General features: G+C 53.0%; 80 protein-coding genes (2 of these 80 running past the window's edge). 23 read left to right on the top strand and 57 right to left on the bottom strand.

The genetic code is table 11. The features are described from left to right. Both MKX51_RS21460 and MKX51_RS21465 read right to left on the bottom strand, forming a co-directional pair. Positions 1-265 carry the 5' portion of an amino acid permease gene (locus tag MKX51_RS21460; protein ID WP_340993776.1) on the bottom strand. Its footprint begins 1,178 nt before the window's first position, so the window shows 265 of its 1,443 coding nt (coding positions 1-265); it begins with the start codon at positions 263-265; the stop codon falls past the left edge of the window. Between the two features lie 210 nt (positions 266-475). Next, positions 476-1,921 (bottom strand): glycosyltransferase, encoded by a 1,446-nt coding sequence (locus MKX51_RS21465; protein ID WP_340993777.1) that lies wholly within the window; start codon positions 1,919-1,921, stop codon positions 476-478. 211 nt (positions 1,922-2,132) lie between these two features. Here MKX51_RS21465 and MKX51_RS21470 point away from each other — a divergent pair, with 211 nt between their 5' ends. From MKX51_RS21470 to dmpG, 3 genes are read left to right on the top strand one after another with little or no spacing between them, the layout of a single operon-like run. Continuing rightward, on the top strand, positions 2,133-3,902 hold the full coding sequence (locus MKX51_RS21470) for a thiamine pyrophosphate-binding protein (protein ID WP_340993778.1): 1,770 nt from the start codon (positions 2,133-2,135) through the stop codon (positions 3,900-3,902). Between the two features lie 5 nt (positions 3,903-3,907). After that, positions 3,908-4,798 carry an acetaldehyde dehydrogenase (acetylating) gene (locus MKX51_RS21475; protein ID WP_340993779.1) on the top strand — a complete coding sequence of 297 codons (891 nt, stop codon included), beginning with the start codon at positions 3,908-3,910 and terminating at the stop codon, positions 4,796-4,798. A gap of 2 nt (positions 4,799-4,800) precedes the next feature. Continuing rightward, on the top strand, positions 4,801-5,802 hold the full coding sequence (dmpG, locus tag MKX51_RS21480; RefSeq protein WP_340993780.1) for a 4-hydroxy-2-oxovalerate aldolase: 1,002 nt from the start codon (positions 4,801-4,803) through the stop codon (positions 5,800-5,802). A gap of 70 nt (positions 5,803-5,872) precedes the next feature. On the opposite strand, the gene MKX51_RS21485 is transcribed toward dmpG, so the two are convergent. The 18 genes from MKX51_RS21485 to MKX51_RS21570 form a co-directional block, all read right to left on the bottom strand. Further along, positions 5,873-6,997, bottom strand: a complete 1,125-nt coding sequence (locus MKX51_RS21485) for a glycosyltransferase family 2 protein (protein ID WP_340993781.1) — start codon at positions 6,995-6,997, stop codon at positions 5,873-5,875. Between the two features lie 98 nt (positions 6,998-7,095). Beyond that, the gene (locus tag MKX51_RS21490; RefSeq protein WP_340993782.1) at positions 7,096-8,436 is read right to left on the bottom strand and encodes a hypothetical protein; all 1,341 of its coding nucleotides are present in this window, start codon (positions 8,434-8,436) and stop codon (positions 7,096-7,098) included. Between the two features lie 255 nt (positions 8,437-8,691). Continuing rightward, a complete protein-coding gene (rfbA, locus tag MKX51_RS21495) occupies positions 8,692-9,570 on the bottom strand; it encodes a glucose-1-phosphate thymidylyltransferase RfbA (RefSeq protein ID WP_340993783.1) in 879 nt (292 codons plus the stop codon). Positions 9,571-9,700: 130 nt separating this feature from the next. Then, on the bottom strand, positions 9,701-12,040 hold the full coding sequence (locus MKX51_RS21500) for a hypothetical protein (protein ID WP_340993784.1): 2,340 nt from the start codon (positions 12,038-12,040) through the stop codon (positions 9,701-9,703). A gap of 31 nt (positions 12,041-12,071) precedes the next feature. Continuing rightward, positions 12,072-13,280, bottom strand: a complete 1,209-nt coding sequence (locus MKX51_RS21505) for a hypothetical protein (RefSeq protein ID WP_340993785.1) — start codon at positions 13,278-13,280, stop codon at positions 12,072-12,074. 64 nt (positions 13,281-13,344) lie between these two features. Then, positions 13,345-14,577 carry a hypothetical protein gene (locus MKX51_RS21510; protein WP_340993786.1) on the bottom strand — a complete coding sequence of 411 codons (1,233 nt, stop codon included), beginning with the start codon at positions 14,575-14,577 and terminating at the stop codon, positions 13,345-13,347. Between the two features lie 128 nt (positions 14,578-14,705). Beyond that, positions 14,706-17,054: a hypothetical protein gene (locus MKX51_RS21515; protein WP_340993787.1), complete on the bottom strand. Its 2,349-nt coding sequence runs from the start codon at positions 17,052-17,054 to the stop codon at positions 14,706-14,708. Between the two features lie 31 nt (positions 17,055-17,085). Beyond that, the gene (locus tag MKX51_RS21520) at positions 17,086-18,300 is read right to left on the bottom strand and encodes a hypothetical protein (protein WP_340993788.1); all 1,215 of its coding nucleotides are present in this window, start codon (positions 18,298-18,300) and stop codon (positions 17,086-17,088) included. Between the two features lie 65 nt (positions 18,301-18,365). Then, positions 18,366-19,595, bottom strand: coding sequence for a hypothetical protein (locus tag MKX51_RS21525; RefSeq protein ID WP_340993789.1), 1,230 nt, complete (start codon positions 19,593-19,595; stop codon positions 18,366-18,368). A gap of 296 nt (positions 19,596-19,891) precedes the next feature. Continuing rightward, entirely contained in the window at positions 19,892-21,070 is a 1,179-nt protein-coding gene (locus MKX51_RS21530) for a hypothetical protein (protein ID WP_340993790.1), read from the bottom strand. 26 nt (positions 21,071-21,096) lie between these two features. Next, complete coding sequence (locus MKX51_RS21535; protein WP_340993791.1) at positions 21,097-22,287, bottom strand: hypothetical protein; 1,191 nt, start codon at positions 22,285-22,287, stop codon at positions 21,097-21,099. Positions 22,288-22,475: 188 nt separating this feature from the next. Next, positions 22,476-31,472 carry a hypothetical protein gene (locus MKX51_RS21540; protein WP_340993793.1) on the bottom strand — a complete coding sequence of 2,999 codons (8,997 nt, stop codon included), beginning with the start codon at positions 31,470-31,472 and terminating at the stop codon, positions 22,476-22,478. A 160-nt stretch (positions 31,473-31,632) separates the two neighbouring features. Next, the gene (locus MKX51_RS21545) at positions 31,633-32,445 is read right to left on the bottom strand and encodes a hypothetical protein (protein ID WP_340993794.1); all 813 of its coding nucleotides are present in this window, start codon (positions 32,443-32,445) and stop codon (positions 31,633-31,635) included. 16 nt (positions 32,446-32,461) lie between these two features. Continuing rightward, the gene (locus MKX51_RS21550; RefSeq protein ID WP_340993795.1) at positions 32,462-34,222 is read right to left on the bottom strand and encodes a glycosyltransferase; all 1,761 of its coding nucleotides are present in this window, start codon (positions 34,220-34,222) and stop codon (positions 32,462-32,464) included. 169 nt (positions 34,223-34,391) lie between these two features. Then, positions 34,392-35,447, bottom strand: coding sequence for a sugar phosphate nucleotidyltransferase (locus MKX51_RS21555; protein ID WP_340993796.1), 1,056 nt, complete (start codon positions 35,445-35,447; stop codon positions 34,392-34,394). A 19-nt stretch (positions 35,448-35,466) separates the two neighbouring features. Then, positions 35,467-36,240 (bottom strand): hypothetical protein, encoded by a 774-nt coding sequence (locus tag MKX51_RS21560; RefSeq protein ID WP_340993797.1) that lies wholly within the window; start codon positions 36,238-36,240, stop codon positions 35,467-35,469. 41 nt (positions 36,241-36,281) lie between these two features. Then, a complete protein-coding gene (locus MKX51_RS21565) occupies positions 36,282-37,529 on the bottom strand; it encodes a glycosyltransferase family 2 protein (RefSeq protein WP_340993798.1) in 1,248 nt (415 codons plus the stop codon). Further along, positions 37,526-38,650, bottom strand: a complete 1,125-nt coding sequence (locus MKX51_RS21570) for a glycosyltransferase family 2 protein (RefSeq protein WP_340993799.1) — start codon at positions 38,648-38,650, stop codon at positions 37,526-37,528. The genes MKX51_RS21565 and MKX51_RS21570 overlap by 4 nt, the downstream gene beginning before the upstream one ends. A 178-nt stretch (positions 38,651-38,828) precedes the next feature. On the opposite strand from MKX51_RS21570, the gene MKX51_RS21575 reads away from it, so the two are divergent. The 3 genes from MKX51_RS21575 to MKX51_RS21585 all read left to right on the top strand — a co-directional run bounded on the left by MKX51_RS21575 (position 38,829) and on the right by MKX51_RS21585 (position 43,024). Next, a complete protein-coding gene (locus tag MKX51_RS21575; protein ID WP_340993800.1) occupies positions 38,829-40,022 on the top strand; it encodes a glycosyltransferase in 1,194 nt (397 codons plus the stop codon). Positions 40,023-40,178: 156 nt separating this feature from the next. Continuing rightward, the gene (locus tag MKX51_RS21580; protein ID WP_340993801.1) at positions 40,179-42,326 is read left to right on the top strand and encodes a glycosyltransferase; all 2,148 of its coding nucleotides are present in this window, start codon (positions 40,179-40,181) and stop codon (positions 42,324-42,326) included. A gap of 131 nt (positions 42,327-42,457) precedes the next feature. Then, positions 42,458-43,024 (top strand): acyltransferase, encoded by a 567-nt coding sequence (locus MKX51_RS21585; RefSeq protein ID WP_340993802.1) that lies wholly within the window; start codon positions 42,458-42,460, stop codon positions 43,022-43,024. A gap of 82 nt (positions 43,025-43,106) precedes the next feature. Here MKX51_RS21585 and MKX51_RS21590 read toward each other — a convergent pair whose 3' ends face one another. Further along, a complete protein-coding gene (locus tag MKX51_RS21590) occupies positions 43,107-43,799 on the bottom strand; it encodes a hypothetical protein (protein WP_340993803.1) in 693 nt (230 codons plus the stop codon). Beyond that, positions 43,789-44,067, bottom strand: coding sequence for a hypothetical protein (locus MKX51_RS21595; RefSeq protein ID WP_340993804.1), 279 nt, complete (start codon positions 44,065-44,067; stop codon positions 43,789-43,791). Before MKX51_RS21595 ends, MKX51_RS21590 begins: the two co-directional genes overlap by 11 nt. A 202-nt stretch (positions 44,068-44,269) precedes the next feature. Between MKX51_RS21595 and MKX51_RS21600 the strand changes: the two genes are divergently transcribed. Beyond that, positions 44,270-44,626 (top strand): hypothetical protein, encoded by a 357-nt coding sequence (locus MKX51_RS21600; protein WP_209879878.1) that lies wholly within the window; start codon positions 44,270-44,272, stop codon positions 44,624-44,626. A 234-nt stretch (positions 44,627-44,860) separates the two neighbouring features. Here the strand turns inward: MKX51_RS21600 and MKX51_RS21605 are convergent, their stop codons facing one another. The 5 genes from MKX51_RS21605 to rfbH all read right to left on the bottom strand — a co-directional run bounded on the left by MKX51_RS21605 (position 44,861) and on the right by rfbH (position 49,724). Beyond that, positions 44,861-45,259: a MerR family transcriptional regulator gene (locus MKX51_RS21605; RefSeq protein ID WP_340993805.1), complete on the bottom strand. Its 399-nt coding sequence runs from the start codon at positions 45,257-45,259 to the stop codon at positions 44,861-44,863. A gap of 174 nt (positions 45,260-45,433) precedes the next feature. Further along, a complete protein-coding gene (locus MKX51_RS21610) occupies positions 45,434-46,531 on the bottom strand; it encodes a glycosyltransferase family 2 protein (RefSeq protein ID WP_340993806.1) in 1,098 nt (365 codons plus the stop codon). 9 nt (positions 46,532-46,540) lie between these two features. Continuing rightward, positions 46,541-47,641, bottom strand: a complete 1,101-nt coding sequence (rfbG, locus tag MKX51_RS21615; protein ID WP_340993807.1) for a CDP-glucose 4,6-dehydratase — start codon at positions 47,639-47,641, stop codon at positions 46,541-46,543. Next, positions 47,623-48,399: a glucose-1-phosphate cytidylyltransferase gene (rfbF, locus tag MKX51_RS21620; RefSeq protein ID WP_340993808.1), complete on the bottom strand. Its 777-nt coding sequence runs from the start codon at positions 48,397-48,399 to the stop codon at positions 47,623-47,625. Before rfbF ends, rfbG begins: the two co-directional genes overlap by 19 nt. Further along, positions 48,396-49,724 carry a lipopolysaccharide biosynthesis protein RfbH gene (gene rfbH, locus MKX51_RS21625; RefSeq protein WP_340993809.1) on the bottom strand — a complete coding sequence of 443 codons (1,329 nt, stop codon included), beginning with the start codon at positions 49,722-49,724 and terminating at the stop codon, positions 48,396-48,398. The genes rfbF and rfbH overlap by 4 nt, the downstream gene beginning before the upstream one ends. A gap of 551 nt (positions 49,725-50,275) precedes the next feature. Between rfbH and MKX51_RS21630 the strand changes: the two genes are divergently transcribed. Next, positions 50,276-53,302 carry a hybrid sensor histidine kinase/response regulator gene (locus tag MKX51_RS21630; protein ID WP_340993810.1) on the top strand — a complete coding sequence of 1,009 codons (3,027 nt, stop codon included), beginning with the start codon at positions 50,276-50,278 and terminating at the stop codon, positions 53,300-53,302. A 44-nt stretch (positions 53,303-53,346) separates the two neighbouring features. Beyond that, a complete protein-coding gene (locus tag MKX51_RS21635; protein ID WP_340993811.1) occupies positions 53,347-54,480 on the top strand; it encodes a response regulator in 1,134 nt (377 codons plus the stop codon). 285 nt (positions 54,481-54,765) lie between these two features. Here MKX51_RS21635 and MKX51_RS21640 read toward each other — a convergent pair whose 3' ends face one another. Next, positions 54,766-55,947: a hypothetical protein gene (locus MKX51_RS21640; RefSeq protein WP_340993812.1), complete on the bottom strand. Its 1,182-nt coding sequence runs from the start codon at positions 55,945-55,947 to the stop codon at positions 54,766-54,768. A 565-nt stretch (positions 55,948-56,512) separates the two neighbouring features. Here MKX51_RS21640 and MKX51_RS21645 point away from each other — a divergent pair. From MKX51_RS21645 to MKX51_RS21670, 6 genes are all read left to right on the top strand, one after another. Continuing rightward, complete coding sequence (locus MKX51_RS21645) at positions 56,513-57,040, top strand: cupin domain-containing protein (protein WP_340993813.1); 528 nt, start codon at positions 56,513-56,515, stop codon at positions 57,038-57,040. Between the two features lie 222 nt (positions 57,041-57,262). Further along, positions 57,263-58,018: a LytR/AlgR family response regulator transcription factor gene (locus MKX51_RS21650; RefSeq protein ID WP_340993814.1), complete on the top strand. Its 756-nt coding sequence runs from the start codon at positions 57,263-57,265 to the stop codon at positions 58,016-58,018. Continuing rightward, on the top strand, positions 58,005-59,306 hold the full coding sequence (locus MKX51_RS21655) for an ATP-binding protein (RefSeq protein WP_340993815.1): 1,302 nt from the start codon (positions 58,005-58,007) through the stop codon (positions 59,304-59,306). Before MKX51_RS21650 ends, MKX51_RS21655 begins: the two co-directional genes overlap by 14 nt. A 358-nt stretch (positions 59,307-59,664) precedes the next feature. Continuing rightward, positions 59,665-61,707, top strand: coding sequence for a serine hydrolase domain-containing protein (locus tag MKX51_RS21660; protein WP_340993816.1), 2,043 nt, complete (start codon positions 59,665-59,667; stop codon positions 61,705-61,707). A 276-nt stretch (positions 61,708-61,983) separates the two neighbouring features. Next, positions 61,984-62,577 (top strand): DedA family protein, encoded by a 594-nt coding sequence (locus MKX51_RS21665; protein ID WP_076076325.1) that lies wholly within the window; start codon positions 61,984-61,986, stop codon positions 62,575-62,577. Positions 62,578-62,608: 31 nt separating this feature from the next. Beyond that, positions 62,609-63,421, top strand: a complete 813-nt coding sequence (locus MKX51_RS21670; RefSeq protein WP_340993817.1) for an undecaprenyl-diphosphate phosphatase — start codon at positions 62,609-62,611, stop codon at positions 63,419-63,421. A gap of 83 nt (positions 63,422-63,504) precedes the next feature. Here the strand turns inward: MKX51_RS21670 and MKX51_RS21675 are convergent, their stop codons facing one another. The 9 genes from MKX51_RS21675 to MKX51_RS21715 form a co-directional block, all read right to left on the bottom strand. After that, the gene (locus MKX51_RS21675; protein ID WP_340993818.1) at positions 63,505-65,118 is read right to left on the bottom strand and encodes a glycosyltransferase; all 1,614 of its coding nucleotides are present in this window, start codon (positions 65,116-65,118) and stop codon (positions 63,505-63,507) included. A gap of 197 nt (positions 65,119-65,315) precedes the next feature. Beyond that, positions 65,316-66,185, bottom strand: coding sequence for a protease modulator HflC (gene hflC / locus MKX51_RS21680; protein ID WP_340993819.1), 870 nt, complete (start codon positions 66,183-66,185; stop codon positions 65,316-65,318). After that, positions 66,182-67,225, bottom strand: coding sequence for an FtsH protease activity modulator HflK (hflK, locus tag MKX51_RS21685; protein ID WP_340944459.1), 1,044 nt, complete (start codon positions 67,223-67,225; stop codon positions 66,182-66,184). The genes hflC and hflK overlap by 4 nt, the downstream gene beginning before the upstream one ends. Positions 67,226-67,826: 601 nt before the next feature. Next, positions 67,827-69,224 (bottom strand): helix-turn-helix domain-containing protein, encoded by a 1,398-nt coding sequence (locus tag MKX51_RS21690; protein ID WP_340993820.1) that lies wholly within the window; start codon positions 69,222-69,224, stop codon positions 67,827-67,829. Positions 69,225-69,821: 597 nt separating this feature from the next. Then, a complete protein-coding gene (locus MKX51_RS21695) occupies positions 69,822-70,571 on the bottom strand; it encodes an amino acid ABC transporter ATP-binding protein (RefSeq protein WP_340993821.1) in 750 nt (249 codons plus the stop codon). Next, positions 70,571-71,326, bottom strand: coding sequence for an amino acid ABC transporter permease (locus MKX51_RS21700; RefSeq protein ID WP_340993823.1), 756 nt, complete (start codon positions 71,324-71,326; stop codon positions 70,571-70,573). The genes MKX51_RS21695 and MKX51_RS21700 overlap by 1 nt, the downstream gene beginning before the upstream one ends. Positions 71,327-71,368: 42 nt before the next feature. Beyond that, entirely contained in the window at positions 71,369-72,700 is a 1,332-nt protein-coding gene (locus tag MKX51_RS21705; protein ID WP_340993824.1) for a CapA family protein, read from the bottom strand. A gap of 18 nt (positions 72,701-72,718) precedes the next feature. Next, complete coding sequence (locus MKX51_RS21710; protein WP_340993825.1) at positions 72,719-73,567, bottom strand: transporter substrate-binding domain-containing protein; 849 nt, start codon at positions 73,565-73,567, stop codon at positions 72,719-72,721. A gap of 433 nt (positions 73,568-74,000) precedes the next feature. Next, positions 74,001-74,456 (bottom strand): MerR family transcriptional regulator, encoded by a 456-nt coding sequence (locus tag MKX51_RS21715; RefSeq protein WP_340993826.1) that lies wholly within the window; start codon positions 74,454-74,456, stop codon positions 74,001-74,003. Positions 74,457-74,558: 102 nt separating this feature from the next. On the opposite strand from MKX51_RS21715, the gene MKX51_RS21720 reads away from it, so the two are divergent. Then, positions 74,559-75,410 (top strand): aldo/keto reductase, encoded by an 852-nt coding sequence (locus MKX51_RS21720; protein WP_340993827.1) that lies wholly within the window; start codon positions 74,559-74,561, stop codon positions 75,408-75,410. Between the two features lie 61 nt (positions 75,411-75,471). Here MKX51_RS21720 and MKX51_RS21725 read toward each other — a convergent pair whose 3' ends face one another. From MKX51_RS21725 to MKX51_RS21770, 10 genes are all read right to left on the bottom strand, one after another. Next, positions 75,472-78,255: a polysaccharide lyase family 8 super-sandwich domain-containing protein gene (locus MKX51_RS21725; RefSeq protein ID WP_340993828.1), complete on the bottom strand. Its 2,784-nt coding sequence runs from the start codon at positions 78,253-78,255 to the stop codon at positions 75,472-75,474. A gap of 81 nt (positions 78,256-78,336) precedes the next feature. After that, positions 78,337-79,377, bottom strand: coding sequence for a leucine-rich repeat domain-containing protein (locus tag MKX51_RS21730; protein WP_340993829.1), 1,041 nt, complete (start codon positions 79,375-79,377; stop codon positions 78,337-78,339). Positions 79,378-79,461: 84 nt separating this feature from the next. Continuing rightward, complete coding sequence (locus MKX51_RS21735; RefSeq protein WP_340993830.1) at positions 79,462-81,750, bottom strand: polysaccharide lyase 8 family protein; 2,289 nt, start codon at positions 81,748-81,750, stop codon at positions 79,462-79,464. 406 nt (positions 81,751-82,156) lie between these two features. Then, positions 82,157-84,310: a GH92 family glycosyl hydrolase gene (locus MKX51_RS21740; protein WP_340993831.1), complete on the bottom strand. Its 2,154-nt coding sequence runs from the start codon at positions 84,308-84,310 to the stop codon at positions 82,157-82,159. Between the two features lie 38 nt (positions 84,311-84,348). Continuing rightward, a complete protein-coding gene (locus MKX51_RS21745) occupies positions 84,349-85,452 on the bottom strand; it encodes a glycoside hydrolase family 88 protein (RefSeq protein WP_340993832.1) in 1,104 nt (367 codons plus the stop codon). Between the two features lie 85 nt (positions 85,453-85,537). Further along, a complete protein-coding gene (locus MKX51_RS21750; RefSeq protein WP_340993833.1) occupies positions 85,538-87,118 on the bottom strand; it encodes an ABC transporter substrate-binding protein in 1,581 nt (526 codons plus the stop codon). A gap of 71 nt (positions 87,119-87,189) precedes the next feature. After that, complete coding sequence (locus tag MKX51_RS21755; protein WP_340993834.1) at positions 87,190-88,101, bottom strand: carbohydrate ABC transporter permease; 912 nt, start codon at positions 88,099-88,101, stop codon at positions 87,190-87,192. Positions 88,102-88,120: 19 nt separating this feature from the next. Continuing rightward, a complete protein-coding gene (locus tag MKX51_RS21760; RefSeq protein ID WP_340993835.1) occupies positions 88,121-89,056 on the bottom strand; it encodes an ABC transporter permease in 936 nt (311 codons plus the stop codon). An 85-nt stretch (positions 89,057-89,141) separates the two neighbouring features. Continuing rightward, entirely contained in the window at positions 89,142-90,854 is a 1,713-nt protein-coding gene (locus MKX51_RS21765; protein WP_340993836.1) for a sensor histidine kinase, read from the bottom strand. Between the two features lie 70 nt (positions 90,855-90,924). Then, positions 90,925-92,286, bottom strand: coding sequence for a response regulator transcription factor (locus tag MKX51_RS21770; protein WP_340993837.1), 1,362 nt, complete (start codon positions 92,284-92,286; stop codon positions 90,925-90,927). A 317-nt stretch (positions 92,287-92,603) separates the two neighbouring features. Here MKX51_RS21770 and MKX51_RS21775 point away from each other — a divergent pair, with 317 nt between their 5' ends. From MKX51_RS21775 to MKX51_RS21800, 6 genes are all read left to right on the top strand, one after another. Beyond that, positions 92,604-96,326: a glycoside hydrolase family 9 protein gene (locus MKX51_RS21775; RefSeq protein WP_340993838.1), complete on the top strand. Its 3,723-nt coding sequence runs from the start codon at positions 92,604-92,606 to the stop codon at positions 96,324-96,326. A gap of 112 nt (positions 96,327-96,438) precedes the next feature. After that, the gene (locus MKX51_RS21780) at positions 96,439-97,290 is read left to right on the top strand and encodes an ankyrin repeat domain-containing protein (RefSeq protein WP_340993839.1); all 852 of its coding nucleotides are present in this window, start codon (positions 96,439-96,441) and stop codon (positions 97,288-97,290) included. 265 nt (positions 97,291-97,555) lie between these two features. Next, positions 97,556-98,968, top strand: a complete 1,413-nt coding sequence (locus MKX51_RS21785) for a glycosyltransferase (protein WP_340993840.1) — start codon at positions 97,556-97,558, stop codon at positions 98,966-98,968. Between the two features lie 24 nt (positions 98,969-98,992). Then, positions 98,993-100,438 carry a glycosyltransferase gene (locus MKX51_RS21790; protein WP_340993841.1) on the top strand — a complete coding sequence of 482 codons (1,446 nt, stop codon included), beginning with the start codon at positions 98,993-98,995 and terminating at the stop codon, positions 100,436-100,438. 15 nt (positions 100,439-100,453) lie between these two features. Further along, positions 100,454-101,095 carry a tetratricopeptide repeat protein gene (locus MKX51_RS21795; protein ID WP_340993842.1) on the top strand — a complete coding sequence of 214 codons (642 nt, stop codon included), beginning with the start codon at positions 100,454-100,456 and terminating at the stop codon, positions 101,093-101,095. A 1-nt stretch (position 101,096) separates the two neighbouring features. Further along, entirely contained in the window at positions 101,097-101,447 is a 351-nt protein-coding gene (locus MKX51_RS21800) for a hypothetical protein (protein WP_340993843.1), read from the top strand. A gap of 86 nt (positions 101,448-101,533) precedes the next feature. Here the strand turns inward: MKX51_RS21800 and MKX51_RS21805 are convergent, their stop codons facing one another. The 5 genes from MKX51_RS21805 to MKX51_RS21825 all read right to left on the bottom strand — a co-directional run bounded on the left by MKX51_RS21805 (position 101,534) and on the right by MKX51_RS21825 (position 109,270). Then, positions 101,534-103,651 carry a serine hydrolase gene (locus tag MKX51_RS21805; protein ID WP_340993844.1) on the bottom strand — a complete coding sequence of 706 codons (2,118 nt, stop codon included), beginning with the start codon at positions 103,649-103,651 and terminating at the stop codon, positions 101,534-101,536. Positions 103,652-103,716: 65 nt separating this feature from the next. Further along, positions 103,717-105,102, bottom strand: a complete 1,386-nt coding sequence (locus tag MKX51_RS21810; RefSeq protein WP_340993845.1) for a sigma-54 interaction domain-containing protein — start codon at positions 105,100-105,102, stop codon at positions 103,717-103,719. A 110-nt stretch (positions 105,103-105,212) separates the two neighbouring features. Next, a complete protein-coding gene (locus MKX51_RS21815; RefSeq protein ID WP_340993846.1) occupies positions 105,213-106,166 on the bottom strand; it encodes a DUF561 domain-containing protein in 954 nt (317 codons plus the stop codon). A 228-nt stretch (positions 106,167-106,394) separates the two neighbouring features. Further along, on the bottom strand, positions 106,395-107,630 hold the full coding sequence (locus MKX51_RS21820) for an L-lactate MFS transporter (RefSeq protein WP_340993847.1): 1,236 nt from the start codon (positions 107,628-107,630) through the stop codon (positions 106,395-106,397). 56 nt (positions 107,631-107,686) lie between these two features. Continuing rightward, positions 107,687-109,270 carry an acyl CoA:acetate/3-ketoacid CoA transferase gene (locus MKX51_RS21825; RefSeq protein WP_340993848.1) on the bottom strand — a complete coding sequence of 528 codons (1,584 nt, stop codon included), beginning with the start codon at positions 109,268-109,270 and terminating at the stop codon, positions 107,687-107,689. An 804-nt stretch (positions 109,271-110,074) separates the two neighbouring features. Between MKX51_RS21825 and MKX51_RS21830 the strand changes: the two genes are divergently transcribed. Further along, on the top strand, positions 110,075-111,649 hold the full coding sequence (locus tag MKX51_RS21830) for a xylulokinase (RefSeq protein WP_445322076.1): 1,575 nt from the start codon (positions 110,075-110,077) through the stop codon (positions 111,647-111,649). A 91-nt stretch (positions 111,650-111,740) separates the two neighbouring features. Here the strand turns inward: MKX51_RS21830 and MKX51_RS21835 are convergent, their stop codons facing one another. The 5 genes from MKX51_RS21835 to MKX51_RS21855 form a co-directional block, all read right to left on the bottom strand. Then, positions 111,741-111,899 (bottom strand): hypothetical protein, encoded by a 159-nt coding sequence (locus MKX51_RS21835; protein ID WP_340993850.1) that lies wholly within the window; start codon positions 111,897-111,899, stop codon positions 111,741-111,743. A gap of 284 nt (positions 111,900-112,183) precedes the next feature. Continuing rightward, a complete protein-coding gene (locus MKX51_RS21840; protein WP_340993851.1) occupies positions 112,184-112,990 on the bottom strand; it encodes a Nif3-like dinuclear metal center hexameric protein in 807 nt (268 codons plus the stop codon). A gap of 38 nt (positions 112,991-113,028) precedes the next feature. Then, positions 113,029-113,922, bottom strand: coding sequence for a carbohydrate ABC transporter permease (locus tag MKX51_RS21845; protein WP_340993852.1), 894 nt, complete (start codon positions 113,920-113,922; stop codon positions 113,029-113,031). Between the two features lie 12 nt (positions 113,923-113,934). Continuing rightward, positions 113,935-114,864, bottom strand: a complete 930-nt coding sequence (locus MKX51_RS21850) for an ABC transporter permease (protein ID WP_340939043.1) — start codon at positions 114,862-114,864, stop codon at positions 113,935-113,937. Positions 114,865-114,934: 70 nt separating this feature from the next. Further along, positions 114,935-115,343, bottom strand: the final stretch of a protein-coding gene (locus tag MKX51_RS21855) for an ABC transporter substrate-binding protein (RefSeq protein WP_340993853.1). 1,133 nt of this gene lie beyond the right edge of the window; 409 of the gene's 1,542 nt are visible here — the last part of the coding sequence; its start codon lies beyond the right edge, outside the window — the gene reads right to left on this strand; the stop codon is at positions 114,935-114,937.

Genomic DNA, 115,343 nt, shown 5'->3' on the forward strand with positions numbered 1-115,343 from the left:
AACTGCCGAACGCCTGCTTGGCATAGGAGCGGAAGGAGCCTTGCTCCGGCTGCGCCGCCGTCATACGCGCCAGCGCATCGAAGACCGCATAGGTTCCCGCCGCCGCCAGCAGGTACACCAGCAGCACCGCCGGCCCGCCCATCGAAATCGCCAGGCCCGACCCGAGGAAATACCCTGTGCCAATCGTCCCCGCTATGCCCAGCAGGCTAAGCTGCCACCACTTCAGTTTCTTGTCATTCCCCGTTGATCCAGAAGTCTGCTTCATGAACTCCGTCCTTATCTTGTCAGAATTAGAGAAGGATCTCTGATTCTATAATCCCCATTACCTCCGTATTCATGAAATATATTTTGCCTATCTCCTTTTTAGCGGCTCGTAACCTGTATGTAATATATCCAATATTCAAAGCGTTGTGATTTGGCGAAACATAATTGTTCTTGGAGCCGGTGATGGCAATAATCTTACGCTTATTGTTTATCATGGCCGCTTCACCGAGATCTCCCGCAGCTTCAGCAGACCATCCTCATAATAATCTTCATTCGCATAATAGTCCGTGTAATACTGCTCAAGGTTAGACACATCACTGGCAAAGCTATTTCTAACAATTGTTCCGTACAACGGTAGAATCACATTGTAGAAGCGTTTCTTTTTTTCCTCTTGAATGGTCTCACTCTTCAAGGTACGGCCTTCATAATGGTGTAATGCATCCAGGAAATGTTTAATACATACCTCGCCTACGTTGTATCCCTCCGGAAATATTCCTGCGTAAAGATAAAAATTACGATTGATAATGCAAAACTTAGGATCAAGAATTAGAATTTCATAGAACCAGTAGATTTGATTAATACTTGTATAAGCATACTTGCTTTTATCCACTATTTGATCCCACACGGATTTTTTCATAGTATTCATGGAAATCTGCATTGCATTATTACTCGTATGAGCCAGGAATAAGTCACCGCCCTCTAAAGTATAAACCCGGTTATCCAGATGAAATGGCAGCGTATGAATCAGCGCACAATCCAAATGCTCCAGAAGAATTCCGATGAAATCAATCAGCGCTCCATCCAGCCAGTAATCATCGTCTCCCTGTAGTTTAATGAAGCTGCCATTAGCCAGTGTACTGACATAAGCGATGTTCAAGTCGCCACCGATATTCTGTTCATTGCAGCTATAACGAAAACTGGAGTATAGGTTAGCGTATATATAGGCTACCTCCTGTGTATTATCTGTCGAGGCATTATCGGAGACTACCACTTCGACTAAATCCTCATCCGAAACCTGATTATAGATGGATTGCAGATTATTTCCAAGATGATGTGCGCGATTGTAGGTTGGAATAACGATCGACAGCAGTGGATGTTCTGTGCGGAGGGCAAGTGCTGATTCTCTCTCCGTATCACTGTTCACTTTAACCCACTCAAGCAACTCAGGAACGAATACTTGTGTAACAACAGCCGGATTACCCGAGGCTCTGCAAAAGCTTGGTATATGATCCACCACAACACTGTTAGGTTCAATAATACTGAATTTCCCGATCCTGACTGCTCTGTCAATTACAGCGTGCGCACCGATTATGCTTCCATCACCCACTATCAGTTCCCCGCTGGTTTTAAGAACATCTGTCGCTTGTGCCCAGCTTGGATAACCTGGTCTGACTGAAGCCGCTACAGAGTCCGTCAAGCTGACATAAGGTCCAATCCTCACGTTCCGGCCGATGTGGACTTTATGGCTGCACTGCACATGTAAACCTGTCTCTATCCGGCTTCCATCCCTGATTGTAAGCTCTGGATTGCTGCCCGAAGCCGATTCAAGAATGTTCCAGTAATACCCGCCCTGCACCGTTACATTTCTGCCTATTGATACGCTAGATGGATTCGATATGTAACCCGCCTCTTTAAGAAGTGATGGTGTATTGGTCAAGAGAATAGCCCCTTTTCGTTAAGACACTTTACCTATACGTATTCAGTGAAGGCACAAGTTATGAGTCCAGTTGAACCGGCAGGTCCAGGAGAAAATCAGGATGAAGTGAATCTTATGGACCTATTCCTGAAGTATCCGCATATAAATAGGCTTATCAAGTGAAGCAGGCAGACTTGGGGTATAGCTGTCTTTCAGGAAGGAGGAGACATGAATGAGAATGAGAGTAGCGGATTATATCACGCACTCTTTATATGACGGAGGCGGGGAGACCGTATTTCTGGTCACCGGGGGAATGATCATGCATCTGACCGATGCGCTCTACCAGCATGGCAGACAGGACTATGTCTGCTGCCATCATGAGCAGGCTGCCGCCATGGCGGCCGAGGCCTATGGAAGGATGACCGGCAAGCTTGGCGTCGCTTACGTGACCGCAGGTCCGGGAGCGCTGAATACCATTACAGGTGTAACCGGAGCTTATGTCGATTCTTCACCGATGGTTGTTGTCGGGGGGAATTCCAAGGTTGCGCTTGCCCAGGTGAAAGGACCACGCCAATTCGCCCTGCAAGGCTTCGATTCTCTGGATATTTTTCGCCAGATTACCAAATATGCAGTCAGGCTGGAGAACCTCTCACAGGTCCGGTATGAAGTGGAGAAATGTATCTATCTGGCCAAGAACGGCCGGGTGGGTCCCGTCTATCTGGAGGTGCCGGTGGATCTGCAGGGCGCAGCCTTTGACCCGGATGACTTTGTGGGCTTTACAGAACCTCCCACCCTGGTGCCTGAGATTGCGGATGCCGAGCTGGAGCAAGTTCTTGCTGCCCTGAAGCGCAGCAAACGGCCCTGCCTGCTGGCAGGTGCCGGTGTCCGGCATGGAGATGCGGTAGAAGTGATGCACGCATTCGCGGAAGCCGCCGGAATTCCTGTGCTGACCTCCCGTCTGGGGATGGATCTGATCGACCATGAGCATCCCCTGTTCGTAGGCCGTCCTGGTACCTACGGTGACCGCCCGGCGAACTTCACCGTGCAGAATTGTGATCTCCTGCTAACCGTAGGCTGCCGGCTTGGCATCGGGCTGGTCGGTTATGATTTCGCCGATTTCGCCAAGAATGCGTTCAAGATCCATGTGGATATTGACGCCAGGGAATTGAATAAACCATCGGTCATTCCTGACATCCCTGTGCAGGGGGAAGCCCGCGACTTCTTCAGCCGGCTCACAGCGTTGTGGGATGGAGGCGTCTCCTATACCGGGTGGGTCCGGCAGACACAATACTGGAAGCAGCGTTACCCGGTTAACTTGCCTGAATATGACGATGACAGCAGTGGCATCAATTCATACCGCTTCATGACCCACTTCTCTGAGCTTGCACCGAAGGATGGCCTGTTCGTCGTGGACACCGGCTCCTGCTTCCATGTCCATGCCCAGGCCTTCAAGGTCAAGGCCGGGCAACGGCATATCATCACGGGCGGACTATCCACGATGGGCTATACGCCCGGAGCGATAGGTGCATCGGTAGCCGCTGGCCGCAGAGAGGTCTTCTGTGTTACAGGCGACGGCTCGTTCCAGATGAACCTGCAGGAATTGCAGACCATCCGTCATCATCGGCTGCCCGTGAAGTTCATTCTGTTCAATAATGGCGGGTATCTGCTGATCCGGCATACCCAGTCCAACTTCATGGGCGGGCGTTATCTGGGGGAAGGACCGGAATCGGGTGTGAGCTTTGTTCCATTCGAGCGGATTGCCGAGACGTTTGACTTCGGCTATCTGAGAATCTCGCAGCTTGATGAACTGGATGACCAGCTTAACGAGCTGTTCACCCGCCCGGGACCTATGATCTGTGAGATCATGACGCCAACGGATCAACTGCTCATTCCCCGGGTATCCTCCCGCCAGCTTGAGAATGGAACCATGGTATCTACAGCTTACGATGATATGTTCCCTTTTCTTCCAAGAGATGAATACCAATCTAATTGCTTGGAGTGACTGCCATGCGCACGAATCCGCTGAACGTTGCCATTCTGGGAAGCGGCAATATCGGCACTGACCTGCTTATCAAAGTTCTCCGCTCCGAGTACCTGTCCTGCACCCTATTCACAGGGAGAAACCCGGATTCCAGAGGACTTCAGCTTGCCAGAGAACTTGGCGTGCAAGTATCCGACCGGAGCATTGATGCGATTCTGGACAATCCCGGTTGCTGCGACATTGTTATCGATGCTACCTCCGCAACTGCCCATATCCGCCATTATCCGTTGCTCAAGGCACTTGGCAAGTTCGTTATCGATATGACTCCTTCTCAACTCGGGACAACGTGTATCCCGGCTGTAAATCTGCAGGAGAGTCTCCATAGTGACAATGTGAATATGATTACCTGCGGCGGGCAGGCTTCCGTGCCGCTGGCCTATGCCATTGCCCAGTCCCAACAGGAAGTATCGTATATAGAAGTTGTATCCAGCATCGCCTCGCTGAGCGCAGGGCCTGCCACAAGAATCAATCTGGACGAATACATTGAAGCTACAGAAGATGCTCTGCGCAGCTATACCGGCTGCAAACGGGCTAAGGCCATTCTTAATCTGAACCCGGCCGTCCCCAGTATTGATATGCAGACCACTCTCTTCGCCGTTGTCCCAGAGCCTGATATGGAGACTCTTACGGCGGCAGTAGAGGATATGGTCACCCGAATTCAACATTATGTACCAGGCTATCAGCTACTCGTACCTCCGGTTATAGAGAACGGCAGAATCGTCATGATGGTAAAAGTCCAGGGGCTTGGCGACTTCCTTCCCACCTATGCCGGAAATCTGGATATTATCAATTGCGCGGCGATCGCCCTGGCAGAAGAATATGCCAGACGCTCGCTTATTGTGTGTAAAGGAGAATGACCATGCACCCTCTTATCATTAGTGACCCTACGCTTCGTGATGGCTCTCATGCCGTAAAGCATCAGTTGACCCGGGAGCATCTGGATCTCTATTCAAAGATGGCGGAGAAGGCAGGGCTGGCTGTGCTGGAGGTAGGACATGGGAACGGCCTCGGCGCCTCGTCTCTGCAGCTTGGTGAGAGCCTGCTGTCTGATGCAGAGATGCTGTCCATCTGCAGAGACAATCTCCGGCATACGTTATTATCAATCCATGTCATTCCCGGGTTTGCAACAATTACCCGCGATCTGCGGGCGGCACTGGAACTGGGAGTTGATATCGTACGGGTTGCCTCTCATTGCACTGAGGCCGATCTGACGAAACGTCATATAGAGTATGTGCGCGGCCAGAACCGGACCGCTTACGGTGTTCTTATGATGTCTCATATGGCTTCCGCTGAAGTACTGGGGATCGAAGCTCTTAAGATGCAGAGCTACGGAGCACAGGCCGTCATTCTGATGGATTCCGCAGGAGCCTATCTGCCGCGAGATGTGACCTCGAAAATTCAACACTTGCGCAGCATCCTTAATATCCCTATTGGCTTCCATGCCCATAACAATCTCGGCCTCGCCATCGGCAATTCACTGGCTGCCGCTGAAGCAGGGGCGACCATTCTGGACGGTACTGCCCGCGGCTTCGGTGCCGGAGCCGGCAATGCCCAGTTGGAAGTGCTGGTAGCGGCACTGCACCATTCCGGCTGGAACACAGGGATTGAACTCTATGCCTTGCTTGAACTGGCTGAACAAGCGGAAATAGCCTTCGCCAAGCCCCCTAAGCTCGGCAGCATGAGTATTGTAAGCGGCATGGCCGGAGTGTTCTCCGGCTTCGTGAAGCCGGTGGAACGGATCGCTAAGGAATATCATGTCGATCCCAAGGCGGTCATGGTGGAGCTTGGACGCCGCAAGGTCGTAGCCGGACAGGAGGACCTGATTCTGGAGGCGGCCCTGAACCTGTCACAGCAGGCCTGACCGATCCCAACGTTCAACTTAATACAAAAGCAGGCAGCTGGAATTCCAGCCGCCTGCTTTTGTATTACTCTCAGCTATTCCGTCTTATATCCAGAACCTGCTTCAATTCACTCCGCTTGTCAAGCAAGACCTGATCCCCCGGCAGGTAAGCCAAGGCCTGCTCATTATGCTGGTAGGCCTGCTGCCATTCCCCCGCGGCTGCGAAGCAGCGGCTGACCAGGGCATGAGGCAGCCAGGTATAACAAGCCTGGGAGACGGGGCGGTCTCCCGGTCCGGCGGACTGGCGGGCGATTGCCTGGAGATACCAGTAGATGGCGATGTCCCATTCCCGGCACTCCTCGAAGAACCCGGCGATACTGCAACAGATATCCGCCTGTGGCAATCCGAAGCTGAATGAGCGGAAGAGGCTGTTCAGTCTAAGCTCTGCTTCGCCCAGTTCCCGGTAACATTCAGACAGCCGTAGACATACTGTAATCCTTTGCTCCTTGCAGTCACTAGGCTCGCGCATTAACTGTTCATAGGAATCAGCAGCCGCTTGGTAATCCCGGGAATCGAAACATTCATTCGCATATTGGAAGAGCAGCCTTCCTTGAGCCTTACCTTCCTCAGCGATCCAACGCTTCAGGATTTCCAGGTTGCGCTCCGTATGGACAGCGGATGGACGATGGTCAATATAGATGTCCGTATTCATGACGGGGCTTGCACCAATATCCAGTTCCTCATGGACCCGGCCCTGCCAGCGGAAATGCCCGCGTCTGACAACCCGGGGACGCTGCACGGAATGGAACGGTACGAGAGCGGAAGATGCTTGGTAGAGCTGGGGATATAGCCGGGTCCCCATACATATGACCTCTACCCCCTCTTGTTCATGCGCCAGTTGCTGTTTCAGCCGGGCCAGCTTCTCCACTTCCGGCGCAGCCAGCAGTTCATCCGCATCCATCCAGATGACATAAGGCATCGTCGCCTGTGAGAAGGAATAGTTGCGGGCGGCTGCGAAATCCTCATCCCACGCATAAGCAAATACCTTCTCTGTATACCAGCCTGCAACAGTGACAGTTCTGTCAGTCGATCCCGTATCTACAATAATGATCTCATCCATTAGATCCCTGACCGAATCCAGACAGCGTCCTAACACAGCTTCTTCGTTCTTCACAATCATACACAGACTGAACAGACACTGCTGTTCTGCTTCCATCTCCCCGCCTCCTGAGAATGATCAGATACATATAAAGAAACCATCCCGTGAAGGATGGTTTCGAAGCTTGCTGAATCGTTGTGCATCACCTTCCAGGATCAGGTTAATCTGTGAACAGACCATACAACCCCTGGGGCTCCAGCGCCTAGATCCACACTTAGCGCCACTCCTTCAGACTGATAGAGGAGGCTGATAACATTCCCAGTTGTAAGTTCCACTTCAGCGGCTAAGGTGACGGTACCGCTTCTAAGGAGTGATCTGAGGGTTGTTCCTCCAATATCTATATCCAGTACCGGCAACAACCCGGTCACCAAATCTGTAGCTGGAGCCGGCGTAGTTCTTTGAACCACTAATGAAGGATTCACGTCTGCTCCTAACGCAGTGGTAATTGCTGCAGTAAAGGCAAAGTTCACAGTCGCCTCAATAGAGTATCTACCCGTCTCTGGAACGGTATATTCACCCAGCACCGCGTCAAATGCCGCATTGTCGTAATAAGGTGCAGTTGCCTCATAACCGGCAATTGTAGCAGTGGCACCTGTCACTAAGGTAGGCAGAAATACTGAGAACCCTTCTGTTGCCAAATTAGGTCCCGTCACACCGGTAGCTCCCGTTATCCCAGTAAGACCCGTGACTCCGGTAGCTCCCGTTTCCCCAGTTAGACCCGTGACTCCAGTGGCTCCTGTTTCCCCAGTCAAACCCGTGACTCCGGTAGCTCCCGTTTCCCCAATCAGACCTGTGACTCCGGTAGCTCCCGTTTCCCCAGTTAGACCCGTGACTCCGGTGGCTCCTGTGGCTCCCGGATCTCCCCCTCCCGAACCCGTGGGTCCTTGAGGTCCTTGGACTCCGGTGGTTCCTGTAGGTCCCGGAGCTCCTGTAGTCCCTGTAGGTCCTGTGTCTCCTGTGGCTCCTGTGGCTCCTGTGGCTCCTGGTTCTCCTCCCCCTGGCCCGGTAGGTCCAGTAGGTCCTGCTGGTCCAGCTTCTCCTGGCGACCCTGGTATTCCTGCCGGGCCTCTCTCCCCTGCAGGTCCGGTAGGTCCCGCCGGTCCTGTTGCTCCGCCGCCGGCACCACCTCTATCTGCCCCTAACAATTCTTCCGACACTAACCGGTGTGCCGTTACCAATTGTCCCGTTGCGCTCTTTCCCCATAGCGAGATCTGCACCGGTTCAACTTCTTCAGATGAATTCGGTGATGTAATAAATGTGAATTCATAAGCATTAACGTCGGCATAATAATTCTTCGTTATCACTTGATTCGCTGCAATATTGAGTAATTCGCTTACGTACATTACTCTTGTTCCGCCGGTCAATTGATAGCCCTGAATGGTTACCGAGTACGCCGAAGCCTGGCTGCGGTTATCAATCTTGACTGTAACCTGCTGAGTAGGTCTCACCCCGTTAACTGGATTGTTCTCAATAGGTCCTGTTGATAAGAAAGCCATTCCTTGGTCACATCCTTACAGATTTGGATTTCATTCCAGTATGCGTTGGGGTCCATGCTAAATGTGCATGTACTATGGACACCCCCGGTCAGCAGCATACTTAATGATTAATATAGTAGTATTCAAGCATACAGGTTTGGTGTGGACTTAGTGGATGGCTCCGCTATAATGGGCTTCTCCCTCCACCGAATCTCCTCTGCTCTGTGAATACCAATATATGCCCCAGGTCCGGAATGTGTACATTGTTCATGAACCTTAACCGCCAGCAACAAGAGATTCTTCTGCAATGCTGGTCAAGTATTGCCCGTATGCCAGCTTGTGCAGCGGCCGGGCCAGCTCCAGGAGCTGCTCTCTGGTGATATATCCTTTATTGAAGGCGATCTCTTCGATACAGGCCACGTACAGTCCTTGCCGCTTCTGGACGGTCTCCACCAGATTGGCTGCCTCCAGAAGCGAATCCGGCGTCCCGGTGTCGAGCCAGGCCATTCCCCTGCCGAACAGCTCCACGTTCAGTTGTCCTCTGTTTAAATACTCCAGGTTAACCTCCGTAATCTCGATCTCACCACGCCGCGAAGGCTTAATGTGCCTAGCGATCTCTACCACCTGCCGGTCATAGAAATATAGACCCGGCACGGCATAATGGGAGCGGGGATACAAGGGCTTCTCCTCCAGGGTAACCACTCTGCCTGTGCTGTCAAATTCCACAACGCCATAAGCGGAAGGATCTTGTACCCGGCAGCCGAAGATGGTAGCCCCTTCCTGCCTCAGACCGGCTCTCTCCAGAATGGAGCTGAAGCTCTGTCCATAGAAGATGTTGTCGCCCAGAATCATGCACACATGATCTGTACCAATGAATTCCTCCCCGATCAGAAAGGCCTCGGCAAGTCCGCGCGGCTGCTCCTGCACCGCATATTGACAGGACAATCCGAGCTGTTCGCCGTTGCCCAAAAGATCCTGAAATAGCCGGATGTCTCTTCCGGTAGAGATAATCAGGATCTCCCGGATGCCTGCCAGCATCAGCACAGACAACGGATAATAGATCATCGGCTTGTCATATACCGGCTGCTTGGAGACCGACTTCGTCAACGGATGCAGCCTCGTCCCCGAGCCACCCGCCAGAATGATGCCTTTCATCAGACCACGCTCCCAATTCTTATCATTTCTACCCTTGTCCACTTGATATAGAGTTGAAGATCAACGCCCTGCCTCCTGGAACCGCAAGGGTTGATCTTCATTAGCATTATTGAATCACTGTGCTGCACTTCTATTTGCTCTGTGTCTTGTATTTTCCGCTAGAGAAACTGTAATATAGCGGCAGAAGAGCAGGATCCATGTTTGGATTATAATTAATGGTCCGGATCGAGAAATCCGCCATGCTAATAATATAAATGTTCTCCCAACCGGTATTAACTAGATATTGGCTGTCGCCAGTGAAATTTAGTGCGCCCAGTTTGAAGATATCTGTCATTGGAATAGTGTGTGTCGTCTGATTGCTGGTTGATATCAGCTTAAGCTCCTGGGTTCCCTGTACACACACCCATCGTTCATCCGGTGACAGAATGATCGTATACTGATTGCTAGGCCCACGCCAGTTGTTTAATAAGTTACCATTAATATCGATACGGCTAACATTCAATGGGTTGTGGTTGTCAGGAGTTTCACCATTGTCCATGATATAGGATTCGCCGGAGTTTAACTCCCTAATCCCCCATGTGCTGTTATGGCCAGTCGAAGGCCTTGAGCCAGTGTTACTGAAATTCCCAATCTCTGCGTAGACGTAGAAAGTGTTCTTCATGGACGGGGTCAGCCGCACTTCCATACTGTCAGGCGTAACCACGAGCGGATTGGAGTAAGCCGTTCTTTCCAATGCGACCGGATAAGCTCCGAAGATATTCTCGGTAAGCATTCCTGTAGCAATCTCATACGCATGAACTGCCGGATTATATTGACCCCCAACGAGTAAGAAAAAAGCATAACGGCTGTCAGGGGAAACCGCTGAGTATTGTACAACGGATGTCGTGGTGAAGGTATCAATAATACTTCCATTGGCCAGATCAAAGACAATCGTCTGCACATTTCTGGTCGATATAAAAAGATGGCGCTGATCAGGTGCCAATAGCAGATCAAATACTTGCGTATCCGGGTTTAAATCCACTGTCCAATCAACGGCACGGGATTGAATATTGAACCGGTACAATTTATCTATGACCGCATAGTAAATGTACTTGCCGTCTACTGAGGCTGCATAAGCTACTTGCCCTAAGAGCAAGTTGATACTAGGATCTACAGGGATTAATTGTATGGTAGCCGACCGGGCATCCAAGATTGCAACCCCACCATCCTGCAGAAAATAAGCCGTTGCCTCGCTGACAACATAAGGTGTCCCGCTGCCCATTACCTCTGCCGCCAGATACCGGTTCTCCATAATCAGAGAGAGCGTACTCGGAATATTCAAGTCAATTTGCACTTGAACGGAGTAGACTCCCGGTCCGGCTTCTGGGATTTGCGTCAGGCTGAACGGGAATTGCACACTGGCTCTTTTGCCGGGATCAGCTTCACCGTTGCCATAGCCTTGGACGATGGACCGGAACTCAAACCTGCGGATCACTGTATTATTATAGAGAATATAAATTGAAAGAGGAATTCGGACAGCTTCTGCCAGCGGAAGATAAGAGACACGGAGATCCCCTTGTAGTTGTACGCGTTGTCCGGCCTTCGTCTGCAATGTATCCAGGGTGAGAACCGTTTGTAGCTCAGAGGTCAATACCTGTGAATCCGCACGATATTGATATAAGGGAGAGGGCACGGATTCGCCTGTCGCTCCGGTTGCACCGGCAGAACCTGCTGGTCCTGTTGGGCCTTTGCTGCCAGTACCTGTCGGTCCCGGTGCGCCCAGCAGACCTTCCTCCCCTTGTGAGCCTTGCGGTCCTTTGACACTATAGCCTGTAGTCCCTGTTACGGCTATTCCGGTTGCACCGGTAGGACCAATTCCTGTCATCCCTGTCATCCCGGTCAGACCAGTCGGACCGTAACCTGCTGTGCCTGTGAAGCTTGCGGGAAGCCCAGGTTCGCCTGTATCTCCTGTCGGACCGGTCGCTCCGAACCCTGTTGCCCCTGTCACGCCCTTGTTGCCGTAATTACCGCCGCCTCCCCTCGTACCTTGGGTGCCAGTCGTTCCAGTCGGGCCGGTCGGACCGGTACGCCCCGTGGCGGCTCTAACGGCTTGAACAGAAGCTATCCCTGCAACAGCTCTGCCTATAGAAGGATCGGCCTGGACGTTAATATAGCTGACGACCCGGGCCCGTATAGTGTACGCATACGTTCCCGGATTCGCCGAATGATTGACCGTGACTTGTAAGGTTCTGGTAGTCTCTCCCGTTCCGGTATGGGACAGCGTCACCAGTTGAGTCTGCAGTACACTGCCGGAGAGCATCGTTTCCAGCTCAATCCGCAGCAAGGATGGACCGGAAGTCACTGCGTGGAAGACAACAGGTATCTGGAACGTTACATGCGCCTTAGGCTGCGCTGTAACAATGTCAAGGGTCTCTGCCAGGTGAATAGCCGGTCCTGGTGTTCCGAGAGGGAGAGTGGTTAGATTCGACATCACTTCACCGCCTTTGATATTTTCTGCAACATCAGATGCTGTCAGGTATTACCGTTGAAGATAAGGTGCATTGATCAATATAGACATTCCCTTGGTCTTGTTGATCACCAACAACAAGTATTGATAACGACATAGTCGTTGCTGAGCCATCATACATAACGTAGAACGGTATAACCTGCGCAATTCGAAGTAATCCCGTTTGTTTCTGCCAGTAATCAGTATACTGATACAATGTGTCCCCAGCCGTATCAGTAAGTGTGATCGTTATCTCAATCCCGTTATTTCCTATATTAGGATTATTACGATACTGAACTCCTACACCCCCCTCTATTTGGCAACGGCTGCTTCCAGGATTCACCGGGAGAGATGCAATCAAGAAAGGCTCATTATAATTCACTGTGATAGAGGGCTGGCTTCTTGTGTAAGTTAATGTTGGAATAAAAACTTCAATCGCTCCTGCTCCTGTGGGCCCTCTGGCACCTTCCGGCCCAGGATCTCCCTGCTCACTGCCTGCCCCGGGCGGACCCGTGAAGCCTGTGGGCCCAGTTCCACCAGTTGGCCCAGTGTCCCCTGTTACTCCAGGACCGGTGGCTCCGACCGCCCCCATACCTGTAAGACCTGTTGCTCCAGTGACTCCTATTCCGGTGGCTCCGGTGGCTCCGGTAGGTCCATTGAGTGCTCCTATATAAGCTGTTTCCCCTGTGGGTCCTGTTGGACCTGTCAGGCCGGTTGGTCCTGTATTCGAGGGGCCATTCTCTCCAATTGTCCCGTCGCCACCAGATAGACCGGTACGTCCGGTTAGACCAGTGGGTCCTGTTGGACCTGGAGGACCTATAGGACCGTTGAATATAACAGGCCCTGGTCCCGTCTGGACCAGAGGGGAGCCGACCCGAATGTCAGAAGCGATGTTCTGGTAATGCAGCAGTTTCATTCTCAGCTCGTATTGATGAATACCTACAGGCAGTTCATCGGTGAATCTGACGGCAGCTTCAGTCTGAACAAGGCCGGCGGCCAAGGCTGTTGATTCTATCGATACACCCCGCGTTTCAACAAGTGCATTTGCCCTCCATAGTTCAACATTCAGGTGCAGATGATAATAACCAGTGGACAGAATATCCAGCAGCAATGGAATCGACAACTGCAATTCCGCAGATCCATATGGCTGCTCCACGTCTGTCCGGATATCTGTAAGCACCAGCATATTGCCGGCTCCAAGGGGGAGCGATGAATAGATGTTCATATTTATATCAACTCCTTTATTTCTCAGATGCTGTTCTTCTGTTACGGCTTCTTGAACAGACAGATCAGTTCCCTCTTCGGAATACCTTTGCAGTTGCGTTAAATGATTCATAGCGGATGGTTGTATTGGGAGTTATTGAATTAGCTGAAGCCGACAACGTGTAGCTGTGAAGACCTAATGGCGGATGATCATCAATGGCATAGAAGAACAGCGACTGTTCGGAAGGAATGGAATTAGATGATGGATCATTCGAATAATTATAGAACAACATCCAATTAAACAAAGCGCCTTCAGGAAGGTTAACTCCATCACGTTGTATCAGATAAACAATATAATTGCTGTAATTGTAATCAGAGGGATTCCCGTAGCTGATCTGTAAAGTGCCAGCTACAACTACACATTGATCAGTCGAGGTAACCAGTACTGGCGGAAGTTGGCCTACAAGTTCACTTTCTTCTGGACTGCTCGACAGCAGAGCATCACTCACAACTACCGGCAATGCACGGCTGGGTCCGGTTACACCTGTGGGGCCCGTTGTCCCTGTATTTCCGGTATATCCTGAACCAGGACCTGTGTACCCGGTCGCCCCCCTTTCTCCAGCCGTTCCTGTCGGGCCTTGCAGTCCATACCCTGTCATACCCGTGGCTCCGATTCCTGTCATTCCCGTTGGACCGGCAGGTCCTACCCCGGTAGCTCCCGTAGGGCCCGTTGGTCCGGTTGCGCTCCCCGATCCGGTTGCCACAACCACGCCCGTAGCTCCAGTGGGTCCCTTAGGTCCCTTAGGTCCCATGATGCCAGGGCCGGTTGTACCGGTCGGACCGATGCTCCCGGTCAGACCTTTAGGCCCCCGTGTACCACGTGGACCTTGCGAACCTGTAGGTCCGGTCGGACCGATATCATCCTCGTCAGCCGCCACTCCTTGTACAGAGACTGTAGGGAGGCCGGCCAGCGGATTGACCGCAATATTCTGTGAAGAAAGAACCTTCAGCTCCACTTCAAAGGATTGCCCCCCTTGACCGAAGCTCCCTGTAATAATTGCATTCACATCCGCAATTAGCGCTTCCCCTGCGTTGCCGCTGCCGATATAAGGCTCGGTCAGAGTCTGAAGCATCATTCCGTCTTTCAGAATAGATAGCCCGATGATCAGATGATAATTGCCGGTCGCCGCCGGCTTGAACGACAGCGGCACACTGAAATCAATTTGGAACGAGGGATGACTCTCTTCCAGCAATACCGGACTTGCCAGCCGGATTGCCGGTCCCGGACTTCCCAGTTGCACCGGAATTAACGATGACATATGGACACAACCCTTCTTTCACTTTATAGTCCGCCTTGTCTATAGGGTGTAAAAAGAGAATCAATCCCCATAGTTTCAGAAACCACGGGGATTGATCTAAGCGTTATTCGTCATGCACGATCCTCGTTTTACTTACTTTGCGTTTTATAAGCTCCGCTGGATAGGGTGTAGTTCATCGGCCGATTAGCAGGTTCTGGTGGAAGGTCAAAGGTTCTTACTGAACGATCCTGCAAGCTTATCGTGTAAATATGTTGAGTTGCTATAACAACTAGAAAACGGCTGTCTCTTGTGAAGCTGACTCCTCCCCTGAAGTTTTGAACCGTTAGTAAGGGGAGTTCACTTCCAAATAAATTATCGGTATTAAGTAAAAAGAGCCCATCTTCACTTTGGATGCAGACAAACTGCTCATCCGGTGATAGAACCAAGGAGTATACTCGTGCGTTAAGTGCTGCGTAAGAAGGAATATCGCTTTCAGAGGGGCCAAGAAGACTGGCTTTAGAAATTTGCGGCAGGGTATTTGGATCTGCCCCGTTATCTATAGTTATAAATTTCCCGTTCACTAACTGCACAATTCCCCAGGCGCCGTTGCTACCAATTAATGTTTTGAGACCCTTGTTATTGAAGTTACCAATCTCTGCGTAGGCATAAAAGACATCTGCCCGACCTGGAGTAAACCGTACCTCACTACTGTCAGGTGACACTACCAGCGGGTTGGAGTAGCCCGGATACAATTGAGGCTGAATAGGATACAATCCATTGAAGATATTCCGTTCCAGTTTACCTTGGGGAATGTTATAGGCATGAACCTCACCGGTATAAATATAGAAGAAGACATAACTGCTGTCTGGAGAAGCTGCGGAGAAGAGAACGTTTGATTCCAGCGTCAGCGTTCGGACGGTAACCCTGTTCACCAGATCATACACCTGCACCTGGGGACTGGCTTCATCCGAGATGAACAGATATCTCTGGTCAGGCGTAAGCAGCAAATCTGTTGCCTGCATATCCTGATTCAGATCGATTTCCCAGTTCTTCACTTGAGCCTCTGTATCGAACTGGTACAACCTGTCTTGTACCGCGTAGTAAATCTCACTGCCTGCTGAAGCGGCATAAGCTGCGTTCCCGTGATACTGGATATTGGGGTCCAACGGAACCGACAGGATGGGACCCACTAATGCATTGATCGTCTGCACCCCGCCCGCAGCCAGAAAATAAGCGGATTCCTCACGGAAAAACGAGATATCGCCATCAGTCACCTCCGCCACAAAGTACCGGCTCTCCACCGTCATCGACAATTCATTTTGCGTTTGCAGTTCAACTGGGTTCTGCTTCAAATATGCAGTATATACTCCTGTACCAGGTCCGGGGATATGCGTCAGGGTAAAAGGAATCTGAATGCTCGCCCGTTCTCCCGGATCGGCTAGGCTCCCATAACCCTGGACAATAGTCTGGAAGTTAAACGAACGAAAAAAGGACATACCGTTTCCAGAGTTATAAGAAAAACCAACAGTAATAGAAATTCTTGAACCTGTTGAGCGCGGGAGATATGTGATACGGAAATTCCCCTTTAATAGAACGCGTTGTCCAGCCTCGGTATGCACCGAGTCTAGTTCGATAAAACTTTCCGCGGAGAAACTCAACGCCACCGGATCGGTACGATATTGATATTGGACAGGTGGCAGTGGTTCGCCAGTTGAGCCGGTTGGACCTGTCGGACCAGACGGCCCCCTTGGGCCTGGGCCCATGGTTCCTGTCGGTCCCGTCGCTCCTTGCGGACCTTGCTCTCCTGACGCGCCCGTCTCTCCCTTCACACTATTACCTGTCGCTCCTGTCACAGCATTACCGGTTGCACCTGTCGGGCCTACTACGGTCAAGCCCGTCGTCCCGGTTGGACCAGTTGGACCAGTGCCGATTCCGCCAGTGACACTTGCAGGAGGCCCTGGTTCACCTGTATCTCCTGTGGGACCGGTCGCTCCGTATCCTGTAGCTCCTGTCACGCCCTTGTTACCGTAACCGCCGCCGCCGCCCCGACCACCTTGGGTACCAGTCGTTCCAGTAGGACCCGTCGGACCGGTTATGCCTGTGGCGGCCCGAACTGCCTGAACAGAAGCTATCCCTGCAACGGCTCTGCCTATAGAAGGATCGGACTTGATGTTAATATAACTGACTACCCGAGCTCGTATAGTGTAGGCATACGTTCCCGGATAAGCCGGATGGTTGACCGTAATTTGTATCGTTCTGGCAGTCTCTTCAGTGCCATTATGGGATAGTGTCACCAGTTGAGTCTGCAACACACTGCCGGAGAGCATCGTTTCCAGTTCGATCCGCAACAGGGATTCGCCTGGAGAGCTGCTCTGGAACACAACAGGGATATGAAAGGTCACATGTGCCTGAGGCAGAGCTGCAGTGATCTCGAGCGTCTCCGCCAGGTGAACAGCCGGGCCCGGCGCCCCCAAAGGGAGAGTGGTTAGATTAGACATACTTTCACCGCCTTAGATATTTTCCGCAATACTAATTGTTATTTGGAATAACCGTGGAAGTTAGGACAACAGGTAGTATATTGATACTCCATAGATCCTGAACATCTCCAGTAATCACTCCAGTTAGCGTCAAGGTAGTCTGGGGGCCATCATACAAAACTGTAAAAGGGAAAGAGTCCGCGAATATAAAAGTATCAAAGCCTGGATTCTCCCAATAGTCACTATACTCATACAATTTGTTATTAGCAGTATCAGTAAGTGTGATGGTTAAACGTATTCCACCAGTATATGTGAAATCAGTAGAATCCTTAATAGTGAATATTTTTACAATTCCCTCTACTTGGCAACGCCCGTTTCCGGGATCAACTGCGAGTGTGGCTAGCACTTGAGGGGAATTCACATACCCTACATGTTGGTCTGATACTGTGTAAATTAATGTTGGGATGGAAGCCCCATTCGCCAGGGCACCTGTAGGTCCCCTGGCACCTTCGGGCCCAGTTTCACCTGAATCACCACCTGGTCCGGGCGGACCGGTGACACCTGTGATTCCAGTCAGACCCACTGGTCCTGTGTCACCTGTAATTGCCGGACCAGCCGCTCCGGGACTCCCCACACCAGTAAGTCCGGTTGCCCCTGTAATCCCTACTCCGGTGGCTCCTGTTGCACCGGTGGGTCCAGCGAAGCTTCCTACATATCCGGTTGTCCCTGTTGGACCCGTTGGTCCGGTTAGCCCGGTCGGGCCTGTAAGCGAGACGCCATCCTCTCCTATTCTCCCGTCGCCACCAGATAGACCGGTACGTCCGGTTAAACCAGTGGGTCCTGTTGGACCTGGAGGACCTATAGGACCGTTTAATATGATGGGACCCGGACCGGTCTGTATCCTGGGAGAACCCACCCGGATATCAGAAGCGATATTCTGATAATGGAGCAGCTTCATTCTGATCTCGAATTGCTGAATGCCTGCGGGCAGTTCATCACTGAATCTGACCGTGGCTTCATTCTGAACCAGTCCTGCAGACAGCGCTGTGGATTCTATGGATACATCACGCATCTCAACAAGCGCGTTAGCCCTCCATAATTCTACATTCAGGTGCAGATGATAATAACCAGTGGACAGAATATCCAGCAGCAATGGAATCGACAACTGTAATTCCGCAGATCCATACGGCTGTTCCACGTCTGTACGGATATCCGTAAGCACCAGCATATTGCCGGCTCCAAGAGGGAGCGATGAATAGATGTTCATATTTATATCAACTCCTTTATTTCTCAGATGCTGTTCTTCTGTAACAGTTTCATATCGGTGCAGTCTCAGTTCCCTTTTCGAAATACCTTCGCAGTTCCATTGAATGTTTTGTACGCGACTGTTGTGTTGCCAGACACCCTAGTGATCTGAACACCGAACGTATAGATGTGTAGACCAGGCGGCGGGTTCTCATCAATCGCATAGAAGGATAGATTTTCTTCGGAGGTGATGGAACCAATCGTGGGAATAAGAGAATATTTGTAACCTTTGCCCCAAACTGATACACCGTTGGTTTCAAGTTGCTGACCATCTCGATACACTCTAGATACAATCAGGTTGTTGTAACGGTCGTCAGGAGGATTCCCGTACGCGAAATGAAGAGTACCCTCTATGACAACACATTGATCTGTTGAGTTGATCTGTATTGCAGGAAGCTGGCCCACTATTTCACCTTCAATGGGACTGTTCAACTGTAGAATATTGCTCACAACGATTGGTAACGCCCGGCCAGGTCCGGTTACACCAGTGGGTCCGGTCAGTCCCGTATCTCCGGTAATATTCAATCCGGCCCCTGGATTCCCAGTCGCTCCAGTGGGTCCGATAATTCCTGACGGTCCCCGCACCCCATACCCGGTCATACCAGTAGCTCCAATACCAGTCATTCCGGTTGGACCGGCAGGTCCCACCCCGGTAGTTCCCGTAGGGCCCGTTGGTCCGGTTCCGCTCCCCTCTCCGGTTGCGACAGCCACGCCTGTAGCTCCAGTGGGTCCCTTAGGTCCCTTCGTCCCCATGATGCCTGGGCCGGTTGTACCGGTCAAACCGGTGCTACCCATTGGACCTTTCGTACCTTTCGTACCATAGGCACCTTGCGGACCCGTCGGTCCAGTCGGACCGAACTCATCATCAGCCGCTACTCCTTGTACCGAGACTGCCGGAAGGCCAAGCAGAGGATTTACTGCGATATTCTGTGAAGACAGAACCCTCAGCTCCAGTTCAAAGGATTGTCCCCCTTGGCCAAAGCTTCCTGTGATACTTGCATTCACATCCGCAATTAGAACTTCCCCGGCGCTCCCGCTGCCGATATAGGGCTCGGTCAGGGAATGAATGATATTTCCGTCTTTCAGCACAGAGAGCCCGACGATTAGATGATAATTGCCGGACACGGCTAGCTTGAACGACAGCGGCACACTGAAATCAATCTGGGAGGAGGGATGACTCTCCTCCAGTAATACCGGACTTGCCAGCCGGATTGCCGGTCCCGGACTTCCCAGTTGCACCGGAATTAATGATGACATATGGACACAACCCTTCTGTCACTTTAAATTTGCTTGCATTTGGCATAAGGTAGAACTATTCAACCACACCCCAATACCAGTTTATGCTGCCCATAGATTGTCCAAGTCCATGCTATGCAGAATATTTCATGGACCTCTCTGGTCCGGCAGCACATAGTATTCTATGCGATGAATCTACAGGAGTCTGGATTATTCGGCCACCAGCTCTAAAAAGGTGGATTCATTAGTCAATTATTAATATCCACACGCAGAAAAGCGCCAGAATTCGATCCTGGCGCATCTCGCTATATGATTATTTAATTAATCCTGATCAATTGGATGTTGGCATAGAAAGTGCCCTCACCTATAACGTCATTAGTATTATTAACTAACGCCACACCTTGTGGAGCTGTTGTCCCTATAATACCGGCTCCCGCTACGGTTGCAACTGCCCGATTGTTTACTGTTGAGGACGCTATAGAACCAGTAACACCTTCTATGGGATTTCCAGACGCCAGATCTACGGTCCACAATTGAAATTCCATGGTGTCCAGGCTATTATTCAGAGCATTGACATAGTATTGGACCAGAACTGTAGAATCAGCAGGCAAAGTAAAATACTGATTTGTAGGATCTATAACAATAGTACCGCTTTCCGGTCCGGTTACGCTCCAGGTCACCATTTCATCAAATCCAACTTGAAACTCAGTAGAGATCGCAGAGGAGTAATCTGCGAAGAAGGCAAGACCCGTTAAGCCGGTCATCCCGGTCAGCCCAGTCATCCCGGTTAAGCCGGTTACACCGGTCAACCCGGTAACTCCCGTTAAGCCGGTCAACCCTGTAGCTCCCGTTAAGCCGGTAGCACCCGTTATACCGGTTACGCCAGTCTCTCCAGTTAAGCCGGTCAGTCCGGTTATTCCCGTAGCTCCGGTAGCACCCGTCTCCCCGGTTAGCCCTGTTAAGCCGGTCAGTCCGGTTATTCCGGTCAGCCCTGTAGCTCCAGTGACTCCAGTCTCTCCGGTTGGTCCCGTTATGCCGGTCACTCCGGTTATTCCGGTTATTCCCGTAGCTCCGGTCTCTCCGGTCTGACCAGTTATTCCTGCCGGACCTGCGATACCTTGAATTCCCTGTTCTCCTTGAGGTCCTTGAGGCCCGCCGGGATTCCCCGTAGCCCCTGTTGCACCTGTAGGCCCTACCATTATTGAAGCATTAAGCACCGTCTCCAGCTTGTTGGTAAGAATGAACTCCTTCTTCACAATGTCCCGCATCATATTTCTTACACTATCGTTCATAGCCAGCACATCTTCAATCGTTGCATCAGGAGCTGTAACTCCAGGCAAGGTGCCCAGGATATATTGCAGCTTCTCCCCTTCGGCATTGATAATGTGGCTGAGTCCCAATTCTTCCATCGCAATGGAGGACAGCAGCAGGTTAACGGCATCATCCCTGGCAATGCTTATGGTTGGGGTGATGTTAGGCAGGTTCGCCTGAGACATGTGATCAACTCCTCTATGTTAGTGGTTTAGAACAATTTAAGAATGGATATCGAGGCATTAACATCAGTAATTGTACCGGCGGCACTGCTATTAATCATAACTAATGTATTCACTGCTTCACCAGTAACGGTGGGGAAAACACTTCCGCCCGCTACAAGATTAGAGGTGACAGCGACAGCTGTATGATACGATATTGCTTCGCTTGCTGGAAGGGTAGCCCCATTGAGCAAAAGAGCAACGCTAAAATTCTCCCCTGTCGGAGTAGAAGCATTAGCTGAATAATGAACATAGTAGGTTGCCGGTTCCAAAACGCCCAGAACATCGTTATTTTGCAGATTGAAACCACCTGGATTACGGCTGATGTTGGAGCCTGTGGCATACGCATCGGTATCAAAGACTATTGGACCTCGCGGACCTATTGGACCTCCTGAAGTAAGGGTGGATAACCACCGGTCAATAGGCGGCTCACCTGTTTCTCCGGTTGCTCCGGTCAAGCCGGTTACTCCCGTAACTCCTGTTAGACCCGTCAGGCCGGTAGAGCCAGTCGCTCCTGTCTCCCCTGTAACTCCTGTTTCTCCTGTAACTCCTGTCAGACCCGTCAGGCCAGTAGCACCCGTCTCTCCCGATACCCCTGTAACTCCTGTTTCCCCAGTAACTCCTGTTAGACCCGTTAAGCCGATCGCCCCTGTCTCCCCTGTAAGGCCGGTGGGCCCGGTCAGTGCAGTCAACCCAGTGGCCCCTGTAATGCCTGTAGCTCCCGTCGCTCCTGTAGGTCCTGATATGCCTGTGAAGCCGCTAACTCCCGTGGTACCGGTCGCGCCATCGTCTCCGGTCTCTCCAGTTTCACCTTGCAGACCTCTTGGACCTATCGGTCCCTCGTCTGGTCCCGTTACGCCTATGGCTCCAGTACCGCCATAATCAACCGGTGCGGCAAGCAGACTCTCTAACTGGCTGGTCTGCAGCCAGGCGCTTTTCACCGTTTCCCCCAACATGTTACGGATACTATTAGTGATGTCCTGAATATTGGAGATATTCACCACCGGAGCAGTTACTCCAGAAAGAGTGCCGAGCGCATACTGCATCTTCTCCCCTTCTGCATTAATTACATGGCTAAGTCCTAACTCTTCCATGGCGATGGCTGACAGCATCATGTTGATGGCATCGCTACGGGTGAGTGTAATAGTAGGTGTAATGTTAGGCAGATTAGCTTGAGACAAATCAATCCTCTCCTTTCTGGTTTAGAATAGTCCATCATATGCTGCTCTGTACGATTGGTTCGGCAATTCGTCCAGGCTATGTAAGAAAAAATCTGATATGGTAAAGCTCTATATATGGAGAAAGACCAGCCCGGATCTGGCTGGTCTTCGCAAGAGGCAAATTCATCTGATCACAAATTAGAGAAACCTTAACTCAATTGGATGATAGTAACCTTAGCTGGGAAGAAGCCATAAATCACTTCATCCATATTAACAGTTACAGCAGTCCCTTCATATACAAGCGCAAGTTGAATGGTTACCTGGCCATCAGCTTCTAAAATATAAGTTCCGTTAAGATTAGAAGGAGTAGTGCTTATTGGAGCTGTAACTATTGATGTAGATTCTGGATTACCATTATTAATCAATTCTAAGCCTGCTGGCCTTGTATCAGAGGATTGAATGGTAGCTTGATACAATATCAAGTAGTTTCCGGCTTCTACCACAAACTCATTTGTATCAGTAATTAAGGGTCCTATAGAAGTTCCGTTGCTGGATGTATAAACGATGCTAAAGTGTGGAATAGGGAAATGATCACTTGTTGCCACCGTATTTCCCTCTGTAAGAACAAACTGGGCGTAATTCTGGGACAGAACACCAGTCGGACCTACAAGACCAATACCCGTTGGTCCAGTCGCCCCAGTTAACCCAGTAACGCCAGTCGCTCCTGTTAGCCCTGTTGCTCCAGTCTCACCCTTAACTCCTGTCGCTCCCGTTTCACCTGTGAGTCCCGTTGCTCCAGTCTCGCCCGTAACTCCTGTCGCTCCCGTTTCACCTGTGAGTCCCGTTGCTCCAGTCTCACCCGTAACTCCTGTCGCTCCCGTTTCACCTGTGAGTCCCGTTGCTCCTGTCGCTCCCGTAACTCCTGTCGCTCCCGTTTCACCTGTGAGTCCCGTTGCTCCTGTCGCTCCCGTAACTCCTGTCGCTCCGGTCTCTCCCGTCGTTCCCGTTGTTCCGGTTGATCCGGTTGATCCGGTTGATCCGGTTGATCCAGTGTTACCGTCCTCACCTTTTGAACCTGGGCCTCCATTTATTCCAGACTTACCTGCTTTCCCTGTGGTGCCCGTCACTCCCGTCATACCTGTTGGACCTGTTGGACCCGTCATACCTGTTGGACCTGTTGGACCCGTCGCACCTGTTTCAACAACACTTAATCCAGTAACTCCTGTTGGCCCAGTCACACCTGTAACTCCAGTGGATCCCGTTTCCCCGGTGAGCCCTGTCGCTCCAGTCGCTCCGGTCAGTCCCGTTGCTCCGGTCTCTCCTGTAAGCCCAGTCGCTCCCGTTTCCCCGGTGAGCCCTGTGGCTCCCGTTTCTCCCGTCAACCCGGTTGCTCCGGTCTCTCCCGTGAGTCCTGTCGCTCCGGTTTCCCCGGTGAGCCCTGTGGCTCCCGTTTCTCCCGTCAACCCGGTTGCTCCGGTTTCTCCCGTGAGCCCTGTTGCTCCGGTCTCTCCCGTAAGCCCCGTTGCTCCGGTCTCTCCCGTGAGTCCCGTAGCTCCAGTCTCTCCTGTGAGCCCCGTGGCCCCGGTCTCTCCCGTAAGCCCCGTTGCTCCGGTCTCTCCCGTAAGCCCCGTTGCTCCGGTCTCTCCCGTAAGCCCCGTTGCTCCAGTCTCTCCAGTCAGCCCGGTTGCTCCAGTCTCTCCCGTGAGTCCTGTTGCCCCAGTCTCTCCTGTAAGCCCTGTCGCACCAGTCTCTCCAGTCAGCCCCGTGGCCCCGGTCTCTCCCGTGAGCCCCGTTGCACCAGTCTCTCCAGTCAGCCCTGTCGCTCCCGTTTCGCCAGTAAGTCCCGTCGCTCCAGTCTCTCCCGTGAGTCCCGTCGCTCCGGTCAGCCCTGTTGCTCCGGTCTCTCCCGTCAGCCCCGTCGCTCCCGTTTCCCCGGTGAGCCCTGTCGCTCCAGTCTCTCCCGTAAGCCCCGTGGCTCCGGTCTCTCCTGTGAACCCTGTCGCTCCAGTCTCACCTGTAAGCCCCGTTGCTCCGGTCTCTCCTGTGAGCCCCGTCGCTCCAGTCTCACCAGTCAGCCCGGTTGCTCCAGTCTCTCCCGTGAGTCCTGTTGCCCCAGTCTCTCCCGTGAGCCCCGTCGCTCCAGTCAGCCCTGTTGCTCCGGTCTCTCCCGTAAGCCCCGTTGCTCCGGTCTCTCCCGTGAGCCCCGTCGCCCCGGTCTCTCCCGTGAGCCCAGTCGCTCCAGTCTCTCCAGTCAGCCCTGTCGCTCCAGTCTCACCCGTAAGCCCTGTTGCTCCGGTCTCTCCCGTCAGCCCCGTCGCTCCAGTCTCTCCCGTAAGTCCTGTCGCTCCTGTCTCTCCCGTGAGCCCCGTCGCTCCAGTCTCTCCCGTAAGTCCTGTCGCTCCCGTTTCCCCAGTGAGTCCTGTTGCTCCTGTCTCACCTGTGAGCCCCGTTGCTCCAGTCTCGCCCGTAACTCCTGTCGCTCCCGTTTCACCTGTGAGTCCCGTTGCACCGGTCTCTCCTGTGAGCCCTGTCGCTCCAGTCTCACCCGTAAGCCCCGTGGCTCCGGTCTCTCCTGTGAGTCCTGTTGCTCCGGTCTCACCTGTGAGCCCCGTTGCTCCGGTCTCTCCCGTGAGCCCCGTCGCCCCGGTTTCTCCCGTGAGCCCTGTCGCTCCCGTTTCTCCTGTGAGCCCTGTCGCTCCAGTCTCTCCCGTGAGTCCTGTCGCTCCCGTTTCCCCAGTGAGTCCTGTTGCTCCTGTCTCACCTGTGAGTCCTGTTGCTCCTGTCTCACCTGTGAGCCCCGTTGCTCCAGTCTCTCCAGTCAGCCCTGTCGCTCCAGTCTCTCCCGTAAGTCCAGTCTCTCCCGTCAGCCCTGTTGCCCCAGTCTCTCCTGTAAGCCCTGTCGCTCCAGTCTCTCCCGTGAGCCCCGTCGCTCCAGTCTCTCCCGTGAGTCCTGTTGCCCCAGTCTCTCCCGTGAGCCCCGTCGCTCCAGTCTCTCCCGTGAGCCCCGTCGCCCCGGTTTCTCCCGTGAGCCCCGTCGCTCCGGTTTCTCCCGTGAGCCCTGTCGCTCCCGTTTCTCCTGTGAGCCCTGTCGCTCCAGTCTCACCCGTAAGCCCCGTTGCTCCGGTCTCTCCCGTGAGCCCCGTCGCTCCAGTCTCTCCAGTTAGCCCTGTCGCTCCAGTCTCCCCGGTAAGTCCCGTTGCACCGGTCTCTCCTGTGAGCCCTGTCGCTCCCGTTTCCCCAGTGAGCCCTGTCGCCCCGGTCTCTCCCGTAAGCCCCGTTGCTCCGGTCTCTCCCGTGAGCCCCGTCGCCCCGGTCTCTCCCGTGAGCCCCGTCGCTCCAGTCTCTCCAGTCAGCCCTGTCGCTCCAGTCTCACCCGTGAGTCCTGTTGCCCCAGTCTCTCCCGTGAGCCCCGTCGCTCCAGTCTCTCCCGTAAGCCCTGTTGCTCCGGTCTCTCCCGTGAGTCCTGTTGCCCCAGTCTCTCCCGTGAGTCCCGTCGCTCCAGTCTCACCAGTCAGCCCTGTCGCCCCGGTCTCTCCTGTGAGCCCCGTCGCTCCAGTCAGCCCTGTTGCTCCGGTCTCTCCCGTGAGCCCCGTCGCCCCGGTCTCTCCCGTGAGCCCAGTCGCTCCAGTCGCTCCAGTCAGCCCTGTCGCTCCAGTCTCACCCGTAAGCCCTGTTGCTCCGGTCTCTCCCGTCAGCCCCGTCGCTCCAGTCTCTCCCGTAAGTCCTGTCGCTCCCGTTTCCCCAGTGAGTCCTGTTGCTCCTGTCTCACCTGTGAGCCCCGTTGCTCCAGTCTCGCCCGTAACTCCTGTCGCTCCCGTTTCACCTGTGAGTCCCGTTGCACCGGTCTCTCCTGTGAGCCCTGTCGCTCCAGTCTCACCCGTAAGCCCCGTGGCTCCGGTCTCTCCTGTGAGCCCCGTTGCTCCAGTCTCGCCCGTAACTCCTGTCGCTCCCGTTTCACCTGTGAGTCCCGTTGCACCGGTCTCTCCTGTGAGCCCTGTCGCTCCAGTCTCACCTGTAAGCCCCGTGGCTCCGGTCTCTCCCGTGAGCCCTGTTGCTCCAGTCTCACCCGTAAGCCCTGTTGCTCCAGTCTCACCCGTAAGCCCTGTTGCTCCGGTCTCTCCCGTGAGCCCTGTCGCTCCAGTCTCACCCGTAAGCCCCGTGGCTCCGGTCTCTCCCGTGAGTCCCGTCGCTCCAGTCTCTCCCGTGAGCCCTGTCGCTCCAGTCTCACCAGTCAGCCCTGTCGCTCCAGTCTCACCCGTAAGCCCTGTCGCTCCGGTCTCTCCCGTGAGTCCCGTCGCTCCAGTCTCTCCCGTAAGCCCCGTTGCTCCGGTCTCTCCCGTGAGTCCTGTTGCTCCCGTTTCGCCAGTGAGCCCTGTCGCTCCGGTTTCTCCTGTAAGCCCTGTTGCTCCAGTCTCACCAGTCAGCCCCGTCGCCCCGGTCTCACCAGTCAGCCCTGTCGCTCCAGTCTCTCCTGTGAGCCCTGTCGCTCCAGTCTCACCCGTAAGTCCTGTCGCTCCCGTTTCCCCAGTGAGTCCTGTTGCTCCTGTCTCACCTGTGAGCCCAGTCGCTCCAGTCTCTCCAGTCAGCCCTGTCGCTCCAGTCTCCCCGGTAAGTCCCGTTGCACCGGTCTCTCCTGTGAGCCCTGTCGCTCCAGTCTCTCCAGTCAGCCCTGTCGCTCCAGTCTCCCCGGTAAGTCCCGTTGCACCGGTCTCTCCTGTGAGCCCTGTCGCTCCCGTTTCCCCAGTGAGCCCTGTCGCTCCAGTCTCACCAGTCAGCCCTGTTGCTCCGGTCTCACCCGTAAGCCCTGTCGCTCCGGTCTCTCCTGTGAGCCCTGTCGCTCCCGTTTCTCCTGTGAGCCCTGTCGCTCCAGTCTCACCCGTAAGCCCCGTTGCTCCGGTCTCCCCAGTGAGTCCTGTTGCTCCAGTCTCTCCCGTCAGCCCCGTTGCTCCGGTCTCTCCTGTGAGTCCCGTCGCTCCAGTCTCTCCCGTCAGCCCCGTCGCCCCAGTCTCTCCCGTCAGCCCCGTTGCTCCGGTTTCTCCTGTGAGCCCTGTCGCTCCAGTCTCTCCCGTGAGTCCTGTCGCTCCCGTTTCCCCAGTGAGTCCTGTTGCTCCTGTCTCACCTGTGAGCCCCGTTGCTCCAGTCTCTCCCGTGAGCCCTGTCGCTCCCGTTTCTCCTGTGAGTCCTGTCGCACCGGTTTCTCCCGTGAGTCCCGTCGCTCCAGTCTCTCCCGTCAGCCCCGTCGCTCCGGTCAGCCCTGTTGCTCCGGTCTCTCCCGTCAGCCCCGTCGCTCCCGTCTCCCCGGTGAGCCCTGTCGCTCCGGTCTCTCCTGTGAGCCCTGTCGCCCCGGTCTCTCCCGTCAGCCCTGTCGCTCCGGTCTCTCCCGTGAGTCCCGTCGCTCCGGTTTCTCCCGTGAGCCCTGTCGCTCCAGTCTCTCCCGTAAGTCCAGTCTCTCCAGTCAGCCCTGTCGCTCCAGTCTCTCCAGTCAGCCCCGTCGCCCCGGTCTCTCCCGTGAGCCCCGTTGCACCAGTCTCTCCAGTAAGCCCTGTCGCTCCCGTTTCGCCAGTAAGTCCCGTTGCTCCCGTTTCCCCCGTGAGCCCCGTGGCTCCGGTCTCTCCTGTGAGCCCTGTCGCTCCAGTCTCACCAGTCAGCCCTGTCGCCCCGGTCTCTCCCGTGAGCCCCGTCGCCCCGGTCTCTCCCGTGAGCCCTGTCGCTCCCGTTTCTCCAGTCAGCCCTGTCGCTCCAGTCTCACCCGTAAGTCCTGTCGCTCCCGTTTCCCCAGTGAGTCCTGTTGCTCCTGTCTCACCTGTGAGCCCAGTCGCTCCAGTCTCTCCAGTCAGCCCTGTCGCTCCAGTCTCCCCGGTAAGTCCCGTTGCACCGGTCTCTCCTGTGAGCCCTGTCGCTCCAGTCTCTCCAGTCAGCCCTGTTGCTCCGGTCTCACCCGTAAGCCCTGTCGCTCCGGTCTCTCCTGTGAGCCCTGTCGCTCCCGTTTCTCCTGTGAGCCCTGTCGCTCCAGTCTCACCCGTAAGCCCCGTTGCTCCGGTTTCTCCCGTGAGTCCCGTCGCTCCAGTCTCTCCCGTCAGCCCCGTCGCCCCAGTCTCTCCAGTCAGCCCCGTTGCTCCGGTTTCTCCTGTGAGCCCTGTCGCTCCAGTCTCTCCCGTGAGTCCTGTCGCTCCCGTTTCCCCAGTGAGTCCTGTTGCTCCTGTCTCACCTGTGAGCCCCGTTGCTCCAGTCTCTCCAGTCAGCCCTGTCGCTCCAGTCTCCCCGGTAAGTCCCGTTGCACCGGTCTCTCCTGTGAGCCCTGTCGCTCCCGTTTCCCCAGTGAGCCCAGTCGCTCCCGTTTCTCCTGTGAGTCCTGTCGCACCGGTTTCTCCCGTGAGTCCCGTCGCTCCAGTCTCTCCCGTCAGCCCCGTCGCTCCCGTTTCCCCGGTGAGCCCTGTCGCTCCAGTCTCACCTGTAAGCCCCGTGGCTCCGGTCTCTCCTGTAAGCCCTGTCGCACCAGTCTCTCCAGTCAGCCCCGTCGCCCCGGTCTCTCCCGTGAGCCCCGTTGCACCAGTCTCTCCAGTAAGCCCTGTCGCTCCCGTTTCGCCAGTAAGTCCCGTTGCTCCCGTTTCCCCCGTGAGCCCCGTGGCTCCGGTCTCTCCCGTGAGCCCCGTCGCCCCGGTCTCTCCCGTGAGCCCTGTCGCTCCCGTTTCGCCCGTGAGCCCTGTCGCTCCCGTTTCCCCGGTGAGTCCTGTGGCTCCCGTTTCTCCCGTCAACCCAGTCGCTCCAGTCTCTCCCGTAAGCCCTGTCGCTCCCGTTTCTCCTGTGAGCCCAGTCGCTCCGGTCTCTCCCGTAAGCCCCGTTGCCCCGGTCTCTCCCGTGAGTCCTGTTGCTCCTGTCTCACCTGTGAGTCCTGTTGCTCCTGTCTCACCTGTGAGTCCTGTTGCTCCTGTCTCGCCCGTGAGTCCCGTTGCTCCCGTTTCCCCAGTGAGCCCTGTGGCTCCCGTTTCTCCCGTCAACCCGGTCGCTCCGGTCTCTCCCGTCAGCCCCGTTGCCCCGGTCTCTCCCGTGAGTCCCGTCGCTCCCGTTTCACCTGTGAGCCCTGTTGCTCCGGTTTCTCCCGTGAGTCCCGTCGCTCCAGTCTCTCCCGTCAGCCCCGTCGCCCCAGTCTCTCCCGTCAGCCCCGTTGCTCCAGTCTCTCCCGTAAGTCCTGTCGCTCCCGTTTCCCCAGTGAGTCCTGTGGCTCCTGTCTCACCTGTGAGCCCCGTCGCTCCTGTCTCACCTGTGAGTCCTGTTGCTCCAGTCTCACCAGTCAGCCCTGTCGCCCCGGTCTCTCCCGTGAGCCCTGTCGCTCCAGTCTCTCCCGTCAGCCCCGTCGCTCCTGTCTCACCTGTGAGTCCTGTTGCTCCAGTCTCACCAGTCAGCCCTGTCGCCCCGGTCTCTCCCGTGAGCCCTGTCGCTCCAGTCTCTCCCGTCAGCCCCGTGGCCCCGGTCTCTCCCGTAAGCCCCGTTGCTCCAGTCTCTCCAGTCAGCCCTGTCGCTCCAGTCTCCCCGGTAAGTCCCGTTGCACCGGTCTCTCCTGTGAGCCCTGTCGCTCCGGTTTCTCCCGTGAGTCCCGTCGCTCCAGTCTCTCCCGTAAGCCCTGTCGCTCCCGTTTCTCCTGTGAGTCCTGTCGCACCGGTTTCTCCCGTCAGCCCCGTTGCTCCGGTTTCTCCCGTCAGCCCCGTTGCTCCGGTTTCTCCCGTGAGTCCCGTCGCTCCAGTCTCTCCCGTCAGCCCCGTCGCTCCCGTTTCCCCGGTGAGCCCTGTCGCTCCAGTCTCACCCGTAAGCCCCGTGGCTCCGGTCTCTCCTGTGAGCCCTGTCGCTCCAGTCTCACCCGTCAACCCAGTCGCTCCAGTCTCTCCCGTAAGCCCTGTCGCTCCCGTTTCTCCTGTGAGCCCTGTCGCTCCAGTCTCACCCGTAAGCCCCGTGGCTCCGGTCTCTCCCGTGAGTCCTGTTGCTCCTGTCTCGCCCGTGAGTCCCGTTGCTCCCGTTTCCCCAGTGAGCCCTGTCGCTCCCGTTTCCCCGGTGAGCCCTGTCGCTCCCGTTTCTCCCGTCAACCCGGTCGCTCCGGTCTCTCCCGTCAGCCCCGTTGCTCCGGTTTCTCCCGTGAGTCCCGTCGCTCCAGTCTCTCCCGTCAGCCCCGTCGCTCCCGTTTCCCCGGTGAGCCCTGTCGCTCCAGTCTCACCCGTAAGCCCCGTGGCTCCGGTCTCTCCTGTGAGCCCTGTCGCTCCAGTCTCACCCGTCAACCCAGTCGCTCCAGTCTCTCCCGTAAGCCCTGTCGCTCCCGTTTCTCCTGTGAGCCCTGTCGCTCCAGTCTCACCCGTAAGCCCCGTGGCTCCGGTCTCTCCCGTGAGTCCTGTTGCTCCTGTCTCGCCCGTGAGTCCCGTTGCTCCCGTTTCCCCAGTGAGCCCTGTGGCTCCCGTTTCCCCGGTGAGCCCTGTCGCTCCCGTTTCCCCGGTGAGCCCTGTCGCTCCCGTTTCTCCCGTCAACCCGGTCGCTCCGGTCTCTCCCGTCAGCCCCGTTGCTCCGGTTTCTCCCGTGAGTCCCGTCGCTCCAGTCTCTCCCGTCAGCCCCGTCGCTCCCGTTTCCCCGGTGAGCCCTGTCGCTCCAGTCTCACCCGTAAGCCCCGTGGCTCCGGTCTCTCCTGTGAGCCCTGTCGCTCCAGTCTCACCAGTCAGACCAGTGGCTCCGGTCTCTCCAGTCAGCCCTGTCGCTCCAGTCTCTCCCGTAAGCCCTGTCGCTCCAGTCTCTCCCGTGAGTCCTGTTGCCCCGGTCTCTCCTGTGAGTCCTGTTGCCCCGGTCTCTCCCGTGAGTCCTGTCGCACCGGTCTCTCCCGTCAGCCCTGTCGCTCCCGTTTCGCCAGTGAGTCCCGTCGCCCCAGTCTCTCCTGTAAGCCCTGTTGCCCCGGTCTCTCCTGTCAGCCCTGTCGCCCCGGTCTCTCCTGTCAGCCCTGTCGCTCCCGTTTCCCCAGTGAGTCCCGTCGCCCCCGTTTCCCCGGTGAGCCCTGTCGCACCAGTCTCACCAGTCAGCCCTGTCACTCCGGTTTGCCCCGTCATTCCAGTCATACCGGTTTGCCCTGTGAAGCCTGTCGATCCAATATTACCTCTTGTACCTTGACTTCCGCCCCGCCCTGTGGTGCCTGTTGGTCCTGTTGGTCCTGTTACTCCGGTTGGTCCTGTACCCATTAGTTGTCAACTCCTTGCTGCCATATATTTCAAATTATTCAAAAAATAATTTTAACTTTATTTCTAATTCCCAAGATAGTAAGAAACGGGTACACATCCTTAAATAAGGATGGTATCCGTTTCAAATTTCATTTACTTTAGAGGAAAGTACATTCCTCAATTACATTAAGGCCAATATAGTCACAGAAGCAGCTACAAAACCATTCGGAGAATTAATAATATCCGTTGATATTCTTGTACCTACTTCAATAAGCACTACTTGCATATTTTTATCTCCGTCTAAGGCATCTATAATTACCACCATAGTCACAGGAGTTACAGGTCTTTTACTTCCTGGAACTTCAGCACCTGAATAAACTACATGAAAAGGATCAATACTACCATCCACTGATATTCCAATACCTGGAGACACATCATCCGTATATTGAACAGAGGCTTGAACTGAGACATGATACATATGCCCTCCAGGCAATATAAAAGTATCGCCGCCTTGCAACCCAATTGACTCTGCAGGATCAGTTACTAACGCATTAAAAAATCCAATAGGAGTATTCGGCGCACTTGCAACAGAGTAACCATTAACTACATATGTTCCAAAAATATTAGTGATTGATCCTGTAAGCCCGGTCATCCCCGTTTGTCCTGTAACTCCAGTTAATCCCGTAACTCCAGTAAAACCGGTTACTCCCGTTAATCCCGTATTTCCTGCCCCCGTTGCTCCGGTCATCCCGGTTACTCCCGTATTTCCTGCTCCCGTTGCTCCCGTCATCCCGGTTAATCCCGTGTTCCCTGCTCCCGTTGCTCCCGTCATCCCGGTTAATCCCGTGTTCCCTACACCCGTTACTCCCGTTGCCCCCGTTGCTCCGGGGTCTCCATCGTTACCTTTTGAACCAGGGCCTCCATTTATTCCATTCTTACCTGCAATCCCCGTAGTTCCTGTTGGCCCTGTTGGCCCTGTAAATCCCATAGCCATAAACTGTATTCCCCTTTCAAATTTCTTGGTTTAAATTTCTTTTCCTTCTTGAAGGGTGCCTGTTCTCAAGTGTAATAGTGCTGCTTTGATTGGCCTCCCCAGGTATTGCTATAAGCTCCCCAATGATCGCATTACAGCCAAGAACAGCCTCCCGAGCAGCCAGACGGTTCCTCTTAACCTCCCAGTGTTCTTGTTCTACTTCACCTGCCTGTAAGCATAGATTAAGAGAGAACACGGAATGTGTACTGCCTTGTGAACTCTTCATTGCGGCTAGTGCTTTCCGTTCCTCTCCGCTCACTTCTTCGTAGGGATTCAGCCAGAGTACATGGGAAGAGGTTAGGAGCCCTTCCAATCTTCCCCAGAGCTGCGACTGTTCATCCTCGGAGGGCAGAGGATGAACAGTCGCACCCAGTACGCTAGCAAACTTATTAACGGCTTCGCCTATTCCGGCATCGATCACAATCCATTGATCGGCGAACGGCTGCCAACTGGCGGCCCACTTCTGCAGAGCAGAGAGCGGACCATCTTCCCTGCCAAGCAATACAATTACAGACCAGGTATACTCCGGAGTTGTAATGCAGTGAAGGGAGGCCTTTCGCGGAGAAGGTACGGAGAAGCTGCCGTTGTCCACAGGAGGCTCCTCCACTACCGTCAAGTGTTCTTCCAGATGAGATAGCTTCTCTTCCGCTTCCGCGAATGAAGGCGAGAACTTCAGCGCTCTGAGATACCAGGCCTTGGCCTCACCAGGCCGCCCGCACATCTCATAACAGTTCCCGATATAATAGCAGGGGTAGAAGGTTCCCGCACCCTTGAGAATCATATAATGAAGAGCATTCTCTCCAAGCGTCAGACAATGCTCGAAAGCGGAGATTGCAGCTTCTACCCGGCCGGTATGCATAAGAATGCAACCCTTATACAGATGCATATCCACATAATCCGGATATAAGCTGATGGCCTTCTCAATGCCGGGCCAGCCTTCCCTGAAGCTGCCCATCGCCAGCAGACAGCCATATTTGAGCTTGTAAAAAAGCGATGGCGGCAATTTGGTCTGCTGCAATGAGGCGGCTATGGCCAGATTAACTTGCCGGAAGGCATGCGCATACTTCCCCACCCGCTGGTATTCACTTGCTATATGGTAAAGACTCCACGGATCGGGGTTCGAATTGTCTGTTACAGCTTCCTGCAGCAGCTTCAGATTGCGTTCATGTTTGGATTTAAGAGAAGTCACGGACTGCAGGTAGCCATAATGGAACAGCCGGACCGGAAGCTGGAACGAAGTGCTGGTGTCCTCCCTGGTATGGGTGTTGGGCCAGCTTAATTGTTCGTGAATTCCGCCGGTGAAATGCAATCCCTCGCCGTTACGGAACAGACGGCACTGGGCCAGCCGGTAAGCTTCATCCGCCCGGGGACGGAATACACTATTGAAGTGGATCGTTTCCAGAGATGCCAGCTTGTATTCCGGTAAGCTGCTTAACATCCGAAGCTTAGGTGCGTCTCCAGCAGCGAGCTCTTCATCCGCATCCATCCATAGGATCCATTCTCCCGTTGCATGGCTGAGGCTATAATTCCGGGCTTCCGCGAAGCTCTGTTTCCAGGGAAACTGAAGAATGATTGCGCCGTAGCCGCTGGCAATGTCCATCGTCCTGTCACGGGAGCCTGTATCCACGACGATAATCTCATCTACCCCTTCGCGCACACTCGACAGACAGCGTGCAATCCAGGGCTCTTCATCTTTGACGATCATGCACAGGGAGATGAGAGGGGCGTTCGCCTTCACTGTGTTCTGCCATACTGGAGCTGCCTCCTTCCATAATGGATGTACCGGACCTTGCGGACCAACCGGTCAGGCTGATGTTCAAATATATTGACATCACCTCTTTACCTTATGACGGTTTCCGCCAACATAGAACATTGTCGGATAAAGTCGGACAATCTAGTATAAAATTTCAGGCGCTGCCTTTCTCAGTCCTTGGCAATGGACTCCTTCCGTCTTCCTGGTCGGGTGCGGGAAGCAGGTCCTTCAGATGATCCGCAGCATCTTTCCGGGCCACAAGAATACCCCCGGGTCCTGCCGCAACGATCACATTGTCTAACCCGACAAGCATTACCGGAATGTCGAGTTCGTTGACAATCTGGCAATTTAATGAATCTTCACTGACCTGCCCCCATCCCAGAACGGAGGACGGCAATTCTTCAGAGAGCGTATTCCAGGTCCCTAAGTCCTTCCACCCGTTGAGGTAGGGTATACAGATCAGACGGCTGTTGCCTTCCAGCACCTCTACATCGAAACTGCTCTTGGGAAGACGGTGATACTGCCTCTGCAGATCAACATAATCTCTTGGGAAGCCCGCCGCTTCCAGCCGGTTCAACTGGTCGCATAACCGGAAAGCAAAGATCCCGCAATTCCACATTGCCTGCTGCTCAAGCAGCGCTTCAGCCGCCTGCCTGTCGGGCTTCTCCACGAAGCTGTCAACCGGCACATAGTCTGGATTCTCCCGCTTCCCTCCGGAAGAGACAGAGGGAACAATATAACCGTATTTCCCTGACGGGCCGTCTGGTTTCGCCCCCAGCAAGGCGACTTCCGCACCGGAGTGGCGGAGAGCCTGATCCAGCTCCGTCAGCTTGAAAAAGAATTCGTCGTTCACATAAGCATCTACAGGCAGCACAATGACTGTCTCATCGGGGGAAATCTTCTCCACCGAATACAAATAGGCCGAGGCAAGGCTGACTGCCGGAAAGGTGTCTCTGCGCCGCGGCTCAATGATGACCTTCGGAGCTATACGAAGCTGCTTGCGGATCAGCGTCTCTTGTCCGCTTGACGTTGCAATATAGACTTCATGGTCGAGGCCCGCAGCCGATAACTGCCGCCAGATCCGCTGAAGCATAGACTCTCTCCCGCCTCCCGGAGCAGGCAGCACCTGTAGGAACTGCTTGCTCCGGATACTGCTCGAGAGCGGCCATAAGCGTGTACCGGAACCGCCGGATAGAAGCACCAGCTTCATGGTTCATTCCTCCCTTCCTCTAGTGGAAGTCGTCTGCAGTCAGATTGACTTCATTGAATTGCTCTTCGGTATCCCAAAAGGTCAGCATTCCGTACTTTTTACGGTTATCCAGGTATTGGGGAATTCCCGCCTTTCTCAAGCCGTCGCTCATAATGACATATTCGAAGCGGTTGGTGCCGTCACCGTACCGGACATGCTCCAGAATGTCACGGCGCATCAGATAAGTGCAATGGATGACATCGACCTGGATCAGACCCTTCACAGCCTGATATAAGAAATTGAAATACATGTCGTTGCTCTTGAAGTAGCCATCTGCATCCACCATATTATGATAGTTGGAATATAGACTTAACGGAGCCTCAGCCACAGTAAGCAGTGGCCCGACCACCGGCAGGTTCGTAGAGAGCAGGCTCTCCAGCGTATCCGGGGCAATGAAATTATCGCAATCTGCTACAAAATAATGGGTATTTTTCGATTTAGCCCATTCAATAGACTCTTGGCGCAGCCTGCCGATTACTCTTAAGCGTTCATAAGTCCATTCATGCGGAGCATAGTTCTGCACAGGCTCTTCCACATCGCTGTTATCCAAATACACCTCATGGTATCTCTCGCCCACCCGTTCGGCCCATTCTCTAAGGATCTCTTCAGTCCGGTCATTGTTGTTGTTGGTCCGAATGTACAGTTTGATCCTTGAGGCAGGATACGTCTGCCGCTCTATAAGTTCCAGATAGAGCGGCAGTACATGCGCCTTGTCCTTAGCTAATATAGCAACCGTTACCAGATCCTGTTCCATGATTGCCCTCCTGTTAAAATATTCTTTGTCTTCTTATATTTCTATTGCCTGGACGCGGCAGTCTCTCGGTCTGCAGCAGTTAACCGGGTGCTGATGGTAGCATGGCTGACTATGCCGAAGAACGGGCTCTGCCTTGGCTGTTGAATATCCTCCGGATAGAGCTTGCTGCTATCCTGCATGATCATATAACGGGCACCTTCCGCACAGCGGAGGGAGACCACTTGATATTGGTGGAACAAGGACAGCTTCAGCCCAATAAATTTCCGGCGCTCATCCGCATTAAGCACATCACCTTCCTGCAGCCAAAGAATGTAAGGCTCTATGGCCATATGACTGATCCATTCCCGCAACTTTTGCACATTGAGCTCCCCCTTCACGGTATAAATCTGCCGTGTATAGCGGGCAGCGGTTTGCGCAATGCGTTCATTGCCTGTAGGGTCTAAGACAATCATTTGTTCCGTTACCCCTGCAAATGAAGCGAGCGTCTCTTCCAGTGCAGCTTCATCTCCGGATGCAATAATTCCCGCGCATACGCGCACAGGCTGAGTATAGATCAGGCTGTGGATATCCGCGCCCCATTTCTGAAAAGCCTTCTGCTTGTTCTCCTGCAGAAGTGACATGAGATCGAAGGAAGAGGTCTGCCCCATGCTGGCATGGCCGATATGATGGATGAATGAATCCTCGGCAATCAACAGCTTGTAGCCATACTGCAATGCCCGCAGGCACAGATCGTCATCCTCGTAATTTCCCAGGCCATATCGTTCATCGAACCAGCCAATCTCATCCAGAACACTGCGTTTGACTAGCAGACAGAAGCCGATCAGGCGCCGGACCTCCTGTACCTGCCCACGCTTTGCTTCACAGTACTCTACCGCGAATGCCTCCATATCCTTAAGTTCACTGTAAGTCACCGGAATCCGCTGATGTCCGCTGATATAATTCGTAACAGGTCCTGTCATGCCGACCGTACTATCTCTGTTCAATGCATGAAGCATGGGAGCCAGCCATCCGTGAGGAACTACAGTATCATTGTTGAGGAACAGAATGGCTTCGCCTTCCGCTACCTCTCCTCCTTGATTGCAGCCTTTGGCAAACCCCAGATTCTCCTTGTTCTCGATCAGCTTAAGTTCAGGATAATGCGTCTTCAGGAAATTCACGGTTTCGTCACTTGAGCCATTGTCAACGACAATGACCTCATGCTCCTCAGGTGTATTTCGCCGGATGCTCTCCAGACATTGAATCGTTAAGGCTAACTGATTAAGGGTAAGAATGACAATACTCGTCTTCACTGGACCAACTCCTTTTGTTCTTCAGGCACGTAGCCGTTAATCTCTACATGTTTGTCCCCCAGCAGGTTCGTGTAATAATTGCGGTTGTATATCGCACTGGGATTGGCCGGATAGTGTGCGAAAGAAACCTCATTGCAATAGTCAGCGTATAGGTGGTCCCCCAGCTTGTCGTAGCAGACACAGAGCTGCAGAGTCGGGAGCCATGTACCGGAGGAGTAAGCCTCCGTTCCCGGTTCACTGGTTTTAGGGAGGGACTCCGCAATCCTGAACCAGTGCACTGCCTGTTCGTACTGCTGCAATTCCATGAAATAAAAGCCTATCTTGCAGCAGGTTTCCGGACGCGGGAGATCATAGTCGAAGGTACGGCACAAGGACAGCAGCTGCTCCTGTTTTTGCCCCAGCGCCGCATGGCTGTCCGCCAACCTCAGACAGGCCTGAATGTTATCCTCTACCCAGCCTTCGCCTTCTGACAAGAAACGCTCATAGTTCTCCAGCGCCTCGTGGTAGAAGCCATGATCGTACAGCTCATTGGAGTAATAGATCCGGTCTCTGGCCGTAAACGGCTTGCCCTCAGCGATCATCTTGCGGTAGATCTTAAGGTTGCGCTGCGTATATTCCTTGTCTTTCTTATGTGTAATGCATATGTCGCTCTCAAGCACAGGGGGGGTAACCTCAATAAATTCATGAACAGCACCGATCCACCTGAACCCGCAATCGCGTCTGATCAGACGGTTGCGTCTGAAGCTGTAGAGCGACTTCCCATTCTCATCGGTTATGAGAACATAAACCATGGATACTGCATGATATTCGGTAGTCATTGCAGCCTTCAGAGTCTTGAAGCGCTCCCGGTCAATCTCCTCAATGACATCATCTGCATCGAGCCACAGTATATACTCACTTGCCGCTTGGGCGAATGCGTAATTGCGGGCGGCTGCGAAATCATCGATCCACTCAAAATCATAGATTGCGGCTCCATATTCGGCTGAAATCTCTTTGGTGCGGTCTGTAGAGCCGGTGTCCACGATGATGATCTCATCCACTATATCCGCGACCGATGACAGGCATCGCCCCAGGCTCTTCTCCTCATTGCGTACAATCATACACAAGCTGATCGTCGGCAAGTCTTCTCCTCCTTCTTGCAGATTCTGAATATCCGGACTTACCGGATTTCTCGTATATGTATATGCCGGTCTTGCCGGATCATTCGGCCGGAATTGCCCGCATGAATTCCATTTCGGTTCATAAGCTAGTACAGATAACCGTGTAATTCACTTGTCAACAAGATGGAAGGAGAAGCATATGCATACGATTCCCCCCTCGCTCTACTATCGTTTCTATCGTTACGGCACAGGCTGCAGGATTGCCTTGGACGGTGTGTTAACGTTGCCGGAACAGACAGCAATCGGCTCCGGCGTGTTCGTGCGGGAGGGATACCGGTGGGATATCCCCTCTCCCGCCAAGAATGGATCACCCCGTATAGTGATCGGAGACCGCTGTGATTGCAGCCGGTTCCTGACGATCACTGCAACGGGCAAGGTAGAATTGAAGGCCGATGTGATCACAGGTCCGCACGTGTATATATCTGATGCCAGGCAAGCCTGGGAGAAGGACAACAGCGAATCCACAGTAACCATCGGCGAAGGCTCCTGGATCGGTGCTCATGCCTCCATCATCGGACATGTAAAAATAGGCAGGGGCTCTGTGGTCGGTGCAGGCAGCGTAGTTCTGCGCGATGTGCCTGATTACTGCGTGGTCGCCGGTAATCCGGCCGAATTCCGCCGGATCTACGATCCTTCCAGCGGAGAGTGGCTCAGGGTACATAGCGAGGCAGAAGCCCGGGAGGTACTCGCACGCAGAAGTAAGGAACCGCTGTTGTCCATATGCTTGCCAGTACGCAGCCAGAACGGAGAACTGCGGCGCTGTCTGGAGTCGGTTTATGCCCAGACTGAGGATTACGGTCTAATCGAGGTCTGCGTCCTGGACGATACAGCAGCACAGGAGACAGAAGAACTGGCGCAGCGATTTGGAGATCTTCACCACAGCTTCCGCTACTGCCGCAACCCTGCCTCTGGAGATGGCAGTCCTCTTAACATTCAAGCCGCAAGCATGGCACGAGGGAAGTTCATCATGCTGCATGAGCAAGGAACACCCTTCCTTCCTAATGCTCTTACTCCATTTCTGAACGTACTGCATACTCATCCGGACTGTGCTGTTATCCTGCTTCAGCCTGCGCTCATCCGCACCGCTCCACAGCTTGAACGGTTGGAGGGACTCACCGAATTCACCAGACGTACAGCTTCATCTGCCTCCCCTCCGCCCTCGGTTATCTTGAACCGAAGGGAGTGGGAGCAAACTGCAGATCCTGCACAAGCCAGACATTTTCTGGACCCATGGGTCTCGCGGCAACATGCTCTATTACAAGCCAACCCGCAGTTCTGCCTGTGCCGCTATACCCTGTCCGAAGCCGGGGGACACATCCGATCCGCTCCATAATCTTGACTTCTGTCAAAAAGAATGATGATTGGCCGTTACCCGAATATATATAGACTAAGACCCTGAAAATGGATTCAGTATATAGTTCTGGTCCATGAAGTCCGGCAAATAGCAGGAATACCAGTTACTGAGTGTAAAGGAGAGGATCACAGCGAGATGGACGACCGTAAAATTTGTTTCATTATATGTGCGAATAATGAGGAATTAGCCGAAAGGAGCCAGCAAAATCTAAAGCAATTGATCAAACCGGATGGATACACAGTAGATCTCCAAATCGTAAGGAATGCCTCCGGCCTGGCAGCAGGATACGATCAGGCAATGCGCCAGTCGGATGCCAAGTATAAGGTATATCTGCACCAGGACGTCCAAATCCTGAACCCTCAATTCCTGGTGGACATCGTCCGGCTGTTCTCCGATTATTCGTCGCTCGGCATGATTGGAGCCGTCGGGGCGAAGACGCTGCCGTCTTCCGGGATATGGCAGGATGCATCGCAGAAATACGGCAAAGTGATTGATAGCCGTACCGGTACACTTCAGTCTCAGGAATTCATGCAGCCGTCAGGCGAATATGAATCGGTGGAGTCGCTAGACGGGCTACTGATGGCTACACAGTACGACTTGCCCTGGCGTAAGGATTTGTTCACCGGCTGGCACTTCTATGACGCTTCCCTTAGCCAGGAATTCATCAGCAGCGGTTATGAGGTAGGCGTCCCCAAGCAGCTTCTGCCCTGGTGTCTGCATGAGTGTGGTACTCTGGACCGGACCACCGCTTATGCAGATGCCCGTCGCATCTTCCTGGAGCATTACGGCTATGGCAAAAGCCACGGCCAACACCGGTTCCACCGGTTAGGCAGCGGCTGCAACATTCATCCCACCTGCGAATTATCAGGTACAGCCGGGATTGCTCTGGGCAATGAAGTCAAGCTTCAGGCAGATTGCTGCATCATGCTCCCCTACAATAATATTGCCAGCGAACCGCGCATCCAGATTGGCGCCGGAAGTGAGATCGAACGCCGGTGCAGCCTGTCGGCAGTCAATCGGATCGTTATTGGCTCACAGGTTGCCATTTCAACAGGTGTGCAGATCTCGGATTACAACCCAGCCTACGAGGACATCCATCTCCCTATTAAGAAGCAGGGGGCGGATTCCTGGAGCCAGACCGTATCGATCGGCTCCGGAAGCTGGATCGGTACCAACACCGTTATTGCCGGACAGGTATCCATCGGTAAGGGCTGCGTGATAAGTGCAGGCTCGGTCGTTGTATCCGGCACTGTCATTCCTGACTATTGTGTGGCTGCGGGTGCGCCTGCCAGAGTCATTAAGCAATATGATCCGGGCTCCCGAAAGTGGCTGAGGATCAGCCCATCGCCCGGCGGGGAGGCAGAACTTCCCAATGAAGAGAATCAGATGCAGCCGCTAATGAGCATTTGCATTCCTGCCTTTAACTGCGGGCAAGAGCTCAATCTTTGCCTGAACAGTATTTACAGCCAGAATACCAGAACGGCAGATTTCGAAGTCATTGTATCCGATGATGCTTCAACGGATCACACAGAAGAGCTGGTGCGGAAGTATCAGGAAAGTTATTCCAACCTTCATTATTACCGTAATGAACGGCACGATGGGACCGATGGCAATATCCTAAAATGTGCGGGTTATGCCAGGGGAGAATTCATCAAGCTGCACAGCAGCGAGGATTACTGGCTCCAAGGCTCACTGGAAACCTTGTGTAATCTGATCGAACAGAACCGGGACTGCAGCCTGCTCTTCCTTGATATCCTTAGTAACACCGGAGCGGTGAACCGTGGATCAGGAATCAGCAATTATGTAGAGCAGGTCTCGATCTACAGTACATTTCTATCGGGAATCATTATGCGGAGGAAGGAATTCGTACAGATTGCCTCACCTGATAGGTTCATCCATTCGAACCTGATCCAGGTCTATCTGGAGCTCTCCATTCTGGAGATTTCTTCCGATTACTGTGTGTATCACCGCAAACTCCTGGCCAGCAGCGACAAGATTGCAGGAGGATACAGCTTCGCTCAGACCTTCATTATTTCATACTTGGGAATTCTTAATTCCTTCCTGGACAAAGGATTGGATGCAGCCGTACTGGCAGCTGAGAAGAAACATATCGCCCATACCTTTCTCCTCTGGTGGTACAACTACATGCTGGAGAAGAATCTTGAGCAGCTACAGCCGGGAGATTTCGTACGGATTTTTGTTGCAGCCTATCAGGATGAGTCCTATTATCCCGACCTGCATGAGCGGTTGCACAAGATTCAGGCCAAGCATCTAAAGATCTGAGGCAAGTTGTAACGGCTTTGCCATCCTTTTAAGGACGGTACCGTTTCAGCTAAATTCTTATATTTCAAAATAGCCGCCGGGCAGGCCGCAACAGGCTTGTCCGGTCAAGCTAAAAGAGGAGGCATCGGAGGATGGATACCATCAGCCCGGAATTTCAGCAACGCTTCAGTAGCTTCGGAGCCGGCAGTCTGATCATGCTTAAGACCGATATCAACTGTCCGGAGAAAGTCGCTATCGGCCGCAATGTGCTTATTCAGGAGAATAGCTGGTTCACAGTTGTTCATCCCGGTCACGGTATACCGTCTGCAATTTCGATTGGAGACGGCTGCAGCTGCAGCCGCAATCTGATCATTACCTCTGCGAACAGTGTCATTCTAGAAGAGAATGTGATAGTCGGGCCGGATGTCTATATCGCCGACACCGACCACCAGTACCGCCAGGTCGGCATTCCCATCCGCGACCAATGGATCACCTCAGCCAGCCAGCAGGTGCGGATCGGTGCCGGCAGTGAGTTGGGTGCCCACTGCGTCATTGTGGGCAACGTGACGATTGGTAAGAGCTGCAGAGTTACTCCGAACAGTGTTGTAACCCGGGATTTGCCGGACTTCTGTATCGCAGCGGGCAACCCTGCCAGAGTAGTGGATGCCTATGATCCCGAAGCGGGAGTATGGCAGCTGCCGGGCGAGGGCAAGCGTTGAGCATAGAAATGAATTCCAGCCTCCAGCGGGTAAGCAAGCGGAGTAACGTATCATAATGGGTTAGCTTCAGACGCACAATTGGTTACCATGAGCGCTTCAGGTTGGACGAGGTTCTAATCCCCACATAGTCAACGGGCGGCTGTATATTCATAGTTTGCGTACTCTTCGGCTGCCGTTCTACCGCCTTCTTGGGTTGCTGCCGCTCCACTGCCTTCTTCGGCTGCTGCCGCTCCACTGCCTTCTTCGGCTGCTGCCACTCCACTGCCTTCTTCGGCTGCGGCGGCTCCACTGCCTTCTTCAGCTGCGGCGGCTCCACTGCCTTCTTCAGCTGCGGCTGAAGCGCAGGCTTCAGTTGTTGCCGCTGCTGCCGCTTGCGTTCGCTGGCTGCGCGTACTCCTACTGTCTGCCCACGCTTCTTGTGGGACGTCCGTTTGCGCGTGGCCTGCGCGGAACGCCGCTGGATGAACCGGACGGACTTACCTGTATTATAGAGATACTTGCCCCCGGATACGTATGCATCCGCAGGACGAATTGTCTGCTTGATAACGGTGGAAGCCGGCTCCCTATGCTCTGGTTCTTGCCTTTCAGTCTCCTGGCCTGTGGACTGAGCCCGTTCAAGCAGCCGTTCTGTCTCACGCATGAACAGCGCCAGTTCATCGTCCGCATTGACTGAGAGCCGCAGACAAGCCTGCTTCAGCTGCTCCATCTGTCCCATTGTTTTATGAATCGCCTGCACCAATAGCTCATCCTCCGATTTCCTGGCTTCAGCCTTCATACCCGTTCACCTCTCGCACCAGCCGTCTGCTGGTTTCCAGTGTCCGGCAGATCATGGCCTGATGCTGGGCCAGGGCCGTGATGATTCTGGCCACCGCCTCCTGCAGGGCGTCAAGCCCCCCCATCTCTAATTCTTCCTCCCAGCCGTACTCATCGTCATACATATATTCCAGCTTGCGGATTTCAACCGCGATCAGAGCCGAGACCGCTTCTTCCTCCAGCGCCGCAGCCAGAATAATCGCTTTGGTCAACCGTTCCCGCTGTAGCATAGCTTCATCCCCCCGCTTTGATTTAGTTACTGTTATATATATGTGCTTTTGAGTTGTCCCTATCACCATGCGTCCCAGGTATATCGGATTTGGCGGATTTCAGAGAATTAACAGGAATAGGACAATCTGTGCCTGAAGTATACATAGCTATGACCAGACAATAAAGCGCAAAGCAACCTTTCATGTTTTGGAGGAGATCTGCATGTCAATGCCCCACATCCCCAATATAACCCCCGATATCTCGCTTACGCGGGAGGAAAGCATCTCTCTCCTGCTCACCTCCATCGCGATCAACGAGATGTCTTTGTCTCACATTATCAACGCGGAAGCGGAAGCGATGCAGGCCTTCGTGCTATCTAATCCCGGGAACATGAATTTTCTCAACATGATCCAGTTAAATAATACAACCGCCAGATTGCTCGAAGAGATTACCAAGGGCCAGTGGCTTAGTCTAAGCAAAATGGACCGGATTCTGCGTTTGTTGAGTGACTCTGGCGCCTTGTCGGCACGATTGCTGGAAGAAGAACTAACTACTGAGATTGAGGAAGATGAGGAATAACAGGCAACTGCCATTCTTCAGCCAGAACGGACACAACAACATATTGAGGGTTACGGCACAACCGGAAGGAGCCTGGTGCTATGTACAGAGCAATGTCTAATTCGCTCGCTGCTTGTTCCGGAAGCTGAAATCCTCAGTTAAACATATAAAATGCAACAGCTTCGTTGACACATAGAAATGGACAAGCCTTTTTCATGTAGACAGCCCTTGTGGAATTCTCCTAGGCTAATCCACCTATTGCACCTTCCAGTGATTCAAATGATCCGCAATCCGGATCAGCTCATTGGCCAGCGAGGAGAGGGAAGCCACAAGCTGCTGCTGTCTGTCTGGCTCCTGGGCCTCGGCCATACGGCTTTCCGTTCGCTCTGGCACGGGAAGCTCTTGTTCACTTTTGCTGTACATGGGGAATCCTTCCTCGATCAGCAGGCGCACAATGGTGCTTAGATGATAGCGTTCCATGCGCAGCTCACTGATCCGTTTTAACAGTTTCAGAGTTTCATAGGGATAGAGCACCTGATCTCCTTGCCGGGTCCCAGGGACGAAGTAAGAGAAATATTCGAGCCATCTCTTGACTGTAGTCGGAGGCAATTTCGATAAATTAATAATTTCCAGTTGGGTGTAATGGCGTACCATAACATCGCTCCTCTGTTTTAAGTGGACTTATTTATTTTAATGGTATTCATGTTCCTCGAAATAAATGTGTAAAAATACCTATTTGTATATTTATCGTCCCGCAAAAAAAGACAGGCCCGTTCCGTAGAACGTTGCCTGTCTATTATGCTGCCTTGAAGGCGGCAGATTACCTGCTTAAGAAACTTTAAACAATTCGCTGAAGGAATCGCCAAGCAGCTCTTTATAATATTTCCGGTTATGCAGCATACTTGGGTGTGTAGGATAATAGAATAGAGCTGTCTCATTATGGTAATTAGCCTTCATGTACTGACCCAGACGGTCATAGCATACACATAATTGCAGATGCGGCACCCAGGTGGTAGAGGTCATATCCTGCAGCCCCAGGGTAGCTCGCCGGGGGAGCGTAATCGCCTGTTCGAACCAGTAGATCGCCCGCTGGTACTCCCCGGCTTCCACGAATTCACCGCCCAGGCGGCAGCAGAATTCGGAACGGGGGATATCATAATTGAGGGTACGGTAGAGCGCGTTCAACTTCCCGGCCTTGTTGTTCAGATGTCCGTGGCATTCCGCCATCTTCAGGCAAGCCTGATAGTTATCCTCCACCCAGCCCTGGCCGGTCTGCAGGAATTTCTCGTAATATTCCAGCGCTTCTTCGTGAATGGCATGATCCCGGAGCTCATTGGCGAAATAGTAGAGATCGCGCGGTGAGAACTCCTCGCCACTGGCCTGGCGTCCACGGTAGATGCGCAGGTTACGGTCCGTATGGACCTTATCCTTCTTGTGTGTAATGCAGACCTCGCTGTCAAAAGTGTTACCGGCAACAGCCAGATACTCATGCACCGGCCCGATCCACTGAAAGCCGCAGTCCCGGCGGACCAGCCGGTTTCGTCTCAGGCTTGAGGTCACTTTGCCTTCACTGTCGAAGGCCAGATTGTAGGGCATGGTCACAGACTGGTACTGCGGTGACAATGTCTCCTTCAGCTTCTTGAAGCGCACCCGGTCGATTTCCTCAATGGTATCGTCCGCGTCCAGCCAGAGAATATATTCCTTTGTTGCCTTGCTGAAGGCTTCGTTACGGGCTGCCGCAAAATTGTCAATCCATTCAAAATCATAGATTACTGCACCATATTCTGCAGCAATCTCCTTGGTCCGGTCAGTAGAGCCTGTATCGACAATGACGATTTCGTCGACAATATCCTTCACACAATCCAGACACCGGCTCAAGCCGTTCTCTTCATTGCGCACAATCATACATAGACTGATAGTAATCATTTCGCCCTCCTATGAATTCTCTGTCATATATTTGCGTATTTGAAGCTCACTGAATTCCCGCATATCCTGCCCTGCATCCAGCGCTTTGTGCCAATCCACCGTCTTCTGCAGGGCCTGCTCAACACTCCAGCGGGAGCGCCAGCCCAGCAGGCGGCGGGCCTTGGTACTGTCAAGCTGCAGTTCACCAGCCTCATGCAGTCCGGAGACACCGGCGATATCAATACCCGCTCCCTCTCCCCAGAGCGCTGCAAGACGGACGGCCACCTTCTCGACACTATGGACGCTCTGCTCCTCCGGACCGAAATTCCAGGCGGCGGCATACTCTGCCCCTTCCTGCACCAGCTTCTCGGCCAGCAGCAGATAGCCGCTAAGCGGCTCCAGCACATGCTGCCAGGGGCGCGTCGCCGCCGGGCTGCGCAGCAGCGGCCTCAAGCCAGCAGCGAATGACCGCAGGCAGTCCGGTACCAGCCGGTCCAGGGAATCATCGCCGCCCCCGATGACATTGCCCGCCCTGGCGGTAGCGACAGCAACACCATGCTCGGCATAGCGGGCCGGATGGAAATAGCTGTTGCGGTAAGCCTGCGTCACCAGCTCGGAACAAGCCTTACTGGAAGAATAAGGATCATAACCGCCCAGCGGATCAGTCTCACGGTAGCCCCAGATCCACTCCCGGTTGTCATAGCATTTATCTGTTGTAACATTGACGACGGCTTTGACTGAGATGCCGGAATCAACTGCACTTGCGACCGCCTCCAGCAGATTCACCGTTCCCATGACGTTCACCTCGAAGGTATCGGCCGGGAACTGGTAGGAGGTGCGGACCAGCGGCTGGGCCGCCAGATGGAAGACCACCTCCGGAGCCGCATCCCGCAGCGCTGCATCCAGACGCTGACGGGTCCGCACATCTCCCCAGACGGTTTGGACCCCCGGCCCGTCTCCGATCAGAGGGAAGAGCTTAGGTTCATCCCGGTCCCAGGCATATCCACTCACACTTGCCCCCAGCATCGTCAGCCACCGGGTGAGCCAGCTTCCCTTGAACCCGGTATGCCCAGTTACGAAGACTCGCCGCCCCTTCCAGAATTCCGCCGTGGTCAGTTCGTTCTTATCCACGGAAGTCCTCCCTCCCGCCACAGCTGCTCCAGATAACGCTTGTCGCGGAGCGTATCCATCGGCTGCCAGAAGCCATGATGCTTGTAAGCCCTGAGCTCATCACGCGCGGCCAGCTCCCGGAGCGGCTCCTGCTCCCAGACGGTGCTGTCGCCTTCAATAAGGGAGAATACCTCAGGCTGAAGGACGAAGAATCCGCCATTCACCCAGCCCTCATCGCCTTTGGGCTTCTCCACAAAGCCGGTTACTCTGTCATCCTCTGTAATATCCAGCGCTCCGAAACGGCCTACCGGCTGTACAGCCGTAACCGTCGCTAATTTCCCGTGGGAGCGGTGGAAGTCCAGCAACTCCGGTATGTTGACATCCGCAATACCGTCTCCATAAGTCAGCATGAACGGTTCATTGCCGGTGTATTTGTGGACTTGCCGGATTCTTCCGCCAGTCATCGCCTCCCTGCCCGTATCCGCGAGCGTTACCTTCCAGTTCCGCTGCTGACGGTTATGGCGGGTCATTTGATTGCCGTTGCCGAAATCGAACGAGACATCCGAACTCTGCAGGTAGAAATCGGCAAAATATTTCTTGATGACATGCCCCAAATACCCCAAACAAATGACAAAATCATCGAAGCCGTATGAGGCATAATGCTCCATAATATGCACAAGCAGCGGCTTATCGCCGATCTCAATCATCGGCTTGGGCTTCACATCAGTCTCTTCACTGATACGGGTCCCGTAGCCCCCGGCCAGAATGACTACCTTCATCTTTTTACCTCCTTACCTTTCAGCAAGCCCAGCAATACCTCCGCAGTATAATCCAGCATCTCCGTCGAAAGTCCCGGATAGATTCCCACCCAGAACGTATCGTTCATAATCCGGTCCGTCTGGGTCAACGGTGCGGCCAAGCGGTGCGCTACAGCGGAATACGCAGGCTGCTTGAGCAGGTTACCCGCGAACAAGAGCCGGGTGCCAATCCGTGCTTCCTCCAGCTTGCGTACAAGTTCATTGCGTGAGAGGGGGGACTCCTCCCTCACGGTCAGCGGGAAGCCGAACCAGCTCGGATCACTGCGCGGCGTTGCCTGCGGGAGAATAAGCCATTCCTCCGCAGGCTTCAGCGCAGCCTTCAGATAGTCAAAGTTACGTCTGCGTGCCGTATGGAACCCCTCCAGCTTATCCAGTTGGGACACTCCAATGGCTGCCTGCATATCGGTAGCTTTCAGATTGTAGCCGATGTGGCTATACGTATATTTGTGGTCGTATCCGGCAGGCAGCTCGCCCTTGGTCCAGTCAAACCGCTTGCCGCAGGTATTGTCGGTTCCCGGCTGGCACCAGCAGTCCCTGCCCCAGTCACGGAGCGATTCGACAATTTTCTTCAAGCGGGCACCCGAGGTCAGCACTGCGCCTCCCTCTCCCATGGTTAAATGATGCGCCGGAAAAAAACTGACCGTAGCCAGATCGCCGAAGGAACCGGCCGGCCTACCTTCATACATGGACCCGACAGCATCACAGGTGTCCTCAATCAGCCACAGCCCATGCCGGTCCGTAAATGCCTTTACACTGGCCAGGTCGAAGGGATTACCAAGTGTATGTGCCAGCATGACCGCTCTGGTACGCGGACTCAGTGCCTCATCGAGCTGTGCCGTATTTATATTGTAGGAAGGCAGCTCCACATCCACGAACACCGGAATCAGGCCATGCTGAATCAACGGATTGACCGTGGTCGGAAAGCCTGCGGCTACTGTGATTACCTCATCGCCCGGCCGTAGCCGCCGTTCACCGAGCAGCGGCGAGGTAAGTGCTGCGACGGCAAGCAGATTCGCACTGGACCCCGAGTTAACCAGCAGGGTATGCTTCCTCTCCATAATCTGAGAGAACCTCCGCTCGAATTCGCCAGTATATCTGCCGGCAGTCAGGTGGAAATCAAGTGAAGCATCCACCAGACTGATCAATTCTTCGCCATCGAACACCTTGCCGCTGACCGGCACGTAATCGCGTCCAGGCACAAAGGACCGGCCGGGCCAACGGATATCGTAATACTCTCCTGTCAGCTTCAGAATTTGCTCACGCAAGGTTGCAGCTTCTGTGGGCAAAAGCTCCCCTCCTTTACACAAATGGTTTTCATTTAGGTGGATTTGTCGGACTTGGTACATCATTTATATGCAGATGGGGGGGTAAATACGATTAGAATTAAATGGAATTTAAATTCCATTTTTGTTCAGTTCTTGTCTATGAGGGTTCTCTATAATGGGCTTGACTTGAAATGAACCGTTATGGAGGGATGCACATATGGGAAGACTGAGAGCCGTCAACGAAAGAAAATGCACGAAAGAGGACTGCAACAGACGGCATTATGCGAAAGGGTTATGCAAGCAGCACTATTGGCCCGCCTGGAAAGCAGGACAAAAGAACGAGACGGAATCACAGCCCCGGCGCCAGAATCTTTCGTGAATTTTTCGCACAGACCTCTGTTAATTGTTCAATAATTTATTTAATTGTTATGCAGGTGCTTCCTCGCCTCTGTCGAAATCTTTAATTTATGATGAATAAAAATTCCAGATATTATCTGAAACATCTGACCTTAGTGGTTATATATATATCCCTGCTGTTAGGTATGCAAAGGGTCTGGCAGCAGATTTTTGCATTGCCGGAGCAGCCCAGTGCGGATGCAGGCGTGCTTGATCTGCGCGGCTGGACCTTCAAGCATGCCCATTCGCTGGTCCTTGACGGGACATGGGACTTCTATCCGAACCGTCTGGTCAGCGAAAGTGATATCCGCTCCGGCACGGCTGGGGCTGCCGTGCCTGTAGAGGTACCCGGCAACTGGAAGGGAACGATGTCCGGTTCCTCCCTGGGCTATGGTACCTATGCCCTGCGGATTCTGGTCGATCAGCCACTGGATGAACCCTATAGCTTCTGGACCCAGCAGATTCAGGCCTCATCCCGGATTGAGGTCAACGGCCGTGTCCTGCAGACCATGGGACAGCCGGCTGCTGACAAGGAGCTGTATCTGCCCAAGGCAGTTCCCTCTACCGTTCACTACCTCTTGCCTGAAGGGACACAAGAGATGTTTGTTCTGGTTCAAGCCGCCAATTTCGATCATAAGGAGAAAGGCGGAATCTCCTATTCCATCCGTTTCGGCGCGCAATCTTCCATTATCAAAGAGCGGTGGTATTCCTCTGCTTTTCAATTGACCACCATTGTTATTCTCCTCCTTCATGCGCTGTACGTCTTCATTCTGTATCTGCTGTCCCAGAAGAACTGGCCCCTGCTACTGTTTGCCCTTATGCTGGTCGCAATCGCTGTCTCTGTTGGCACAGATAATGATCTTCTGTTATATATTGTGCTGCCGCTTGGCTATAGCTGGGGGATCAAGCTCAAGATGCTGTCTTATCTATGGATGGTCTATTTCATGCTGCTGCTGACTTACAGGTTCTATGGAACCCCTGCGTCCGGCCGCGTATTTAAGATGTATAGCTTCCTTCTTGCGGTATACACGCTTGTCCTGTCCGTATTGCCTCTACACATCGCCTTAACCCATGCCATACTATTCTTCAATCTGCTATATATGATTCCGCCCTGCTGGATGTTCGTTGTCTTCGCAAGGATGGTCTATCAGCGAAAAAAAGATGTCGCCTTCCTGACCTTCACCGCCTGCTGTCTAATCTCGGGTGTGGTCTGGGGAGCTACAGTGAATAATTATCACAAGAGCCTTCCGTTCTATCCGATTGATATTCTTGCTGCGATCATTGGATTCTCCTCCTATGCCTTGAAGCAATACATCCGGCGGTCCAACGAGAACAGGCTGCTCTATGAACAGCTTGTGCAAGCGGACAAGCAGAAGGACCGGTTCCTGATGAATACCTCGCATGAGCTGCGGACTCCGCTGCACGGCATGATGAGCATTGCCCAGTCGGAATACGAGAAGAAGCGCGCAGCCTCTCCTAAGGAAGATGCCAGTGACCTGGAATTACTGCTGCGGATCGGGCGGCAAATATCCCAGCTGCTGGATGATCTGCTGGATCTCACCCTGCTGCGGGAGAACCGGATGGTCCTCCATCCTGCTCCGCTGTCCATCCATACCATCGCCGCCGGAGTGATGGACATGCTCCGTTACTTAACGGACGGCAAGAACCTGACACTTCATGTAAGCGCATCCGCTTCGCTGCCGCGTGTGTGGGCCGATGAGAAGCGGCTGATTCAGATCCTCTTCAATTTGGTACATAATGCAGTGAAATGGACAGAGAACGGCAGCATCCATGTGACTGCTGAAGAAGCGGACGGGCAGCTGCTGGTCAGCGTGGCCGACACCGGTGCGGGGATGGAGGAAGAAACTCTCGCACGCATCTTCCTCCCCTACGAACAGGCTGGCGGACAGGACCATGGCGGCCTGGGTCTGGGTCTTAGCATTACCCGGCAGCTGGTGGAGCTGCACGGAGGCAGCCTGACCGTGGAGTCCAGGCTCGGGGAAGGCTCGGTCTTCCGCTTCTCCCTGCCGCTGGCGCACGAAGCCTTCTGTATAGATGAGCGGTTCGGCAGGGCAGAAGCAGTGGACACAGTGGAAGCCCTGGCTACTGCATCCACCGACTGGAGTATCCGTCTGCGTAATAAGGACGAAGAGCCATTCCTGGCGGGGGTACCGCCGTCCCCTTCCGGTCTCTATGCGGAGGAAGCCGCACTGAAGATTTTGGCCGTTGACGATGATCCCGTTAATCTCCGGGTGCTCTCGACCATTTTGCATGAAGATATCTATCAGCTCACCTCTGTGTTAAGCGGGCAGGAAGCCTTGATCCGGCTGGAGGAAGAATCGTGGGATCTCTTGATTACCGATGTGATGATGCCCGGGATGTCCGGCTATGAGCTGACCCGTTGGGTAAGGGAGCGGTTTCCGGCGTCGGAGCTGCCAGTGCTGCTGCTGACGGCGCGGGCTATGCGTGAGGAGATCTACTACGGATTTCAGCAGGGGGCGAATGATTATGTGACCAAGCCGGTAGACAGCCTGGAACTCAAATACCGGGTGACCGGGCTGGCGCGGCTGAAGCAGACCATCTACCACAGCCTGCGGCTGGAGATCGCTTACCTTCAAGCGCAGATCCGTCCTCACTTCCTGTTCAATGCCCTGAACTCCATCGCCACACTCAGCACCATTGATATCTGCCAGATGCAGCAGATGATCGAGGCCTTCTCCGCCTATCTGCGTTCAAGCTTCGACCTGATGAATACCGGCACATTGGTTCATTTGAAGCAGGAGCTGTCGTTAGTGGAAGCCTATTTATATATTGAGCAGGTGCGGTTCGGCGAGCGGCTGGAGGTCAAGTGGGAGCGGAATGATACCGGACTGCTGCGGGTTCCCCCGCTGATCTTGCAGCCGCTGGTCGAGAATGCCGTCCGTCACGGGCTGCTCAGTCTTATAGAAGGCGGCATACTGACTATCCGCATTGAAGAGGAGGAAGAGCAGGTCTGGCTTACGGTGCAGGACAATGGCAAAGGTATGGAGCAGGCGCAGATTGACCGCTTGCTGACGAAACACAAAGACGAACACTCCGGTATCGGAATATGGAACACGAACCGGAGGCTGATTGAACGCTACGGGCAAGGCTTGTCCATTCAGAGCCGCCCCGGCTTTGGAACCACCGTCTCCTTCATGATTCCCGTCCGGCGTGCGGAGTGAACCCCTTGCTCCAGCCGCTATAACTTGTACAAGGAGGTGCTACAATGCTTCGGGTAGTGCTGATCGATGATGAACGACTCGCCCTGATTCAGCTGGAAGCAACGCTCAAGGCGCTGGGCTCGACCATTGTAACGGCAACCTATACCAATCCCCTGCTGGCCTTAAGCGAAGCGTCCGGCTGGGAGGCAGATATTATCTTTCTCGATATTGATATGCCGGGAATGAACGGCATGGAGGTTGCGAAGCAGCTTGAGGAGTGCTGTCCCGGCTCAGCCGTTGTATTCGTCTCCGCCCATAACAGCTTCGCGCTGGAAGCCTTCGAGGTCAGTGCGCAGGATTACCTGCTGAAGCCGGTCCCCAGGGAACGGCTGAGCCGGACCCTTCAGCGGATAAGCAGCCGGAAAGTCAACCAGGAGCAGACGGACAAGCCAGACACACTGCTGATCCGCTGCTTCAATGCCATCCAGTTCGAACGGGGAGGCGTTCCAATCCGTGATTTCCGCTGGCGGACGTCCAAAGCTCAGGAGCTGTTCGCCTTCCTGCTCTATCATCATGACCGGATCGTCGTCAAAGACAAGCTGGTCGAGCTGCTCTGGCCCGAGGCCTCGTTCAAGCGTGCCTCTACCCACATGTATACGGCCATCTACCAGATCAGGCAATCGCTAAAACGGGCGGATATCGGCCTTGTGATCAGCAATGCAAGCGTGGGCGAAGGGTATATGCTGGAGACCGGCGACGCACAGATCGATGCGGTGCTGTGGGAGGAAGGTGTCGTCTCACTGGACCCGGTGAATGATTATAACGCCGCGGAGCATGAGGAGCTGCTGAAGCTCTATACCGGTGATTACCTGGGGGATTATGAATATCTGTGGGCCGAGAGTGAGCGGCAGCGGCTGAGGAACCTCTCCCTGCAGCATGCCACGGAGCTGGCCGATTATTATACCGTCAAGGATAACATCACCAAGGCGGTTAACACCTATCAGCGGATTGTGGAGCTGCATCCCTACCACGAGCCGGCTTACCTGGCGCTCATGGAATTCTATAACCGGCTGGGCGAGCTGAGCATTGTACAGGAGCAATATGAGAAGCTCCGCAGCCTGCTCTGGCGGGACCTGAAGCTAACCCCGTCCGCGAAGGTTGAGCGCTGGTATGCAAACTGGAAGCGTTTATACACTTGATTCCGTGCCGGAACTTCGGCGATAACAGAATCCATACAAAAACGGTATGCCGCCCCCCGGTCAGGGGTTAGGCATACCGTTTCTTGTTGCACCCGCAGCTCCATTCCAACGGGAGGACCTGCGCATGGCGCTGTCCCATCCTTTCAGTGAGAAGCTACGGGACATGCGAATCCGCTGACATAACCGGTGTACACAGGTTCTCATGCAGTAGCTACCCATGTCAGGCGGACCCTCACTCTTTCTTTGTACCCGGTAGAGAGAAGTTAAAACGCTCCTGCCCGAGGTTTAGAAATTCATGTAGACCACCTCGTAATCAGAAAAAGGCTCCATCCATTGCACAATCGTCTTCGGCAGCTTGCTGGTGCCGGGAACATTGGTATAGAACCGCACGAAGGTCTCGGGAACCTCATCCGAATCCGAGGCTTCATCCGAATCGAGTGCAGCCGCCCAGAAATGGCCCTGCTTATCATACATGATGATGGCTTCCGTAAGGGTGAACAGTCCTCTGACGCCGCCCTCTACCACCTTGGCCCCCTTGCCGTCGAGATCCTTCGGCTCATTCAGCAGCTGCATGCTGTACAGGAACAGATCATAATCTTCCCCTACCAGCTTACGGAAGGCCTTATCATCTGCGGCTGTCTTGAAGACACCGGTATCCCGCAGCGTGTAGACGGTCTCTTGAGGGTCTCTTGTATAGTGGCCGGTATAGGTTACATTCGCCCCGGCGGAATATACCGGTGAAGGGCTGGTAACATACAAATTGCCGTTCAGCAGATAGAAAAAGACCACGGAACCGTCCTCTTCCTTGTAGACGGCCATCCGTTTGCGGACTACTGCCGACTCTTCATACAGCTGACCGGAATGGGCTCCATCATAGGCATCCACGGAGAAGACCAGCTTATCGCTCTTCACGTTGCTGAATTCAACATAAGATCCGAAGAAGGGAGAATAAGACTCCATATACCATTCCCCGCTCCAGTCCGCTGCGGCCGGCACCTTGGCGCTGGCTGCGGCGGTAGCCGTCAATGCCTCTACAGGAAGCTGGCGGGTGCCGTCCGGGTTACTCCACACTCCTGCGAAGCCGGTGCCGGGAATCCACCAGCCCTCGAAATGGCCGGTTTCCTTACCCTTCGCATCGTATTCATACATATTTGCGTATTTGCCGCTGACTGTACCGGTGAGCCTGATGGTCTTCTTGTATTTATCATAATAATAACTTCCGGTCAGCTTCCCGCCGCTCTCCACTTTAATGGACATATGAATCGGCAGATTACCGTTGATGGCGCCGGTCAGCGGCACCAGCCCGTTCGTGGCCAGACTCTGGGCGGGTGAAGCCGCAGCGGCTACCGTCCCGGACGGCGCAGCCTTCGCCCCGGCGGGTGCAGCCGGTGCCCCCTGCGGCATCAGAATGGCAGGCAGCAGCAGCGCAGCAGCCAGCAGGGTACTGATTTTACGGATAATTCTCACTATAACCCCTCCCTTTCGCAACCATCTATAACAGCTATGTTACACTGTATGCCATCAATTACCCTTTTACAAGCAGGTAGAAAATAGCCCCGCTATATTTATTGCACGTATAATTCCACCAATCACAGGCTGAGGAGCCCAGCGTCTGATTCGCACAGCAGTCATTCTGATGCTGTAGGCGCTGGAACGATAGTAACTGCATTTTGTACAATGGAATGCTATAAAAAAGGCTTCAAAATAGAATCTATTGTATTCGGTACAATTGAATGTTGAACAAAGGCCTTTTTTCAGCCAAAACACAACATTCCACTGTATGAAATACAATAGAATCTCATTTTGCGGTCAGATATGCCTTTTCTATTGCAGGAAATACAATCAGTTACTTAAATTTAAAAGTAGAAGTCGGCTACGGGTGCGGTATCAGCCTAATATTAGCTCAACGTTCATGCTCAGCTTTAACATCCCTGAGGTTCAATATTATAGTTTTAAAGCTATTTTCACAAGATACATTACCAACATTAGGGTAATTCTATATATACCAAAATTCACGTAGGAGATGATCCGTGTGTCAGAATACAGTTCGGTAAGCCGGGAGCAAGATGAATCTATAGTGAAGCTCAGCTTCGAGCCGGATGGACTGCTGCCGAACAATCCGCAGCTTCCCGTCCTGCTGTATACAGGTGTTCTCCGGGACCACCCGGAAGACACCGAACAGATCTTCAATGACAACGGGTGGCTGAACAGCTGGGTGAACGGCGTCTTCCCTTACCACCACTATCACAGCAACGCGCATGAGGTACTGGGTGTGATCTCCGGCAGCGCCAGGCTCCAGCTTGGCGGAGATGCCGGATACACCGCCAACGTGGAGGCCGGTGACGCCCTTGTGCTGCCTGCCGGGACGGCACACAAGAAGCTCTCGGCCACGCATGACTTCCGTATCGTCGGCGCATATCCCGGCGGCAAGGACTATAACACCCGCCAGGCGAACCCGGATGACTTCGCGGCGGCGCTCCCCGAGATCCGCGAAGTCCCGCTGCCGGAGCGCGATCCCATCTATGGCGAGGCCGGGCCGCTGCTGCGGCTGTGGAAGTGACAACAGTTCCTGGAGCATATACTTAAACAGCGGAGCGGGCGGAACGGCCCCCGTAAAAGCGTAGCGTTCGCCTTGATCTCCGGATTTTTAGCACTCCGCTTGTGCAGTCCAGGGATTAACTTCTGCGTTTGGCCCCCTGTTCTGCTCATTTCTCTGGCCATACTATATAATGTTGTGTACAACTATCCACTTAGGCCGTGCGCCTGAAAAGGGGGCACTTGGATGTATCGAGTAGCGATATGTGAGGATGAAGAACAGCAGCGGGAGCTGGTGAAGAGGATTCTGGTCGGCTTATCCGTTAAGACGAATACCGAATTTGAAATCGAGCTGTTTCCTTCAGGAGAGGACTTAATCTCCCACTATGAACGGGGCGAAGCGCCCTTCCATATTCTAATTCTGGATGTGGAGATGGGCGGCATGAACGGGATTCAAGCGGCGCACCGGCTCAGAAGCCGGAAGCATTTTGACGAGCAGATTATCTTCCTGACCAGCTACCCTGAATATATGGTGGAGAGCTTCGACGTGATTACCTTCCAGTATCTGATCAAGCCGGTCGCCCCGCAGCTCCTGGAGGAGAAGATTCTTAAGCTGTGTGATTACTTCCAGGCCCAGGATAAGAAGTTCATGGTCATCAAGTCCGGGTATGAGGAGGTCGTCTTGCGGCATGATGATATTATCGGGATTGAGGCGGCCAAGAGCCTGACGGTCAAGAGCAAGCTGAATGTGATTACCACCACAGGAATCTATGAGACCAGAGGAATTATTGCAGAGTATGCTTCAGCACTGCGGGACAGCCATTTCCTGCACATCCACCGTTCGATTATTATCAACCTGCTGCATGTCCACAAGTTCGCGGGCGGCTCCGTGCTGATGTCGGGCGGGCAGGAGTTCCCCATCGGCCGGTCCAAAATCAAAGAGGTTAAGGATTTCTACACCAAATTCATGATCATGAAGGGCAGCTCCTATGACTCACTATAATCTGACCCTTGTCGTCTGTGTCGTACTGGTGATGTGCTTTCAGACCCAATTCTTCTTTGCCTCCGTATTTGATAAGTCCGCCAGGAAGCCTAACCGGATCATGTACTTCCTCATCTACGGGATACTCTGCTTCCTCTATCTGGTCACCCCGTTGTCCCATCTCTTCTCCTCCGGCATAGCTCTGCTGATGATCTTCAGTATGGCGCAAGCCTATAAGGTGGAGATGAAGACTCAGGTGATCTTCTCCCTGCTGTACGCTGTGCTGATGACGGTGGTCAGCTTTATGTCGCTGTATATTTTCTCAATGATAGATTCGGTAGACTACACCAGCATGAACTCGGGTGCGGGGATTGACCGGCCGGCCTTCATCAAGGGGCTGATCCTGAGCTGCATTATTATGTTCCCTGTCATTCAGATCATCCGGCTGATCTCCAAGCGGCGAAGCGTATCCCTGCCCTACCGGTATTATGTAATGTTCCTGCTCGTCCCGCTCATCAGCACCTATCAGATCAACGTCCTTACGGTGAACAGCACGAAGGATTTCTATTATTTCTTTGCGATTCTCGGCTTCCTGTTCCTGAATGTAATGATCGTCTATATCTTCGATACGATAACGGACAAGTTCCAGTTCATGCATGAGAACGCCCAGCTCCAGCATCAGATGAACTATCAGGACGCCAACTATGAGAAGACGGTGCACAGCTTCAAGTCGATTAAAAGAATCATCCACGATACCCATCAGCAGTTCCTCTACATTGAAGAGTGTATCCGGCGGGATGATCCGGCCGCGGCTCTGGAGCATATCAAGCTTACGCTGAATAAAGTAGAGGATGCCTACCAGCGGGTCAACACCGGCCATCTGGCGGTGGATGCGCTGGTCACGAACACACTGAATATCGGACAAGCGAACGGCATCCGAATCGATACCCGGCTTAAGCTGCTGCCTGGTGAGCTTCACATCGACCGTTATGACCTGTGCGTTGTGCTGGGCAACATGCTGGATAATGCCATTGAAGCCTCCAAAAAAGTACGGCTCGCCGAGGACCGCTACATTCTGATCCAGATGCACTCCAGTGAATCTGCGCTGTTCATCCGCATTATGAATCATACCGTCCCGGAGACTGCCCCCTTGCAGAGCCGGAAGCCGGACCCTGAATACCACGGCATCGGCCTGACCAATATCTCCAGAATCTGCGAGAAGTACGGCGGGAATATGACAATTGAAGCCGGGCATCGGGAATTCAACAATATGGTGGTCCTCCCCTTCTCGCGCGAAGCTTCTTTATAAAATGCACTAAACATTAAGTTTCGCCGTCACTGCGGTGAACATTTGGACTTTCGGCCGCTGTTGTATTTGGATTTCCTGATTTGACCGCTCTTAGCGGTAGAAATCCAAACCAAGCATATGCTTACGATGCGAGCTTTCCTGCGGAAAGCTTTCAGGCGGTCGCTACCGCTCCTTCAGTTCCAAATTTCCCCTCCGCTTCTTTCACTTTTTGTTACCGTTTTTTGTGCCTTTTAATCTAAGTTTCTACGTTAAGGGATCGTTATTAACGTTTCAGGGTTATTCGGGCCACGCTCCTCTCTTCTGCCTGTATGATAACTTCAGGAAGATTACCCAAGAGACACAAGAGGAGGAATTCAAGATGAACAAGTTAACTTCAGTCGTATTGGCGGCCATGCTGGTGATCCCCGCAGCCCAGGTGTCCGCTGCACCGGAGAAGGAGAGCCCGGTGCAGGCAACAGCCCGCCTGCTGGGCTCTAAGATCGTATCCGATTACGGGGTAAGCGGCATGCAGTATGCAATCAGGGATAAAGGTGCCATTACAGTGTCGGGCGGCTTCGGTGTGTCCGATCAGGCAGCCGGGACCCCCATCACGAAGGATACCATGTTCGGCATCGGCTCCATCAGCAAAATGCATGTCTCCGCAGCCACGATGATGCTTGCCGAAGATCAGATCATTGACATTGATCAGCCGCTGACTACGTATCTGCCGCAGTTCAAGATGGCCGACGAGCGCTACAAGAAGATTACACCGCGCATGTTAATGAACCATTCCTCGGGCCTGTATGGCAGCCACTACGGGAACAGCATTCTGATGGATGATAGTGATACACAGAATCATGATGACCTGCTGACAAGGCTTCAGTCTGAACGGCTCAAATCCGATCCCGGCGCCTATTCCGTATATTGCAATGACGGCTTTCAGCTGCTGGAGCTGATGATTGAGCAGGTGACCGGCAGCAGCTATACAAAGTTCCTGGAACAGCACATGAGCAGCCCGCTGAAGCTAAGCTCTACCAAGACGCCGCTGGATACTTTTAATCGGCAGCAGCTTGCCAAGACCTACTTCCCTGGTCTAACGCAGGCATTGCCTAGCGAGAATGCCAATATCCTCGGAGCAGGCGGCCTCTATTCCACAGCCGAGGATCTGACTACATTCGCCGAGATGCTGAACGGAAAGCATCCGGACATTCTGTCAAAAGCCTCCGCTACAGCGATGCAGCAGCCTGAATACAAGAACGGGCTCTGGGTGCCTGAGGAGAGAAACAGCTTCAATTACGGTCTGGGCTGGGATGCCGTAGATCTGGCACCCTTCGGTGATTACGGAATCAAGGCCTTATCCAAAGGCGGAGATACCATCATGTATCATGCTGACCTGATTACCCTGCCGGAATCGGATATATCCATCGCGGTGCTCTCTTCAGGCGGAAGCTCAATCTATAACACTATTTTCGCCACCAATGTGCTGCTGGCTTACCTGAAGGATACCGGGAAGATTAAGAAGATTCTGCCGGATGCTACCTTCACTCCTCCGGTCAAAGCGGCTATGCCTGCTGAGCTGGGAGCCTATTCGGGATTATACGGGACCGTCGGAGCAACCACCACGATAGCCATTAAGGACGGGGCACTGGATCTGCCTGCGCTTGAAGGGGGACTCATTCCTGCACAGAAGTATATCTATACCGGCAAGGGACAGTTCACAAGCCCGGACGGCAGCGCAGCCGTGAGCTTCGATAAGCAGAAGAACGGCAAGACGTATCTGAAGCTGAACACCCACTTGACTATCCCCGGTATCGGTCAAATGCTAATGGTCACGTATGAGTATCAGAAGCTGGATGTAAGTCCGCTGAATGCTTCTACGAAGCAGGCCTGGGCGCAAAGAGACGGGAAGCATTACTATGCTGTGGATGAGAAAATCAATTCCTTCTTCTACCTCTCCCCTTCCATCTTGACAAAGACAATTGAGGTTGAACAAGGATATGCCACCGGGACGCGGATTGTGGACGAGAACACCGCCGTCAATGCGGCTGAGATTCCGGTGATGAACGGCAGAGACGCCTTCGATCTGACCTTCTCTAAGCAGAACGGTACCGAATATTTAACCATTGACGGCAATGCTTATATCAGCGAAGATGCCGTGAAGCCGATCTACGGAGGGCCGGCCTCTACCAGCACCGTTCCGGCGGGCGGACAGAGCGTGTGGTTCAAGATTGATAAGAAGGCCGCCGGCAAAACCATGACCGTTACGGCTCCCTCAAGCGGCGGATACGTTGTCTATGATGCGGACGGGATGATCGTAAGCCACTCCAGAGTGAACCAGGCCCCGTCGGTCAAGTTGCCGCAAGGCGGAATGGCCGTCTTCGGCGGTCAGGCGGGCGATGTGTTTAGGATTGAGCTGAGATAACGCTTTCATATTTTCATTCACTATTTTTCCCTTTTCCCAAACTTGCTTAATGGTATACAGGTGTGTTTTAATGTTATCAAATTGAATAATACTCTTATCCAGAGTTCGGTGGAGGGCTTCGCCCGATGATACCGCTGTGACCGGAATGCTAATGAGCATCTCAGGTACAGCACTAGAGGCGTCCAGGATGCCTTGCAAAGATGAGAGGGTGCTGACAGTTGATGAGACTGCCCCCTTTAATTAGGGGGCTTTTTGTTTGAGAAGGGAGAGAAATGCATGACAGAATGGATCACGGAATTTATACTCTTTTTCAAAGATTTGTCGTATGCAGGAATCGTTATCGCCTTGTCGTTTGAATTCGTACCTGCTGAAATCGTGCTGCCGCTTGCCGGGTATTGGGTGTATCTGGGGGACATGAAGCTCATTCTTACGATTCTTGCCGGTACTGTTGGAGGGACATTCGGCCCGCTTACGCTCTATGCCCTTGGCCGGTTTGGCGGCAGACCTGCGATTGCTAAGTACGGGAAGTATTTTTTCATCCGTCCGCATCACCTGGAGGCCTCCGACCGTTTCTTTGATAAATACGGCAGCGGTGTGGCCTTCTACGGGCGCTTCATTCCCGGTGTGAGAACACTCATCTCCATCCCATGCGGCATTGCCAAAATGAATGTGTTTGCCTTCAGTCTATACACCTTCCTTGCCATGCTGCCGATTACCTCGATCTACGTCTACCTGGGCTACAAATTAGGGGCACAGTGGGAGCATGTGGACGAGATTGTCAAGCCTTACATCCTTCCGGCGGCAACCCTGTTCCTGCTCGGCTTCGGGCTGTACGTCTTTTCCAAGCGGTACCGGAGACGGCAGGCTTAATAATGATGCGTTTCAACTTTAGGAGGAAAATATGGAATCTGCATTCGATTGGCTGAAATACCTGCTCTTAGGCCTGGTCCAGGGGGTGACGGAACCGATTCCCGTCTCCTCCAGCGGGCATTTAATCATCGTACAACGTCTGCTCGGCATGAAGCAGAATGGGCTATCTTTTGAAATCTTAACCAATACGGCTTCCTTGATCGCCATCTGTTTCATTTTTCGCAAAGATATCATGGACTTAATCACAGGCTTCTTCCGTTACCTGCAGACGCGCGATACGAAATACCGGTCTGAGTTCATGTTCTGCATTTACATCGTTATCGGCACGATCCCTGCAGCGGTTGCTGCCGTATTCTTCAAGGATACGATCGAACGTGTCTTCACTTCCGTACATACCGTATCCATCAGCTTACTCATTACCGGGGTAGCCCTCTGGCTGATCCGCAATCTGCGCGGCCAGAAAAGAGACGGCAATCTCACCGTGAGAGACGCCATCATCGTCGGGCTAGCCCAGGCCGTAGCACTGATTCCCGGGATCAGCCGTTCCGGCTCCACGGTCATCGCCTCGATCGCGGTTGGCATGAAACAGGAGACCGCCCTGAAATTCTCCTTCATGCTGTACATTCCGATCAGTATCGGAGGCCTGATTCTCGGCGCATCCGATATCGCGAATGATCCGAACCGTTCAGCGCTGGCGATGCCTTACCTGATCGCCTTCCTCACCACGCTGGTAGCCACTTACTTCGCCATGCGCTGGTTCATCGGTATTATGGCGAAGGGCAATCTGATCTACTTTTCATACTACTGCTTCGTGGTAGGAACGCTGCTGCTGATCTTCCTGTAACAGGAACATGCCGGGGAGATGAAGGAGCTGGAAGGTACCGCCTCCCTGCTCCTTCATCTCCCCTTCTCATTTAACGGATTTCCTTACTGTTCACTCCAAGGCAACAGAATGGGATGTTCATCAAGAATGGACTGATATTGCTCCTTCCAGCCGTACTTGCCGTCCGGGTCCAGTTGCATATACCGCATATACTTCTCCAGCCGGAATTCCAGCTTTGACCAGCCTAGATGCTTCAGGCGCAGATTGCTCAGCTGATGGGGCAATTCCCAAATATTCTCTGGCAGCCGCCCGGAGTGTTGCGGGAGATTATTCCAGAGGTAGGTGAAATCTTTGCGGTAGCGGACCAGGAACGGCCGGTATCTCAGGTGGGCCCGCCAGTACTTATCCTCGCGGTAATGGTTGTCATCCCAGAAATCGTAAAGGCGGAAGCAGAATAGGTCGCAGTTCTCCGTTCTCAGCAAGGAGTCCACTTCTTCGGCAAAGCCGGGTTCAAATATCTCATCCCCATCCAGATTAAGAATCCATTCCGGCCCAGTCGCAACCACCGCCTCCCACTGCTGTTTACGCAGCTCGGATTCATTGTTGAAGCGGGAGACCGGATTATGAATCAGCTTAAGTGGAATTCCCTTAAGAACCTCCTTGACTAATTCCGCTGTGTCATCTGTGCTGCCATCATCGATAATAACGGCCTCGTCGATATATTTGCGGTGCTCCTCCAGAATCTGCCGCAGGAACCTTGTGGCTTCATTCTTAACTATCATCGTTAGAGTCAGCTTGGGCCGAAGTGAAGCTGCAGCCGGGGTGACAACATGTTCCGCATCGCTCCGCTCTGGCTCTTCATCATTCCTTTTCCCAATATGCTCACTTGGCTCCGTCCCAGACATTGTCGTTGACTGCCGTACGAACTCCTCTACTTTATCAAGATCACTGTCTCTGTATATATGCAACGCTGGAAAATGAGTATCTACAAAGAGAGGAATATCAAGTGCCGCAGCACGGATACAGAAATGGCGGTCCTCTCCCCAATAGGAGAGGTTTCGGACCTTCTTGTAACTTACACCGGACTTGATGGCCTTGATGCTGATCAGAGTGCAGGCGCCAAGTCCGCCGACTTCATAGATCCCCGGTTCCCGCATTTTAAGCAGAAATGCATGCAGGCGGCGCTTGATCTCTTCAGGTGAGAGTTTTTCTCCCGGTAGTGCTTCCCATTGGTTATACTCGTCATGCATCCACACCTGCGGCTGGGACAATTTGCCCGGCTCCCACTCAGTCCAGAACACTTCAGAGATAATGTCCTTGCCTGAGCTGAGCAACTGCTCCAGCGTATTCGGATGAAGAATGAGATCGGAATCAATCAGGAACAGATAATCATAACCGGAAGCTTCTGCGTGCCGGATCATCTGATTTTTGAACTCGGCCACCTTCCAGACAAGGCTGATACGCCAGGCATGGGCATTGTCATTGCGTATATAGTCATCATGGTAGCCAGAGGATTCCAGAAAGACATTTCTCCCGCTTTGGGCGAACTGCTGCAGAAGTTCACTGGAGGCTTCATCCCGATTATCATCAATCAGATAGTAATGCAATTCAATATTGTTAAGGTTCAGGCGCTGCAAAGAATTCAGAAAATGCTGCAAAATTTCCGGTTTTTGATGGATCGGACTGCCCAGCAAGACCCGTTTTACCTTCTGATTCATTTAAGCTCACCCCAGAATAATAGCAACATTAATAGAACCCCCTTAGATTTGAAAATAATTGATATAACTTAATGTATTAAGTGAAGTATCTAGATAAGCCTATTTTCCTTAAAAACAATCTTCAGAGCAGCCGGGTAACACGACAAAAACACCCCTTAGAATCAATTGATCCTAAGGGGTGTTCTCCGTTAAGCCTATTATTTAGTGCCCATAAGTATCTTCGCATATGGCGAATCGATCGGGATCATGATCACCGGCTCATTCTTCAGCGTGGTCACATAACTCTGCAGCGTACGGTAGAAGCTATAGAACTGTGGAGACTTGCCGTAGGCCAGATTGTAGATTTTGGCGGCTTCCCCTTCCCCTTCGGCAATAATCTTCTTGGAGTCGGCTTCTGCCTGGGCCATCAGCTCCCGGGAAGCGCGGTCTGCCTTGGAGGTGATCTTCTTGGATTCCTCATCCCCTTCAGACAGGTAACGCGCAGCAATGGATTGGCGGTCCGAGATCATCCGGTTGTATACACTTTGTTTGTTCCCTTCCGGCAGATCGGTACGCTTGATCCGTACGTCAATAATTTCAATGCCGTAATTGTCACGGGTTAAGGCAGTTACAACGTCTTTGGTAATCTCATCGTTAATATTGCCCCGTCCGGTGTCCTCACTGATAATATTCTCATAGTTAATCTCCGACAGCTTGCGGCGTACCGAGTTATATACCGCCTCATCAATACGCTGCACTCCCCCGCTGACCGTCTGAACGGTTCTTAAGAACTGCGAGGCGTTGGTAATTCTCCAGACGGTATAATTATCAACGACAATCGGCTTCTGATCCTTGGTCAGAATGTTGGTCGGCGTGCTTTCATAGGTCATCTGGTATTTGGGAAGCTCCGAGACATTCTCGATAAAAGGAAGCTTGAACTTCAGTCCCGGCTCCTCCACCGTACGCATCGCTTCACCGAAACGCAGGACTACCTTATATTCCCCTTCCTTCACGATGTACATAGAGCCGGCCAGCAGAATAATCAGGACGATTGATGATATCAATAGGATGATCGGGTTTCTTTTCACTTGGCATCTCCTCCTTGCGGTGCGGCTGAAGGCGCCGGATTCACAGCGGCAGGAGCAGAGGGGCTATCCTTGGTGCTGCGCATCAGCTCATTCAGCGGCAGATAGTTCACAGTGTCACTATTCGAGTTGGTAATGAAGATTTTGGCATTAGGCAGGATCGTCTCCAGGGTCTCCAGGACCAGCCGGCTCTCGGTGACACTCTGATTATTGGCATATTCGGCAAAAATAGCATTGAACCGCGCCACATCCCCCTGCGCATTCAGGATACGCGACTTCTTCTCACCTTCGGCCCGCTCCAGCAGCGCCTGCGCTTCACCACGTGCCTTCGGAATGATATCGTTCTCATACTTCTTGGCGTTATTGATCTTCGTGTTCTTCTCTTCACGGGCGTTGGTGACCTCGCGGAAGGCTTCCTCGACCTGGCCGCTCGGCGGCTCAATATCCTGGAATTTGATATCAATGATCTGAATGCCGGTATTGTATTTCTTGTGCAGGTCAACCAGCAGCTCCCGGACTTTATCCTGAATCACGGTCTTCCCGTCGGTAATCGCAAAATCCAGCTTCTCAGAACCAATCACTGCACGGATCGAGGAACTGGCCGAATTCCGCAGAAATTGCTCCGGTTCATCAATGTTATACAGATAATCACGGATATTGCTGATCTTCCACTGGACCACAGCATCGGCAGATACGATGTTCTCATCACCTGTAATCATCATGGCTTCTTCATCCACGGGCACAGCTCCTCCAGCCTCCTGGCGGTATCCGATATGAATCCGCTGGGTCAGCTCCGCAGGTACGGTAATTACATCCTGGATCGGATAGGGCCATTTGAAATGAAGTCCGGCTGAGCTCTCATTCGTATACTTGCCGAAGGTCAGAATTGCTGCACGTTCCTGCTCCTGCACCGTATAGAATGAGGTAGCACCGATATACAGCAATACCGCCGCAGCGGCTACCCCCACCCCTATCCTCTTGTACATGCCCGGCTTCAACTTCGGCAGCTTGAACCCTGGGATATTATCGCCATTCTGGTTCATGAAATTCAAGATGCATCGCTCCTTTTGGCGTATTTTAGTCTTATTAAAGGTATATATACGGATACAAAACAAAAAAGTCGCAAAAATTGCGACTTTAATGATGGTAGCTGAATATTGCTGCGTTTCTCGCGGGTTTGGCTGGTTGGTTTACAGTATATTAGTTCCGGTTAAACCAAACCTTTTCATTCCAATTCCATTGACGAACTCGTCTCCATACGACGCCCGTGCACCCACACGTCCAGCACATTGTGTTCAGTTTTTCGCATACATTCCACCCGTGCGGCTGCTAATTTCACAGTTTCTACTAATCCAGTTAAATACAAAAAAAACCGGGGAACACGCAACCTGCGTCTTTTCCGGTTTTTTTGTATTGGGAAGAGGGTCAAAAGAAAACATCCCCGGGTGGCGGGGACGTTAATTGGGTTAATGAGGATATTTGATGATAACTAATGGAAGTATATTCTTGACAATTGATCCGTAAATACTTGCTAAAGATCAACCTCCGCCTGTACCATGTCCCATAGTTTGAATTAACATTTGTGTACTTGCAGTTACTAAAGGTTCTCCTGTAGCAATTGGTAAAATTATTGTAGCAACCAAACTACAGGAAGCTAGGAGTATAAAGAGCTTTTTTTTCATGTGAATCCTGCACCTCTCTAATCAGAAGTTTGTAATGAAGTTTCTCATCTTCATCTGCCTTATGTCTAAACTGTTCAAAGAGATCGACACATTTGATAATCAATCCTTCGTTATTGATTCTAGCAGATGATTCCAAACTCTGAAGGATGAAGTTAATCCCTTCTTTACGTTTGTTATGTAGATGATAAAATGCCAGTTCAATGAGGAATCGGGTATGCTGATCCGTTATTATTTGCTCGTTATAACCGCCAAACTCTGTAGCATATGTCTTATAAGGAATATAAGCTGCGAACTGCTCCAGAACGTGATCAACATTCCAACTATAACGGTTAGCTGATGTCAGGATATTAGATAGAGCTACGAATATCTCATCTTTTTGAGAAGAGATATGTTCAATATACTGTGTAAGTATTTCCTGCTTACCCGACATAACCTGATAGAGTAAAGTATTCGCCCTACCCCATTCTTGAAACTGAACTACCGTTCGTTTCGCCTCGTTATCATTATTGTCTATCCAGCTTGTATCCATATAAAGGTTGACGAATTTTAGCGCTGATGAATAATCACGATGTTCTTCACATATGCTTGCACGCATTAGATGAGAGTAGTAAATATAGAAGCATAGCGGTTTTTCAGTTTTTTTCTCATCATTCTGTCTGCGGTTTGATTGACGTTGAAGTTTACAACGAAGAGTAGCCAGATGAAGCATATCCTGGGCTAGTTTATCAGCTTTGTCCCATTTATGCAGTGAAAAATAGACATTTACTAAGTGCTTAATTCCATCCAACTGATCCGCCTCATCAAGCCTGTCCAAATAACATTCAAAGATATGAGCCGCCTGTAAATTTCGGGCTTGATCGTCGCCAAGGGCAATCCGGAAAAGACGGTACTGGCACAAGGCCAGCCGTTCGGAGTTCTGGTATTTCTCACTCTCACTCACGTTCTTATACAGTAGTTCTGCCGCTTGCCATTGCCCCTCCTGAAACAGCCCTTCAGCCACCTCAAATAGCATAGGAGCATAAGTCAATTTCTCCAGCAGCTGCTGAACAACCTGTTCAATGCAATCCAGACGCCCCAGCGCGGCTGATCGTACAAGAAACGGCCTTAGCCGCCGCCAGGTTGGTGGTGAATGATCGAAGCATTCCTCCACATACAGACTGTAAAAGTGGTCCTCTGGAAGATTCATCGCCCTCGTGATCCGCTCCAGATGGTTCATGGCAATGGGCTGCTGACCATGAATCAGCCGACTAAGTGTTCCTGAATTAATTCCGGATTGACCGGCAAACTGATTAATGGTCATCTTCTGCTGAGACAGATGCCCCGATAATGCATCTCGTATGGTTGCTATGATTGGGACCATGTACACACCACCTGACTAGATTCCAAGAACTATATTTTTATTTTATAGTTGTAATAATATTCTATAATATTCCAATGGTCAATATTTCAAATGAGTACAAACAGTGAAATAGTGGCAATTGACAGAGAGAAACGTAGCAAAATGCAGAAAGCTTGAACAAAGCTTAATTAGTTGCGACTTTAATGATGGTAGCTGATTATTGCTGCGTTTCTCGCGGGTTTGGCTGGTTGTTTTACAAATTCATCCTGAGGATTGAGTCACGCTGGCGGCTCTTCATGCGGCACCCTGGCCATCGGAAATGTGTTCGGTTTTTCATGTTTATTTGGCCCGTACTCCCTCGCTTGGCGCAAATGTGGTCGGTTTTTCGATTACATTCTGTCTGTACATCCTCATTTGGCACAATGTAATCGGTTTTCCGATTACATCCCGCCTATACGCCTTCGCTTGACGAAATGTGATCGGTTTTTCGATTATATTTGGCCCGTACGCCTTAAATTCGCGCAATGTGGTCGGTTTTTCGATTACATTCCACCTATACCAAAAACCCCCGGAAAAGCGCAAACCTGCGCCCTCTCCGGGGGTTTTACTATAATGCTTTTAAATACTCGATTTATTACGGAAATAATTATGCAGAAACTCCTTGGCCCGCTCGGACTTTGGATGGTTGAACACCTGGTCCGGCGTCCCTTCCTCCACGATTTTCCCTTTGTCCAAGAAAAGCACTTTATTCGCTACTTCATATACAAAGCTCATCTCATGCGAGACGAGAATCATCGTCTGACCGATGGCGGCGGTCTTCTTGATCGTCTGCAGCACCTCGCCGACCAGCTCAGGGTCCAGCGCTGAGGTCGGCTCGTCCAGGAGCAGCAGCTTCGGATTCATCGCGAGCGCGCGGGCAATGCCCACCCGCTGCTGCTGGCCGCCGGACAGATGCTTCGGATAATAATGAGCACGCTCAGCAAGGCCTACCTGCTCCAGCTGCTGCTGAGCAATCTGCGCGGCTTCGCGGTCATTCATCCGCTTCACAATCTTCAGGCCTTCCTTAACATTCTCCAGCGCCGTCCGGTGCTGGAACAGATTGAATTGCTGGAACACCATCGCGGTCTGCTTCCGCAGCTCCAGCCGCTGCTTGTTCGTAATCGTACTGAAATCGACCTTGAAGCCTTCGAGATCAAGCATCCCCTGATCTGCCTGCTCCAGGCAGTTAAGGGAACGCAGGAAGGTGGACTTGCCCGCACCGGACGAACCGATGATGGCCACAACATCTCCCTTGTTAATCTCGACGGAGAGATCGTCCAGAATCAGATTGCCGTGAAAAGACTTGGATAAATGGCTTACCTTAATCATCAGATCTCTCTCCTTCCCCAAGAGAACCAGCCGCGGTTCATGGCCCCGGCAGCGGAGTCCGGAATGGAGAATCTTCGCTCCAGGAATCTCAGAAGCTGCTCAATCAGAATCGTCATGACCCAGTAGATGATCGCCAGCGCGAGATACACCTCGAAGAAGCGGAAGTTGCTGCCGGAGATGATTTTCCCCTTGGCCGTCATTTCAATCACACCTGCGACGAAGGCCAGGGAGGTTCCCTTGAGCAGTCCGATCAGGGCATTGCCCAGCGGAGGAATCGCCACCACCAGCGCCTGTGGAACGATGACTCTTCTCAGCACCTGAAGATACGTCATCCCCAGGGATTCAGCGGCCTCAATCTGACCCTTATTCACCGACTGCAGCGCAGCGCGGATCGTCTCCGAGTTGTACGCCGCTTCATTGAACGCGAAGGTGACCAGCACGAAGATCATCGCCGGAATGGCATTGATATTATAATCCGTCCCGTACTGCTGATTAATGAATTTGAGTAACAACGGAATTCCGTTATAGGTCAGGTATAGCTGCACAATGATCGGCGTTCCACGGATGAACGAGATGAAAAGTGTGACTAGCTGGCTAAGCACGGGAATTCTGCGCATACGGATAATGGCGAACAACAGCGCAAACACAAGGCCGACGATCATCGAGATGACCGTAATCTGCAGACTCACAGGAAGGACCTCTAACAGACGAGGTATCGCTGTGAACACCGCGTTAATATCAAAAATCTCTCCCATGCCGTCTTACTTCCTTCCACGTTCAATTTACAGGGCGACGCTCTAACACGGTCTGACCGTCAACCGTCTGCCCTCATAGATAATTTCAGTATGATACCGTTCGTTGCTTACCTTATTAAGCCGCTCCACCAGGGAAGCCGCCGCTTCGTCCGAAGCCAGTACCGGAAGCCCGCGCTTCGTCACTGTATCATGCGTAAGTCTAAGATCAATCGGAATCAGCTCATAGCTGAACCGCTTGTTCTCCACACTCAGATCGAACATGACCAGGAAGTTCTCCGAGAACTTGCGGTCGCTGTAGAAGCCCTGCCAATTCCCTTCGCTGTCCTTGGTCCGGTTCTTGTGCAGGGTGGATGGAGCTTCATTCTCGGCATACCCGTAGGCGGTGAACATTTCCGGAGATACAATCGACTCTCCCGCTTCGAATTCCATGAACAGACTGCCTATGTTATAAAAAATAGGCTGGCCCTTGTACAGCTCCACCCCTCTGGTGAAATGGGCACCATGTCCGAAGACACAGCTCGCCCCGGCATCCACCGCACCCCGCGCGAAGGTCTCAATGAACTCTGCCGGATAATCGGAGTACCAGTTCTCATTCTCCCCTTCATGCGTATGCAGGCTGACAAAAACATAATCACTGCGCTCCGCCGCATCCTGAATGCTGCGGTAGATTTCCTGCTGATCCTGCTCATGCGCTGCCGTCTTGACGCGGGACTGTTCACCCTTCTCGAAGGTTAAATAGCCTTCAAAAAACGAGCCGAATTCATAGTAATTCTCCGATCTGCTCTTAAAGGTCTCAATCCGCTTGCCTTCCTCCATGCTGGAGGCGATGCCGATGCGCTCACTGATCTCCTTCAATGTGCTGAAGTCCTGATCGTTCACGACGTACGTACGCGACCAGCGGAGCGGGTTGACCCCCGGACGGGCCGGAACGCCGTTCCCCGGATTCGAGGCAGCGAACACTTCGCTTCTCGTTACATCTATGGTGATGATCGCAATCCGCCCGTCTGGCGTATCCACAAACACCGGCTTACGCGCTTCATGCAGGCTCATGCCCACTCCAAGCGGAGTGAGACCACGGGCTTCCGCTTCTTCGATCGTATCCACAAGACCCTGGGTCCCGTAATCCCCCGTATGATTATTCGCAAAGCTCACATAACGGATATTGAGCTTTCCGAACTCGTCCAGCGCCTTGGGGCGCACACTGGTCTGGTAGCCGCGGCCTGCCGCCGGAGCGGTATTCAGGCGCGGAGTCACGAACTCTGCATTGGTAAAAGCTTCATCGGCCCCTTGCAAGAGAGCCAATAGCTCCGGGTCCATCGTCTTATCTAAATTGCTGCTGGAGAATAATGCATCTCCCGAGACTAGAAATTTCATGTGCTCACCTTCCTCCGGTTACTCCATCAGCTCTTTTTTAGGCAAATAGTCGCCGCCAAGCTGCTCTTGGCTAATCTTCAGCAGGGTGCCGTCTGCATACATTTCCTTGATTCTCTTGTTGACGGTATCCAGCAGGGTGCTGTCCGCAGACTTGGAGAGCAGGATATAAGATCCTGGATCACTATTCTCTGTAGAGAACGCAACCACCTTCAGGTTGGTGAAACCATGCTCCTTGATGGCCTTCTCGGCAGAGACACGGGAAATGATGCGCACATCGTACTTGCCGGCTTCAATACCTTCGAACTGCTTTACGAAATTCTCGTCGGTGTAGATAATCTCTGCTTTGGCATCCGGGTTCGCTTCATTATAATTCTCCAGCAAAGTGGCACCGGAGTTTCCTACTTCTGTTACGGCCTTATAGCCTTTCAGATCTTCTACCGCCTTAAGGGTATTGTCGTCCTTGCGGACTACGAATACATTCGCATTCTCAATAATCGGGAGTGAGAAATTGTATTTGCCGCGTCTCTCCGGGTTGGAGCTGAAATTGTTCGCCCCCAGCTGGAAGCGTCCATTATCCAGGCCGGTCAGAATCCCTTCGAATTCAATCGCCTGCACCTCTAGCTTATATTCCGGAAGGTCCTTGAAGATCGCCTTCATTACTTCCACATCGTAACCTGTCAACTGCCCGTCCTTCTCGTAGCTAAAAGGGTTACTTACCCCGCTCGTTGCAGCAATGATGGTCTTCGTACCGGTCCCCTCGCCGTTTGTCTCAGCGGAGCCTGAGTTATTCTTACTTCCATTACCGCAGCCTGCAATGACCAACCCGAGCAACAGAATCAGAACGCCTGGCACAAATTTCTTCTTCATTATAACTTCCCCCTCGTCTAGTAAAAGCTCTCTCTTGTTGTGCTATGATGTCCAACTTATCATAGTCATTTAGTCTGGAATTATTATGTCACGGGGTATACACGGTGTCAAGGTGAACGGGTAAAGGAATTGACGAATTCTGACGAATAAAGTCGATTGGGAATTGGGGTGTGCTTGCTTGGGCTACCTTTTATATGTATCCCCCGAAGGACTGTTGAGTATTCCAATTTGATAGTATACCTGTCTACCCATGCTCGGTGAAATCAGGTGCACTAATACCCTTCATTTGCGCGTCTAGCCCACAATCAGCACCACCAATGGGATTTATCCCTTTCATTTCGGCTATCCGGCCTTTTTCGGCGCCGCCAATGGGATTTATCCCTCTCATTCCACCAGCAGCCCGAAGCCCGCTCTTCTCACTATCCCTTGCCTGTTAAGAAGACCACACCACTCGCTTCCGGCGCGCCGGAACCTTGACGCCCTGCTCCAGTAGCTTGCCCCAGTTGCCGGGATTGGTCAGATCAGGTATGCGCTGCTCCAGAATCGCCTGATACTGAAGAGCTTTCTCTTCCAAATGGGCGACACGCTGCTTGGCTTCCTCCAGTTGAATAAGCGCCGCTTCCCTGTATTCCATCATCATGGCGAAGCGCTGGGCAATGGTCGAATCCCCTTCGAGGCAGAGATCGACATAGGTTTTAATGCTTTCAATGGGCAGGCCTGTCTGCTTGAGGCATTTAATGCCATACAGCCAGTTGATCGATTCATCGTCGAACAGCCGGATGTTGTTCTTATCACGCTGAATGCTCGGCACCAGCCCTTTATCTGTATAAAAGCGTACCGCATGTTCAGTTAATCCCGTCATGGAAGCCGCTTCTTTGACTGTGTACATAATAATCCCTCCGCAAAAAATAGATGATACCTGCTTGACTTCGTGTAACACGAAGGCGTTAGGCTCATCATATCACCAAATCATCCTAAGGAGGACAAAACAATGCAAACTGTAACCTTGAACAATGGAGTAAAAATGCCGCTGCTCGGCTTCGGTGTCTATCAGATTCCAGATGCTGAAGAATGTGAGAATGCGGTGTATGAAGCCCTGATGGCAGGCTATCGCCTGATCGATACGGCTGCCGGTTATCTGAATGAAGAGGCGGTAGGCCGTGCCATTAAGCGCAGCGGCGTACCCCGCAAAGATCTGTTCATCACCACCAAGCTGTGGATTCAGGATGCCGGGTACGAGAGCGCCAAGCTCGCTTTTGCCAAGTCGTTGAAGAAGCTGGGGCTCGACTACCTGGACTTGTATCTCATCCACCAGCCGTTCGGCGACTATTACGGAGCTTGGCGGGCTATGGAGGAGCTGTATCACGATAGCAAAATCAGAGCCATCGGGGTCAGCAACTTCCTGCCTGACCGCCTGATGGACCTCATCGTCCATAACGAGATTGTGCCTGCCGTCAATCAGGTGGAGACGCATCCGTTCCTTCAGCAGACGGATAACGCTGCTTTTATGAAGGAACAAGGTGTGCAGATTGAATCATGGGGACCATTCGCTGAAGGACGCAATAACCTGTTCAGCAATGAAGTGTTATCAGGGATTGCTGCTAAGCATAACAAATCCGTCGCCCAGGTTGTGCTGCGCTGGCTGATCCAGCATGATATCGTGGCGATTCCGAAGTCCGTGCGTACAGAGCGGATCGCCGAGAACTTCGATATTTTTGATTTTGCGCTGAGTGCAGACGATATGGCTCAGATTGCTGCACTCGATACAGGCGAGAGCCTGTTCTTCTCCCACCGGGACCCGGAAATCGCCAAGCGGCTGGGTAACTGGAGGGTTGAGCTGTAAAAGCTCCATCATATCTCAGCAGCACAAGGCCCATGCATAATCGCATGCGCTTCTTTATCTATTATGGATTCCGTACAAATCTCACCGCATCGGCGGCCACATACCCGCTCGTTCCATTATTACGGATGGTTACACTTCCAGAGGTACCTGCCGTGAAGGAATAGGTACCGATCAGATTCCAGATTCCGCCGTTCGCAGTCTGGTCTACATTCAGTATTGCCGTCCCTCCGGCATGAGCGACTTCCAGCGGAATTGCAGTGGACCGGTTGAAGTGATGCGGCCACATCATATAGACACTGTAGGTAGCCGTAGCGGGTAAGTCGGGGGTAAAAGTTACACTTTTGCTTCCCTTGCTGTTGTTGTCATCATGCAGATAATTGATCCCGTAGCGGTCGGTCTGCACCGCTGCTGTCTTCCAGCTCCCGGTCTTCAGCACCCCGGTGGTGTCGTTATTGTCCACAATAATCTCTTCTCCTGGAAGAGTCGGAGGCGTACCGCTGTCCAGCTCGAAGGAAGCCTTGAACGTCTTGCCCTTGGCTGCGCTGACATTCACCGATAAACGGATCGCCGGGCTTAACTGAGTGACCGTAATCCCCGGGTCAGCCGTATATCCGCTTGCTGAACGGTCCAATTCCACTTCAATCACGCCGGTAGCCGCCTGTGTCGGATCACTGAGAGACAGCTCCAGGGTATCCTCTGTTTCTTGAATCATAACCGAAGCTTTCTTGTTGACGGTAATCAGATCAGCTGAGCTTGTGCCATCCTCCCAGAAGTTCGCTCCGGTGATGCCCAGCTCCTTCTCGCGTACCGCTTGCACACCGGAGGTGTTCGCGAGCACTTCAATATCTGGAGCAGCAGCGTAGGCAGCCACTTGCGGAGCCGACTTACCCGGAAGCAGCACGTACTGATATTCCCCGCCCGCCGGATTAACCCCGTGATTCAGCCATAAGGTCATATAGTTACGGGTAACCGGAGTGGACGGAGTGACCGGCCGGGGATTGATCTGCTTCCAGTTGCCGGTTCTGGCCTCTCTCTTCATGGCAAGCGGGACCGTCTGCGGAAAATAATATCCGGTATCCGCACCCGCCGTGCTGCCGGACAGATGAGCCCATTCTACCTGGTCCAGCGTCCCTGACCCGCCCAAGGCGGAAGGCTGCACGGTACCATTGACGGTAAGTGTATTGCTGCCTGCCGTATTCAGCTTCCGGTTCTCGACAATCGTCTCCACGGGGATATTGTCCGAGCTGCTGATGCCTGCCCCAAGTGCCACGATTTCATCGTCGAACATAAACCATGATTTTCTCGCGTTAAGATCATGATCCCCGTACTTCAGCTCCATGCCGGAGACGCCGTACAGATTCTGCATATCGGTGCCGCCGGTCCACTGTTTGGTGCTGGTATGACTGCCGGAAGAGGTCTGTGACAGTATCGTTGTTCCCGGCAGACGGTAATTATCCACGGTCGGCCAGTAATCTCCGCTGTATTGACCAAGATCACTGTTGTATAAGCTGGTCATTCCGGCGGAGGTATACCAGGCTTTGGCGTTCTCGCTGTTGATCGCTTCATAGCTGCCGATCCGGCTGGAATACATCGCCAGTCCGAAGCTATAGCCCGGCCGGTGCTGGACTGCCCGGTCCATCGCCGCGAACTGCTTGTAGCCGATCAGCTCTGCCGCAGGCTCTACTGCCGGGTCACTGTTTATGCTTTTGGCCATAGCGATAGCTGGAACGGGTGCATCTTCATTGAAAGACTTGAAGGTGTCCGACTGCATCCAGCCCTTCAGCATCCGCTTAAAATCACTTGCTTGCGCAGGCGGCGCAAACCGGGATAAGCTCAAAATGCCCTGCATCACCCGATGACCCGCATCGTGATCCTGGCTGTAATTCCTGGAGATCTCTCTGCCGCGGACCATGTCCATAATTGCGCCCTTGTACATCACCGGCTGATAAGCGTTATACACCCATTCCCATACATTGGACTGCTTGGGATCGGTCACCTGCCAGGACGAGCCATGAATCATCCCCATCAGATCACTGACAGCCAGCAGCAAGTCAATGCCATAACCTCCGGTGTAGGGAATGTTGTTATGCTGAAGGAATGAACCATCCCGGTAAAAGCCGTCTCCGCTGAGCGTATAATTGAAGACGGAGGACAACCCGTCACGGGCGGCGGCGATCTTGGTCCCGTCTTTGACCAGGATGCCCCGCTCGCCGACCACCATCGCTTTCCAGGTGCGGTTGGCTCCGGTCAAGGTAACAGCGGGCGAGAAACGTTCAACGGCTGTCATATAATTCGTAACTTGAGCCGCAGTCAAGGAGTCGTACATCAGAACGGCCGTATCATTCAGCTGCATCGGAATACCGATTTGCCAATCCCACCAGTTGCTCGTTCCGCTGGCAACCGGCGTGACCCCCTCATGGTATCTGGTAGCGTACATATAATCGAGTGCAGCCACGATATCGCCTCCAAGCAGGCTGTCTCCATAGAGAGATGTACCGGAAGTAGCGTAGGCGAGCGCCATAGTCTTCAGCCGTTCATAAGTCACCCGGATATGAATGGAATTCCCGGTCCCGGGATTATCGCTCCACAGAGAGGTGCGTCCCGCTGCGGTGTTCATCGTCTGCCAATAACCGTTCGCCTCATTCGTCAGCTTGGTTAGGGCTGCGGCAATATCAGGGTCTGCAGTATCCAGAGAGCTGCCCCCTGTAAGCAGGACTTTCCGGTTCTCCCGCATCCCGTCGAACGCATCGGCAGCGCGGGCACGTTCTGCTGCTCCGCCAATCCCGCTGACCGACAACAGCAATGCCAGAATTATGAGACAGCCTTTGGTCAGGATTCTCCTCATTCGGTATCCCTCCTTTTAATTAAGCGCTTTCAATTGTACTGATGAACAAGCCGCACGCTCTGCGGCCTGCGGCATACCTGCCTAATACATTTCATAGATCAGCTCAGGGTCCAGCTCCCTGTCAGAGTCAAACGCTGCATAGATACATAACCGGCCCGCCGGCGTGTCTCCGGCATCGTAGCCGATGCGGAAGGATCCGTCAGCAGCGAAGTTCAACTCGGCCAGCTCCAGCTCATTCACATCTTCATCCGGATGAGCCCCGGCAATCTGCTGCAATACGCGGTCAAGTAGCTTGTCCAGTTCCCCCCATACCTTTTGAATCTGGGAGTTCAAATGCTCCGCATCCGTCTTGGTCTTAACCTCCACGGTCACGGGAAGCTCATGGCCCGAATAGGAAAAAGTTGCGCTATAGCATGTGAAGGTATTATCATATCGCAAGGTTCCGACACCCTCCACCTCATGATCGGGCTGGGTGATAAGATTATTGGCGTAATCCAGCTCCACTAGCTGCGGATTATGGCTCGTATCCAGTGCCGTCAGCTTGTTCTCCGAGCAATAGAGCTTAGTCAACTGCTTATTGTGGCTGAGGTCCAGACCCGTAAGATGATTATTGAAGCAACGCAGGCTTGTTAGAGCCGGTTGGTTACTGATATTCAAGCTGGTTAAATGATTATGATTGCAGCGGATTTCCACAAGCTCCGTACATTCTGCGATATTCAGAGTAATGATATAGTTACTGCTGCAATCGAGCTGCTGAAGTGCTGTATTCTGCTCAAGGTTCAGTTCATGCAGCGAGTTATAACTGCAATGCAGTACTTGGAGGTGAGGATTGCTGCTTAAGTCCAATCTGGATAACATATTCTCCTGACATTCCAGCTTCTCCAGCATGGTGTTCCGGCTGAGGTCCAGCGTACGGAGGCTGTTCCGGCTGCAATCCAGCTCCCGAAGCGCCGTGAAATGTCCGATTCCTTGAAGACTTGAGCATTCATAGCCTGCAAGCTCCAGTGTGGTCACGGTGTCAATGTCACTTTTGAGAATCGTTTCACGGCCACCACAGAAGGTGTCTTTTACAAACTGCCTGAATCGTTCATCTGTGAAATCATCGGTAATCTGAATCTGCATGGTTCTTCCCCCTCTAAGATCGATGGGATTATTCTACCATATCCGCCGTAGCCCTTCACTTCATAGAGAGATTGCCCGGAATGCTCAGCACCCGAACTCCGCATGGAACGAGGCTCCCCCGGCACCGTCAGGGTCGAACCGCAGTTTTACCTTGCCCGCTTCAGCCTGTTGCACGATAATCCGCTCTGACATGCTAACAACCCGGGGAACGGGTTCCCCCTTGCCGGTCTCTGCTCTGGCTCCGATCCGATTGCCCATCTCGATCTCAATCTCCACCGGACGGCGCTGCTTCTGAGTCGGATCGGCCACCGCCAGGCTCCAGCCAGCCGGGTGCTTGCGCATAATGACAGTAGCCTGACTGCTGCAAGCAATTCCCCCGCTTCTATACCATCCCGTCTGCCAGAAATGCACGGCTGTGATTCCCCGTTCCGAATCTTCAACCGCATGGGCTTGACTGCTGCATTCTACAATCCGCAGGCTCGGTGACTCAGCCAAGCTTGCCGTTGCCCCCATACTGTACCCTGGCAGCAGCACATAGGCATACTGCGCGCCTTGCGGCGCTGCTCCATGATCGAACCAGATCGTCTGATAGGCCCGTTCCAAGCGCTGAGCTGATCCTGCGGCATTTATTGCCTTCCAGCTCCCTTGGCGGTGTTCGCGCAGAGCATATACCATGCTTTTTAGAGGAAAAAAGATCCCGATATCCGCTCCCTCCGTGCTCCCGCTCATATGCATCCACTTAGGCTGAAGTATCTCCGTGTGCCCGGCGGTCCGGCAGATCTCCATTCCGTCTGCTGTAATCACATCGTCCCCGTCCGGGCTGCACTTCCGGTTCTCTATGATCGTCTCCACCGCAGCCGGACTGCGGCTCTGAATATCCGAGCCTAAGCATACGATCCTGTCTCCCAACAAGAACCAGCTGATCCGCCCGGTCAGTCCGCCGAATTCATGAACTACATCCTCCAGTTCCATGGCAATGGCTCCATACTTGTTGTGAAGTACCGCTCCGCCAACGAAATCCCGGCTGCTTAAGCGGCCTGCTCCCGCTCCATCCTCCAGCAAAGTCTTCGTCACCGTAGTTCCGGGCAGCCGGTAGGGGTCAACCGTCGGCCAGTACCCGCCTGAATATTGTCCGAGGTCACTACTATATAGAAGAGTCATGCCATACGAAGTGTACCAGCCCTTCAGATTCTCGTCATTAATAGATTCATAGCTGTACATCCGGCTGGAGAACATGCTGATCGAGTAGAGGAATCCCGGCCCCCGCAGCACGGCCCTGTCCATATGCGCAAACAGCTTGCAGCAGGTCTCTTCCGGGGCAGGCGGTAAACGATCGTCAACCAGCAGAGCTATGGCTTGAGCGGCTGTATCGGGCGGTGCTCCAGCGATATAAGGTTTATACGTATCTGCCATGATCCAGCCTTTGGCTTTGGAGAATAGCCGGATCTGCTCCGGCTCCTCCAATATCCGCGAGAAGCGCAGGCAGGCCGTGATGACAGAATGTCCGCTCTCATGGTTCTGCGACTCCTCCCGCGAGATTTCCCGGCCGCTCACCATATCCGGCATTACTCCCCTGAACATCAGCGGTACAAAAGAATGCTCAATCCACCGGGCTGTCATCTCCTGCGCTGCGGCAGGCAATGCCCAGAGGGTATCGCGAAGCCATACCATCAGACGGATGAGGTCCTGAAGCAGTGATACTCCGTACCCGCCCGTATACGCATAGTTGTCATGCTGGATGAAGGAGCCGTCCTCATAAAAGCCATCCCCTTCACTTGCATAGGTGAACAGGGGAAGCAGCGCATTGCGGGCGGCGGACAGCCCCTCTCCGTCTTGCCGGATCACCGCAGCAAGAGCGGACGCTGTAACTTTCCAGACCAGATTCGCTCCGGTACACGGCTGGGCCTCCGCCGCGAACCAGCGGGCATGAACCGCCGGATCTCCCACATATTTGTCTATGGGGAGCAGAAGACGCTCAACCCATGCGGCATCCAGCGCTTCCCCCATAAGCAGCAGCGTCTCCAGCAGGGCAATCGGCACACCGATCTCCCAGAACCACCAGTTTCCATATGGCGGGCAAGACTCGTTGTATCTGTGCGTATACAGCCATTCCAGACCATAGGTAATCTGATCCTGTAATGCCCCATCCTTGTAGCAGGGACATCCGGGAGATTTCAGCGCGATAGCCATCTCTCTTAATCTGCTGATAATCATCAGCGTATCCGCAGCATTCTCGGCCCAAGGAATATCTGCCCATAGCAGCTCCTGCTGATAGAGCATTGTCCTCTGTGCATCGCGGACCCGCTTCAGCGACTCAGGCGACAGTGTAGACCCGGCGACCGATTGCTGCCATTTTCCGGCTAAGCTCCGCATGGTAACCACCTCCTTGCACCGGCTAGTACTGCATCAGATTTAAAATAGTGGAACAGAAAGAATTGCCCTTCAAATTACATATTTTTAAATAGATGGTTGTCATTTGGGTGGCGTTTGGCTTGGCGTAACGGACTGAGGTGCTCTTATCCGGGAAGAAAGTCGTCACTTGGGCGATTAGCGGACCGCAAGGACCTTATCCCCTGTCATTCAGCTCCAAAGCGTCTCGCAGAAAGACGATAAGGTCCACTGAGTCCGTTACGCTGCAAAAGGTGGCGTTCTCGTCGGGATAAGGTCTCTTCGGTCCGTTAGATTTTTGGGGATGATAAGGTTTCATTACACGAACCCCTGAGTTTCACAAGTTTATTCACCCTTTAAAATCTGACACTGTACTAGTCCAATCTATGTGCTATGTGCGCTGCTCCCGCTCCGCCAGCGGCGAAGGCGGAACCCTTTTGCCCCACTCTCCGGCATCTGAACTAAGCTCCAGTACAAGGGTGCCGCCGCCCGCAATCTCTTCATGGCGGACCCAGGCCCGGTCCAGGGTCTTCCCGTTCAGAGCAGCAGAGCGGATATACCGGCTGCCGGACCCGTCAGCTTCGCCTTGAACCTCAATCGTCAGCGGCACTTCATTCCCCTTCGCTCCCAGCAACAGAGTCGTCCGCTGGAACAACGGCGGCACAAGGAAGTAGAGGTCCTGGCCCATCAAAGGGTACAGCCCCATGGCTGAACAGATGTAAAAAGCACTTTGGCAGCCCATATCCTCGTTATCGCCCAGCCCGTCACGTTCAGCCCGGAAGTACTTCTCCAGACATTCGCGCACCCGGTCCGCCGCCCGGTCCGGCCTGCCTGCATAAATATAAAGATAAGGAATATGCAGCATTGTTTCCTTGGAGTTATAGAAGCCCCCGTCAAAAAAATAATCCAAATGCCGGACAAAGGCCTCCGCTCCCCCGTGCCGCTCCACCAGTCCATGGAAGTCATGATGCGTGCTGAATGACCATTGCAGACCGGTGCCCTCATAAAAGTAAGGATCATTCCAGGAATCCGGCAGGCAGGATTCAGGGTCAAAGGAACTCACCCACTCCCCGTCCGGCCGCCGTGGCGCGAAAGACCGCAGGTCCTCCCGCCACAGATTCCACAGTTTCTGCGAGCTGCCATAGTACTCTTCGGCGGTCTCCTCCTGCCCAAGCTCCTCAGCCAGACGGCCGATGCACCAGTCCTGATAAGCGTATTCCATATGGCGGGAGACACAGTTCTTCTTCACATCCGTGGACAAATAGCCTAAGGAGTGGTAATCGTGCAGATGACGGCCGTAAAGCCAGGTGTCCGGGGACTGCACCTCATTATTCCTGCGCATCTGCTTCAGGGCCTTCGCATAGTCAATCCCCTCCAGCTTCTTCAGCGCCGCTTCACAGAACAGAATATCGGCGGAGCTTCCGCCTTGAATCATTGCGCTATGCCCCATAATCCAGGCGTCCGGCAGCCAGCCGGTATGATCTGCGATGTCCAGCAGACAGTTCAGAATATCCGCTTCCAGCTGCGGGTCAAGCAGAGTGATCAGCGAATTGGCATTCCTGACACTGTCCCAGAGCGCATATAGATCGGTAAAATGCCGTACCCCCGATTCCCAGGCGAAGTTCTCATCGTCTACGCCCAGATCACTGGGCATACAAAACAGGCGGGTCATCAGGGTGTAGAACAGCCGGGTATGCTCCAGGCTTCCCCCTTCCACCATGACTCTGCTCAGCTTATCCTCCCAGATGCTTCCGGCTGCCTCACGGAGATCATCGAAGCCGGCAGAGGCTTCCCGGTCCACACTGGCTCTGGCTTTGCCTACACTTACATAAGAGATGCCTGTCTTAGCCGTCAGCGTTCCGCAGGCTCCGAAGCTCAGTGAAGCCTGGCAATGGGGCCCATCCACAGAGAAGCCTGAGCGTACCCCGCCCGCGTCCTTCAGCAGCACATTCTGTATCGGCTGGTCGAAACGGATATAGAAATAGACGGAATAAGGGAACTCATGCCCCCAGCCCCCGCGCAGGTCGGAGCGGCCGGCAAGCTCATACTGGGATAGAACTTCAATATAACCGCCGGTCGAGACGCCGGTCGTCTTCCCGGGCTCATCCCCGCCCACCTGAATAACCGCCCCGCCGTCAATCAGCAGTCCCGCCGGTTCATCAGCCGGATAAGTATACCGGTGGATTCCGGTACGCATCGTGCTGGTTAGTTCAGCCCGGATAGCCACCGGAAGCAGCTTCACACGGTAATAGCCTGCTTCGGCATGTTCCTCCCCCTTCGTATAAGGGTCAATATGGAACCGGGGCAATCCTGTATACGGCGTGAAGCCGACATTGCCGTACCGCCCGCCGCCCCCGGTCCCGCTGACATGCGTATGGCTGAACCGGATAATCGGCCGCGAGCTGTCGTAGCCGTGGGATAGCTGGGGCGGCAGGGTATCCGGGCCCAGCCGGACGATGCTGTTCGGCAGATAAGGTCCGCACAGGCAGTTGTTCTCGCCGTCCACACCTATAAATGGATCTACATACTCCACTCTTCTTGTCACCTAAGCTGTACCTCCTTTCATACCTGAAACCCTTCGTATTACCAAAAGATTTCGCGCTCTCCCTTCAGCTTCAGCAGGGCCTCCAGGAAGAAATAATCCCCGTAGATGATCGGAATCTCCACTTCCGCATTCGCCGGGAAGCTGCCCGTGCCCTTGGTGATCAACGCTTCCTCCGCCGGGTCCTCCGGCGCATAATGGTGGAACAGCGATTCGGTGATGGCAGCTCCGAGCTGCCGGTAGTGTGCGGATGCTTCGCCCTCCAGCAACCCGGCGATTTCCAGCATCCCGCTGGCTGCACAGGCTGCCGCTGTAGAGTCCTTGGCCCATAGCTGATCTGCCGGGGCGCGGAAATCCCAGGGCGGCACCAGATCCTCCGGCAAATGTGCGGCAAAATAATCCGCTGCCGCTCTGGCCGCATTCAAGAAACGAATGTCACCCGTATACCTGAACCCGATCGCAAACCCGTAGATCGCCCAGGCCGATCCGCGCGACCAGGCCGAGTCCGGGCTGTATCCTTGTCCGCCCAGCGCCTCGATCCGTTCTCCCGTCTCGGGATCGAAGCGGACGATATGATGCACCGAGCCGTCCTCGCGGATGAATTCCCGCAGCGCCATCTCCGAGTGAGCGACAGCAATGTGCCGGTAACGCGGGTCCTGCAGCTCTTCGCTGGCCCAGTAGAGCAGGCCCAGATTCATCATGCAATCGATGATTGCCAGCCCTTCACTGCCTTCATGCAGCCAGGCCCGGATGAAATTCCCCTTCAGGTTGAACCGGCTGGCCAGATGGCTGGCCGCGATCAGCCCTCTTCTGCGGGACAGCCGGCCCCCGGTCAGCTTGTAATCAGCCACTGCTGACGGGCTCCAGAGGAAGCCGTTATCGTGGTGGAGCTGCTCATACTCCTGAAGCGGTACATCCAGCTGCTCCTCGCAGCGCTCGGCAATGCTCCGGTATTCCTCATCGCCTGTGGCCCGGTAAGCCAGCCAGAGGATTCCCGGCCAGAATCCGTTGGTCCAGCAGTCCAGGTCACGCGCATCATACTTCCCGCCATAAGAAGCATTGGGAAAGGTAGCACCGATTCTCCCCCGGGTACGGCTCAATTTGCTCTGGGCATAGTCCCAGGCCTCGTTAATCCAAGTCTCCATTGTCAATTCTCTCCGTTTCTTTTGTACAGTAAGAAGACAGGACGTCTTCATTGAACAGACCTCCTGCCCTCTTCCCCACCGTCAACTATTGTGCTGCTTTCCAGGCATCAATCTGCGCCTGCAATTCAGTCTTGACCTTCTCGATCCCAGCCTTCTTTAACTTCTCGTTACGTTCCTCCAGCATCTTGGCCGGGTCAGGAATCGCACCCGTGCTGGCCGCCCGGTATTCGCCAATGACCGAGGTAAGCTGGGTAATCTCATTCTTCACCGGCGTTTCATCGAACACGAAGCCTAAGAGCGGAGAGCGCTTCGCTTCATCATTGAATGTCTTCCAGCTTGTATACAGATCATCGGGCTGGCCCGGCTTAAGATAATTGAGCAGCTGGTTGCCGATGACCCAGAACAGTGCCGTACTGCCATATCCCGAATCGGCAATCGGCTCAATCCGGTTCTCGCCGACCTTCTTGTAATGGGTGCCTTCGATACCGTTAACGAACAGGTTCACAGCATACGGATCAGTATGCAGCGCATTCAGGACCATCATGGCCCGTTCCGGGTCCTTGGAGGTGCGGGAGATGGAGAACATCGATCCGGCCGCCAGATCCGTGGTCACGATAGGCTCTTCAATCACCTTGGACACGAAGTCATATTTATTGTCCGAGGCGATTTTCAGCTCAATATCCGCGCCCGGCTTCCAGACCGCCTGCTGCATCCAGATCTTGCCCTGCTTGCGCAGGTCGCCGATCTCTGTCGTTGTAGTCGCCGCATCGCTGTTGATATAGCCCTTCTCGTAATAGCTGCGGTTCAGCTCATACTCCGCTTTGGCAATCGCGGAAATCTCGGGATCAATCACTGACTTAATCTGGATGTTATCCGTATTCGTATAGTCGTATAAGAACAATGGAATCTTGTTCGGTGTCGGTCCGATGGCACGGAAGTTCGAGCGGGTCTCATACATCATGCCTTCGCCCGATTCCTTGATGAAGTCCAGAATCAGCTCCGGCTCCTTCTCCTTCAGCAGCTTGAACCAAGGTTCGAAGTCCGACATCGTTTTGATGTCCTCAATCGGGATATTGTACTTGTCGATGATATCCTTGCGGTACGTGTAGGCCTTGCCCTGGGTAATCTCTTTGTTGGTCGGAATGCCGTACAGCTTGCCTTTGTAGCGCGGAGCCTCCAGATAGATCGGATTCAGGTTCTCTGTGATCCCCTGCCCATACTTGGCCAGCAGATCATCGAGATCCAGGAAGGCGCCTTTGGCAACGTTGCCGAAGAAATTCAGCCAGGACGCGGTAAACACCAGATCCATCGGCTCTCCGGCATTCAGCATCAGCTCGGTCTTCTGCTTGTATTCGCTGGAGGCGATGGGCTGAAGATCGACGGTAGCGTTGAACTTCTCTTTGAAATACTCGCTGAGCTTGGCTTCAACCACCGCATCATCCCGCTGCGGCGCACCGAAGTAGATAATGGACACCTCGTAAGGCTTCAGTGATGCTGTCCCGCCGGCAGGCTCCGCGCTGCTTGCACTGTTCGTAGCTGCTGCTCCGCTGGAAGCCTCCGGCTTGGCAGCCCCCCCGTTATTGCCGCCGGAGCATCCCTGCAGGGCCAGCGCAAGAACCAGAACCGTTGCAGGAACCAGTGATCTGGCTCTTTTTAACTTTTTCATATGAACCCTCCTGTATGATCATGCTTATATAGAACGGCAGCAGACAATGCTGATTGCCGGTTCCACCACGCTTAACCCTTCACTGCCCCTACCGTCAGTCCCTTGACAAAATACTTCTGAAAGAACGGATACGCCACCAGAATCGGCCCCATCCCGATCACCGCCATCGCCATCTGCAGCGATTCATTCGGAAGATTCTTCATCATGCCCGGATTCTGGGCGGCCAGCTCCACATTGCTGCGCAGATACTGCACATCGTTCAGGACACGCATCATCAGATATTGCAGCGGATATTTGTCCTCGCTGGTGATGTACAGGAGCGCATTAAACCAGTCATTCCAGTAGCCGATCGTACTGAACAAGGCCATAGTTGCCAGCACCGGCAGCGAGAGCGGCAGTACAATCCGCAGGAAGATTCTCAGCTCACCCGCACCGTCAATCCGCGCCGATTCAATCACCGCCGGATGAATGGTGGTCTGGAAGAAGGTCCGCATAATAATGACGTTGAACGGCACGATCAGCATCGGCAGAATCAAGGCCATATAGGTATCCTTGATATGCAGCGCCTGGGTATAAATCAGATACCTGCTGACCATCCCGCCGTTGAACAGCATGGTGAAGAACAGGAAGAACGTAAACACGTTACGGAACGGATAATCTGCCCGGGAAATGGGATAGGCATACAAGGCCATGAGCAGCACACTAAGTGCTGTGCCGATCACCGTTATGGTGAAGCTCACGCGGTAGCCCGACACAATCGTCACCCAATCCTTGAAAATCATCTCATAAGCAATGAACGACCACTTCTCCGGAAGGAAGCTGTACCCCTGCGTCAGAATCGACTGTCCGTCTGTGAAGGAGACAATGATCACAAGCAGAACAGGCAGAAAGCACAGAAGGGAGAGAATGACGAAGGCCAGGTTCAGAAGTACGTTGGAAACGGCCGAATTGCCGCCGGGGGAATAACTGGAGTTGCTGTTCATGAGGGTTCTCCCTTCTTCATTAGAATAGTGCCTGTTCACGGTCAATTCTCCGGACGATACTATTCGTCGCAATGACCATGATGAATCCGACAACAGATTGCACAAGCGCCGTGGCCGAGGACATGCCGATATCGTTCAATTGCATCAGGGCGCGGTAGACATACGTATCCACGGTATCCGTTACAGGATACAGAGCCCCTGAATTCATAGGCACTTGGAAGAACAGCCCGAAGTCGGAGCTGAAGATGCTGCCCATCGACAGAATCGTCATAATAATAATGACCGGCCGGATAAAAGGGAGCGTGATATGCATAATCTGCTTCCACTTGGAAGCCCCATCGATCAGCGCCGCCTCATAATATTCCGGATCAATGCCGGCAATCGCCGCGATATAGATGACCGCCCCGAAGCCTGCGTGCTTCCAGGCATTGACGAATACAAGAATGTACGGCCAATACTCCTTCTCCGAATACCAGAATACCGGGTCCTGCCCGAAGGCCTTGAGGATCGTTGCATTAATGAAGCCGTGATCCGGCTGGAGGAAAGCGTATACAAGATAGCTTACCACCACCATCGACAGGAAGTGCGGCAGGATGATGAAGCTCTGGTACACTTTCGCCAGCAGCCGCCGCCGGATCTCGTTGATGGCTACTGCAATCGACACCGACAGCACCAGGTTCAGGATCATGAAGGTCAGGCTGTACAGCAGCGTGTTGCGCACAATCCGCCACATGTCCCCCGAAGAGAACAGGAAGCTGAAGTTATCCAGCCCCACCCAGGGGCTGCCCCAGATCCCGTCCATATAATTCACATTTTTAAAAGCAATAAATATGCCGAACATCGGCAGATAGCTGTGGGCCAGCAGAACAAGCACCGCCGGCAGCAGCATCAGCGTCAGCGCCTTGTACTTCCACAGGGCATGGATGAATCTTGAGAATCCAGTGGCTCTACTCATGGTCCATTACTCCTTTCATGGACTCATTATAGAACCATCTGCCCTCCGCTTCGATGATGCATTCCCGTAGAACTGTGATCTTTTATTAGTCCGTTCCTAACGGTTCTGGCCCCCTCCGGCGCAAAGGCAACGTAATCACCGCCCGTGTCCATCCATCCCCGCTCCGCTCATAGGCCAGCCCGTAAGCCTCCCCGTAATGGAGCCGGATGCGCTGATGCACGTTCCTGATCCCGTATCCTTTCGCATTCTGCTCTTCTTCCAGAATGGCCTTAAGCTCCTCCAGATCTACCGGCAGATGCCCGTTATCCTCTACGGTGAAGCGCAGCGTGCCCTCTGCCTGCACCGCCGAGACCCGGATCTCTCCTTCTCCATCCATGCCGCGCACGCCGTGAAGAATGGCATTCTCGATCAGCGGCTGAATGATCACCTTAGGTGTCTCGTAATCGCTCAAAGCATCGTCAATCTGCCACCGGACCTCGAACGTATCCGGGTAACGCTTGGTCTGAAGCCGGGTGTACGCCTGAGCATGCTCCAGCTCCTCCCCCACCGTAATCATCTTCCGCCCCCGGCTGAGGCCGATCCGCAGCAGCATCGACAGGTCGCGGACCATTTCGCCGACCTCGGTATTGCCGCTGTCCAGCGCATACCAATAGATCGAGTCGAGGGTGTTGTACAGATAATGCGGGGTAATCTGGGACTGGAGCATGAGCAGCTCGTATTCCTTCTGCTTCAGCTGCATCCCGTAATTCTCTTCAATAGAATGGTCCAGCCTGCGGGTCATTCTGACGAAGGAGCCTTGGAGAATACCGAATTCGTCCTGGCGCAGCGGTTCCTCGGATAGTAGCAGCTTTTTGCCAGGCTCATAGATCTTCATTACCGAGACCAGCTCGACCACAGGCCTCACCACAAGTCTTACCATATAGAGGACAAAGGTCAGAACGAACGCCAAGAAAATGAACGAGATCACCACCAGCAGCCGCTGAAACCAGATGAGCTTGCCGGTGATGGATTCTAACGGGATTTTGTACAATAATCGGGTGTGGAACCTGGAGCTGTCCGAGTAGGCATACAGCCATTCCTCTCCGCCCTCTTGCGCAAAGGTATAGCCATAAGGGACATCCGGTTCGAGGTGCTTGCCAAGCTCGCCGGGGATAAGGCCGCCTGCGCCAGTGGACATCAGCAGTTCCCCGCTGGTATTGAACAGGAATGCCCCGGCAGCGGCGGGCAGCTCCACTGAGACCATGTCACGGGTCAGCATGACCTCTATTTTGTTGACAGCCAGCAGGCCGATCACTTCATTATAATTACGGGGATTCAGAATACTGCGCATGAAGGAGATGGTGGTCTCACCGCTCCCGGACGGCATGACGCGCAGCGCCCCTGCGCCGCTGACATCCATCAGACTGACGTTAGGATCAGGCAAGCCGCCGCTGAACCCATCCAGGTATTTAAAGCCTTTGGTTTTGTAGGAGAGATCGAACGGCGTCGCCCTGCGCTCAATGTTTTTCATATATATGGCATATTCCGTCCCTCCGGTAGACCAGCTGTCCAGTATATTGTCGGCCTGCCGGATCTCATTCAGGGTGTCAATTCCGGTCCAGAAGCTGTACCCTTCCGGGTTGCTGAAGAACTGGCTGTCCAGCAGCGTGATCGTCCGGTCGTTCACCGCAGACAAGGTTTTATCAATCGTGACATGATTCTGCTTGACCAGTTGCAGGGTCGTACTGCCAACCTCCTCCTTGATGGTGTTCAGCGCTACATATGCAGAGACCCAGCCCACCACGATAAAAGGCAGCACGATGCACAGCAGGAACGCCAGAATGACCTTATGCTTCAGTCTGAGTCTCAGCCGCTGTTTCAGCCTCTTCTTAAGCTTCTGCTTCAGCCCGTTCCCCTCCTCTGGCCTTCTTGCGGAATTCCGCCGGGGTCAGGCCCAGCACCCGCTTGAACATCCGGCTGAAATGCTCAGGTGATTCATACCCTACCGCATAAGCAACCTCATACCGCTTCTTGTCTGTAGTCGCCATAAGCTGCTTGGCCTCCTCCATCCGCAGGGCGGTCACATAATCCCACAGATTCATCCGCATCTCGCGCTTGAAAATATATCCCAGATGGGCCGCACTGAAGTGGACCTCCTCGGAAATATCCTGGATTTTGAGCGCCGGGTTGCGGTAGTTGCTCTGAATATAGCTGGTAATCCTTGTGATGACGCTCGGTGCTGCTTCAGACTCCTGCGCCGTTAACCCTGTATCCGGCTGCTGCCCCCGGTTCAGATGCTCCTGCCTGGCGAAATCGCCATAATAGAACACCTGATGCCCGGGATGAACGCTATTCCAGCCGGCAGCCGTATCCGCCTCCTCCAACAGCCCGGGAAGGGTGGCGATGCCTTCGCCAAGGGTGCTGAGTCCGATAACCGCCTCCGTATTCAGATGCCTCTTCAAATTCATCGCAATCATCTGCCCGATCATCTGAATCTGCGAGTGTACGCTGACCCGGGGATCGTCCCTGTCCTCAGCGGATAGCTGGATGAGGCTGATGATGGAATGGCCGAAGCCGCCCAAGGTAACGCCATTCCACTCCGCCAGCGTCTCGTTCATAATATTGAGCGCAGCATATTTCAGTAATTTGCGGTCCTGCAGCGTTACCTGCTGGCTGCTGAAGCCAGCCCGGCTGTAATCGATGCGGATGGAGATCACTCCGTAAAAGGGACCCTGCAGCAGGCCCCCCAGCTCACCGGTGATCTGCTCCATATCCTGCGGCGTCAGATTCCGCTCGGTCACCAGCTCCATCAGCCATTCATCGCGCCGCTCTTGCCTGCGGATGGAAGTAGGCTCCGGCTGCGGACTTGTGTCCGGCAGCTCCTTCCGGGTTAACGCATTGCGGACCACCCGGAGCAGTTCAGTCCTCTCTACCGGCTTCACCAGGTAATCCCTGGCCCCGAGCCGGAGCGATTTTTTGGCAAAATCAAATTTCTCATGGGCCGATATCACAATCACCGGAACATTCCACTGCTCCATATAAATGTTCTCCATTAATTCGATGCCGCTCATCCGGCCCATCTGGATGTCGGTCAGCACCAGATCGAACTGGTCCATCCGCAAATAATCAATTGCTTCGAACCCGTTCACGGCAGTCTCCACCGCAGTAATGTTCATATCCGAGGATAACAGGAAGTTCCGGATTCCCGCGCTCACTCTCGGCTCATCATCTACTACAAGAATTTTGTACATGCTGTTCCCCCCTATGATGCTGCATGGTTGCCTCATGCATTGTAGTCCTTGGTATCACCTTACACTCGCTATAAATCACCGTAGATGATGTTTTTCATGTTTTGTGTGATCTATATCAGGAACCCTTGCAGCCGGAAGCGTGGTAACCTGTCCATTCAAGAACAGCAAGCCGTTACAGCCCTATTATAGATCACAGATTTCCGGCAATTCATCATCGATTAGTGAGGGTAACTCTTTTATGCTACTTTTGCAAGCGTTTTCATATAAAAAGAGAGGAGCGCCGGGATAACGATATTCTATCATGAGGAGGTTCTAAGATGTTCACAAGAAGCTCAATGCCCGCGAGTCTTAAAAAGATATTCTCTGTAAGCCTCAGCCTGTTGTTAATTCTATGTACGGTTGCTCTGGCTCCCCGGCCTGCCGCTGCTGCGGTTCCCCCCTTGCCCGGCCCTAAACACCCGCTCCTGTACGATAATTTCGCCGGTGGCGGACTCTTCAAACAGAACTGGACGAACTGGTTCAATCAGAGCGGCGGCAGCGGAACCTTCGCCAAGACAACGGACGGTTCCCGTACGATCGGCAAGTTCACACAGACCCCGGTCTCGGCCTCTTCCTGGGCTAAATTTCAGCCGATGAACGAGACCTTCGACCTCTCCGGCTACCGTTATATGAACCTGTCCCTGAACAATGGCGGCTATGCCCAGTCTCTTGTCCGGGTAGTCATCAGCGACGGCATTACCAATTACAATCTGACCGGAGGGTATGTGCCTGCCACGGCGGCCTGGACCAGCCTGCAGTTTGACCTGGATGCCCTCTCCCCCAAGATTCAGAAGAAGAAGGTCAAGCTGGAGCTCTGGCTCAGACAGGCGGGCGGCACCTACGGGGAAATGTGGGTAGACGACATCACGTTCACCACAGCCGCAAGCGGCAGCGCTCCCCAGCTAAGCCCGGCAGGGATGACCGCCAATACGGACGGCAGCTACAACCAGAATACGGATTTTACCTTTGAAGCCGTCTACACCGACGCAGATAACGAAGCCCCCTTTGCGGTTCAGGTTATTATCGATGATACCGCCTATGCTATGCGTGAATCCGACCCGGCGGATGGTACCTATACGGATGGCAAAAAATACAGCTTCCTGACGAAGCTCCCGCCAGGCGCTCATACCTACTATTTCCGCACCACCGATACGACCTCCGACGAAGTCGCCACCAGTGTCCAGACGCTGGATGTTGTTCAAGCCTCCTCCGTGATCGATATTGCTGTGAGCCAGGCCGGATACAGTGCGGATGATATTAAGAATGCGAAGTTTATCTCGGACACCACTGTCACAGATGCCACTTATGAAATACTGGACGGAACTAACGTAGTCTACTCGGGCACGATGACCTATGAAGGGCTGCACTGGAATAAGCATGTCTACGCTATCGGCTTCAGCCCGCTTACAGATTCCGGGAACTATAGAGTACGGAGTAATCAGGTGTATTCTTATCCTTTTGAGATCGCCCCGAACCTGTGGGATCAATACAAGGATGAGATGACAGCCTTCTACCGGCTGCTGCGCGCCTCCGTGGCGACCAGCGATGCTTATCCTGCGGGATACAGCAGTGTAGCGCCTTCGGCCAAGCTCTACCACGGGGCCGGCCATCTGGATGATGCACAGTCTGCGGACGGCCTGACCCATTATGATCTGACCGGAAGCTGGTATGACGCCGGGGATTATGGGAAATACGGCGGCAACCAGTGGGTCGGCGCGGAGATTGCCCTGGCTTATATCCGTTATGCTGACCATGACAGTGTGAAGTACGATAACGACAGCAACGGGATTCCTGACCTGGTGGACGAAGCCGTCTTCGGCAGCGAATACCTGATTAAGTTCGCGGATCAGCTCGGCGGAGAGATGTATAATCTCAGGAACAACGCCTCATTCGTCCATCCCGAGAAATCCACCGACAATATCTCCGGCACCGCCGATGACCGCAAGCTGACGGACCTGAGCGTCGGCGGTTCGGCCAAGTCAGCGGGCACACTGGCTGCTACCGCACGGGCGATCCGCACAGCGATTGACCAAGGGGATATCGCCTCCGCTCAGCTTGCGGAGCTTACAGAATTCGCTGAACAATGTGAGAGCGCGGCGGTAATCTTTTATGAATATGTGGTTGCCCATCCTGACGGACCGATCGGCTCTTATTCTACGAGGGGTGGGATTCCCAATTCCAAGCTGCTGGCGGATGTTGAGTTCTACCTGCTGACCGGTGAAGCCAAGTACAAGAATGCTGCTACAGCTACCATTAACGCGCTGACTCTGGGCGACATCTCTTCCACCAACTACTGGGATATGAGTCCAATGTCCATGGCTGAATTCTATCCGGTTGCTGATGCTGCCACACAATCTCATATTCATAGCCTGCTCAAGGGGCAAGCGGATTACTTCCTCTCCATGGCCGATGATACCCCGTATGGGGTGCTGAACCAGTTCAAAAACTTCGGGGTGAACGAGCCCCACGCCTCTTACCTGGGCGATCTGCTGCGGTACTATGAATTGTTCGGTGATCCGGCGGCGCTCCAAGGGGTCCTGAAAGGGATGTACTGGGTGTTCGGAGAGAATCCGTGGAATATCAGCTGGGTCTCCGGCATCGGCACCCATCATGTGATGTTCCCGCATACCCGCTACAATGAGGAATCCAATACGCCGGGTGACACCGGGATTATTCTTCCGGGAGCCATGGTCAGCGGACCTAATATGAAGGATCCCAAGAACAAGAGCAGCGTAAGCCCGTGGTATCAGGACCGCTCGCTGTACCTGGATGATACGAACCAGTGGCGGTATAACGAGTTCAGCATCAGCATTCAGGCCGGATTGCTCTATACCGTTATGGGCTTGAGCGCTACTCCGGGAACAGGTGCGGATGTTGCCGCAGTGCCGCCGGCGGTGCCAGTCCTCTCCCCTGTGATTGGGGAATGGGTGCGGGGCAATGTAACGGTATTCGCGCGTGCGGGGGAGGAGCTGAGTCAGGTCGAATATGCGGCTACAGGATTGCCTTATCAGCCGATGACGGTCTCCGGTAACGTGTATTCCACAGTGAGCGGGGCCGTCTACGCTGCGGTCATTGATGAGAGCCAGTCCTTGCCATATACGAATAAAAGAATCGATGTCCGCGCCAAAGACCCTTCCGGCGGGTACACCTACAGCTCCACTCATTACACTGTAGCTCCGGCGCTGCCGGACCCTTCCACTCCGCTGCTCTATGATGATTTCGGAGGCGGAGGCTTCTGGGGAGGTTCAGCGGCCAACACCACATGGGTCAACTGGTATAACCAGAACGGCGGCACAGGAACGTTCACCAAGGTAACCGCAGACGGGCGTACCGCAGGCCAGTTCAGCCAGACCCCAACCAGTGTAAACTCAGCAGCAAAGTTCCAGCCCTGGAACGATGTCGTCGATCTGAGCGGCTATCAATATTTGAATATCAGCCTGAAGAATCCGGCCTCGCCTGACCTGCGGACACGGATTGAGATTAATGACGGCAAGCGAACCTATAATCTGACCGGAGGCTGGGCCCAGGTTCCGTCCGACTGGAGTGACCTGCAATTCAATCTGAATGCCCTGACCCCGGCCATAGATAAAAAGGCAGTGAAGATGTCCATCTGGCTGAAGCAAGATACTGTCACTCCAGGTCAAATGCTGGTTGACGAGATTAAAGCCACTAATAAAGTCAGCGGAAGCGCGCCCACCCTGACCGCAGGCGGCGTAAATCACACTACCGGCACTACACAGACAGACTATACCTTCACTGTCACTTATACGGATGCCGACAATCAGGCCCCGTTCGCCATGGAGCTGATTCTGGACGGTGTCGTCCGCACCATGCAGCCCGCCAATCCAAGTGACAATAATTATGTGGACGGCCGAATCTATCAATACACCGCCAAGCTGCCCCCGGGCCAGCATTCCTACTACTTCCACACTACAGATACCTTCACCGATGCGGTAAGCACCGGGGTGCAGAGTGGTCCTGGGGTTAGTGAAGGGCCGTAAGGGGGGCTTCGTGCAGAGCGAGTGTTAAGTTAAAGACGTAGTGTAATTGAAAGCGAATCACAGGGAGGTTATACTACAGTCAATATACGGATAAGCCGGAGGGATTGATCTTATGAGCGAAGAGAATATCATTTGGATGGCTAGTGACGACCCGCTGGTGATTTCTGTTGTTGAAGCGATTCATACGGGCGACGTATCTTCGCTTAAGCGGCTGCTTGCCGGGAATCCCGGGCTGGCTACAGCAAGAATTACTGGAAGCGGCGAGGAAGATGCAAGCAACGGAGGGACAGCCAGCGCGGGTACTAGCAACGCGGGTAGCAGCGAGGTGACAGCCAGCGGAGAGTCACGCACCCTGCTGCATATTGCCACCGACTGGCCGGGGCATTTCCCCAACAACGCAGCGGTTGTAACCGCGCTGATTGAGGCCGGGGCCGAGTTGAATGCCCGGTTCAACGGGCATCACAGCGAGACGCCGCTGCATTGGGCAGCAAGCTGTGACGATGTCGAGGTACTGGACCTCCTGCTCGATGCCGGGGCCAACATCGAGGCCCCCGGCGCAGTCATCGCCAGTGGTACACCGCTGGACGATGCGGTGGCATTCGCGCAGTGGCGGGCGGCGCAGCGGCTGGTGGAGCGCGGTGCGCAGCCTGCACTCTGGCACGCGGCGGCTCTCGGTCTGCTTGATGCGATGGAGGCACACTTCGCCGGACATCCGCTTCCGCACCGCTACCCATGGGGTGCAAGCTCCGCTTCAGCAGCACCGGACGAGGTAAACGTCGCGTTCTGGTGCGCCTGCCACGGCGGGCAACGCGCCGCCGCCGAATATCTGCTCGCTCGGGGAGCCGAGCTGAACTGGCCTTCCCCATGGGACGGCCTTACTCCCCTTGATGCCGCAAGACGCAACAACGCCACTACGCTGGTGGAGTGGCTGCACAGCCTGGGTGCTGAATCGGCACAGTGCTAAACTACTAACAACACTATTCACAATAGGTGGCCCCGGCCTTGTCCTTCTCGGACAGGGCCGGGGCTATTTTCTCAAGTAGAAGGGCATCCTTCATTGCTCACGGGCGCCTACGGCTATCTACCGGGCTGTTCGGAAGATCCGGAATGTCCGGCAAAGCCGATATTTCTCTGTAGCTCATCATATTTATGCGCGATTACCATATAAATTAAAAAGACAGTTACACTGTTGGGAATCCAATCCTATTTTATGGAAGGGAGAATCAGCTTTGACAATATATATTCCGCCTGAACTTACTGAACAATTCATACATTTTGGAAGCAATACCTATATTCAGAAAGGAGGCCTGATTGAGTCCCCGGAGCAAGTATCAATCGGTAACAACGTCTCCATTCACGCTCCATACTCGTTGACATCTGTCATTGTAAGTGAAGGAGTTCCGCTTGGGGTTCCAGCTATTTCTATAGGAGACGGCTGCAAAATAAGCGGTCGGTTACAGATCAGTCCCCGCAACAAGGTTATTCTGGAGCCGAATGTGCTGATTCATTCCAATGTTCGGATCGAGGGGGAGATCACCGTTGGCGAAGGTTCCTGGATAGGCGCAAATTGCCAACTGTCAGGGAATATACGTATTGGAGCCGGGAGTGTGGTTAAGGCAAACAGCATGGTCTTAGACAATGTGCCTGACTATTGTGTGGTTTCGGGCAATCCTGCAGCTGTTGTGCACATTTATGACACTTCTTCCTGTGACTGGGTAGAGGTGTCCGATAATGAACAGGCTCAAGCATTACTCATGGCCCGAAGTCATCACCCCCTGTTATCTATCTGCATTCCCACTTTTAATCGTGCACCTTATCTGGATGTATGTCTACAGTCGATTTTCTCACAAATCGGAAATAACGAACTGATAGAGGTAGTAGTGTCTGATAACGCTTCTACAGATGCCACACCCGAAGTCATAAGTAAGTATAAGGCCCTTTACCCCAATATGAGGACTACACGCAACGAAACAACAATTAGCGGAGACGCAAATATACTTCATGTGATAACTCTGGGTAGAGGAAAGTTTCTGAAAATGCAGGGAGATGATGATTATTTTGTAGCTGGTACGATTCTGCCCTTGCTCAATGTGTTGCACAATCACCCCGAATGTGGAGTCATCCATATCAGTGTAATTAACGGAAACAGGCCTCTTTGGTTAAATTCGGGCATGAGCAATTATCTTGCCGCTACCAATCTTTATGCTGCCTTTATTACTTCTGTAATTTTGCGTCGTGAAGACTTTGAACAAGTTGAACATCCAACGTTGTTTGTGAGTTCTTGTTTTAATCAGCTCTATCTTCAATATTCAGTATTAGAGATTAACCCACAGTTCTGCATTATGTACAATAGTATGTTCACCTATGGGGGCGGCGCCGGTACTGAAAAATATATTTTTGCTGAAGTCTATTTTAACAGCTATCCGTCGATCTTAAGTCATTTCCTGGGCAAAGGCTTTACTGCTGAGGAGATTGCCAGAGAGAAAAGACAAGCGCTTTATAATTACGCAATACCCTGGTTTCGCAACAATAAAGCAACTGCAACTATTGATGAATTTGAAGGAGTCTATACAAAATACTATCAGGATGAACCTTATTATGAAGAAGCCTTGGCCATCATAACAGCTATCCGCCAAGCATAATTCTATATCAGGAAGGAAGTTTATATGTCACACTCCTTAGAGCCTGAGACTGTTTCCAGTTTCTATCACTATGGCAAGAATACATTGATCTCAGCCAATGGGCAGTTTGAGCATCCCGAACTCATTCTCATCGGCGACAGGGTATCCATTAAAGAACATTACTATATACAGTCCATAGAAAAAGATGGTTTACATGAACCGCAAATTGTTATAGGGGATGATTGTAAGTTTGAACCAGGACTCACTCTTCATTCCATTAACCGAATAGTGATTGAGCGTAATGTACATTTAGGTTGTAATGTAAGCATATCGGATACCCGGCATGAGTATCGGCAAGTAGGAATACCGGTATCGGCACAAGGGTGGGTTGAACCCGCCCGGGAGGTTTTTATTGGAGAAGGTACCGAGATAGGCGATGGAACGGTTATTGCAGGTAATATCAGGATAGGCAAGCACAGCATTATTCATCCTGGAAGCGTTGTGGAGCAAGATATTCCTGAGAACTGCGTGGCTGGCGGGTCTCCGGCTCAAATCCTGCAAATAAATCCCAAGAAAGAACCCCACTCGCCGGAATCTCCTCCACTCCTGTCCATTTGTATTCCAACCTATAACCGTGCAGCCAACCTGGAACATTGTCTAGCCTCCATATTCAGCCAATTACAGCACGATAGTCCCGTAGAAGTTATTATTTCTGACAATGCCTCCACCGATGATACCCCTCAAGTGATTGCACGTTATGCCGCCCGCTATCCATGTCTGAAATCTTTCAGAAACAGCTCGAATATTGGTGCCGAACGCAATATATTTCTTATAACACAACTGGCACAGGGAAGATTTATTAAATTGCATGGCGACGATGATTATTTTGTACCCAATACAATCCCCCCGTTGCTGGATGTCATTAAAAATCATCTGCATTGCGGATTCATATATCTTAATGTGCACAATCATGATGGCCAGGTGTTCACCGCTGAAGGTGCATCTGCCTTCCTCAGAATTTCAAGCATTATGTCTACTTTTATTTCTGGAATTATTATAAAAAAAGAAGAATACGAACATGTAAAAGAGCCCTTGCTTTATATAGGTTCTTTGTTCAATCATACTTACTTGCTATACGAAATCTTAACCAGAAATCCTCACTTTTGTGTCGTCAATTGGAGGATATTTAATTTTTCCGGTAATCCCCCTTCAGGATACAACTTCGGTGAAGTGGTTATCCGTAATTATCAGACTATTTTGCGCCATTTTATCGGAAAGGGGTTATCAGAGGAGGATTTCCGGCAAGAAAAAAAAGCTTCTCTCTTCAATAAAATCCTCCCTTGGTATGGAGCGATTATGCGTGACCATGCCCCCGTGGTCACTGCGGATTTCGAGGAAATCTTCACTGAATTTTATGCAGAGGAATCCTATTTTGAAGAAGTGTTACCGCATATTAAAGCAATAAAGGCTATGCACAAAGCTAAATCTTAAACAGGAGGCATTATAATGGATAATCAGGCTACACTTCAGGAAAACGCTCTCCAACAAGAGATACAAGAATCCAATTTTTCCAACGCTTCTCTTAATTTGTTGAGATACGCCAATATATTATACACTCAACATAATTATGAACATGCTGCTGTGTTTTATGAAAAATTTCTATTGGAAGCTAAAACTTTATCCCCAGAAATGATCGAAGCCTACGGAAAACTCTCAGATTGTCACATTAACTCAGGAAAGGTGGACGAAGCATTGTCCGCAGCTTTTCAATCCTTTGCTTTCGGAACCCCTCATCCAGTAATATGTTACAAAATAGGAGTTTCATTCATGAACAAAAATCTTTTGGAACTAGCTGCTTTTTGGTATGACATGGCTACGAAGGTAACGGTACAAGAACATATGGAATATGATCTCTCCTTTTCAACATGGCTTCCCCATTTACAGCTATGTGTGTGCTATGACCGGCTGGGTGATCGTGAGAAATCATTTCAGCATCATAAATTAGCACAAAGCCACTATCCTAATCACCCAAGTATAGTAAGCAATCAACAATATTTCGATTCATTGTACCAAGTAAAGACTGAAGTATTAGAAAATAATGAGCCCAAAGCAACGGACAGCGATTCGGAAATCCTGGACACCGAATAAAATGATGATTACGGAGATGCCCTCCAGGCTGTTAAAAGATGACGGTATCTTTACTGTGTCCGCACCTAACCGCAGTATCGCGAACCCTTCCGCTTATTTTGTGGAGCAGCCCAAAATTGAATCCCACAAATATGAATATACGATTGTCGGGCAAACCTTCACTACGGACTATGTCAATCCTCAAATCCAGATTGTCAGACAAGTGAATAATTTGGGCGAGTCCAGCACGCCTTATGCCAATCCTGTCATTAGTAGCTTCGAGCTAGTGGCCCTGGGAGAAGTGAAAGATATGAATCCTTTGTATGTGGTGGCCGTATGCCGAAAAAAACGTGTTCTTCCACTGGACAATTAAACAAGACAGGAACACAACAGGACCGGCCCAAGGGCCGGTCCTCATTCTGTGTCTTATTCTTTGAAGAAATGCCAATACCCTTATCCTTATTTGCCCGCTTCCGCAGGCTTCTCCTTCAGTCCGGCGACGATCTGGTTGATCGGGTTCGTGAACAGCGCGTATAGAATCGCTGCGTTCTCTTTATTGCTCAGCGCGGCTCTGGACTTGTAGTCCACAGCGCCCTTGGCATCCGGCTTGAAGTCCGGTCCGTACAGACCCAGGGCGACGGCCATTTTCACCGCCGGAACGGCCCACTTGTCCGTAGTGCCGGACAGCTTCACCTTCTCGAACAGCTTATCCGGGTACTGCACACTGTACAGTCTCCAGATCATGACTGCCGCCTCCTGGCGGGAGATCACCCGGTCCGGCTGAAATTCTCCGCTGGCCGTTCCTTCAATCATTCCCAGTTCAACAGCCTGCTGGATGTAAGCGGCATCGGGATGGCCCTGCAGATCCGGGAAGGCCATCTTCTCAGTAGTGCTTCCTTTGAGCCCGCTGCTCTCCATCATCAGCCGCACATACTGGGCGCGCGTAACGCCCGAGTCGGGCTGGAAGCTCACCGTGGCATCATTCGTCAGATACCCCAGCGACTGGAGCATCCGCACCGGAGTGGCATAAGCATGGCTGGCAGGAACGTCGGCATAACCAACGCCGTCCGGCCCCTTCTGGGCATAACTGAACGGATTGAGGTAAGGCTCCTTCATATACGCGCTTTGTCCGCCATCCTTCATGGCGAAGCCCGTTAATTTGCCGGTCAGCTCATCCTTGAACAGATTATCATCTATCTGGATCAGCTTGCGGGAACCCAGCAAAGCATCATTAATCGTTAGCGCACCATTCTGCACAGACACTGTAGATACCAGACTCTTGATCCGGAGATCCGCATAGTAGCCGGTGAATGCCTTCAGTGCATCAGCACTCATCGGCTTGTAAGCATCCAGCTTCACCGGTGCGGCATATTGCGGGAAGAACGTCTGGATAAAGGCCGGGTAGAACAGCTCCCGCAGTGCACTTTGCTGATTATAGCCAATGAACACCCCGGTATTCTGCTCGGGAATAAGGAACATATAAGAGCTGAAGCCAATCAAATCACCGGCCTTGGTGATAATCTTCGGGCTGCTGCCAGCGCCGGGAAGCTGGAAAGCCGATTCAAAGCCGTAAGTGGTATTCGGCAGCATCGGGTGAATGGAAGAACGGTATTCCTCCATCGATTGTACGGTATCTGCCTTAAGGATGCGGTTCGTATCCGCTGCTCCCCCGTTCAGAAAAGCCGTCATGAATCTCCCGACATCATCGCCGGTGGACAACATGCCGCCATGCGGCATCACGGTTGGCGTCACGTTGTAGAGATCAACCTTTTTGCCCGTGGCGTCATAGGCTGTAGCAAGATTGTCCTTCAGCTTGCCTTCCAGCAGGAAGCCGCTTGAATCCATCTTCAGCGGGGCGAAGACATGCTGCTGCATATAATCCTCATAAGGCATACCGCTGGCCTTCTCCACCACCAGACCGAGCAGCAGCGAAGCGAAGTTGTCATACATGTAGGAAGTGCCCGGCTCACGAACCACCGGCGGCATATGCTTCACCACATAATCCTCAATGGACACCTTGGTGGTGAAATCCTCATTGATGTCTTCCGGCAGCGGGTCTTGAATGCGGAAGCCGGTGGTGTGGGTCAGCAGATCGCCCACAGTTACCGGAACCCCAAAGGGGTTATCGAAGGCCATCGGACCGGTATAGACTTGAAAATCCGCTTTCAAATCTAGCTTGCCTTGCTCAACGAGCTGCATGGCGGCAGTCGCAGTGAAGGTTTTGGATACCGAGGCCAGACGGAAGACTGTTTTGTCAGGGTCTACCTTACTTTTGGCATCCTTATCCGCGAATCCGAAGCCTTCTTCGATAACCGTCTTGCCATCCTTCACCACCACAACAACCGCACCGGATAGCTGCGCTTTCACCGCATCCGAACTGAAGAATTGCTTGAGGAAGGCCGCAGCATTCTCTGTTGTCAGCGGCTTGGCCGCTGCAGTGGCAGCTGCCGGAGGGGCAGAAGCAGGGGGAACGGCAGCGGCCTGAACAGCCGGAGCCGTAAGTGTCAGAACCAGTGCAGCCGATAGCACGGTCCTCGTCCAAAAGGCAGAGCGGCGGCGCAACAATGATAGTTTCATTCAATTCACTCCATTTCCATAGAATAACACGCATAGTGATAATACGTCTTATCCTGGAAATAGGTTCATTTAAATCTCAGCACCTCTTCCATCTTCTTCAGCTTTCTGTAGATTACCGACCGGTCAACGTTCAGGCGCTTGGCTGCCTCCGTCCCGTTACCGGCACAATCCTGCAGCACTTTTTTGATATAATGGCCCTCTGCTACAGCAGTGAAATCCTTCAGACTTGCGAGCTGATGCTTATTCTTCTCAATGAAGTGGTCGAGGGAGAACCAGTCGCCAATCTGCTCCTCTTCCTGTACGCTCTGGCCCACATGCTCGGTCACCACCAGCCGCTCGATGTAATTCCTTAATTCTCTAACATTCCCATGCCAGGGCTGGTTCAGCATCTTATCGAATTCTTCGGCACTCAGCACATATTTCTTGCCGTACATCTCATTGAAGCTGGTGATGAAGCTGGAGATTAACCCTACCAGGTCCAGCTTCCGGTTGCGCAGCGGCGGAATATGAATCGGAATCACATTAATCCGGTAATACAGATCTTCGCGGAACAGCCCCTTTTTGACCAGACTCCACAGATCCCGGTTGGTAGCTGCAATCACGCGGCAATGGACCGGAATATTGGTAATGCCGCCCACGCGTCTCACTTCATTATTTTCAAGCACCCGCAATAATTTGGCCTGCATCTCCATCGGCAGATCTGCAATCTCATCCAGGAACAGCACTCCGCCGCTCGCAATTTCGATCATACCCGCCTTGACCTCGGTCTGACCTTCAAGGACGCCCTTCTCGTACCCGAACAATTCGTATTCGAATAGAGCCGGAGCAATCGCAGCGCAGTTAATCGGAATGAACGGCCCCTTCCACTTCTCGCTCTTCAGATGGATATACTTGGCGATCACCTCTTTGCCCGTCCCGGATTCGCCGTAGATCAGCACCTTGCTGTCGTAAGAAGCAATCTGGTTGCACACCTTGATAATCTGCTTCATCGCCAGACTCTCGGCCACGATTCCCTTCTTCTTCTCTGCGGCAGCACCGCCTAACTGCTTATGGATCTGCTGGGCCACTGGCACATTCGCTTCATAATAATTATGCTCCTGGCTGAATTCATTGGAGGTGGTAACTACCAGCTGTACCTCCCCGTCCTTATCCAGAATGGGAATCGCCGACGAGAACACATGGAAGCCTCTGGAGGTATTGACGGTATTGGTTACCTTTTGCTTCGTCGCAATAGCCTCCATCGTGATGGAATGACTGTAATAGCCCGCCTTCACCAGATCCTGGACGTTCGCCTTGAGCAGCTCCTCCAGATGGATGCCGATGGTTAGAGCGGTGAATTCATTGGAAATCAGGATATTCCCGTTCTGATCGGTAACAAATAACGTTGACGGATATTCTTCCACGAATTCGTCGAGCGCGGGTTTCCCTGTATTTTTGTTTTTTTTGGTCACATTCATCAGTCCTATACCATAATATGAACGCTTACATTCCGGCTAGACAAAAAGCCAAACAGCATCATTATTTAAATGATACCACTTGGCTAATGCAGATCAAACTTTAATTAAGCATGAACTACGGATTCAAAGGTTACTTTCCCCATCTTCTCCATCACTTCCTGCGCCTCAGCGAACATGGTGGTGATCATCTCTTCCACGGTGGTAATCTTGTTGACCATCCCGCAGATCTGTCCGGCCATAACGGAGCCGGTATCGGTATCTCCTTCAAATACGGCTCTGCGCAGGGAACCCAGGCTTAAGCTCTCCAGCTCTTCGCGCGAAGCCTTCTCATTCTCCATTCTGAGGAACTCGGCAATCATGCTGTTCTTGATGCTTCTTACCGGACCGCCAAGGCTGCGGCCAGTTACGGTTGTGCTGGTATCATCTGCGTTGATAACCGCCAGCTTGAAATTCTCGTGTGTCGGGCATTCCACGGTCGCGAGGAACCGGGTTCCAACCTGAACCCCTTGCGCTCCGAGTGCAAAAGCAGCGGCAATCCCGCGTCCATCGGCAATCCCGCCGGCGCCAATTACCGGAATGGATACCGCACTGGCGACTTGTGGAAGCAGAGCCATGGTTGTAGTCTCACCCACATGTCCGCCCGCCTCGGTTCCCTCGGCTACAATCGCATCCACACCGAGCGCTTCCATTTTCTTGGCGATTTTGACGGAAGGGACTACCGGAATAACGATAATGCCATGTTCCTTCAGAATGGGCATATATGGAGCCGGTGTACCTGCGCCTGTAGTTACAATCCTCACGCCTTCTTCAATAATAACCTGGATCAGCTCAGGGATATTGTTCATCATCAGCATCAGGTTGACGGCAAAAGGCTTGTCAGTGCTTGCTTTGGCCTTGCGGATCTCGTCACGGAGCCGGTCGGCGGTGAAGCCGCCTGAGCCGATAATACCCAGCCCGCCCGCATTGGACACAGCGCCTACCAGCGGAGACACAGCAATCTGAGCCATACCGCCCTGGAAAATCGGATATTTAATTCCTAACAGTTGTGTAATCGACATTATAATTACCTCCATATAATAAAATAATTTGGTCTTGAAGCTTATCCGGCGCTGCGGTAAAATTTGAACTTCCGGCCGCTGTTGTCAACAGATTTCTTTAACTTAATCCGCTTTTCGCGGTTGAAATCCGTTGACAAAGGCGGACGCTATCGCTCCTACAGTTTCAAATTTCCCCTCCGCTTCTTTTTGCTTTTCGTATAAATCTTAAATGCTTCTTATACAACTATTTTAAGCCGCCTTAGCCACTTCCGGCTCGGGCTTCTGCTTCTCCATCGCTTTGTAGACGAAGGTTAGGGCGAAGCCGACCAGGGAGATGACCAGCGCAATGTAAAAGGCGTTCGTGAAGTTGCCGTCATTGGCTGCTGCCACACTGCCGGCAATTCTCGGGCCGAAGAACGCGGCTCCCGAGTAGCCGATGAAGGTCACCCCGTAGTTCACACCGTAATATTTCATGCCGAACTTCTCACCGACAATGGACGGGAAGATGCCCATCGTTCCGCCGAAGCATAAGCCGATCCCGGCAATGGCGACAGCAAATCCGGCTACAGAAGATGATAGAGCAATCGTAAGCATCATCGCCGCAATGACGAGATAAATCATGAGCAGGCATTTCACGCGGCCGATTCTATCGGACACTGCGCCCCAGAATACACGGCCAAGACAGTTGCTCAGCGAGTACAAGCTTACGTAGAGTGCTGCTGCTGCTGCGGTTAAGCCGAACATTTTCTGACCGATGACGGAGGCATTTGCGGTTACCATCATACCAGACAGCGCGCCGATCAGGAACAGGCAGGCAATCACATAGAACAACGGCTTCTTGATCATTTCATGCCATGGTACATTCACTCCCGCCTTGGCTGCTCCGGTTACAGGAGGGGTCCAGCCTTCAGGAGCATAACCCGCCGGGGCAGGTCTGACGAGCAGGCCAAGACCCAGAATAATCACCAGGAAAGCTACGCCGAGCGTAATTAGAGCAGATTGTACACCATTGCTGGTGATTAAGGCATTAGCGATAGGAGCAATAGCGATGGTGCCGCCGCCATATCCGGCTGTAACAATCCCTGCTGCCAGACCTCTTTTATCCGGAAAGAGCTTCACGCTGTTGCCAATGGTCGAGGAATATACGATTCCCTGGCCAATGCCGGTAATGACACCATAGGTGATATACAGCATCCAAGGTGCAGTAGCCAGGCCGGAGAGAATGAAGCCAATCCCGAACATCGCACCGCCGATGAAGACCGCCTTCCTCGCTCCCCCTTTATCCACCAGTTTACCGCCCAGGATCATCGGAATCGGGGAAATTGCTGCATTAATGGTAAAAGCAATCATAATATCCGGCATGCTCACGCTGAAGACCTTCGTTAATGGCAGTGCGAAAATACTGAAAGCATAAATGGCGCCTACACAGATATTAATGATCGTTGATGCAATCAAGATCCTCCAGCGGTTCAACTGTACGTTCATGGTATCATCCCTTTTTTAGTTAGTTGTATAAGTTCAGCTTACGGTGCTTACATTGACTACACTTCCTGCAGCACCCGGTTCTTATCTGCGATCATCGACTTCAGCTTGCCCCAGTTCTCCTGGAACATGGCCGCGTCCATCTCCTTCAGGTCCGGTAAAATGACCGGCTTGAAGTCCATCTGATCCAGAATCTCTGTCTGCAGGTCGATGCCTGGCGCGATTTCGGTTAAGGTCATTTTACCGTTCAGCAGTTCAAAGACGGCGCGTTCCGTCACATACACAACCGGCTGCTGTACCTTGGCGGCATAGGATCCGCTGAAGGTGATCTGCTGTACCTTTTTGATGAATTTCTTGGCTTTGCCCTCTTGAACGATGTGCAACTTGCCGTTCTCTACCTTAATCTGCAGCCCGCCCGCTGTAAAAGTACCCGCGAACACCAGCTTCTTCGCCGCCTGAGAGATATTGATGAATCCGCCGCAGCCCGCTACCCGTGTGCCGAATTTGCTGACATTGACGTTCCCCGACTCATCCGTCTGGGCCAGGCCAAGGACGGACAGGTCAATGCCGCCGCCGTCATAGAAATCGAACTGGGCATCATGATCTACAATCGCCTCGGAGTTGTACGCATGGCCGAAGTCCTTCAGCCCTGCGGGAACCCCGCCGATCGAGCCTGCCTCTGTCGTCAGAATGAGCTGGTCGTCTACGCCCTCTTCAGCCGCAATGTTCGCTACATTCACCGGGATGCCGACTCCGAGATTCAGAATGGTATTCGGCTGAAGCTCTACGGCTGTGCGGCGGGAGATGATTTTGCGCTCATCCAGCGGCAGGATTTCAATCGAATCCACCGGCACTTTGACATGACCGGAGAAGGCCGGATTGTACTGTGTATTCTCGGTCTGGTAATGATTCTCCGGGGTGGACACGACGAGGTAATCTACCAGAATGCCCGGAACCTTCACATCCTTCGGATGGAGCGTGCCGTTCTTGGCTACGGTCTCTACCTGGGCGATCACGATGCCTCCGGAGTTGCGGACCGCTTGGGCGATCGGCAGAACCTCCATGTGCAGGCCTTCTTTTTCCAAGGTGAGATTGCCGTTCTCGTCCGCTACGGTTCCACGGATCAGGGCGATCTGAATCGGGAAGGCCTTGTAGAACAGCCACTCTTCACCTTCAAGTTCAATCACCTTCACAATGTCCTCCTTGGTGGACGGGGACATCTTGCCGCCCTCAACGCGGGGATCAACGAAGGTCTCCATACCCACCTTGGTAATCACACCCGGGCGCTTGGCGGCAATCTCCCGGTAGAGCTGGGTAATCACACCCTGAGGCAGGTTGTAGGCTTCGCATTTATCCTCTTCAATCAGCTTAGCTAGCCCGGGGGAAGCGATGGCGATACCGCCAATCCAGCGTTTGATGAGGCCTTCATGTCCCAGGTGGCTCATGCCCTTATCGCGGCGGTTGCCGACTGCGCTGGCATGCATTACGGTCAGATTCTTCGGTTCGCCGGTCTTCACGAAGCGCTCTTCAATGGCGATCCCCATCTCTTCTGCCCAGCAGGATAATCCGAATCCGCTTGCTGCTACGGTATCCCCGTCCTTGATAAGTTCCGCTGCTTTGGCTGCTGAAATTACTTTTGTCATTTCATCTGCTCCTCTTTATGTGAATTATTTCACTACAGTTGTTAAAAAAATAATGGCCCTTCTGTGTGTCTCCTAATTGCTGCTCTGTGTGTCTCAATTTCCTTGTGAAAGTTTTCTCAAGGTCATCGTAATACAGAAAAAAAGACCGGTCAATAGCTCCAAAATGCCTTGAATTCAAGGTATTTTTCTGTTGTTTTTTTGCGACTGGCTTGTTTGAACTCAAAGCTTGGTCGTCGCTGCGGTGAACATTTGGACTTCCGGCCGCTGCCCGCCACCAGATTTCTTGATTTTTACCGCTAATAGCGGTTGAAATCCGGTAACAGCTGATGCTTCCGATGCTAGCTTTCCTATGGAAAGCTTTCAGGCGGACGCTACCGCTCCTCCAGTTCCAAATTTCCCCTCCGCTTCTTTTTGCTTTTCGTTAATTTCTTTAGTGCTTCATCTGTATTCCCGCGGGGTCTGTGAGTCGCAAAAAAACCACACTTTTTTTCTCCATCCGGGTTGGCTGGGTATGAAATCAAGCGTTCCATGACATATCCTGCCCGGCGGATCAGACAAAGTGTTGGAGATGAGACTTCAAGACATTTTAGCGCGGCCAAAAAAAATAAAATATTTTTCTTGCGGAGGGCTAATTGCAGATTTGCAACAGCGGATCAGGGAATTAACGGTTCAAAAAGGACCAACAGGGTTGTACAATTTCCTTCGCATATGTTATATTCTGGACAATTTTAACTGGAGAGGGGAAGCGCTATTGTGGGGTATTCAGTTAAACAAGCGATTGTCCGGGGAGAAACGTCGCTTGGGATGGAGTTCGGGTCTACGCGAATCAAGGCTGTGCTGATGGATCACCACTTTGCACCGATTGCATCCGGTACGTATGAATGGGAGAATCGATTCCTCGGGGGGTACTGGACTTATGATCTCAGTGAAGTGATTCATGGGCTGCAAGCCGCCTATCAGCAATTACAGCAAGCGGTTCAGCAGACTTATGGCGTCACTCTGCAAACCGTCGGCTCTATAGGCTGCTCGGCCATGATGCAGGGATATATTGCGCTGGACCAGGCGGGAGAGCTGCTGGTTCCCTTCCGTACCTGGCGCAATGCTACTACTGGCGCAGCCGCAGCGGAGCTAAGCAGGTCATTCCAGTTCAAAATCCCCGAGCGCTGGAGTATCTCCCACTTGTATCAAGCTATTTTGAACGGTGAAGAGCATGTGGCCAGAATAGATTATCTTACGACGCTATCGGGTTACGTTCACTTGCTGCTGACGGGCCGCAGGGCAATCGGGATCGGGGATGCCTCCGGGATGTTCCCCATCGATGAAGCAACGAAGCAGTACAATGAAGATATGGTGAAGCAGTTCACCACTCTAACTGCCGGCAGGGGTTATCCTTGGAAGCTGCAAGATATCCTGCCTACAGTATATACGGCCGGTATGAATGCAGGAAATCTCAGTGAAGCAGGTGCCCGGCTGATCGACCCGTCAGGCCGTTTGCAGGCCGGTATTCCGCTATGCCCGCCGGAGGGCGATGCCGGAACAGGCATGGTTGCTACGAATAGTGTGAGGAAACGTACTGGCAATATTTCCGTGGGAACATCGGTCTTTGCCATGTTTGTACTGGAGAAGAATCTAAGTGTGGTCCACCCTGAGATTGATATTGTGAATACACCGGAAGGCAGCCCGGTTGCTATGGTTCTTGCCAATAACTGCTCCAGCGATCTGAATGCCTGGATCGGCTTATTCCGTGAATTCTATGAGGCCATGGGGAGAACGCCGGACAAGGATCAGTTATTCAGCGTTCTGCTGAATCAGGCATTGGAAGCGGATGCGGATGGCGGCGGGTTGCTAAGCTATGGTTACTATTCAGGCGAGAATATCACCGGACTTGCTGAGGGACGTCCGCTGTTCGTCCGTTCGCCGCAGAGCCGCTTCACGCTGGCTAACTTCATGAGAGCGCACCTGTATAGCGCCTTCGCTGCGTTAAGACTCGGTATGGAGATTCTGACCGGGCAGGAACGGGTAACGATTGACCGTATTTCAGCGCATGGCGGATTGTTCCGCACCCCGCAGGTCGGACAGCGGATCTGTGCCGCTGCGCTGAACGTTCCCGTATCGGTCATGTCTACGGCTGGTGAGGGCGGCGCATGGGGAATAGCGGTTCTGGCCTCTTATATGATGCATAAGAAGCCGGATGAGAGTCTGGCGGATTACTTGGCCTCTAAGGTGTTCTGTCATGTGGAAGGACAGGAGGTATCGCCTGACCCTGCCGATGTGGACGGCTTTGCCCTCTATATGGAGCGTTACACCAAGGGGCTGCCCATCGAGCAGGCGGCGGTAGATCATTTACTGGAGAGCCGGAAGAGAGGAGATTTGGTATGAAAATAATAAAGTACAGAGCTTCGGGCAATTACGTCTTGCAGTAGTATAAAAAGCAGCCATCCTCCCGTAGAGGGGGATGGCTGCCTTTGATTTAAGCCGGGCTTGCGGCATAACTGGCCTGGGCCAGGCCCAGCATCATTTTGCCTTTGACTCTGCGGGATCTGCGCGGCATCATTTGTCTTTGATTCTGCACGATCTGCCCAGCGGACTGAGAGGCGCTTATTCCGCCAAAAAGCTGCTTTTTGCGCAAGTAACGGACTCCAGGGCCCTAATTGGTGGGAATTCAGCCGATTAACATCAGTTAGCGGGCGAATAAGTACATCTCAGTCCGGCAGACGGCGCAAAGTAGGCTTTTCCCAGAAATAACGGCCCTCCAGTCCGTCCGCCAGGTGCAGACCCCAGAGGGTGGGATGATAGAGGTATGTTGGCGGAACAGCGACAGGAGCAGTGAAACAGTGGCGGAACAATGGCGAAACAGCGGAACGCTAGTGGAACAACGGCCCATTCACTCAGACTCAGCATCCGCCCAATGCCTCACAAATACACAAACGGCTCCCTGGCATCCACGAATGTAACCGGCAACCCGTCCACCAGCGGCGCCAGCCACCCGGCCATATACTTCATGCCCCATTCCTCGGAGCGCTCGTGACCGATCACGATCATCGCCTTGTTCAGGCCCAGCATGGCGGCATCATTCACATAAGCACATAAGGTCCACTCGGTAATGTCGCCGCAGACCATCACATCCAGACCCTTCTCCTGCATCAGCTCCATCGGCATCTGCTCCCGGCCCAGGCCCAGACTGCCGCCGCCGACCAGAATACCGATACGTGAGCAGGGCGCCTCCGGGTTGCCGACGATCTGAATCACCTTCATCCCCAGCCGCTGCTTCAGGAAACCGGCCAGCTCACCAACTGTGGTCTCTTCGATCAGATACCCCCAGGCGTCCTTGTCGTCCAGCTTCTTATCCTCCCACTCCAGCTCATTCAGCAGTCCGTCATAGATCCGGTCCGTATCCGCCAGATGCATATGGTCATGGAAGCGCCAGATCGTAATGACGTGCTCCTCAATCAGCTTTTTCTTCGCCAGATATACCGGGTCCTGCTGCAGCCAGTCCAGCGAATCGCTTCCTGTAAAATAAGTCGGCTCATGGGTAATAATCAGGTTGGCTCCAATCGCAATGGCTTCCTTGATGACATCTACGGTAGCCATGAACGTAGTGACAATCCCAGTGACCTCCATCTCTTCACTGCCGCTCGCCAGCACATCACAGGTCTGCTCCAGCCTCCGTCCCCCGCAGCAATCGAGCAGAATCCGGTCAATGACCTCTTGCACGTTCATACGCTCATTCTCCTTTTCATCTATTTATTGTCAGCCTGTCAGCCTTTGACCGCACCAATGATCACGCCACGGGTCAGGTACTTCTGCATGAACGGCAGGACGAACAGCACCGGCACAATGCCCAGCACCGCCATCGCCATCCGCACCGCTGTACTTGGCAGCGATACCGTGTCAGCTCCAAGTACATTCCCGGCCTGGCCGGAATTGAGGAACTGGATGTTGCTCATCAGCTGCATCAGCAGATTCTGAATCCCGTACAATTGCGGCTTAGATACAAAATATAACGCATTGATCCAGTCATTCCAATAAGCCAGGCCCATGAACATCCCGACGGTTGCCATGACCGGCATGGACAGCGGAAGCATGATGCGGAAGAAGGTCCGCAGCTCCGAGGCACCGTCGATCTGGGCAGCTTCGATAATCTCCAGCGGCACATTATTCTTGAAGTAGTTACGGACCAGCAGGACGTTGAACCCGTTCGCCAGCAGATTGGGCAGGATCAGCGCCCACAGCGTGTTTTTGATATGGAAATACTGGGTCCACATGATGTACGAAGGCACAATCCCCCCGCTGAACAGCATGGTGAAAAATACAACAAAGGCTAGCGTGTTATGATATTTGAAATCAGACCGCGACATCGGATAAGCCAGCATGCTTGTTATCAGCAGTCCTATCGCGGTTCCAAGGATCGTCACCAGAAAGGAAACCCCGTAGGCTCTGATGAAAATATACGCCGAGGACTTAATGTACCGGTACGCGTCTAGACTTAGCTGCTCCGGGAAAAAGCTGTACCCGTTGCGGATCAGGGTCGTCTCATTGGTGAACGAAGCGATCACAATCAGCAGGAAGGGCAAAAATGCAAAAACCGTCAGCAGGATCATCACGACCGCAGAAAACAGCGTAAACGTTCGTTCTCCTCTTGTTTGGATCATCCGAATTTCCTCCTAGAACAATGCGTTTTCTGGATTGACCTTCTTGACGATGGCATTGACCGTAAGCACAAGGGCAAAGCCGACCAGCGACTGATACAGACCGGCGGCGGCCGACATTCCGATATCATTAAGCTGCATCAAAGCGCGGTAAACATACGTATCAATCGTCTGGGTAGTGCTGTACAGCGCACCGGAGTTCATGGGCACCTGATAGAACAAGCCGAAGTCGGAGTTGAAAATCCGGCCCATCGACATCAGCACCAGCACAATAATGGTCGGCTTCAGCAGCGGCAGGGTAATCATGCGGATCTGCTTGAGCTTCCCGGCACCGTCGATTTTGGCCGACTCATAGATGCTCTTGTCAATGCCGGCAATCGAGGCAAAATAGACAATCGATCCGTAGCCTGCCGTCTTCCAGATCTGAATAAGGACCAGCAGGTACGGCCAATACTTCGCCTCCGAATACCAGTTGATCTCCGGTATGCCGAGCGGCCGCAGAATCGAATGGTTCACGAACCCGCTGTCTGCATTCAGAAAAGCGAAGACGAGCAGCGAAAGCACGATCATCGAGATCAGGTTCGGCAGAATCAGCCCGGTCATGAACAGCTTCGAATACAGCTTATTCAGCAGCTCCGACATCAGAATGGCAATGATGATGGAGACTACGGTTCCCAGCGCGATGAACGCCAGGTTGTACAGCAGCGTGTTGCGGGTCATAATCCAGGCGTCACTGGTCTGGAACAGAAAGGTGAAGTTCTTGAAGCCGATCCAGTCGCTGCCGAAGATGCCTTTGGCATAATTGACATCCTTGAAGGCGATGAACACCCCGAACATGGGGAAGTAGCTGTTAATGAGAAAATACAGCAGGCCTGGACCCGCGAGTATGAGGAGCGGCAATGTTTTTTTGAGCGGCTTGGATGGGGACTTGCGTCTGGCAGTCATGCCGGTTCACCTCCATGGCCGGGGGCAGAGCCTCTGTCACCGCTCCGCCCTCAGCACATTCATGTAATAGTTATTGCTGTTGTGCGGCAAGCCACGCATCCAGCTGCTGCTGCTTGCTGTCAATAATAGCCTCTGCACCCGCATCCTTCAGCGCACTGATGAATTTCGGAATGATGGTCTCCGGGTCCACCGACCCGCTGACCAGCGCCGGCAGGAACTGGCTGACCACGTTATTCACAGCGCTTATCTGCGTCTTCACTTGACCCTGGTCGAAAATAAAACCGAAATACGGCGATCTTGCGGTATCCTTATTCTCCTTCAGCTTCAGCTCAACATCCGACCAGTCAATTCCCTCCAGCTGATACTGGAGCGATTCGGAGCCTACGATCCCTGAGCTAAGCATGGCTGTATAAGGTACCGTATTGGCATCCATGCCTTCCGGGAATTTCACATGATGCTCATCTACCTTGACGTAATCC

The organism is Paenibacillus sp. FSL M7-0420, assembly GCF_038002345.1.
GTDB lineage: Bacteria > Bacillota > Bacilli > Paenibacillales > Paenibacillaceae > Paenibacillus_AQ.

Bases quoted from the DNA above. Each gene is read 5' to 3' on its own strand.
- MKX51_RS21770 (WP_340993837.1), bottom strand. From the start codon at position 92,286: ATGTACAAAATTCTTGTAGTAGATGATGAGCCGAGAGTGAGCGCGGGA.
- MKX51_RS21830 (WP_445322076.1), top strand. From the start codon at position 110,075: ATGGAGTTCGGGTCTACGCGAATCAAGGCTGTGCTGATGGATCACCAC.
- MKX51_RS21690 (WP_340993820.1), bottom strand. From the start codon at position 69,224: ATGGTCCCAATCATAGCAACCATACGAGATGCATTATCGGGGCATCTG.
- MKX51_RS21475 (WP_340993779.1), top strand. From the start codon at position 3,908: ATGCGCACGAATCCGCTGAACGTTGCCATTCTGGGAAGCGGCAATATC.
- MKX51_RS21710 (WP_340993825.1), bottom strand. From the start codon at position 73,567: ATGAAGAAGAAATTTGTGCCAGGCGTTCTGATTCTGTTGCTCGGGTTG.
- MKX51_RS21660 (WP_340993816.1), top strand. From the start codon at position 59,665: ATGAACAAGTTAACTTCAGTCGTATTGGCGGCCATGCTGGTGATCCCC.
- MKX51_RS21805 (WP_340993844.1), bottom strand. From the start codon at position 103,651: ATGAAACTATCATTGTTGCGCCGCCGCTCTGCCTTTTGGACGAGGACC.
- MKX51_RS21845 (WP_340993852.1), bottom strand. From the start codon at position 113,922: ATGATCCAAACAAGAGGAGAACGAACGTTTACGCTGTTTTCTGCGGTC.
- MKX51_RS21635 (WP_340993811.1), top strand. From the start codon at position 53,347: ATGCTTCGGGTAGTGCTGATCGATGATGAACGACTCGCCCTGATTCAG.
- MKX51_RS21505 (WP_340993785.1), bottom strand. From the start codon at position 13,280: ATGAACATCTATTCATCGCTCCCCCTTGGAGCCGGCAATATGCTGGTG.
- MKX51_RS21760 (WP_340993835.1), bottom strand. From the start codon at position 89,056: ATGAGTAGAGCCACTGGATTCTCAAGATTCATCCATGCCCTGTGGAAG.
- MKX51_RS21840 (WP_340993851.1), bottom strand. From the start codon at position 112,990: ATGAACGTGCAAGAGGTCATTGACCGGATTCTGCTCGATTGCTGCGGG.
- MKX51_RS21815 (WP_340993846.1), bottom strand. From the start codon at position 106,166: ATGTCGATTACACAACTGTTAGGAATTAAATATCCGATTTTCCAGGGC.
- MKX51_RS21720 (WP_340993827.1), top strand. From the start codon at position 74,559: ATGCAAACTGTAACCTTGAACAATGGAGTAAAAATGCCGCTGCTCGGC.
- MKX51_RS21670 (WP_340993817.1), top strand. From the start codon at position 62,609: ATGGAATCTGCATTCGATTGGCTGAAATACCTGCTCTTAGGCCTGGTC.
- MKX51_RS21470 (WP_340993778.1), top strand. From the start codon at position 2,133: ATGAGAATGAGAGTAGCGGATTATATCACGCACTCTTTATATGACGGA.
- MKX51_RS21705 (WP_340993824.1), bottom strand. From the start codon at position 72,700: ATGAAATTTCTAGTCTCGGGAGATGCATTATTCTCCAGCAGCAATTTA.
- rfbA (WP_340993783.1), bottom strand. From the start codon at position 9,570: ATGAAAGGCATCATTCTGGCGGGTGGCTCGGGGACGAGGCTGCATCCG.
- MKX51_RS21500 (WP_340993784.1), bottom strand. From the start codon at position 12,040: ATGTCGAATCTAACCACTCTCCCTCTCGGAACACCAGGACCGGCTATT.
- MKX51_RS21820 (WP_340993847.1), bottom strand. From the start codon at position 107,630: ATGAACGTACAGTTGAACCGCTGGAGGATCTTGATTGCATCAACGATC.
- rfbF (WP_340993808.1), bottom strand. From the start codon at position 48,399: ATGAAGGTAGTCATTCTGGCCGGGGGCTACGGGACCCGTATCAGTGAA.
- MKX51_RS21540 (WP_340993793.1), bottom strand. From the start codon at position 31,472: ATGGGTACAGGACCAACCGGAGTAACAGGACCAACAGGACCAACAGGC.
- MKX51_RS21675 (WP_340993818.1), bottom strand. From the start codon at position 65,118: ATGAATCAGAAGGTAAAACGGGTCTTGCTGGGCAGTCCGATCCATCAA.
- MKX51_RS21800 (WP_340993843.1), top strand. From the start codon at position 101,097: ATGATGATTACGGAGATGCCCTCCAGGCTGTTAAAAGATGACGGTATC.
- MKX51_RS21515 (WP_340993787.1), bottom strand. From the start codon at position 17,054: ATGTCTAATCTAACCACTCTCCCTTTGGGGGCGCCGGGCCCGGCTGTT.
- MKX51_RS21585 (WP_340993802.1), top strand. From the start codon at position 42,458: ATGGATACCATCAGCCCGGAATTTCAGCAACGCTTCAGTAGCTTCGGA.
- MKX51_RS21695 (WP_340993821.1), bottom strand. From the start codon at position 70,571: ATGATTAAGGTAAGCCATTTATCCAAGTCTTTTCACGGCAATCTGATT.
- MKX51_RS21735 (WP_340993830.1), bottom strand. From the start codon at position 81,750: ATGCGGAGCTTAGCCGGAAAATGGCAGCAATCGGTCGCCGGGTCTACA.
- MKX51_RS21650 (WP_340993814.1), top strand. From the start codon at position 57,263: ATGTATCGAGTAGCGATATGTGAGGATGAAGAACAGCAGCGGGAGCTG.
- MKX51_RS21490 (WP_340993782.1), bottom strand. From the start codon at position 8,436: ATGGCTTTCTTATCAACAGGACCTATTGAGAACAATCCAGTTAACGGG.
- MKX51_RS21525 (WP_340993789.1), bottom strand. From the start codon at position 19,595: ATGTCATCATTAATTCCGGTGCAACTGGGAAGTCCGGGACCGGCAATC.
- MKX51_RS21530 (WP_340993790.1), bottom strand. From the start codon at position 21,070: ATGTCTCAGGCGAACCTGCCTAACATCACCCCAACCATAAGCATTGCC.
- MKX51_RS21825 (WP_340993848.1), bottom strand. From the start codon at position 109,270: ATGACAAAAGTAATTTCAGCAGCCAAAGCAGCGGAACTTATCAAGGAC.
- MKX51_RS21580 (WP_340993801.1), top strand. From the start codon at position 40,179: ATGGACGACCGTAAAATTTGTTTCATTATATGTGCGAATAATGAGGAA.
- MKX51_RS21775 (WP_340993838.1), top strand. From the start codon at position 92,604: ATGTTCACAAGAAGCTCAATGCCCGCGAGTCTTAAAAAGATATTCTCT.
- MKX51_RS21755 (WP_340993834.1), bottom strand. From the start codon at position 88,101: ATGAACAGCAACTCCAGTTATTCCCCCGGCGGCAATTCGGCCGTTTCC.
- MKX51_RS21655 (WP_340993815.1), top strand. From the start codon at position 58,005: ATGACTCACTATAATCTGACCCTTGTCGTCTGTGTCGTACTGGTGATG.
- dmpG (WP_340993780.1), top strand. From the start codon at position 4,801: ATGCACCCTCTTATCATTAGTGACCCTACGCTTCGTGATGGCTCTCAT.
- MKX51_RS21590 (WP_340993803.1), bottom strand. From the start codon at position 43,799: ATGAAGGCTGAAGCCAGGAAATCGGAGGATGAGCTATTGGTGCAGGCG.
- MKX51_RS21780 (WP_340993839.1), top strand. From the start codon at position 96,439: ATGAGCGAAGAGAATATCATTTGGATGGCTAGTGACGACCCGCTGGTG.
- MKX51_RS21730 (WP_340993829.1), bottom strand. From the start codon at position 79,377: ATGCAGATTCAGATTACCGATGATTTCACAGATGAACGATTCAGGCAG.
- MKX51_RS21485 (WP_340993781.1), bottom strand. From the start codon at position 6,997: ATGGAAGCAGAACAGCAGTGTCTGTTCAGTCTGTGTATGATTGTGAAG.
- MKX51_RS21750 (WP_340993833.1), bottom strand. From the start codon at position 87,118: ATGAAAAAGTTAAAAAGAGCCAGATCACTGGTTCCTGCAACGGTTCTG.
- MKX51_RS21795 (WP_340993842.1), top strand. From the start codon at position 100,454: ATGGATAATCAGGCTACACTTCAGGAAAACGCTCTCCAACAAGAGATA.
- MKX51_RS21790 (WP_340993841.1), top strand. From the start codon at position 98,993: ATGTCACACTCCTTAGAGCCTGAGACTGTTTCCAGTTTCTATCACTAT.
- MKX51_RS21610 (WP_340993806.1), bottom strand. From the start codon at position 46,531: ATGATTACTATCAGTCTATGTATGATTGTGCGCAATGAAGAGAACGGC.
- MKX51_RS21520 (WP_340993788.1), bottom strand. From the start codon at position 18,300: ATGAACATCTATTCATCGCTCCCTCTTGGAGCCGGCAATATGCTGGTG.
- MKX51_RS21595 (WP_340993804.1), bottom strand. From the start codon at position 44,067: ATGCTACAGCGGGAACGGTTGACCAAAGCGATTATTCTGGCTGCGGCG.
- MKX51_RS21725 (WP_340993828.1), bottom strand. From the start codon at position 78,255: ATGAGGAGAATCCTGACCAAAGGCTGTCTCATAATTCTGGCATTGCTG.
- MKX51_RS21605 (WP_340993805.1), bottom strand. From the start codon at position 45,259: ATGGTACGCCATTACACCCAACTGGAAATTATTAATTTATCGAAATTG.
- MKX51_RS21850 (WP_340939043.1), bottom strand. From the start codon at position 114,864: ATGACTGCCAGACGCAAGTCCCCATCCAAGCCGCTCAAAAAAACATTG.
- MKX51_RS21575 (WP_340993800.1), top strand. From the start codon at position 38,829: ATGCATACGATTCCCCCCTCGCTCTACTATCGTTTCTATCGTTACGGC.
- MKX51_RS21600 (WP_209879878.1), top strand. From the start codon at position 44,270: ATGTCAATGCCCCACATCCCCAATATAACCCCCGATATCTCGCTTACG.
- hflK (WP_340944459.1), bottom strand. From the start codon at position 67,225: ATGAACCAGAATGGCGATAATATCCCAGGGTTCAAGCTGCCGAAGTTG.
- MKX51_RS21560 (WP_340993797.1), bottom strand. From the start codon at position 36,240: ATGGAACAGGATCTGGTAACGGTTGCTATATTAGCTAAGGACAAGGCG.
- MKX51_RS21510 (WP_340993786.1), bottom strand. From the start codon at position 14,577: ATGTCATCGTTAATTCCGGTGCAACTGGGAAGTCCGGGACCGGCAATC.
- MKX51_RS21715 (WP_340993826.1), bottom strand. From the start codon at position 74,456: ATGTACACAGTCAAAGAAGCGGCTTCCATGACGGGATTAACTGAACAT.
- MKX51_RS21555 (WP_340993796.1), bottom strand. From the start codon at position 35,447: ATGAAGCTGGTGCTTCTATCCGGCGGTTCCGGTACACGCTTATGGCCG.
- MKX51_RS21745 (WP_340993832.1), bottom strand. From the start codon at position 85,452: ATGGAGACTTGGATTAACGAGGCCTGGGACTATGCCCAGAGCAAATTG.
- MKX51_RS21545 (WP_340993794.1), bottom strand. From the start codon at position 32,445: ATGGCTATGGGATTTACAGGGCCAACAGGGCCAACAGGAACTACGGGG.
- MKX51_RS21665 (WP_076076325.1), top strand. From the start codon at position 61,984: ATGACAGAATGGATCACGGAATTTATACTCTTTTTCAAAGATTTGTCG.
- MKX51_RS21700 (WP_340993823.1), bottom strand. From the start codon at position 71,326: ATGGGAGAGATTTTTGATATTAACGCGGTGTTCACAGCGATACCTCGT.